Annotated in this window: 77 protein-coding genes (1 of these 77 running past the window's edge); 32 read left to right on the top strand and 45 right to left on the bottom strand. The window is 38.4% G+C overall.

From position 1 onward, the window contains the following. A protein-coding gene (locus tag J1905_RS14105; protein WP_214227915.1) for a DUF4856 domain-containing protein crosses the window boundary here: on the bottom strand, nucleotides 1–656 show its 5' portion. 445 nt of this gene lie to the left of the window's left edge; 656 of the gene's 1101 nt are visible here — the first part of the coding sequence; the start codon lies at nucleotides 654–656; its stop codon lies off the left edge, out of view. Between the two features lie 140 nt (nucleotides 657–796). On the opposite strand from J1905_RS14105, the gene J1905_RS14110 reads away from it, so the two are divergent. The 3 genes from J1905_RS14110 (at nucleotide 797) to J1905_RS14120 (ending at nucleotide 3237) form a co-directional block, all read left to right on the top strand. Next, entirely contained in the window at nucleotides 797–1471 is a 675-nt protein-coding gene (locus tag J1905_RS14110) for a response regulator transcription factor (protein WP_214227916.1), read from the top strand. Continuing rightward, nucleotides 1471–2709, top strand: a complete 1239-nt coding sequence (locus J1905_RS14115; protein WP_214227917.1) for a sensor histidine kinase — start codon at nucleotides 1471–1473, stop codon at nucleotides 2707–2709. The genes J1905_RS14110 and J1905_RS14115 overlap by 1 nt, the downstream gene beginning before the upstream one ends. Before the next feature lie 81 nt (nucleotides 2710–2790). Next, nucleotides 2791–3237, top strand: a complete 447-nt coding sequence (locus J1905_RS14120) for a DinB family protein (protein WP_214227918.1) — start codon at nucleotides 2791–2793, stop codon at nucleotides 3235–3237. Between the two features lie 10 nt (nucleotides 3238–3247). On the opposite strand, the gene J1905_RS14125 is transcribed toward J1905_RS14120, so the two are convergent. Next, nucleotides 3248–3976, bottom strand: coding sequence for a DUF3784 domain-containing protein (locus J1905_RS14125; RefSeq protein WP_214227919.1), 729 nt, complete (start codon nucleotides 3974–3976; stop codon nucleotides 3248–3250). 91 nt (nucleotides 3977–4067) lie between these two features. Here J1905_RS14125 and J1905_RS23820 point away from each other — a divergent pair, with 91 nt between their 5' ends. The 9 genes from J1905_RS23820 to J1905_RS14165 all read left to right on the top strand — a co-directional run bounded on the left by J1905_RS23820 (nucleotide 4068) and on the right by J1905_RS14165 (nucleotide 15142). Further along, on the top strand, nucleotides 4068–4391 hold the full coding sequence (locus J1905_RS23820; protein WP_350027982.1) for a DUF6660 family protein: 324 nt from the start codon (nucleotides 4068–4070) through the stop codon (nucleotides 4389–4391). A 61-nt stretch (nucleotides 4392–4452) separates the two neighbouring features. After that, nucleotides 4453–6633, top strand: coding sequence for a TonB-dependent receptor (locus J1905_RS14130; protein WP_214227920.1), 2181 nt, complete (start codon nucleotides 4453–4455; stop codon nucleotides 6631–6633). Between the two features lie 217 nt (nucleotides 6634–6850). Continuing rightward, the gene (locus J1905_RS14135; protein ID WP_214227921.1) at nucleotides 6851–7957 is read left to right on the top strand and encodes a M20 family metallo-hydrolase; all 1107 of its coding nucleotides are present in this window, start codon (nucleotides 6851–6853) and stop codon (nucleotides 7955–7957) included. Between the two features lie 260 nt (nucleotides 7958–8217). Beyond that, a complete protein-coding gene (locus J1905_RS14140; RefSeq protein WP_082035969.1) occupies nucleotides 8218–8295 on the top strand; it encodes a potassium-transporting ATPase subunit F in 78 nt (25 codons plus the stop codon). Between the two features lie 9 nt (nucleotides 8296–8304). Continuing rightward, nucleotides 8305–10023 (top strand): potassium-transporting ATPase subunit KdpA, encoded by a 1719-nt coding sequence (kdpA, locus tag J1905_RS14145; RefSeq protein WP_214227922.1) that lies wholly within the window; start codon nucleotides 8305–8307, stop codon nucleotides 10021–10023. Between the two features lie 6 nt (nucleotides 10024–10029). Then, the gene (gene kdpB, locus J1905_RS14150) at nucleotides 10030–12060 is read left to right on the top strand and encodes a potassium-transporting ATPase subunit KdpB (RefSeq protein WP_214227923.1); all 2031 of its coding nucleotides are present in this window, start codon (nucleotides 10030–10032) and stop codon (nucleotides 12058–12060) included. A 10-nt stretch (nucleotides 12061–12070) separates the two neighbouring features. After that, nucleotides 12071–12637, top strand: a complete 567-nt coding sequence (locus J1905_RS14155; protein WP_214227924.1) for a K(+)-transporting ATPase subunit C — start codon at nucleotides 12071–12073, stop codon at nucleotides 12635–12637. Nucleotides 12638–12755: 118 nt separating this feature from the next. Beyond that, the gene (locus tag J1905_RS14160; RefSeq protein WP_214227925.1) at nucleotides 12756–13826 is read left to right on the top strand and encodes a porin; all 1071 of its coding nucleotides are present in this window, start codon (nucleotides 12756–12758) and stop codon (nucleotides 13824–13826) included. A gap of 185 nt (nucleotides 13827–14011) precedes the next feature. Further along, complete coding sequence (locus J1905_RS14165; protein ID WP_214227926.1) at nucleotides 14012–15142, top strand: sensor protein KdpD; 1131 nt, start codon at nucleotides 14012–14014, stop codon at nucleotides 15140–15142. A 1-nt stretch (nucleotide 15143) separates the two neighbouring features. On the opposite strand, the gene J1905_RS14170 is transcribed toward J1905_RS14165, so the two are convergent. Continuing rightward, nucleotides 15144–16013, bottom strand: coding sequence for an alpha/beta fold hydrolase (locus J1905_RS14170; RefSeq protein ID WP_214227927.1), 870 nt, complete (start codon nucleotides 16011–16013; stop codon nucleotides 15144–15146). Between the two features lie 206 nt (nucleotides 16014–16219). Between J1905_RS14170 and J1905_RS14175 the strand changes: the two genes are divergently transcribed. Further along, nucleotides 16220–20332, top strand: a complete 4113-nt coding sequence (locus tag J1905_RS14175) for an ATP-binding protein (RefSeq protein ID WP_214227928.1) — start codon at nucleotides 16220–16222, stop codon at nucleotides 20330–20332. Nucleotides 20333–20406: 74 nt separating this feature from the next. Here the strand turns inward: J1905_RS14175 and J1905_RS14180 are convergent, their stop codons facing one another. The 4 genes from J1905_RS14180 to J1905_RS14195 all read right to left on the bottom strand — a co-directional run bounded on the left by J1905_RS14180 (nucleotide 20407) and on the right by J1905_RS14195 (nucleotide 27586). After that, complete coding sequence (locus J1905_RS14180) at nucleotides 20407–22065, bottom strand: RagB/SusD family nutrient uptake outer membrane protein (protein WP_214227929.1); 1659 nt, start codon at nucleotides 22063–22065, stop codon at nucleotides 20407–20409. Nucleotides 22066–22085: 20 nt separating this feature from the next. After that, nucleotides 22086–25475, bottom strand: a complete 3390-nt coding sequence (locus J1905_RS14185; RefSeq protein WP_214227930.1) for a TonB-dependent receptor — start codon at nucleotides 25473–25475, stop codon at nucleotides 22086–22088. 230 nt (nucleotides 25476–25705) lie between these two features. Then, the gene (locus J1905_RS14190) at nucleotides 25706–26884 is read right to left on the bottom strand and encodes a FecR family protein (protein WP_214227931.1); all 1179 of its coding nucleotides are present in this window, start codon (nucleotides 26882–26884) and stop codon (nucleotides 25706–25708) included. A 102-nt stretch (nucleotides 26885–26986) separates the two neighbouring features. Then, nucleotides 26987–27586 (bottom strand): RNA polymerase sigma factor, encoded by a 600-nt coding sequence (locus J1905_RS14195; protein WP_214227932.1) that lies wholly within the window; start codon nucleotides 27584–27586, stop codon nucleotides 26987–26989. A gap of 333 nt (nucleotides 27587–27919) precedes the next feature. On the opposite strand from J1905_RS14195, the gene J1905_RS14200 reads away from it, so the two are divergent. From J1905_RS14200 to J1905_RS14235, 8 genes are all read left to right on the top strand, one after another. Continuing rightward, nucleotides 27920–28924 (top strand): sensor histidine kinase, encoded by a 1005-nt coding sequence (locus J1905_RS14200; RefSeq protein ID WP_214227933.1) that lies wholly within the window; start codon nucleotides 27920–27922, stop codon nucleotides 28922–28924. 5 nt (nucleotides 28925–28929) lie between these two features. Beyond that, entirely contained in the window at nucleotides 28930–29682 is a 753-nt protein-coding gene (locus J1905_RS14205) for a LytR/AlgR family response regulator transcription factor (RefSeq protein ID WP_214227934.1), read from the top strand. A gap of 127 nt (nucleotides 29683–29809) precedes the next feature. Then, a complete protein-coding gene (locus J1905_RS14210; protein ID WP_214227935.1) occupies nucleotides 29810–31012 on the top strand; it encodes a DUF418 domain-containing protein in 1203 nt (400 codons plus the stop codon). Between the two features lie 18 nt (nucleotides 31013–31030). After that, nucleotides 31031–31504 carry a nuclear transport factor 2 family protein gene (locus J1905_RS14215; protein ID WP_214227936.1) on the top strand — a complete coding sequence of 158 codons (474 nt, stop codon included), beginning with the start codon at nucleotides 31031–31033 and terminating at the stop codon, nucleotides 31502–31504. A gap of 14 nt (nucleotides 31505–31518) precedes the next feature. Beyond that, nucleotides 31519–32607, top strand: a complete 1089-nt coding sequence (locus J1905_RS14220) for an alpha/beta hydrolase (protein ID WP_214227937.1) — start codon at nucleotides 31519–31521, stop codon at nucleotides 32605–32607. Between the two features lie 99 nt (nucleotides 32608–32706). Next, nucleotides 32707–33360, top strand: coding sequence for a carboxymuconolactone decarboxylase family protein (locus J1905_RS14225; RefSeq protein ID WP_250318096.1), 654 nt, complete (start codon nucleotides 32707–32709; stop codon nucleotides 33358–33360). 3 nt (nucleotides 33361–33363) lie between these two features. After that, nucleotides 33364–34425 carry an alpha/beta hydrolase gene (locus J1905_RS14230; protein WP_214227939.1) on the top strand — a complete coding sequence of 354 codons (1062 nt, stop codon included), beginning with the start codon at nucleotides 33364–33366 and terminating at the stop codon, nucleotides 34423–34425. 8 nt (nucleotides 34426–34433) lie between these two features. Then, nucleotides 34434–34940 (top strand): cupin domain-containing protein, encoded by a 507-nt coding sequence (locus tag J1905_RS14235; RefSeq protein ID WP_214227940.1) that lies wholly within the window; start codon nucleotides 34434–34436, stop codon nucleotides 34938–34940. Here J1905_RS14235 and J1905_RS14240 read toward each other — a convergent pair. The 17 genes from J1905_RS14240 to J1905_RS14320 all read right to left on the bottom strand — a co-directional run bounded on the left by J1905_RS14240 (nucleotide 34924) and on the right by J1905_RS14320 (nucleotide 62013). Beyond that, nucleotides 34924–36219: a sensor histidine kinase gene (locus tag J1905_RS14240; protein WP_214227941.1), complete on the bottom strand. Its 1296-nt coding sequence runs from the start codon at nucleotides 36217–36219 to the stop codon at nucleotides 34924–34926. The two genes, J1905_RS14235 and J1905_RS14240, sit on opposite strands and share 17 nt — an antisense overlap. Beyond that, nucleotides 36203–37579, bottom strand: coding sequence for a sigma-54-dependent transcriptional regulator (locus J1905_RS14245; protein WP_214227942.1), 1377 nt, complete (start codon nucleotides 37577–37579; stop codon nucleotides 36203–36205). The genes J1905_RS14240 and J1905_RS14245 overlap by 17 nt, the downstream gene beginning before the upstream one ends. An 11-nt stretch (nucleotides 37580–37590) precedes the next feature. Next, nucleotides 37591–38730 carry an ABC transporter permease gene (locus tag J1905_RS14250; RefSeq protein ID WP_214227943.1) on the bottom strand — a complete coding sequence of 380 codons (1140 nt, stop codon included), beginning with the start codon at nucleotides 38728–38730 and terminating at the stop codon, nucleotides 37591–37593. 23 nt (nucleotides 38731–38753) lie between these two features. Further along, nucleotides 38754–40004: an ABC transporter permease gene (locus J1905_RS14255; RefSeq protein WP_214227944.1), complete on the bottom strand. Its 1251-nt coding sequence runs from the start codon at nucleotides 40002–40004 to the stop codon at nucleotides 38754–38756. Nucleotides 40005–40024: 20 nt separating this feature from the next. Continuing rightward, entirely contained in the window at nucleotides 40025–40693 is a 669-nt protein-coding gene (locus tag J1905_RS14260) for an ABC transporter ATP-binding protein (protein ID WP_214227945.1), read from the bottom strand. A 74-nt stretch (nucleotides 40694–40767) separates the two neighbouring features. Beyond that, entirely contained in the window at nucleotides 40768–42216 is a 1449-nt protein-coding gene (locus J1905_RS14265; RefSeq protein WP_214227946.1) for a TolC family protein, read from the bottom strand. Between the two features lie 24 nt (nucleotides 42217–42240). After that, nucleotides 42241–43485: an efflux RND transporter periplasmic adaptor subunit gene (locus J1905_RS14270; RefSeq protein ID WP_214227947.1), complete on the bottom strand. Its 1245-nt coding sequence runs from the start codon at nucleotides 43483–43485 to the stop codon at nucleotides 42241–42243. 254 nt (nucleotides 43486–43739) lie between these two features. Beyond that, nucleotides 43740–45761, bottom strand: coding sequence for a plastocyanin/azurin family copper-binding protein (locus tag J1905_RS14275; protein WP_214227948.1), 2022 nt, complete (start codon nucleotides 45759–45761; stop codon nucleotides 43740–43742). 7 nt (nucleotides 45762–45768) lie between these two features. Further along, nucleotides 45769–46389, bottom strand: coding sequence for a hypothetical protein (locus J1905_RS14280; protein WP_214227949.1), 621 nt, complete (start codon nucleotides 46387–46389; stop codon nucleotides 45769–45771). Nucleotides 46390–46650: 261 nt separating this feature from the next. Then, entirely contained in the window at nucleotides 46651–48888 is a 2238-nt protein-coding gene (locus tag J1905_RS14285) for an alpha-L-fucosidase (protein ID WP_214227950.1), read from the bottom strand. A gap of 219 nt (nucleotides 48889–49107) precedes the next feature. Then, entirely contained in the window at nucleotides 49108–50406 is a 1299-nt protein-coding gene (locus J1905_RS14290) for a sensor histidine kinase (RefSeq protein WP_214227951.1), read from the bottom strand. Between the two features lie 51 nt (nucleotides 50407–50457). Further along, a complete protein-coding gene (locus J1905_RS14295; protein ID WP_214227952.1) occupies nucleotides 50458–51594 on the bottom strand; it encodes a glycosyltransferase family 2 protein in 1137 nt (378 codons plus the stop codon). Between the two features lie 64 nt (nucleotides 51595–51658). Beyond that, entirely contained in the window at nucleotides 51659–53389 is a 1731-nt protein-coding gene (locus J1905_RS14300) for a tetratricopeptide repeat protein (RefSeq protein WP_214227953.1), read from the bottom strand. Nucleotides 53390–53486: 97 nt separating this feature from the next. Next, a complete protein-coding gene (locus J1905_RS14305; protein ID WP_214227954.1) occupies nucleotides 53487–53981 on the bottom strand; it encodes a lipid-binding protein in 495 nt (164 codons plus the stop codon). 23 nt (nucleotides 53982–54004) lie between these two features. Next, entirely contained in the window at nucleotides 54005–55510 is a 1506-nt protein-coding gene (locus J1905_RS14310) for a SusD/RagB family nutrient-binding outer membrane lipoprotein (RefSeq protein ID WP_214227955.1), read from the bottom strand. Between the two features lie 23 nt (nucleotides 55511–55533). Continuing rightward, nucleotides 55534–58749: a SusC/RagA family TonB-linked outer membrane protein gene (locus tag J1905_RS14315; RefSeq protein ID WP_214227956.1), complete on the bottom strand. Its 3216-nt coding sequence runs from the start codon at nucleotides 58747–58749 to the stop codon at nucleotides 55534–55536. Nucleotides 58750–59565: 816 nt separating this feature from the next. Then, nucleotides 59566–62013 (bottom strand): TonB-dependent receptor, encoded by a 2448-nt coding sequence (locus J1905_RS14320; RefSeq protein ID WP_214227957.1) that lies wholly within the window; start codon nucleotides 62011–62013, stop codon nucleotides 59566–59568. Nucleotides 62014–62140: 127 nt separating this feature from the next. Here J1905_RS14320 and J1905_RS14325 point away from each other — a divergent pair, with 127 nt between their 5' ends. Then, nucleotides 62141–65938: a PVC-type heme-binding CxxCH protein gene (locus J1905_RS14325; protein ID WP_214227958.1), complete on the top strand. Its 3798-nt coding sequence runs from the start codon at nucleotides 62141–62143 to the stop codon at nucleotides 65936–65938. Between the two features lie 48 nt (nucleotides 65939–65986). Here the strand turns inward: J1905_RS14325 and J1905_RS14330 are convergent, their stop codons facing one another. The 4 genes from J1905_RS14330 to J1905_RS14345 are packed head-to-tail and all read right to left on the bottom strand — an operon-like array spanning nucleotide 65987 to nucleotide 71877. Further along, the gene (locus J1905_RS14330) at nucleotides 65987–66760 is read right to left on the bottom strand and encodes a GLPGLI family protein (RefSeq protein WP_214227959.1); all 774 of its coding nucleotides are present in this window, start codon (nucleotides 66758–66760) and stop codon (nucleotides 65987–65989) included. A gap of 4 nt (nucleotides 66761–66764) precedes the next feature. Then, complete coding sequence (locus J1905_RS14335) at nucleotides 66765–69581, bottom strand: TonB-dependent receptor (protein ID WP_214227960.1); 2817 nt, start codon at nucleotides 69579–69581, stop codon at nucleotides 66765–66767. A 26-nt stretch (nucleotides 69582–69607) separates the two neighbouring features. After that, nucleotides 69608–70318: a LytR/AlgR family response regulator transcription factor gene (locus tag J1905_RS14340; protein ID WP_214227961.1), complete on the bottom strand. Its 711-nt coding sequence runs from the start codon at nucleotides 70316–70318 to the stop codon at nucleotides 69608–69610. A gap of 2 nt (nucleotides 70319–70320) precedes the next feature. Continuing rightward, nucleotides 70321–71877: a sensor histidine kinase gene (locus J1905_RS14345; protein WP_214227962.1), complete on the bottom strand. Its 1557-nt coding sequence runs from the start codon at nucleotides 71875–71877 to the stop codon at nucleotides 70321–70323. A gap of 242 nt (nucleotides 71878–72119) precedes the next feature. Here J1905_RS14345 and J1905_RS14350 point away from each other — a divergent pair, with 242 nt between their 5' ends. Next, nucleotides 72120–72791, top strand: a complete 672-nt coding sequence (locus J1905_RS14350; RefSeq protein WP_214227963.1) for a hypothetical protein — start codon at nucleotides 72120–72122, stop codon at nucleotides 72789–72791. Nucleotides 72792–72875: 84 nt separating this feature from the next. Here J1905_RS14350 and J1905_RS14355 read toward each other — a convergent pair whose 3' ends face one another. The 3 genes from J1905_RS14355 to J1905_RS14360 form a co-directional block, all read right to left on the bottom strand. Next, a complete protein-coding gene (locus tag J1905_RS14355) occupies nucleotides 72876–73286 on the bottom strand; it encodes a GNAT family N-acetyltransferase (RefSeq protein WP_214227964.1) in 411 nt (136 codons plus the stop codon). Between the two features lie 25 nt (nucleotides 73287–73311). Further along, nucleotides 73312–73440 (bottom strand): hypothetical protein, encoded by a 129-nt coding sequence (locus J1905_RS23725; protein WP_284445109.1) that lies wholly within the window; start codon nucleotides 73438–73440, stop codon nucleotides 73312–73314. A gap of 71 nt (nucleotides 73441–73511) precedes the next feature. Next, nucleotides 73512–73958 carry a GNAT family N-acetyltransferase gene (locus tag J1905_RS14360; protein ID WP_214227965.1) on the bottom strand — a complete coding sequence of 149 codons (447 nt, stop codon included), beginning with the start codon at nucleotides 73956–73958 and terminating at the stop codon, nucleotides 73512–73514. Nucleotides 73959–74043: 85 nt separating this feature from the next. Between J1905_RS14360 and pdxR the strand changes: the two genes are divergently transcribed. From pdxR to J1905_RS14375, 3 genes are all read left to right on the top strand, one after another. Beyond that, nucleotides 74044–75519, top strand: coding sequence for a MocR-like pyridoxine biosynthesis transcription factor PdxR (pdxR, locus tag J1905_RS14365; protein WP_214227966.1), 1476 nt, complete (start codon nucleotides 74044–74046; stop codon nucleotides 75517–75519). Between the two features lie 590 nt (nucleotides 75520–76109). After that, nucleotides 76110–77576 carry a TlpA family protein disulfide reductase gene (locus J1905_RS14370; RefSeq protein ID WP_214227967.1) on the top strand — a complete coding sequence of 489 codons (1467 nt, stop codon included), beginning with the start codon at nucleotides 76110–76112 and terminating at the stop codon, nucleotides 77574–77576. 147 nt (nucleotides 77577–77723) lie between these two features. After that, on the top strand, nucleotides 77724–78158 hold the full coding sequence (locus J1905_RS14375; protein ID WP_214227968.1) for a GNAT family N-acetyltransferase: 435 nt from the start codon (nucleotides 77724–77726) through the stop codon (nucleotides 78156–78158). Between the two features lie 685 nt (nucleotides 78159–78843). Here the strand turns inward: J1905_RS14375 and J1905_RS14380 are convergent. The 6 genes from J1905_RS14380 to J1905_RS14405 all read right to left on the bottom strand — a co-directional run bounded on the left by J1905_RS14380 (nucleotide 78844) and on the right by J1905_RS14405 (nucleotide 86396). Next, the gene (locus J1905_RS14380; RefSeq protein WP_214227969.1) at nucleotides 78844–80214 is read right to left on the bottom strand and encodes a glycoside hydrolase family 2 TIM barrel-domain containing protein; all 1371 of its coding nucleotides are present in this window, start codon (nucleotides 80212–80214) and stop codon (nucleotides 78844–78846) included. 42 nt (nucleotides 80215–80256) lie between these two features. Continuing rightward, on the bottom strand, nucleotides 80257–82020 hold the full coding sequence (locus J1905_RS14385) for an alpha-L-fucosidase (protein WP_214227970.1): 1764 nt from the start codon (nucleotides 82018–82020) through the stop codon (nucleotides 80257–80259). 248 nt (nucleotides 82021–82268) lie between these two features. Continuing rightward, a complete protein-coding gene (locus J1905_RS14390) occupies nucleotides 82269–83879 on the bottom strand; it encodes a two-component regulator propeller domain-containing protein (protein WP_214227971.1) in 1611 nt (536 codons plus the stop codon). 274 nt (nucleotides 83880–84153) lie between these two features. Then, nucleotides 84154–84543 carry a hypothetical protein gene (locus J1905_RS14395; RefSeq protein ID WP_214227972.1) on the bottom strand — a complete coding sequence of 130 codons (390 nt, stop codon included), beginning with the start codon at nucleotides 84541–84543 and terminating at the stop codon, nucleotides 84154–84156. 102 nt (nucleotides 84544–84645) lie between these two features. Further along, entirely contained in the window at nucleotides 84646–85611 is a 966-nt protein-coding gene (locus tag J1905_RS14400) for an NAD(P)-dependent alcohol dehydrogenase (RefSeq protein WP_214227973.1), read from the bottom strand. 185 nt (nucleotides 85612–85796) lie between these two features. Further along, a complete protein-coding gene (locus J1905_RS14405) occupies nucleotides 85797–86396 on the bottom strand; it encodes a Crp/Fnr family transcriptional regulator (RefSeq protein ID WP_214227974.1) in 600 nt (199 codons plus the stop codon). A gap of 212 nt (nucleotides 86397–86608) precedes the next feature. Between J1905_RS14405 and J1905_RS14410 the strand changes: the two genes are divergently transcribed. The 3 genes from J1905_RS14410 to J1905_RS14420 all read left to right on the top strand — a co-directional run bounded on the left by J1905_RS14410 (nucleotide 86609) and on the right by J1905_RS14420 (nucleotide 88934). Then, the gene (locus J1905_RS14410) at nucleotides 86609–87232 is read left to right on the top strand and encodes a hypothetical protein (protein WP_214227975.1); all 624 of its coding nucleotides are present in this window, start codon (nucleotides 86609–86611) and stop codon (nucleotides 87230–87232) included. 287 nt (nucleotides 87233–87519) lie between these two features. Beyond that, complete coding sequence (locus tag J1905_RS14415; RefSeq protein WP_214227976.1) at nucleotides 87520–88086, top strand: Crp/Fnr family transcriptional regulator; 567 nt, start codon at nucleotides 87520–87522, stop codon at nucleotides 88084–88086. Between the two features lie 65 nt (nucleotides 88087–88151). Continuing rightward, entirely contained in the window at nucleotides 88152–88934 is a 783-nt protein-coding gene (locus J1905_RS14420) for an SDR family oxidoreductase (RefSeq protein WP_214227977.1), read from the top strand. A 250-nt stretch (nucleotides 88935–89184) separates the two neighbouring features. Here J1905_RS14420 and J1905_RS14425 read toward each other — a convergent pair whose 3' ends face one another. Continuing rightward, a complete protein-coding gene (locus tag J1905_RS14425; protein ID WP_214227978.1) occupies nucleotides 89185–89688 on the bottom strand; it encodes a hypothetical protein in 504 nt (167 codons plus the stop codon). A gap of 130 nt (nucleotides 89689–89818) precedes the next feature. Between J1905_RS14425 and J1905_RS14430 the strand changes: the two genes are divergently transcribed. Then, on the top strand, nucleotides 89819–90355 hold the full coding sequence (locus J1905_RS14430; protein WP_214227979.1) for a hypothetical protein: 537 nt from the start codon (nucleotides 89819–89821) through the stop codon (nucleotides 90353–90355). A 260-nt stretch (nucleotides 90356–90615) separates the two neighbouring features. Here J1905_RS14430 and J1905_RS14435 read toward each other — a convergent pair whose 3' ends face one another. Both J1905_RS14435 and J1905_RS23825 read right to left on the bottom strand, forming a co-directional pair. Further along, a complete protein-coding gene (locus J1905_RS14435; protein ID WP_214227997.1) occupies nucleotides 90616–91029 on the bottom strand; it encodes an SDR family NAD(P)-dependent oxidoreductase in 414 nt (137 codons plus the stop codon). A gap of 116 nt (nucleotides 91030–91145) precedes the next feature. Beyond that, nucleotides 91146–91775, bottom strand: a complete 630-nt coding sequence (locus J1905_RS23825) for a LuxR C-terminal-related transcriptional regulator (RefSeq protein WP_214227980.1) — start codon at nucleotides 91773–91775, stop codon at nucleotides 91146–91148. Between the two features lie 366 nt (nucleotides 91776–92141). Here J1905_RS23825 and J1905_RS14445 point away from each other — a divergent pair, with 366 nt between their 5' ends. After that, entirely contained in the window at nucleotides 92142–92774 is a 633-nt protein-coding gene (locus J1905_RS14445; protein ID WP_214227981.1) for a response regulator transcription factor, read from the top strand. 32 nt (nucleotides 92775–92806) lie between these two features. Next, a complete protein-coding gene (locus J1905_RS14450; RefSeq protein ID WP_214227982.1) occupies nucleotides 92807–94768 on the top strand; it encodes an ATP-binding protein in 1962 nt (653 codons plus the stop codon). A gap of 84 nt (nucleotides 94769–94852) precedes the next feature. Here the strand turns inward: J1905_RS14450 and J1905_RS14455 are convergent, their stop codons facing one another. The 5 genes from J1905_RS14455 to J1905_RS14475 form a co-directional block, all read right to left on the bottom strand. Further along, nucleotides 94853–95476: a LuxR C-terminal-related transcriptional regulator gene (locus J1905_RS14455; RefSeq protein ID WP_214227983.1), complete on the bottom strand. Its 624-nt coding sequence runs from the start codon at nucleotides 95474–95476 to the stop codon at nucleotides 94853–94855. A 216-nt stretch (nucleotides 95477–95692) separates the two neighbouring features. Further along, nucleotides 95693–97315: a tetratricopeptide repeat protein gene (locus J1905_RS14460; RefSeq protein WP_214227984.1), complete on the bottom strand. Its 1623-nt coding sequence runs from the start codon at nucleotides 97313–97315 to the stop codon at nucleotides 95693–95695. 274 nt (nucleotides 97316–97589) lie between these two features. Next, on the bottom strand, nucleotides 97590–99542 hold the full coding sequence (locus J1905_RS14465; protein ID WP_214227985.1) for an OmpA family protein: 1953 nt from the start codon (nucleotides 99540–99542) through the stop codon (nucleotides 97590–97592). A 35-nt stretch (nucleotides 99543–99577) separates the two neighbouring features. Beyond that, entirely contained in the window at nucleotides 99578–100588 is a 1011-nt protein-coding gene (locus J1905_RS14470; protein WP_214227986.1) for a PorP/SprF family type IX secretion system membrane protein, read from the bottom strand. A gap of 42 nt (nucleotides 100589–100630) precedes the next feature. Next, a partial coding sequence (locus J1905_RS14475; RefSeq protein WP_214227987.1) for a CLIPPER-2 domain-containing protein occupies nucleotides 100631–102895 on the bottom strand: 2265 nt, incomplete at its 5' end.

Below are 102895 nucleotides of genomic sequence, written 5' to 3' on the forward strand. Positions count from 1 at the left end.
GTGTTAGCATAAGTTTTGTCCGGGCTGTAATCAACAGGTACGCCTAAGTAACCAAAAGCTTCATCCCAGCTGCGTTGCATAGCAGTAGCTCCATTAGTTACAATAATATTATTTGCGCTTGGTACGCTTGCAAGAATATTAATGGCCTCTTTAAAGAATAAAGCACCCATCATACCTTTAGCTACAGCTTGGTTATATTCTAAACCTGTTGCACTTACCAATCTTTTTGAACTACCTTTAAGTACATAACCCACAGTACCATTTGTAGCTTCAACACCATTTTTAGTACTGTTAGCAGCTTGTTCTGTAAAGTATCCTATAAAAGTTGCAGCGTCAGCAGTTTTGTCAACAAGCTTTACACCAGACGTGTTTAGGGTTGCATCTCCAGTAAATGGATTATTTGTATTATTAAAATAATCATTTGCTTTTGCTGAAGTAATAGTAGCATTCAGTGCGGTTCCAAGGTAAGAGTTTAACTCTAAAGCCATTTTCACTCTTTGAGAAGAGGCAGTATAGCTTGCTCCAGCAAAGTTATAAGTTGTTGGCACTTCATAAGGAGGAATTACTTCATCCTGAACTTTGTCTTTCTTACATGAGGCAAGTCCAACAACTGCTAGGGCAACAAATACTGAACTTTTAAAGTATTGAATTTTCATTTTTTATTTGATTATATAAATTATTACTATATTGTTTGTATTAAGTCTAAATAAGTGCTAATCTTGCTGCAAATATTAAAGTCAATTCTAAAGAATTTCTAAAGAGTCTATAAAAAATCAAATTAATTTGAAGAATATTTATGAAGATGTTATTTGTAGAGGATGAGCCCATACTACTGGAAGAAATGGAAAGCTATTTCAGCTCACATGATTGCATCTGTGAGCAAGCGATAACTTTTGGCCAAGCAGAGCAAAAACTAAAAAACTACATGTATGATGTGGTGGTGCTCGACATAACCCTGCCCGACGGAAGTGGGATAGACCTGATAGAGGGCATTAGAAAAAACCATATGGAAACCGGAATTCTTATTCTATCGGCAAAAGACTCACTGCAAGATAAACTAACCGGGCTAAATCTAGGAGCCGATGATTACTTGACCAAACCTTTTTATCTGGAAGAGTTGAATGCCCGTGTTAATGCTATATACCGCAGAAAAACATTAAAAGGTGCTGAACAAATCACATTCGATGATTTCACCGTGCATCCTTCCTCTAAATCGTTCTTTTTCAAAGACAGTGAGATAAGTCTAACCAGAAAAGAATACGACATGCTCATTTATTTTGTCATCAATAAAAATCGTGTGGTTAGCAAGGCTTCAATAGTAGAACACCTTTGGGGAGATCATTTTGACCAGAGTGATAATTTCGATACGGTATACGTACACATGAAGAATTTAAGAAAAAAACTGTGCAATATCTCTGGTAAAGATTACATCAAAACGGTATACGGAATGGGCTATAAGTTTACTCATTAATGAGGCTGTTATCAAAGATTAGCTATTACCATTTTTGGCTCAGTGCAGTAGTATTGGGTATTACCGGTTGTATGTTGTTTCTTTTCCTAAGGAAAGAAATTTCCAAAGAAATAGAAGAACAACTGGAGTTACAAACCGACATGGTTGCCGAAGAAATCCATATGGGACGAACTGTAGCCTTTCCTTTGGTTCAGATTACTAAGGGCGATGAAAGCCTAATGAAACTGCCAAAAATTTTTAAAGACACCCTCATTTACGACAGACTTCAAAAGGTAACCGAAGGCTACTACTACTTCGTAGAAAGTAAAAAAATCAACGGGCAACCTTACCGAATCAAAGTCATGACCACCTATATTGGCTGGGACAATTATTCTAAAACCATCATTTATATTTTCCTATCCATAGCAGTCTTGCTCGTTGTGCTTGGCACTTTGGTTAACTACTTCATTAGCCGCAGAGTCTGGAAGCCTTTTTTAATAAACCTAAAGCGAATGAAAGGGTACTCAGTAAGTTCAAAAGAAGAGCTACAACTCACGCTTACTGATGTTACAGAATTTAAGGAAATGAACAACGTACTAACTGATTTGGCCGCTAGGGGTAAAAGAGAATATACTGCATTAAAGGAGTTTACAGAAAATGCTTCTCATGAAATCCAGACCCCACTCAGCATATTAAAAACCAGATTAGAAAGCATTAGTCAACAGCCATTAACAGAACAAATTGCCCATTTACTTAATGATGCAAAACAAGCAACAATACGGCTCAGCAAAGTAAACAAAGGCTTACTTCTTTTAGCAAAGCTAGAAAACAATGCTTATACAGATGTACAATGGGTATCGCTAGAAGATGTCCTAAAACGCAACTTTGATTTAATGGAAGATCTGTTTCAGCATAAAGGTTTGCGTGCAGAACTACAAATTCAGAGCAAGAAAGTATTTGCAAGTGCCTTTCTCATGGAAATTTTAATTTCTAACCTCCTCAGCAATGCACTTTCTTACGCCCCCAAAGACGCCCAAATTGTTGTTAACCTAAATGAGGAAGCTTTAGAAATTACGAATGAAGGAAAACCACTTTCTTTCCCTGAATCTAAACTATTTTCAAGATTTGGAAAAGACTCTCAAGGTTATAAAGGAAATGGACTTGGACTTTCAATTGTAAAGCAAATTTGCACGCTCAACAAATGGAATGTGAAATACAACTACGAGAAACATACACATCGTTTTAGTATCCATTTCTAAATTCACCATTGTGGATGATTCTGTTATAAAACCACAGCATTTCGATTGAATTCCTTTAACTTTAATCAAAAAAAAACTGTGATGTTAAACCAATTCTGCAGATACAATAACTGGGCAAATTCTCTCTTATTGGATACACTAATGATCAACTCTGCTTTTGTTCCTGAATCATCCATTTTACTGTTTAGCCACATTGTAAATGCACAAACAAGATGGGTTGCCAGAATTAACGGTACCAGCCCTTCCTTTGGTGTTTGGCAATTACATGACCTGGAAACATGCAAAACCCTGCTTGAGGAAAGTGCCAAAGAGCTAACAAAGCTAGAACAGATGGTAAACATAGACATGCAAATCATTAAATACTCCACGACAACGAATGTCCATTTTGAGACTAGTGTTGCAGATATATTATTGCACGTTTTCAACCATGGCACTTACCATCGCGCTCAGATAACCAAGGAATTGAAGCAGTACAATATTCAACCTCCAAGTACAGATTACATTCAATTTGTGAGATTACAATCCTAATGTTGTGTATTTATTTAATTATGACCTTTTTTAGCTGGTTACAGATTTCCTCATTTGATGTTTCTTTGGATGAGTAGTATATTTTTTGGCTGTCTTTTGTTACAATTAAGATTAAAGGATTACTGGTTGAATTAATCAATAGTTTCACCTTTTCGCCATCTTTTGTTTTAAAAGATCCTTTTTTTATTGTCTCTATAGCAAAACCATTTATTTTTGAACTGATCTCTGGCAACTCATTTACTAACTCAATTGATTTTATATCAGCTATGTTTAATTTGGTTCCATAGTCCCCACTTATTTCTAGGGTTTGATTTTTGATTTCAATTTTGTTATCCCTTAGACTATAAGTAAACATAAAAACGATCAAAAGGAATATTATAAAAAGAAATCCCATGACAATATATGTTGAGATTCGTTGTTTTCCGGTACTTCCTTTTAAAAATCGGTTCGCTTTCCAAACAAAATAGATATAGGCTGCAATAGGATAAGTTACCATAAAAATCCCACCCCAAACTGAACTCACAAAGTAAAAGAGAACGACAGAAATAACGAATAATGAGCTCCCTAGAAATACATGGAAGTTTCTGAAATAAGGAACATATGATTTAATATCGAATCTCTGTCTATCTTCTTCAGACATTGAATTATAACCAGAAAGTATATACTTAGCGTTATTTTCAGTAACGATAAATCCTATTCCAATAAACACTAAGCTTAAAATTGTTGTAACTATCAACATCTATCAAGGTTTTCTTAACTATTTTAGAAAAAAGCTGCTATTTGATACAAACATAAAAAATTAGTTTACAGATTTTTTCTACTTTCACCCTGTGAAATTCCTCGCATTACTTTTATCTGTAATTGTGCTGACGCTAACGGCAGCACCATGCTGTGCATTTGAAGAAAATGAGGCTCATGTCCATCAATCATCTTCAGAGGAGAAACATAACAAATGCCCTGAACAAGATGATGATTGTTGTAAGAACTGTTCACCTTTCTATGTTTGTGGAACTTGTATTGGATTTACCATTAACAACTTGTCTGTATTAACATTTACACTCCATTTAAAACCTATTCAGCACAATTATATTTACATCGCAGTTAAATTACGGCAAATGCCATATTCCATCTGGCAACCACCTAAATTAAGTTAATCTCTTATTAACAGTTTTTTGAAGCTGTATTTATTGAAATTACTTAATTATTAAACACATCATGAATAAATATATTTTGCTTATGGTTGCACTGTTTTTTACGGTGTCAGCCTATGCTCAAAACACATACAATGCGGTTGTAAAAAACGCAAAAACCAATAAGGCCCTCATTGGAGCAAACATTAAGGTTCAAGGAACAAACATCAGCTCTATATCGGATGCTGATGGAATAGTTGCATTAAACAATGTTCCATCAGGGAAGCAAATTATCCAGTTTAGTTATGTCGGTTTTAAAACGCGAACTGATACTTTAAATTTCCCTTTAACACAACCTTCACCTATGCTGATCTTACTTGAAACAGACGAGGAAGAAGAGGAATTGGATGAAGTTGTTATTTCGGCTACAAGAAGCAGCAGAACTATTGATAATATACCTACTCGTGTAGAGGTCATTGCAGGTGAGGAATTAGATGAAAAAGGAAATATGAAACCGGGAGATATCCGAATGCTGCTAGCAGAAAGTACAGGTATTCAAACCCAGCAAACTTCGGCCACAAGTGGTAACTCAAGTATTCGTATTCAAGGTTTGGATGGAAAATACACTCAAATCATCCGTGATGGATTCCCTTTATACGCCGGTTTTTCGGGTGGTTTAGGTTTGTTACAAATCGCCCCATTAGATTTACAGCAAGTAGAGGTTATAAAAGGTTCATCTTCTACTCTATACGGTGGTGGGGCAATAGCCGGACTTGTAAATTTAGTCTCTAAGAAACCGACAGAAGAGCGTCAGTTAAATTTTCTTTTAAATGGAACTTCGGCCTTAGGACTTGATGTAAGTGGATTTTACGGACAGAAATTTGAAAAAATTGGAATTACTGTTTACGCCGCTTATAACAAGGGTACGGCATACGATCCATCAGATATTGGTCTCACAGCCATTCCAAAATTTAATCGCTTTACACTAAATCCAAAGCTGTTTGTTTATTTTAACAATGCCACTACCCTTTCTGCCGGAATAAATGCTACCACGGAGAAACGTATAGGTGGTGATTTGGAATATATTAAAGGCAATGGCAATGCTCAGCACAGTTATTTTGAAGAGAATAAAACAGGTCGCTATAGTACCCAGATTGAATTAGACCATAAATTAAATGATAAAGAGAAACTGACTTTTCGTAATTCTGTAAGCTATTATGATAGAAGCATCGGCTTACCATCTTATCTTTTTTCAGGAGTACAGTTATCAACCTATAGCGAAGCCAACTATGCTCGTACTGGCGAAAAATCAGACTGGGTTGCAGGTGTAAACCTTCTTACAGATCATTTCAAGGAGGATCGAAATAGCAATTTCGCCTTAAGAAACTACAATTATACAACAATTGGAGGCTTTGTGCAAAATACATGGAATGCAACAGAGAAATTAACTATTGAATCCGGCATTCGTGGTGATTATCATAATGAATATGGATTTTTCTTTTTACCGAGAGTATCAGGCTTATGGAAAATCAATGAACATTTCTCTACCCGCTTAGGTGGTGGATTAGGGTACAAAGCACCTACTGTATTTACAGAGGACGCAGAAAGAGTCCAATTTCGTAATGTATTGCCTATTGATGTGGCCAATACGAAAGCAGAACGTTCTTATGGAGCCAACTATGATGTAAATTACCAAACTATCCTATTTGATGATAAAGTTGGTTTCAGCATTAATCAAATGTTCTTTTATACTCGTGTCAATAATCCGATATTATTAACCACAACCACGGGCAATAATTTAGCCTATGTCCAACCTAAAGGTAATTTGGATACCAAAGGAATGGAAACAAATGCCAAAATCACTTATGGTGATTTTAAGTTGTTTATTGGCTATACCCTGGCCGATGTAAACCAACACACAGGGAGCACAAGCACCATATATCCACTGGTTTCAAAACACCGTTTAAACAATGTTTTGATGTATGAGGTGGAAGACAAATGGAAAATTGGTGCTGAGGCTTATTACTATAGCAAACAAAGATTAAATGACGGAACCAATGGAAAAAGTTATTGGACAGCCGGATTTATGGCTGAAAAACTATGGGAACGATTTTCTATTTTCATCAACTTTGAAAACCTAACCGATACTCGGCAAACTAAGTTTGATACCGTTTATACAGGTACTATTACCGAGCCAGTTTTTAGAGACATTTATGCTCCAGTTGATGGCTTTATAATTAACGGAGGAATAAAAATAAGATTATAGTGTATTGTTATTTTACAGGGGTTAATGTCTATTAAAACCGGACGTAACAGCCAACTCAATTTAAAACAAAGCCTTCCATTTTGGAAGGCTTTGTTTTAAAGTTTATTCTGCTAAAAAAATATTTCTACTTGATTTGAATGGCCTAAAGTCTGTTTTTCTTTCTTTGGCATATTGAAGGCATTGCTTTTGAAACGCGTGTACCAAAGAAACTGTGCACATGAAAAAATTATATGATGAGGCAGTATTGCTGCTCGAGAAATTAATAAAAACCCCATCCTTCAGTGGTGAAGAAAGCTTTGCTGCAGATCACGTAGAAACATTTTTAAATGAGCGATCTGTAGCTACAATCCGTAAATTCAACAACATCTGGTGCTACAATAAATATTTTGATCCGAGCAAACCTATCATACTGCTCAACTCACATCTGGATACAGTAAAACCGAACTCACAGTATGTAAATGACCCCTTTACCCCCATTACCAAAGATGGAAAGTTGTATGGTCTTGGCAGTAATGATGCCGGAGGCCCACTGGTGTCACTCATTTCAACCTTCATTCATTTTTATGAGCGGACTGACCTCCCTTTTAACCTTTGCCTTACCGCAACTGCAGAAGAGGAAAATTCTGGTCAGAAAGGGATAAAATGCATATTAGATGACCTGATGCCCATTTCCTTTGCGATTGTGGGTGAACCCACAAACATGCAAATGGCTATTGCTGAAAAGGGCTCTATGGTATTGGACTGTTTATCAACCGGGCGTTCTGGACATGCGGCCAGAGAAGAAGGTGATAATGCCATTTACAAAGCCATCAGAGATATCCACTGGTTTTCGAATTATGTTTTCCCAATAGAGTCTAATTTTCCAAACCCGGTAAAAATGACCGTCACCCAGATCAATGGAGGCCTACAACACAATATTGTTCCCGGGGAATGCAGCTTCACTGTCGACATACGATTTGACCACAGCTACACAGAAAAGGAAATACTGAACACCATTAAAAATCATACTTTCTGCGATACCACCCTGCGCCCGAATGTACTAAGTCCCTCTTCCATCCACTTGATGCATCCATTGGTAAAGACGGGCATTGCTATCGGCAGGAAAACCTACCTCTCTCCTACCAGTTCTGATCAGGGATGGTTGGATATGCCATCAGTAAAAATGGGCCCCGGCGACTCTGCCCGCTCACATACCGCTGATGAATACATTTATCTTGCAGAAATCAATGACGGGATCAACATTTACATCGATCTGTTGGAATCCTTATTCCCATATCTCGCTAACGATACCGTGCTAAACTTGCAGACTTCTGAATCATTATAACAATAACAATCCAATATGACAAAGACCCTTCCATAATGGAAGGGTCTTCTTGTTTTAATCCATCGGTGTTTTATTCCTGAACAACAAAAACAACTGATAATAAGACCATTATGATTATATTTAATAATATGGCATATGGATTGGCATAGGCCTAACATAAAATAAAATATCATGCTTACAATCCTGCTTTTTTTAGCCCTGCTGATCCTCTGCTGGGTAGTTTACAAATCAATCGACTGGTTCGAAAAAATCTAAAAATTATGATCGCATTATTCATTATCGCTATCGCCGTATTTATCTACATGATTTACGTGCTGATTAAACCCGAAAAATTTTAATTGTAAATTATGAACACTGAATTACTTGGAATAATAGCCACCTACCTGCTTACATTGGTGATCGCTATTCCGCTGGGCAAATACCTGGCCAAGGTATTTGCCGGAGAAAGAGTCTGGACAGACTTTTTAAAACCTATTGAATCCGGAATCTATAAACTCTCGGGTATTAACCCAAAAGAAGAAATGAACTGGAAGCAGCACATGAAAGCGTTGCTGACCATCAACCTGGTATGGTTGGTTTACGGATTCTTCGTGCTGATGTACCAGGATAAGCTTCCAATGAATCCGGATGGAAACCCTGGAATGACCCCAGACCTTTCCTTTAATACCATCATCAGTTTCGTAGTAAACTGTAACCTGCAGCACTACTCAGGTGAAACCGGCGTAACCTACCTGACTCAACATTTTGTACTGATGTTCCTTCAGTTTGTAAGCTGCGCGACAGGTATTGCTGCAGCTGTGGTACTCTTTAAAGCATTCCGTGATAAAACAAGTACGAAACTGGGTAACTTCTGGGAGTTTTTTGTAAGATCTATTACACGGTTATTACTTCCTTTATCATTGGTAATGGCAATCATTCTTGCTTTTAACGGTTCACCAACCAGCTATGAGGGGAAAGATCAATTCATTTCAGTTCAAGGTGATACGGTAAATGTATCAAGAGGTCCGGCAGCAGCCTTTATTGCCATCAAACACTTAGGTACTAATGGTGGTGGATGGTTTGGTGCCAACTCTACTCACCCGCTTGAAAATCCGAATTACATTACCAATATGGTTGAATTGATTGCACAGGTAATCATCCCTATTGCCATGGTCATCGCCTTTGGTATTTTCATCAGACGCAAAAGGCTGGGCTGGATGATCTTCGGAGTTATGACCATTGGAATGCTCCTATTGTTAATCCCAACAGTAAGTTCAGAACTTGGAGGGAGCCCGGCCATTGCAAAAATGGGCATTTCACAGGCTACAGGAGCCATGGAGGGCAAAGAGGTACGCTTTGGACCAGCCATATCTGCTTATTGGAGTACAGTAACTACAATCATCTCAACAGGTTCAGTAAATAGTATGCACGACAGTACCATGCCACTAACAGGTGCATGGCAATTACTGGGTATGATGATCAACTCCTTTTATGGAGGTTGTGGTGTAGGAGTGCTGAATTATTTTATCTACCTGATCATTGCTGTATTCATTTCCGGGTTAATGGTTGGTAGAACACCTGAATTCCTTGGTCATAAAGTAGAAGCAAGAGAAGTAAAGATAGCTGCATTAATCACCCTACTTAGCCCCTTCTTAATTTTAACAGGAACAGCAATAGCCAGTTATGTGTTTACCAATCATGGCGAAGCTGCATGGGCAGTACAACCTAAAAACTGGTTAAACAACCCAGGTTTCCACGGTTTCTCAGAGATGCTATATGAAATGACCTCATCCAATGCCAATAACGGTTCTGGTTTTGAAGGTCTTGGCGACAATAACGTTTTCTGGAACGTAGCCACAGGTTTTGTGTTGTTCCTTGGTCGTTTCTTACCGATTATTGGACCGATTGCCATTGCAGGTTTACTTGGTGCTAAAAAATACATCCCAGAATCTGCTGGTACCTTAAAAACAGATACTTTGACTTTCAGTCTGATGACTTTTGCAGTGATCGTTGTACTGAATGCACTTTCTTACTTCCCTGCTCTGGCTTTAGGCCCATTGGCAGAATACTTTACCATGCTTAAATAGATTATAATGAAACACTCATCTAATAAATTATTTGAACCTGCCTTAGTGCAAACCGCGCTGAAACAGTCTTTCATCAAACTTGATCCAAGGGTAATGGTACGCAACCCAGTCATGTTTACCGTTGAAGTCGGTACCGTGATTATGGCTTACGTAACTATATATTCCATGAGCAATGAAGGCCAGGGTTCACCATTATATAACTTTTTTATCTTCTTAATACTACTGCTTACTGTGCTCTTTGCCAACTTTGCTGAAGCCATTGCAGAAGCAAGAGGAAAAGCGCAAGCAGACAGTTTAAGAAAAACACGTGAGGAAACCCCAGCTAAGGTTGTTCTGGCTAATGGAAAGATCGAGATCCGTTCTTCCAACCAGTTAAAAAAAGGAGATATATTCACTTGTGAAGCAGGTGACACCATCCCTACAGATGGTGAGATCATTGAAGGTATTGCAACCATTGATGAATCGGCAATCACCGGAGAATCTGCGCCGGTAATCCGGGAGTCGGGAGGTGACAAATCCTCTGTTACAGGTGGAACAAAGGTATTGTCTGATCACATTAAAGTGCAGGTAAATACCCAGCCAGGCGAAAGCTTTCTGGATAAAATGATTGCATTGGTAGAAGGTGCCTCACGTCAAAAAACACCCAATGAGATTGCCCTTACCATATTGCTTGCCAGTTTTACGCTGGTATTCATCATTGTTTGCGTTACCCTGAAACCATTTGCAGATTATGCCAATACCCCGATCACTATTGCAGCCTTAATTTCGCTGTTTGTATGTTTGATTCCAACTACCATTGGTGGGCTGTTATCTGCAATTGGTATTGCCGGTATGGACAGGGCATTGCGTGCCAATGTGATTACCAAATCAGGTAAAGCAGTTGAAACAGCAGGCGATATTGACGTTTTATTGTTAGATAAAACGGGCACCATTACTATTGGTAACCGTAAAGCAACCAATTTTTATCCTACCTCGGGGCTGGATAACAATCAATTTGTTAACGCCTGCATGTTAAGTTCTCTTGCAGATGAAACTCCTGAGGGTAAATCTATTATTGAACTTGCAGTATCGCAAGATCATAAATTATTGACTGCACCTGAAGGATCTAAATTCATCAAATTCACTGCCGAAACCAGATCAAGTGGTTTGGATACGCCAGATGGAAAAAGAATTCGTAAAGGAGCATTTGATTCTATCCGCAATATTGTTTTAACGGCTGGTAATCCTTTCCCAATGGACATTGAAGAGCAGGTAAAAATTATAGCAAGTAATGGAGGAACGCCACTGGTTGTTGCTGAAAATGAAAAAGCCCTGGGTGTAATTGAATTACAGGACATTATTAAACCGGGCATCAGCGAGCGTTTTGAGCGCCTGCGCAAAATGGGTGTAAAAACTGTAATGGTTACCGGTGACAACCCGCTTACTGCAAAATTCATTGCAGAGAAAGCAGGTGTAGATGATTTTATTGCTGAGGCCAAACCTGAGGATAAAATGAATTACATCAAAGAAGAGCAAGCTTTAGGTAAACTCGTTGCGATGATGGGTGATGGTACCAATGATGCCCCTGCCCTTGCACAAGCAGATGTTGGTGTAGCCATGAACAGTGGTACACAGGCAGCTAAAGAAGCCGGTAACATGGTGGATCTGGACAACGACCCAACCAAACTGATCGAGATCGTAGAAATTGGCAAGCAATTGCTGATCACTCGCGGAACACTGACCACCTTCTCAATTGCAAATGATGTGGCCAAATATTTTGCAATTGTGCCAGCTCTGTTTATCGCTTCAATTCCTGCATTGCAGAGTTTGAACATCATGGGACTACACAGTCCTGAGAGTGCGATTTTATCAGCTGTAATTTTCAATGCGATCATTATCCCAATCCTGATCCCTTTGGCCTTAAAAGGTGTAGAATACAAACCAATAGGTGCCAGTGCATTGTTACGCAGAAACTTGCTGATTTATGGTTTGGGTGGTGTTATCGCTCCATTTATTGGCATCAAGCTAATTGACATTGTAGTAGGCTTATTTGTTTAAAAAAAATATCATGAAAAAATACATCATACAATCCTTACGCTTAACACTAGTACTTATGGTATTACTGTGCGTTATTTACCCCCTAATTGTAGCTTTTGCCGGTGGATTTTCAAAAGGAAAAGGCGGAGGTGAGAAGATTACCAAAAATGGTAAAGTTATTGGTTATGCCGCAATTGGTCAATCCTTTACTAAACCAGAATATTTCTGGGGAAGACCATCAGCTGTAGGTTACAACGCAGCAGGATCTGCAGGTTCCAACAAAGGGCCTTCTAATCCTGACTACCTAAAAGAGGTTTCCAACAGGATCGATACCTTACTAAAATACAACCCATCTTTAAAAAGATCCGATATTCCGGCAGATATGGTCACTGCTTCAGGTAGTGGTTTAGATCCAAATATATCTGAACAAGGCGCCATTATCCAGATCAAAAGAATTGCGGCCTATCGCAAAATAGATGAAAAGTCCGTTACCGAACTGGTAGTAAAAAACACCCAAGGACCATTAATGGGCTTGTTTGGCCCTTCATCTGTAAATGTGCTTAAGTTGAACCTTGCCCTGGATGAACTAAAAAAATAATTCCACGACTCTCTTTCCGAAACTGTTGCCTGATCCTGAATGCGTTTGCCAAACCCTGGATCAGACAGCAGCAGGGGAAGTTATGTCCTAAATTTTAATTAAAAAACAAAACTATAAAATGAAAAAACTTTTAGCATTAGCCGCAGCATTAACTACAGGATCAATCGCTTACGGACAGGAAGAACCTAAGATCAAAGTAAGTGGTTACCTGGAAACTTATTTCGGTTACGATTTGAATAAACCTACAGATAACAACAGACCCGGTTTTATCTATTCTCACAACCGACATAACGAAATAAACTTAAACCTCGGTTTCATTAAAGGCAATTATGACAATGGAAGCATTAGGGCAAATGTAGCCGTAATGGCTGGAACCTATGCCAATGCCAATTTAGCTGCCGAACCTGGAGTATTAAAAAATATCTATGAAGCCAATGCCGGAGTAAAGCTATCCAAAACAGCAAATTTATGGCTAGATGCCGGGGTATTCTCCTCCCATATTGGTTTTGAAAGTGCCATTTCTAAGGATTGCTGGGTACTAACCAGAAACATCTCCTCAGAAAACACCCCTTATTATGAATCAGGTGCAAAAATTACTTACGGCAGTAATGACGGAAAGTTTACAGCTACTGCGTTTTATTTAAACGGATGGCAGAGAATTACCCGCCAGAATGGAAACAGCCAGCCGGCTGGGGGTGTACAACTAACCTGGAAACCAACCGATAAAATTACGGTTAACTACAGCAATTATCTAGGCACCGAGGGTGCAGATTCTGTTCGCGTAACGAGATTCTATCATAATGTTTACGGGATATTCCAGGTAACCGATCAGTTTGGATTAACCCTTGGCTTTGATTACGGAACACAACAGAAAGCCAAAGGAAGCAGCGACAAAAATGAAGTCCTTTCGCCTGTTGCCATCGCACAATACAAGATCAACAGCAAATGGGCAATCGCCGGAAGAGCTGAGTATTATCAGGATAAAGATGGTGTTTTTATCGCTACAGGAACTCCTAATGGCTTTAAAACAATTGGGTATTCCCTGAACCTTGATTATGCACCAATTACTAATGCGGTAATAAGATTAGAAGGCAAAATGTACGACAGTAAAGACAAAATATTTACACGTAATTTAAATGCTGTGGACAACAATGCAGCAATTACAGCAAGCATCGCCGTCGCGTTTTAAACTTAGACCTTACCAATTTCGATTACGGGACTCCACTAAAACCAGTTGAGTTCCGTAATTGTTGAAATCAAATATAAGTTATGAAAAAACTGATTTTGTGTTTTGGTATCGGCCTAATTATCGTAGGCCTCTGGTATTTAACAAGTAACAATTACATCATTATTAAATGGTAAATTTAATAAATTATGGAAGAAGACAATAAAACAGATTCAGTAAGAAAATTTCTTGACCTGGTAAAAAAATCCAGGAGAGGAAAGTTTAAAGTATACATTGGTATGAGTGCAGGTGTCGGAAAAACCTACAGGATGCTGCAGGAAGCACATGCCTTACTCAAAAATGGTATTGACATACAGATCGGTTATATTGAAACCCATAACCGTGAGGAAACGCATGCACTACTGGAAGGTATTCCACTCATTCCAAGAAGAAAAATTTTTTATAAAGGAAAAGAACTCGAAGAGATGGATGTACATGCCATCATCAACACCCATCCCGAAGTAGTCATTGTAGATGAACTGGCACACACCAACGTAGAAGGCAGTAAAAACGGTAAACGCTGGCAGGATGTTTCAGATATTCTGGAAGCAGGGATCAGCGTGATCTCAGCAGTAAATATCCAACACCTGGAAAGTATGAACCAGGACATTGAAACCATCACAGGTATTCCAATCACAGAGCGAATTCCTGATAAGATTCTGGAAACCGCAGATGAAATTGTAAACATCGACCTTACCGCAGATGAATTGATTGACCGGTTAAAAGCCGGAAAAATATATGACAAGACAAAAATTGAAAGGGCGCTGGGTAATTTCTTTCAACCTGAACGTATTCTGCAACTAAGGGAATTGGCTTTAAAGGAAGTAGCCCATCATCTGGAAAGAAAAATCAGTATTGAAATACCGAAACAAATCAAACTTCGTCCGGAACGCTTTCTGGCCTGCATTTCCACCAATAATGCCACAGCGAAAACGGTAATTAGAAAAACAGCCAGACTAGCCTCCTACTACCGTTCTCCCTGGATTGTGCTGTATGTGCAAAACAACCATGAAAGTGGGGATCGCATTAAACTTGATCTGCAGCGGCACCTCATCAATAATTTTAAAATGGCCACAGAACTGGGCGCCGAAGTGATTAAAGTTAAAAGTGACGAGGTTACCCAAACCATTATAAGAATAGCAGAAGAAAAGGAAATTACAACCATCTGTATTGGAAAGCCACACCTAAATCTGTTCCAGATCATTATGAGGACAGCAATTTTTAACCAGCTACTCAAGAGTATTTCCGCTACCGAAACTGACTTGGTTATCTTATCATGAGTTACTTTTTATCAGCAACAAACTTATTATCTTGAACTTCCTTTAAAAATGCAATCAGATTAGTAAAGTAATTTTGTTGGTCTTCATGCCTGCTGAATTGATTTTCAAGAGGACACAAATAAGTTCGGCTATTTGGAATAAGTTTTCCTTCCTTCTTAATTTCTTCCGAATTTACTTCTTCGTAGATTCCACCGATAACGAGCGTTGGGATTTTTATATTGCTCAGCCTTTCCCAGGTGTGCAATTTATTTATCTGTATTGAATCGTTTCGTTTAACTCTATCAAGTGAATCATAAGTCTTTATATCCTGGATCGTAAAAAACCTTTTCTTAGGTGGTTCTGAATGGGCGGAATAGTTTTTCATCCCCGTTCCCATATTAGAAAATATAGCTGCTTTTACATGCTGTTGGTACTTTTGTAAATATTCCATAGCCAAGGTGCCTCCACGAGAATGTCCTAATAAATAAAAGTCATCGAGTCCTAGTCCCTTTCTTACTTGTTCTACTTCCTCAACAAAACGTGGACAATTCCAAAGGGTAGTATCAGTAGGAATGTCTGAATTGCCAGTCCCCAATTGGTCATAATAATAGAATTCAATTCCTTCTTTTGACAGGAAGTCTTCAAAACACTCGTAATAGCTAGGACTGAATTCTGGCTCTCCCTGTAATAACAGTACTTTAATTTTACCATCACCGACCTTTTTTGTCCATATATTGTACTTGCCATCTACCAATATCATTTTTATCCCAGAGGTATTGGCTTGCCACGTCGTATCTTTTGTATTTGCTACGATTGAATCAGCAAAGTTTGAAGCTTGATTACAAGTCCAAAAACAGTTTATGGTTAGAAAGAAAAGTATGGCAACTTTCATGATTGTTCTGTTGTCTGACACATCAAAGTTCCGCTATAAACGCGCATTTTGCGAGGAGTTTTTCAGCGTTTAATGGTATTTTTTGAGCTTTTTTACCGGACAAACTGTGCGTTATCCGGACAAATTCATCATTCTTTGCTAAGAAGGAAAAATTGTATACCTGATCGTGTTATAAAAAAGATAAAGGAGATTATCTTTATATACAAATGTCTAAACATCAATATCATTCAATCTTCTTGATCCTTCTGGGTTTTGTTTTCGCACGCAGTGTTTCTGCACAAACAAGTTCCGGACATGAACTCATTTCTACTACTCAAGGTCTCTCTCAAGGTCTGATTAATGATATGCTGCAAGACCGGGAGGGCTTTATCTGGATAGCCACCAAGGGTGGTCTCAACAGGTACGACGGCTACACTTTTAAGACATTCACTACCGATCTTCAGGACAACAGTTCCATCAGCAGCAATTCCATCAGCAATTTGCTCGAAGATCGATATGGAAGACTATGGGTAAGTACTTATGATGGCGGAGTGAATGTCTACAATAAAAAGACTGGCCGCTTTTTGCGAATTACTCAAAAACCGGACAATCCTTCAGGGCTTTCCAGCAATCGTATCGGATCTGCCATGGCTGAACTGCCCGACGGCAGAATATTGCTTTACCCAGATGGAGGTAGTCTTAGTGTTATTTCACTATCAGATGCCGCTAAATTAGCGATAACCACATTGAAGGTGCCTGAAAATCGAACAGTTTTTTCGATAGGGAAAGATGACAAGGGCTTTATTTGGGTGGGTTTTACGGATTATAGCATTTATATTTTTAATCCTTCCACACTCAGCTTAGCACTTCTATATGATGGAGAGCGTTTTACCAGTCTTATCGAAAAAACAGGCAAATTTATTTCAGCAAAATTCAGTCAAGGGTTAGATCCCTTTACCATACCACCTATTCGTGAAGAATTAATTGATTCCTTGGGGCAATTAAATCCTAACATGATTGGTAAAGGCAGCAAAGAGGAATTAATTATTGGCAACCACTTTCCCATCAAAAGGGGAGCATCTGGATGTAATCATTATGATTTCAGCGGAATAAAAGCTGGCGATAGCATGAAGGATGTGTATGCCCGCAATTTAAAAACGAACGTTAAAGATCAAAATATTAAGTGCCTGTTATTAGATCGGTCGGGTGTACTATGGGTAGGAACAATGGGGCATGGCATTTACAAATTTCGCATCCGGAATAATCGTTTTAATCCCATCCTGCCAAACCTGAGCGTACAGCGGCTAACAACTTGGGATAACGATATGATTTATGTGCAGGGATGGAGGGATACGAAATTAATAAACTCTGCAGGAAAGGAGTACATTAATCCAGTTAAACCCTTCATAAGCGATGCATATACAAACGTACTGAAGACCAAAAATGGCGACTATTGGTTATATTGGAAGGGCGTCGGTAAGCTATTCAGATACAATGCTGATAAGAAATTAGTGGCTAGTTACGCTGAACAAGTAAATACAACATCTACCGAGCAGCTTCAACCTCTAATGGAAGACAGTAAGCATCACATATGGCTTTGCGGAGCTAATGGTACGCTGGCAAGAGTTGATCCAAAGACAGGCAAAACATCAAAATTTGCCATAAATATTAAACAATATACCGGCACTGCGGCACTTACCCAAACAAATGCTTTTTACGAAGACGGGAAGGGCATTTTCTGGTTAGCTACCGAACATGGTTTTGCCCGACTCCAATTTGCCGCTGATGCTACCGAGCCTAAGGTAAAATGGTTTAAAAATATACCGGGGAATGGCAATTCATTAAGCTATAATTATGTATCGTGGTTTATGGATGACCCTGTTGATCCCGATTATCTGTGGGTTAGCACAAAAGGTGGTGGATTAAATCGGATGCAAAAATCAACCGGTAATTTTGTTCACTATACCACCAAAGAAGGATTGCCCAATGATGTAGTGTATCGCGTACTGGCAGATAACGCTGGTAATATCTGGGGCAGTACCAACAAAGGGTTATTTTGTTTGTTGGCTGAAAAAAAAGATGAACAACCGGTTTTTAGGGTGTTTAGCACCAGCGATGGCTTACAGTCTGACGAATTTAACACCAATGCGTTGGCTAAGTTAACCAATGGCGATTTTGTATTTGGAGGGGTAAACGGTGTTAATATTTTTAACCCCAAAAAAGTACTTGAAGGCAATTTTTCGCCCAATGTCTTTATAACAGCTATTCAGATTGGGAATAAAACGCTCGCACCTGGCGATAAAACAGGGATATTAACAGAAACCATTGAGAAAACGCCTGCCATTACATTGACTTACCTGCAGGACGTTGTTACTCTTGAGTTCTCTGCGCTTGATTTTACTGCACCCCAGCAAAACAAATACCGCTATCAATTAGTGGGAATAGATAAAGAATGGGTAGAGAGCGGTGTTCGACGGACCGCAACTTACCTCCATCTACCTGCCGGAAATTACCTTTTTAAGGTTCAGGGAAGTAATAGTCAGGGGATTTGGAGCGATCATATTGCTGAATTAAAAATACGGGTATTACCCCCATGGTGGCTAAGTTGGTGGGCATATCTTATCTATGCTTTGGTTATTTCATTCTCGGTTAGAGCGTACCTTAAGTTCAATGTGAATAAGGCCAAACTCCAATCTCAGTTAAACTATGAGCAATTGGAAGCCAGAAGAATGAAAGAGCTGGATTCTATTAAAACTCAATTATATACTAACATTACCCACGAATTCCGCACGCCACTTACAGTGATCCTGGGAATGGCTCAACAGGTAATAGAAAAGCCAACAGAATTGTTTCAAACCCGTATGGACATGATCATCCGTAATGGCCAAAGCCTCCTGGATCTTGTGAACCAGATGTTAGATCTTTCTAAGCTGGAAACTGGTAAAATGAATTTACAATTATCCAATGGAGATGTCATTCATTTTCTGCGTTATATAGTCGAATCTTTTCATTCTTTGGCTGAGAGCCAACAAAAACAATTACATTTTTTAACAGATATTGAGGTGCTTTACGTAGAATATGACGAGGAGAAATTAAGACAGATCGTTTCCAACCTGCTCTCTAACGCCATTAAATTCACCCCCGAAAAAGGGAATATTTATATCAGTGTAAGTAGGGAATCCATCAATATTGACAGCCCTACACTGATCATAAAAATAAAAGATACAGGAATAGGTATCTCTGAAGATCAGATACAGTTTGTTTTTGATCGTTTTTATCAGACTGATAATAGCCATACCCGTAATACAGAAGGCACAGGCATCGGGCTTGCGCTAACCAAAGAACTGGTAATGTTGATGGAGGGAGATATTAGCGTGAAAAGCCCTCCTACCGGAGCACTAAAGGGCACTGAATTTACCGTATCCCTTCCGTTAATGAAAGCGGCTCCGCTTGCGGAAAATATGCGGAAAGACTTTAAAGAGCAACGAAGTTCAGCACCCATTATACCGAACAATTCCGTCTTATCTATAACAGCTAATGAAGAAAGTGATACAAATGTGCCTTTGATATTGTTAGTTGAAGATAATGCTGATGTTGTGGCATATACAGCTTCCTGTATTTCTGAATACCGGCTGCTGGTAGGCACAAACGGTCGTGAGGGTTTTGATATCGCTACAGAGATGATTCCTGATCTAATTATAACTGACGTTATGATGCCCTTTATGGATGGTTTTGAACTGACGACAAGACTACGCCAAAATGAAAATACCAGCCATATCCCTATTATTATGTTAACGGCAAAAGCTGATATCAGTAGTAAAATTGAAGGTATTCAGCATGGCGCTGATGCCTATCTGGAAAAGCCATTCAATCAAAAAGAATTATTGGCAAGGATAAAAAAGTTACTGGAGATACGTAGAAACCTACAGCAGTATTATCTCAAGAAAGCCGGAATACATCGAAACAAGCTCATGGAACATCTGATCATGCCTGATAAAGTGATCGGTGAGCCTAAAGAAGACAGTTTTGTAAAAAGAACTAGAGAAGCCGTAGAGCAGAATCTGACCGATATCAATTTTACGGTAGAAAAGTTGAGCAAGCTTGTTTTTATGAGTCATTCGCAACTCCACCGTAAACTGGATGCAGTGACAGGATGTTCTCCCAATAAGTTTATCCGAATGATCCGACTTAAAAAAGCGATGGAATTATTGCAGGATCCTACCAACAGCATTGCTTCAGTTGCTATGGATTGTGGTTATGATGACCCAGGTTATTTTGCAAGGGTATTTAAGCAGGAATACAAGGTGACACCACAGAAATGGAGGGCATCAACTCATTAGAGTTATTAATTTAAAGGGGCAGTGCAAATAAACCTTTTTGCACTACCCCCATTAATACTTTAAAAAATGCTTGCTTAATTATAACCTGGATTTGGAGTTAATACTCCTTTCGAAAGGTCAATTTCCTTTTGCGGAATCGGCATCAGATAAAATCTATCATTCCATACCCTTTCCTGAGCTTGGGTATTTTTAATATTATTAATAGTTTTCATTACCTGAGGGGCAATCTTCCAACGACGAATATCCATATAACGCTGTCCTTCTAAAGCTAGCTCTACCCTGCGTTCGTTACGAATTACCTCTCTAAGCGCATCTTTACCTGCATATTTTACTCGATCAACAACAGGCATTCCTGAACGCGTTCTAACGGCATCAAGAGCCTCATAAACTGAATTATCCGGACCGCTAACCTCATTTTTAGCCTCAGCATACGTTAACAACACCTCAGCATAACGGATTAAGATTATGTTGGCATAGTTATCTACCTGTAGGCGATAAATTGCAGGGTCAACCATCTTGCGGAAATTGTATCCTGTTAATGACATATTGGAAGCTCCCTGAACCCAATTAAATTTATAATCGTCCTCAACTGCATTCCATGGTGAATCTTCAAACAAGATACTCGCATAAAAACGTGGATCACGGTTTTTATACTCATTAGCGAATAGGGGTTTTTTAGCAATATACCATGCAGCACGCTGTGCCGGATCTGTTGGTGTAACTGCCTCGCCCGTTTTATAACTGCCATAACTGTTTACCAATTCCTGAGTTGGAGTTACTGAGCTCCAACCACCAATAGTGCCTGGCAATAAATAAGTGTTTAAGAAATTAGCATCCTTTTGGTCAATTTGCTGACGGTCTAAAATCACTTCATTGTTGCCTTCATTTGCTTTATGAAAAAGAGCTTCGTAACTACGCAAGCCTAAGCGGAATTTCTTCTCATCAGCAGCATTTGCAAAAGTTACCCATTTGCTATAATCATCTTTAGCATCTATCGTTTCTTCAGCATCAACCTTAAATAAGGTATAGCCTAAAGTCATTACCTGACTAGCAGCATCTGCTGCCTGTTGGAATTGACCTTCATTTAAATAAACTCTTGCCTTAAGTGCCAGGGCCGCTCCTTTTGTGATTCTTCCTTTTTCATTAGGTTTACCACCTGCATAAGCTTGAGGTAAAATCTTAGAAACTGCCTCCAGTTCATCTGTAATAAATTTCACTACTTCTGCTCTTGGAGTTCTTTTCACATTTTCTTGTCCTAAGGTTAAAACTGATGTAATTAAAGGAACGTCTCCAAATTTATTTACCATTCTGGAATAAAATAAAGCCCTTAAAAACCGAACTTCTGCTTTATATCTTTCTAATAAAGCAGCATCTATTGTAGTTACTTTATCTGCATTGGCAAGGAAATAATTAGCGCGACGGATGTCGACAAAACTCCAACCAGCATCAGTAGTAGAAGTAAGTGATCCTGCAGAAACATCTGTAGCTGAACTTTCCCATGGATACTGGGCATGAGCATTGTCTGATGCACCATCCTCATAAATTATTCCATCGCCTGGCAGTTGATTATACACTGCCATAACAGCTTGATACACATCGTTAGGCGTTTTCCAAAATGTTGTTTCAGACAATTGATCTAACGGTGGTCTTTCCAAAAAATCTTTTTTACAAGAGGTTACAGTGCCAATTGTTAAAAGCCCTGTAAGTATATATATTGATGTTATTTTTTTCATGATATTCAAATTATTTCTGATTAAAACCCTGCACTTAAACCAATTGACCAAGTTTTCATACCTGGATAGCCTCCACGTCCAGAACCAGTCTCCGGATCATAATCTGCCAAACGCTTATCAGACATAACCGTAAATGGATTATTAGCAGCTCCATAAATTCTTAGTTTCGACAAGCCAATTCGTTTGCTTACATCTTGTGGAATCGTATAACCTAGAGTTATACCTCTTACCCTAAAATAAGAACCACTAAATAACCAGAATGATGAAATTGGGTTATAATTATGTGCTCCGGCCGCTGTAGTAAGAATACGTGGAAAATCAGCATTTCGATCAGGATTAGCACTTGTCCAACGGTTTAACCATTGTTCCTTAAGGTTTGCACCATTAAAGAAGGGATAAGCTGCTTCTTCAGATAAATAGGTCTTAACTTTTGCTACACCGTAAGTAAGTAAGCTAAAATCAAATCCTTTATATGTTGCATTAATATTAAAGCCATAATTTAACCATGGAACATCGTTACCAATTACCTTACGGTCAGCTGCATCGATCTTTTCATCTCCGTTTAGGTCTTTAAACTTAATATCACCCGGCTTGGTATTTACCGTTTGAAAAGCATGATTGGTTACGTCGGTAGCATCAACAAAAAGACCTTCGGCTTCATAACCATAAAAAGAACCTATTGATTCGCCTATTTTCTGTATATATTTCCCGTCAACAACCTCATTACCAGCCCCCAACTTTGTTATCTTACTGTTTATAATGGATAAATTACCACCAATACTGAAAGTAAAATCGTCACCAATTTTGTTATTATGATTAACAGCAAGCTCAAACCCTTTATTTCGGGTAGCTGCACCATTAGATAAAGGAAGTCCGCTATTTACGGCATCAGTAGTGCTTGTATTTACCCCAATTGTTGCAAGAGCAGGAACCCTCATCAGCAGTTCTTTAGTATCTTTAATATAGTAATCTGTAGTAATGTCTAATTTGCCATTAAACATACTTAGGTCAATTCCTATATTGGTCATAAAAACCTTTTCCCAACCAGTACGTGGATTTGAAAGTTTATCTGACCATACGCCTCCTTGAGGAGATTCCTCAAAGCTATATTGGTAACCGGTGTTTAAACGGTCATAATAGTTCCCCACACGTACAACTTCCTGGTTACCCAAAGAACCGTATGAACCACGTAATTTCAAATTATTTATCCAATTTACGTTTTTCATAAAATCCTCTTTATTAACATTCCATCCTGCTGAAAAAGATGGGAATACAGCTTGTCGCACATCTGCGCGGAAACGAGATGAATAATCAATACGTGTATTTACTTCAAAAAGGTATTTATCATTAAAAACGTAATTAAAACGACCAAATATAGAACGCATGGCCCAATCTTCCTCATTGCTTCGGTTTGCCTGTCCATCATCATCAGAATTCATATCTTCAGGATTTGAAGAACCAGATACCACAGTTGTCATATCGTTGTTAGGGAAATTTTTACGACCAACCAAAGCAGTTCTATACATGTTGCTTTCTTGCGATGCTCCTAAAGTTACTTTACCGTAATGTTTACCAAAAGTGCGCTCATAATCTGCAGTTCCCTGTACTAAAAGTTCTTTTCTTTTACGCCAGTACTCAAGCATATCATTCTGTACTTTTTGGGTCGAAGTCATTGGCTTGCCGGTTAAAAAGTCATTAATCGGATTCATGGTGTTATTAAAAGCCCATGAGTTACCATTTGTATACTTCAATGAAACCAAACCTTTTATCGATAGTCCATTAATTGGAGTTAAAGTAGCATTGGCAGCTGTTTGTAAGTAATTATCGCGATCCCAACCTTTACCACTTTCATCAATCATACGTACTTGATTACGGCCGGCAGTTTGTGAGTTTGCTTTCCCATTATCAATTGATCCCCATTCACCGTTGCTCTGACGAAATACTGAAGTAGGTAATGACCTGTTCAGCTCTGTCCAGCTCATGTTACCTGCACGGTCAAAATTTTGATTAATAAACGAAAAATTAGTTCCTACCTTCAAAATTTCAGGCACAACAGTGGTTTCTGTATTTAATTTAGCTACTATGCGATCCTGACTTCTGTTAGGGATAATAGATTCCTGATTAAGATAAGACACTCCTAAATAACTATTAGTGATTTTACCAGGTGCGTTTATGTTTAAATTGATATCACTTAATGGAGCAGTTTTACGAAGTACCTCTTTATACCAATCTGTATTTGGGTAAAGATCTGGTTTGGAGCCATCTTTATACCATTGGATTTGTTCATCTGTAAATAACGCTGCGGCGCCGGCATTTGTTAAAGCCTCATTGTAAAGTGTAGTATAGTCAGCAGAACCTGCATAGTGTGCGATCTTTGTAGGTGACTGCCATCCATAATTTGCATTTAGCTCAACTGTGGTTTTTTCTCCAGAACCACGTTTAGTTGTTACCATTATAACTCCATTTGCTGCTCTGGAACCATATAGTGCTGCTGAGGAGGCATCTTTTAAAACCGACATACTTGATACATCACTTGGATTTAAAGTTGCAAACTCTTGTGCAGAAGCTGGTATTCCATCGATAACATACATTGGGCTACCTGTACCTGCGGTAGTTACTAAGCTACCTCTCCCCCTAATGCTAACAGCGGTAGAAGCAGCTGCATCACGACTTACATCACCAGGGCGTTGTAAAATAGTTAAACCAGGAGAAATTCCCTGTAGTGCATTCTGTATAGAAGTTACCGGCCTATCTTTTAATTGCTTAGGGCTCACAGTAGCTATAGCACCAGTTAAACTGGTTTTTTTCTGGGTTCCATAAGCAACAACCACAATTTCAGTAAGGGAGCTACTCTGCGGTGTTAGTGTTATAATCATTTCCGCAGCAGCATCAGCTTTTACTTCCTTTGAATCATATCCTAGATAGGAGATCACTAGAATTGCGTTTTCATCTATCCCTTTTAAATTGAAACTCCCCGTAGCATCTGTAATATCAGCTCTTTTAGTTCCTTTAATTTTAATAGTAGCTCCCGGTAAACCAAGCCCCTTTTCATCAAGAACCCTTCCTGTTACATTTATTAATGCCTTAATAATTGTTTCCGGAAATTCAGGGCTGAAAGGCTTTTCTGAAACAATTATAGCATTATTGTTAAAGGAATAGTTTAGGTTTTGACCTGCAAAGATGATTTTTAATACTTCAAGGAATTCCTTATCCTTTACATCAATATTAACTGGTTTTGCATTTTTAAGCGTCGACTTGGTTACCATAAAGTCATATCCCGTTTGTAATCTGATCTTGTCAAAGATCTTTGTCAGTTTTGCATTTTTTTCAGATAGGGATATCTTCTGCGCAAAGGAGTTTGCACTGACTTGTAATATTACTGTGGTTAGTAATAAAATGGTTAGTTTCATAACCAATAGTAGTTTAGTTACGCCTCTTTTTTGGAGACATAGGTTTGGATTCCAAATTTTGTACATTTGTTTAGTTGGGTTAATAGCGAATGCATGTTCATTGTCCAGATGCCCTGCTACGCTAGGTTTTTTGTTTAGTTTTTGATTATTCAAGACAACCCATACATGGCCAGGATTTCGATTACAGTCGTTTCCTGGCTTTTTTTTTGGATTATCGGTGTATGTAATGGTTATTTCATCACGACAATCCTCCTTCCTTCAATTTTAAAATGAACTCCCTTGGTCTCTTCAAGCATTCTCAGTACTTGCGCAATGTTCTTAGTTCTGGAAATGGTACCGTTAAATTCTTCAGCAGAGATGGTTCCATCATATTCAACATCTACATCATACCATCTGGAGATTTTACGCATCACCGATTGAATATTTTCACTATTGAACCTAAAGTAATTGTTCTTCCATGCCATCACTTCTTCCATATCAGCATACACAATATTTATCTGATCATCCCCATCATTCTTAACCTGTGCTTGTTGCCCGGGTTTAATCACTAGGCCATTAGTACTATGGGTATTTACCACCTTAACGCTTCCTTCCAGAAGTGTTGTTTTTGTATCTGCCTCTTCTAAATAACCTTTTACATTAAAATGCGTACCCAAAACTTCTATAGTCTGGGTATTGGTAATTACTCTAAAAGGCATTTTTTTATTTTTAGAGACTTCAAAATAGGCTTCACCTTTTAGCTCAACCTTACGCTCATTTCCCTTAAAAATGGAAGGGTATTTTAGAGAGGAAGCCGCATTTAGCCAAACATTTGTGCCATCAGGTAAACGTATCTGATACTGTCCCCCTCTGGGAGTTTCAATAGTATTGTAATCGTTAGCACTTGAGTTTTTATTACCTACAACGGTATAAACCAGCTGTCCATCTGCTGTCTTTGTAATTTGTACACCATTCTGAGCGGCTAGAGTTCCGTTCTTCGAATCAGTTAGAGTAATCCGCTTTCCGTTTGACAAAGTCAGGTAAGCTTTATTACCACCTGTTTCGATATGTGAAGTAGAAGAAACAAATTGTTGTTTTTTACCACCGGATCTGTTGGTGTAGAGGTATAAGCCCAAAGCAGCAACAATAATTATAGAGGCAACTGCAGCAAAAGGTTTCCATAGAATAGTTCGCTTAACTCGCTTTTGAGGCAATGCAACTACTTGATCAAAAATCTGATCAGCTATGGTCCGATCCATAGAAATAATTTCCTCGTCGGAGAAGTCATACCATCCTTCTTCAACAATCTTCTCTAAAGTTTGTTTCAGATCTGGGTTGGCTAACAAGGACTTCCATTCCATCTGTTCCTGCTTAGTTAGAGTACCTGCCAAATAGTGCTGGTACAAATTACTTAATCTATACTTGGTCATTTTTATTGCTTAGTAAAAAGGAGATATCATTGCACTAAACAACACCCCTTTCTATTAAGACGAGTGAAGAGAAAAATCGGGGGTATCAAAAATGTTACTTTTTTAAAATAGCTTAAAAATGATGAGAAAGACCACTATATCTGTATGGGCATTTATATAGTTTCTTAAAAATCTTAATGCGAGTTTCATATAACTTTGAACCGTTAAGACTGAAAGTTTTAAACGGTTAGCAGCCTCTTCATATTTTAGTCCTTCAAGATGGCATAACTGATACACCAATTTTTGCTGCTGAGGCAACAAGGACACACCGTCATTTAGAATCTTTCGTACGTCATTCAATAGTATTTGTTCCTCGGTCTCGTTGTGACTTTCTTCCCAGGTATTCCCAAGTTTACGGTCAGTTTTAAGCTCAAGCTCTTTGCGCTTAAGTAAATCGATGGCACAGTTACGTGCAATTCTTTTTAAATAACTATCCAGGTTATTAATATTGAGTACGGCAGGCCCCATCAACCAAAGTTTAAGCATACTCTCCTGCACTACTTCTTCGGCGAGAAGTTGGGAATGCAATATTCGGATAGAAAAGGTATATATTTTGTTATGGTATTTCTGATAGATCTCCCTAAATGCCTGATGATCACCATCTGCTACTTTTGAAAGCAGGGCGCACTCAGCTACTACGTTTTCATTTAAATGAGTAATCATTTATGGATTTATCAATATCTCCCTCGACCTAAAAAAATATTTTAGACATTTACTTTTTCAATGTTAACCATAAATTTTAAAAATACAGCGAACAAGTTTTACAATTTTTTCAATAAGTAAACCTCTAAATCCTATTAGGAACCAACAACAATTAAAATATTTATAAAAGTTTCTTTCATTTATTACACAAGCAGAAATAAGCTACTTCCCGCTTTATTCGTTTTAAATACCGTGATTTTCGCTTTGATACCCTATTAAAAGAAAGCATGGAATGAAAAGTCTTAATTTCGTATATTATGCATAGATCGATTTATTCAAAAAACAAGAAACAAATTGCTTAAAAAATATAGCCCTTACCAATTACTTTTCATTAGCTTAATAGCTGCAATGTTTGTAATGTATCCGGATATCACATGGCTACCTTTCGATTTAGGAAGACTCGCTGGATCGGAGAAAACAAACTATATAGCTTTCTATCTATTAAGATTTACGTTCCTGGCAGCCCTGGTTTTTCTATTGATAAAAATCAACCTACAGCGCATAAAAACGCCCGACTTCAAAAAACGTTTCGGTTATAATGTAATTATTTCCATTATAGCCTATGCAATCTACGGAGGACTCTCGTTTTTGATGTATGCAAAGGTGAGACATTACGGTAGTCTAGTCCTGTTTCAGTTCTTTATTATTTCCATTTTAAGTACACTTATGGGGCATATCATAACCTTGTACAATGAGCAACGGAAAAGAGAACTCGAAATAGAGGAATTAAAGGTGAAGAATCTGGAAAGCCGTTATGATGCTTTAACAAACCAAATTAACCCACATTTCTTTTTTAATTCTCTTAACGGATTGACGTCGTTGATAAGGAAAAAGAATAACGAAGAAACATTGACCTATGTAAATAAACTCTCCGACGTATTTCGCTATATCCTTCAAAGTGACAAAAAAGGCCTGGTAACACTTGAAGAAGAACTAACTTTTGTTGATGCGTTTCGCTACATGATGGAAATCCGTTTTGCAAATAAACTAGAATACCACATCAATATTGATCAAAAAACACTGTCACAAAAAATACCTGTACTTTCTATTCTTCCCCTCCTAGATAATATAGTTGTTCACAATACGATAGACAGCGATCATAAAATGGTCATTAACATATTCGTTAATGAAAACAATGAGCTGGTAATTTCTAATCCTATTTATCCAAAACTGAGTCCACCTGTAACCAATGGAACAGGACTTAAAAACCTGGAAGGCCGCTTTTTGTTATTGATGAACAAACAAATTAAAACGGAGAACAAAGGGAATGTATTTAATGTTTACTTACCACTGGGATAATCAATATGAAGATACTAATTGTTGAAGATGAAACAGCTGCCTATGAAAGTTTGGTGGAGATTTTGAATGAAATTGATCCTACGATTGAAGTGATAGGCAATACCGAAAGTATTAGCCAGACTATTAACTGGCTTAACCAACGGCCCCTCCCCGATCTTATTTTAATGGACATCCATTTATCTGATGGCTCTGCGTTCCTGATTTTTGACCATATTGAAGTTGAAGTTCCGATTATTTTTACTACCGCTTATGACGAATATGCGATTGAGGCATTTAAAGTAAATAGCATTGACTATTTACTTAAACCAATAAAAACCAATGACTTAGAACGTTCACTTCAAAAATTCACTAAATTATCTCGCACAAACATCCTCGAGTATTTATCCAAAGTGAACCAGTTGGCTCCTACACCCCGCTTTACCAACAAACTCCTAATTCCAATCAATGACAAACTGTTACCCATTGATATGCAAGAGGTTTCCTTTTTCTATACAACAGATAAAACCACCTCTATTGCACTAAGTGATGGGAATACCTATAGTTACCCCAAAACCTTAGAGCAGATTTTTCCCACTTTAAACCCTGCCAATTTCTATCGTGCCAATAAACAATACATCATTTCACGCAATGCGGTCAAAAATATTACCGTATGGTTCGATAGTCGCTTGTTGATTACACTAGACAGAGAAGTACCTGAACGTATTTACATCAGTAAAAACAAAGCCGCAGATTTTAAAGCATGGCTTGTCAATGAATAAGCCAATGAGGTTTTGACCGCTATCTTTCGTCTTAAAGCTTAAGATTTTCGTGTTGCTCCCTCAACACAGAAAAGCATAACGTAATCTCCTGATATTTACCATATAAACATCAGAGCATTACCATTTTATGCAGTTAACAAGTAAGCAAGAAACCACAAATAACAGGATCACCGTTATTGATGCCATACGTGGCATTACATTAATAGGAATTTGTGCTACGCACGCTTTCCAACATTTTGGTGCATTTGCCAGTAACGCACAGCCTCCATTCCCTTGGATAGGCACTATGGATGAGATTACCAATTGGATATTACAGTATTTGATCATGGGTAAATTCTTCATTATATTCTCTTTTCTATTCGGTTTGAGTTTCTTTATCCAAATGGATAGTGCTTCTAAAAAAGGAATCGACTTCCGTAGACGTTTCCTATGGCGTTTAACACTACTCTTTATTATCGGATTATTGCACAGTGCTATATTTCGCAATGATATTTTAATCATCTATGCGGTATTAGGTGTGCCCCTGGTATTGATGTATCGTTGGCCTAGTAAATGGCTACTTTCCATAGCACTTTTTTTCATGTTGGGTGGTGCACAATTAACCTATATCGGATACAAATCTGTAGTTCCTGAAATACGCCAGGAACAAGTAGAAACATCAGTTGAACGAAGGGCAAGATGGCAGGAGATTTTTCTCAACGAATCTTTTTCCTCGAATGTTCATCACAATACTACCGAACAACTGAGTTTTAAATTCAATTTCCAATTCGGAGAATATGGCCGTGGCTATATGACTATGGGCTTTTTTATTTTGGGTTTACTGGTAGGCCGCATACGCTTGTTTCAAAATCTCGACAAGTACTGGGATTCTCTGTATAGAGGGGCTTGGATTGCTTTAGGGCTGGTACTCTTACTATATGCAAGTAAGCCTTTTTTACCTGGTGGTGAAAGACTAAGCTTAGCCGCATGGTTGGCCATCCCGGTAGATAGTTTAATAAACTTGCTTTCCGCCTATTTGTGGGTAGTCCTGATTATAGGGTTATACAAGAAAAGCTCAGTGCAAAAACGCCTGACCAAGGTAGTGAGTTACGGAAGAATGGGACTCACTAACTATATATTACAATCTGTGCTGGGTGTATTTATATTCTATGGCTACGGTTTAGCATTGCATCAAGAATTAGGTGTATTTTTAAGTGTAGTGGTATGTTTATCTTATACCTTTTTACAAATACAGATCAGCCATTATTGGTTAAAGAAGTTCCGATATGGACCAGTAGAATGGTTATGGAGATCTGGCACCTACCTAAAGTGGCAACCGTTAAAACAATAAACCCAAAACCATACAAACATGAAAACAATATTTCTAGGACTATTTCTATTATTTGCCACTGTACAATACGGTGCTGCACAAACATCAAATGGTACATCACCGGCACCTACCAAAGAGGAACAACAAATCATTGAGCTTTCCAAAACCAAATGGCTTTGGATGGCAGATAAGAATGTAGATTCATTAAATGTGTTGTTCGATACAAAATCTGTTTTTGTTCACATGGGCGGAAGCTGGGGAAAAGCACAGGAGATCAATGTGATCAAAGGTGGTGGAATTCATTACAAAAAAGCAGATATCCATTCGGTTTCAGTAAATATAATCGGTAATACTGCCATATTATTAAACAACATCACTTTACTAGCTGTTGTTGGTGGAAATGAAGTTACTAATCCATTTATTGTAACTGAGGTTTACATTAAAGAGAAAGGGCATTGGAAGATGGGTTCCCTCTCTTTTACCAAAATAAACACACCTGGTGGACAACGTTAATCAATTAGAATTATATGAAAAAAAATAAGGGAGTTCTATTATTACTTTCGGTCCTGTTGTTTTTCTCAGCCTGTATCGCTACAAAGCAACAGGTCGACCCCAAAAACCTGGTGATAAGTGAACAAGGTAGCTTTGCGGTAGGAGGAACAAAAACTACCGAACCTGGTAACTTTGATTTAAATAATGCTTTGAAACCGCAGGGACAGACCTTTCACGGAGATCATGCTTATGCTTTCTATCAAATCCCGGTAAAGGCGCGCAAATATCCCCTGGTGTTCCTTCATGGTGCAGGGCAATCTAAAAAAACATGGGAAACTACTCCCGATGGACGAGAGGGCTTCCAAAATATCTTCTTAAGGCGTGGTTTTGGAGTTTACCTTCTTGATCAGCCAAGGCGTGGAGAAGCAGGAAAAAGTAAAGTTCCAGCAACTATTACTCCATTTGCCGATGAGCAATTTTGGTTTACACAGTTCAGGATTGGTAATTACCCTAGCTATTTTCCAAATTCCCAGTTCCCTAAAGATTCGGCTTCCCTGGAGCAATTTTATAGACAAATGACCCCGAATACTGGCGATTTTGATGGCAATGTAATCTCTGACGCCATTTCTCAACTTTTCAATAAGATCGGCGAAGGTATACTCATCACTCATTCACAGGGAGGTGGTCCGAGTTGGTTTACGGCCATCAAAAATGACAAAGTTAAAGCCGTAGTAGCTTACGAACCCTACAGCAGCTTTGTATTCCCTAAAGGAGAACTGCCCTCACCGATAAAATCGGCAGGCCTTTTTGGTGAATTGAAAGGCACCGAAATACCGCTAACAGACTTCAATAAACTGACTAAGATCCCTATTGTTATTTACTATGGGGATAACATAGCAAAGGAACCTACTAAAATATGGAACAAAGACCATTGGCGTTCCGGATTAGAAATGGCAAGAATCTGGGCTGCTACAATTAACAAACACGGAGGCAATGCCACAGTTGTACATCTGCCAGAAATAGGAATTAATGGCAATACACATTTCCCTTTTTCAGATCTGAATAATGTAGAAATAGCTAACCTATTGTCAAAATGGCTAAAAGAAAAAGGTTTAGACAAATAATACAAAACACTAAAGAAAAAGATGAAGCTATTCCATATAATATCGATAACAGTATTAATCTGCGTGTTCTTTAATGCAACTGCACAACAAAAAAGCACTATGGAAAAAGCATTAAATTCCAAACAACAAAGCTTGATCTCCATTGCAGCAGTTACGGCCAAAGGCGTCCTATCAAAATTAAAGATAGAATTAAATAAAGGCCTTGATAGCGGATTAACTGTCAACCAGACCAGAGAGTCGATTGTTCATCTCTATGCCTATGCCGGATTTCCCCGGAGCATTAGAGGATTGCAAACACTAATGACAGTATTGGATGAACGCAAAGCTATAGGCATAAATGATAAAATGGGTACAGAAGCCTCTCCTATCACTGATCAACGCAGCAAGTACGAAAGAGGCAAATCAATATTAGGAGAATTAACCGGTGTGCCGGAGACAGGATCGAAAACAGGATATGCAGCGTTTGCACCTGAAATAGAGGTCTTTCTTAAAGAACATCTTTTCGCTGATATTTTTGAGAGAGATGTATTGACTTATGTTGAAAGAGAATTGGTAACTGTATCGGTACTCAGCAGTATTGGAGGTGTAGAGCCTATGTTGCGCTCACATTTAACCATCTGCCTAAATGTAGGTTTAACTCCAAACCAGTTACAACAATTCATCGAAACCATCAAATCTGCTATTGGTAAAAAAGAAGCAAAATCGGCACAACAAGTATTAGACGAAGTGCTAAAAACAAGAAGTAAAATTTAAAGCATGAAAAAATTAACATCAATAATTGCACTAGCAATATCAATGGGAGCTACAGATGTGGTAACTGCACAATCTACTCCAAAATCACATCAACAAAATCCGTTTACCTTGATTTATGAAGGTGCCATTACCAAAAATGAAAAAGGAAAAGTAAACATCCATCCGGTAAAATATAAACTGAACGGGATTGATATCGCTGCCAACGTTTATACTCCAGCAAATTACGATGGCACAAAGAAATATCCAGCAGTGGTGGTGGCACACCCTAATGGAGGTATAAAAGAGCAAACGGCCGGGCTGTATGCACAGCGTTTGGCCGAGGCAGGTTATATAACCATGGCTGCAGATGCTGCTTATCAAGGTGCTAGTGGCGGACTGCCTCGCCATACAGATAAACCAGCTAACCGCATCGAAGATATTCATGGCATGGCAGACTTTATCACTCAATACAAAGGGGTTGATGCCAACCGTTTAGGTGTTTTAGGTATCTGTGGTGGCGGTGGCTACACTTTAAAAGCAGCACAATCTGACAAACGATTTAAAGCCGTGGCAACCTTAAGCATGTTTAATTCTGGTGAGGTAAGACGCAACGGTTTCATGAACTCACAGCTTTCAACAATTCAGGAGCGATTGAAACAAGCCTCAGATGCTCGTGCCCAGGAAGCCGCAGGCGGTGAAATTATTTACGCTGGTGTAGCAATGCCAACAGACGAGGAAATTGCCAAAATCCCAACAGATTTATACCGCGAAGGATATGTGTATTACTACAAAACCCATGCACATCCAAATTCAACTTTTAAGTATACCATGAGCAGCCTTCTAGACTTAATGACCTTTGATGCCAGCACCAATATGGATTTAATTAATCAACCCCTATTGACGATAGTCGGAAGCAAAGCCGATACAAAATATATGACAGACGAAGCATTCCCAAAAGCAACCAATGCAAAAAGCAAGGAACTGTTTCTTATTGATGGAGCGACTCATATAGAAACCTATTGGAAGCCGGAATATGTGGCCCAAGCCGTAAGTAAATTGTTTAATTTCTATCAATCAAACCTTTAAAATTAAAGATGATGAACATTAAAAACATAGCTATACTATTTCTTATCGCAACAGTTTCATTGTCGTGTAAAGAGCAAAATAAGTCGGCACAGAAACCTCAAACCAATACCCAAGAACAAACCGTTTTTGCAAAAGGTAAACTGATAACGAATGATAATTTTACAGGAACCGTATGGTTAGAAAACTTAATTCAGCCCGACAGCATAAACCAGAACTCAGTAGGGAGTGTAACTTTTGAACCCGGAGCCAGAAGCAAATGGCATACTCATCCGGCAGGACAAATATTATTGGCAATTGATGGTGTTGGCTATTATCAGGAATTGGGGCAACCCAAAAAAATACTACGTAAAGGCGACTCAATAAAATGTCCACCAGATATTCCTCATTGGCACGGAGCAAGTTCAGATACCAAATTTATTCAAATAGCTATAACCGGAAGGGAAAAAGGTGAAACGACATGGTTGGAAGTTGTAACAGATAAAGAATATAGCAGTCCAGCTACATCAATATTTTAAATTCAGTCCACTGACCACTACTTTGTAAAGAAAACTTAAAATCGTGATTATATAATATTTCCCTGGTTAGCATCAACCCAATTCCCTGTCCATTCTTTGTAGTGCTAAAGAAGGGTGTAAAGAGCATTTGACTCACCTCATTTGAAATTCCAGGCCCGGTATTGGCAATTGAGATTGTTTTAGCAGAGGCCTGGATTTGAATACGTATTGTTCCTGATAAATTCACTGCTTCTATTGCATTTTTCAGAATATTAATAAATACCTGTTCCAATTGCTGGTAATCTGCAAATGCCTCAAATGGTAAAGAATCGGTCTCCCATAGCCAATCCACTTTCTTCTTACTGGCTTCGGGTTCCATCAATAAAACCACCGAACGAAGCAGCGAGTACAATTCTACTTCATGCCGAATAGGTTCCGGAACCCTAATTACCCTTGCAAAGTTCGACATCAAACTACTTAAGCCGTCATTGCGGCTTATCGAAACATTTAAGGCAGTCTCGTAATCTTCCTGATCCTCTTGCCCCAATTGACTTTTATAATTCAAACAACTGTTTAAAATAGAATTAATAGCACCAATTGAATTGTTTACCTCGTGCGACATCATCTTGATTACCTTCTCGTAGGCATTCTTTTCTTTAATATAGATTTCGCGGGTCAGCTCTTCAATAATGATAAAAGTTCTGGAATATCCCAGATCAGTAAACGTTGCCTTATGGCATTTATAAGATTTTAGTCCATTTAGGTTAACTACCTTAGGGTCGTTAACCTCCAAATCTATCAGCTCCTCTGCCAGCCTGCCCGAAATCTCATTCAAAGGTTTACCTAAAAACTTATCTTTCGATAAACCAAACATCTCTAGCGCTGCTGAATTTGCCGTTGCAATAGTCCCACTAAAATCAAAAATGATAATCCCGGAAGGAGAAGCTTCAATCAGTTTTTCAAGAAAAGAGCTTTTCTCAACCTGTAACAATCGCTCATGCCTTAACTGGTCAATCATCAGATTATATACATAAATCAGTTCATCCATCTCCGTATGGCCAATGCTATTTAGCTTTGCGCTGAAGTCCTTGTCTTTTAAAGTTTCGATTCCTGAAGAGATCGTATCAAAAGTTTGGCTTATCGATTTATACATCCAGCAGGAAAAAATCATGGAGATAAAAAGTAAAGCTTCCCCTATCAAAAATGTATTTCTGTTTACTACATAGAGCTCGGTAAGCAGATAGATAAATATCCCATGAATAACAATTGCCGACAGTAAAACTTTAGTTTTGAGTTTCATACGGAATATTATATTTTTCAAGTTTGCGATATAATGTACCTCTGCTTAACCCCAATGCTTTGGCCACTCTACTGATGTTGTTTTGATGAAAACTCATCGCATTTTTGATCATAGAAAGCTCCATTTCATCAATTGAAAGTGCGCCTACAGCCGGAAGATTTAGCGCTGTATTTGCCAAACGCTGTTCTTCAAGATGCTGTTCAAAATCCTTAATTTCAAGGTTATCTGATTCGCTTAACAAAACTGCACGTTCAATCAGGTTTTTAAGTTCACGTATATTCCCCGGAAGGGGCAATGATTTTAACCAATTGTAAGTCTTTTTATCAATCTGTAACTTAGGCCTGCTATAAATTTCTTTCAGGTTCTTTAAAAAGTAATTTGCCAAAATAGGGATATCCTCAGATCGTTCACGAAGTGGTGGAAGGCGAATAATAATCAGGTTAATACGGTAAAATAAGTCCTCCCGAAACTTATTACTGGCTATCATCTCACGTAAATCACGATTAGTTGCACAAACTACACGGAGGTCTACGGCACGTGTTCTACTATCGCCCAGTACTTCATACTTACGATCCTGTAGTACACGCAGCAGTTTTACCTGACTGTTTAAATCCAGATCTCCAATTTCATCTAAGAAAATGGTACCCTTATCTGCCAGTTCAAACCGCCCAACCCTATCGCTGCGTGCATCAGTAAAAGCCCCACGTTTATGCCCGAACATCTCACTTTCAAATAAACTGGATGAAATCCCTCCAAGATTCACCTTAACAAATGCCTTAAGCTTACGTCGGCTATTTTCGTGAATAGCTTCTGCTATCAGTTCTTTACCTGTTCCGCTTTCGCCAATAATCAACACTGAAGCATCGGTACGGCTAACCCTAGCTATGGTTTGGAGTACCTCTAACAGCTGAGGATCCTCTCCAACAATATTCTCAAAGCCATATTTTTCATTCAGCTTTTTCCTAGTCATCGCACCAGGCCTGTCCTGTTCATCAGATAAATCCAGGGCAGTTCTTAAGGAGCGCATCAAATGTTCATTATCCCAAGGTTTATTAATGAAATCTGTTGCGCCCAACTTCATACCCTCAACTGCTAATTTAATAGAACCCCAACCCGTCATTAAAATAACAGGTAGCATTGGATATGACTTTTTTATTTGTTGAAGCATAGCCAAACCATCATCTCCCGTAGTTTCCATAGAAAAGTTCATATCCAGTAAAACCGCTGCAATAGGTTTTTCTTTAAGATGCTTTAATGCTTCTTCCGGACCATGAGCCTTTATAGATTTGAAACCTTCTTGTTTTAAAAGAAGATTCAATGAGGCACATACCGCTATATCGTCATCAATAATAAGGATCATATTAAATAAATTTATTCTTCATGTAAGGCATTTACCGGACTAAGTCTGGCCGCCTTTAAACTTGGGTAAAAGGCACAGCTCAACATCAAAAGGTATAAAAACAAGGCTGATAAAACAATACTTAATACTCCGTAATATCCGTTCACGTAGGGATCTAAATATTGCATAATTAACAATTGAGTAGCAATCAGCACGCCCGGTAAAATACCTAAGGTAGTAAGAACCATCGATTCCCCAAGAAATTGCTTCAATATATCAAATGGACTTGCACCCATAATTACCCGTAAGCCAACTTCGGCCTTACGTTTAGATAGCTTGTAGCTAAATACTCCGGAAATCCCCAGAAATACGTTTATAAATAAAAATGCAAACACAACTAAGGCTATACTTAATTGAATATTATCCATCTTCTGGGCAAACTTTTGAATAAGTGTTAAGGATAAATTTTGCTTTATCTGGATTTCAGGAGCGTTTACCGACATGATGGCTTTTCTAATTTTCTCTTCTAATAACAACAAGTCATCCGTGTTTTTTGATTTAATAAGATAGGTATTAGCCGCACCGCTAATTGGAATGAAAAAGCCGGGGCTAAGGTTAGCACCTGTGTTTTCTCTTACTGTTTCCGAAATACCTACAATCAGCGCAGGCTTATTAGTTATCAAAATGGTTTTCCCTATTGGGTTTTCATTATTAAAATCTCTTTCGGCCAAATCTTTAGTGATTACTACAGGGATACTATTTAAAGCGTAATCTTTTGGGGCAAACCATCGTCCTTCAAGCAGTTTAATGTTCAATACATCCTTGTAATGCTCATCTACTTCAAAAGCTAAAGCCTTACTAACTTGCTTATTATAAGTGATCTTTTCCTCCCTACCCCATTGAAGAAAGGGAACCACCTGAGTTGAACTTATCAATTCTACTTCTTTAATAGACTGCAGTTTTTCTTTAATCAACCCGGTATACTCCAGTTTCTTTTCTTCTGATAGGTTTTGAAAATCAAGCTTTACCAACCAGGCATCTTCATAATGATAGCCTAAAGGTTTGAAATAGTTACTTACCTTCTTCAAATTCAACCCAATAAAAAGAAACAAGGCAATAAAACTGACAAACAGCTGAAACAACAAGAAAAAGTTCTCTTTCTTCCGGTTCATAATCATTTTAAACAGGTGCAAAATCATATGTTGTTTCCTCCTTTCAAAGCGTAAATCACGTTCATGCGTGACATTTTCCAAGCCGGATAAACTCCCGAGATCAGTCCGAGTAACAAACAGCTAAAAAGACAGAATGAAAATACCTGCCAGCTGATGATAAAACTGTCGGTCGGCATCTTAAACAAGGGATCGAAGGTATTGATCAGATGAACCAGTAATTCTGAGGCATACACAGATAAGCCAAGCCCAATCAATCCGCCGATTAAGGTGATGATGATATTTTCGATAATCAGCTGTGTAACCAAGGCTCCTGAAGTTGCACCAAATGATTTACGTACCCCAATTTCCTCTGCCCGCTCACCTATTCGGGTAATATTTATGTTAACCAAACTAATTGCCGGAATCAGCATGAACAGGGTCAGAACTACGAGAACAACTATTGCTGTTTTCCTATACTCTGGCTCATCATCGTTCCTTGAACTGCTTTTAGCGAATTGCTCTAAGGCAGTAAAAGCATGCACTTTTACAGAGTCAGCTCCAGAAGCCAGGTTCTTTCCTTTCATACGGATTTTCAACTCAGCACGCACTCTTTTCAGATCATTCGTCTTTGCCAAAAGCATGGCACTATAAGTTCCTTCAATCTCCTTGTCTGTGAGTTGAATATTGGTGTCTGTAGTATAGGGAACATAAACATCCGAATAAGCCTTGCTAAAAGGTGTGGCAGATTTTACCACTCCAATTACTTTAAAAGATGAACCATATATATTGATCGTTTTACCCAGAGCCTCGTTTTCATTAAAAAAATAGGCTTTAGTTTTTTCGTTGATAACCGCAACCCGGGCACCTTTTTTTACCTCGTTGAGGTCAAAAACTTTTCCCTCCAGGAATTTAAAATCTGTTATTTTCCAGAAATTTTCATCAGTAAATTTAATGGCGTGTCCGGCAGCTTTTCCATTGAGCAAAGAAATAAACTCCTTGGTAGAAAAATAAGAGATTGTTTCTGCACTTTCCAGATCCTTAATATTTTTCTGGAGGAAAGTGAGACTTGGCGTTGCGTCTGTTTGTTCACCATTTTTAAATACAGATACTTTATCCACTATTAAAGTTTTATCTCTATTAACTTCCGGTGGATTTGCACTGATAATCTGATCTATAAAAGATGCGAATATCGTAACAATCATAATGGTAAGGCTTATGCCTACCAAAGTGAGTGCAGTATAATACTTCTTACGAAGCATTACTTTAAAAGTGAGTTTTATATAATTTTTTAACATGATTTCTAGGTTATAGATGATTAACTGACTTGTTGCCCGTCAAAGAAATGAATGACACGCTGCGTTTTTTTAGCCATTTGCTCATCGTGAGTAACCATAACTATAGTGGTTCCATCAGTTTTATTGAGGTGGAGCATTAAGTTCATCACCTCATCTCCCATTGCACTATCCAGGTTTCCGGTAGGCTCATCTGCAAGGAGGATTTCAGGATTTCCAATAATGGCACGTGCAATCGCTACACGCTGGCGTTGTCCACCTGAAAGCTGGTTTGGATAGTGCTTGGTACGGGCACTTAGTCCTACTTTCCCTAATGCCTCCAAAGCCCTCTTGCGTCTTTCAGCACCAGAAATACCATTCCTATACAACAATGGAAGCTCTACATTGTCTATAACCGAAAGGTCATTGATTAGATGATAACTTTGAAAAATAAATCCAAGCTTAAGATTTCTAAATGCAGCCAACCGCTTACGACTAAAAGAAGTAACAGATTGATTGTCCATGGTAATAGAACCTCCAGTTGGCGCGTCCAATAGTCCCATGATATTCAGCAAGCTGCTTTTACCGCAACCAGAAGGCCCCATGATAGACACAAATTCGCCTTTGTTAATATTGATATTAACATTATTAAGGGCAGTCGTTTCAATAGTATCGGTTCGATAAATTTTTTCTATGTTCAATAACTGTATCATCTCTATTTAGTTTAAGGGTGGTGTAAAAGTTAGGATTAAATTTCTCATATTTCTATTTGTTTAATTTAAGTGAATTAGATGTTTTTATTTGTAGCAAAATCATATAGCGTTAGTACGCGCAGGCTGAAGTAAGCATTCCAAAAGCTTTTTAAGGAGAAAATATAATCACGGCGAGCCTGATCTTTTTCCTGCAGTGCGATATTCAGATCGGTGATGCTTAAGTCATTAAGGAAATACCTTTTTTTCGCAATTTCAAACCGTTCGTTTGCTGTTATATCGGCCTCTGCATTAGTTTGCATTTGCTCTTTTATCATAACCAATTGCCTAAGGGTGGTATAAATTTCCTGTTCAAAATTTATTTGTGCTTGTTTAATGTTAGCCTCTACGAGTTTTCTATTCGACTGTGCCGTTTTAATTCTTGAAGCCGAACGCCCCCAATCCAGAATGGGGATTTGAAAACCTAAACTTATTTCCTGCTGATCCTTTGCATTCCTATAAATTCCCGGTAGTTGGTTTGCAACATTTGTCAAACCAAAAGTACCAAAGAGGTTAACTTTTAAACCGTTCTCGCCCTTTGCTTTTGCTACATCTTTATCGGCCTCAAGTAATGCCCTTTTAAACTCTATTGCTTTTTGTCTGTTATTTTTAGCCTGCTGAACTGCAACAGTTGCATCAACCTCAAAAGTGAGCAAATTCTCGGGCAGGATAAGTTGAATTTGGTTTGTGGCCGAAAACCCAATAAAAGATTTTAACTGAAGGTCTGATGTTTCGGCATCAACATTTGCTTGTGAAACAGCTTTTCGCGCATTTAAAACACCAAGTTTCAACCGCAGCAACTCATCTTTAGAGAGCCTGCCCAAAGCCGCTTTACCCTCGCCTATCTTATAGATTGTCTCATTATTGGACAGGTTTTTAGCAGCTATATCTTTGTTGATTTGGGCAATAAGTAGGCTAAAGAATAGTTCCGATGCATCACGCCCTACAACTTCCAGGTCTTCTCTATACTTTTTTTGCGATTCCTCGTAACGCAATGGTTCAATTTTCTTATCCCATGACAATGAATTGAATGCAAACAAAGGCTGATTCAACCCGATAATTAGAGGGTTTCCATTGTATCGGGTCTGTTTACGATCGAAATCCGAAAACCGCAATACATTAGATCCAAGAAACAATTGGCCACCAGTTAACCCAATGTTTTGTGTTAAGCCTAAATTCACTTGTGAATTATCATTAGTTACAGGCTTAAACTCCACTGTTCCATCAGGCTGTATAACCGGTATATTGGTTTTACTAAACTGAGGTAATGTTCCATCCAGACTTAACTGTGGACTATAGTTCGATTTAAAGGTTTTATATTGCCAATACTGATTTTCACGAATGGTAGCTGCTTGTACTGCTGCAGTTGAATGTGTTTTAGCGATCTCAATGACGTCTTGCAAATTTAGTTTCACAGTATCACTAAGGCTTTGACTCTTTACAACTATAGGCATAAATATTCCGGCAAGTAATATTAACTTGAACATGGCTGTATTTTTATTTAATGTGGATTATTTGATCTTAACTTTGCTGAGGTGGATAAAATCCTGCATCTCTGAGATAATGACCCGTTCGCCGGCTTTAACGCCCGATAGAATCTCTACATAATCCGAGTTGCTTTCCCCTATTTTCACTTTACGAGATACCGCATTTTCGCCTTCCAGTACAAATACTTTCTGTTCTTCAGAGCCGTTAAAGGCAGCGCCATTCTTTACCCTTACCGTATTTTCTTTGTAAGAAGTAATTACAAATACATCCACCTTTAAATTAGATCTAAGTAGCTTTGAATTTTTGTTGCTTAAGCTGATAGAGAATTTTACAGTACCATTTTCAACAGCAGGTTGTACATTACTGATATTTCCCCTCAGGTCGGTTTTATTGATTCGGACCAAAGCAGTTCTACCTGCTTTTACTTCATCGGCGTAGGTATCAGAAATACTTGCTTCTACCTTATAACTGCTTAAATCTGCAATGCGCACCAGCTCTTCACCTTCATTAATTTCTGCGCCAATCTTATTGTTAACCCAAGTGATCACACCATTGCGAGGTGAAGAAATGGCGGTGTTTTTCAGTTTATCACTAACGCCTTTAATATCCTTTTCACGGATGTTGATTTCATAACCCAAACTCTTCAGATCGGCTTGCATCATAGCCTTCTGGTTGTCAATCTGATTTTTGATTTGTGTTAATTCCAATAGCGCCACATTTAAGGTAAGACGGGCTTGTTTTACATTTTCATCTGTACTTCCGCCAATAGCTAATAGCGATTGCTCATGATCCAAAGCAGTTTCCAGACTACTGATTTTCATCTCCTTAATTGAATACTGGGTTTTTAATTCATCAAGGCTTTTCTGAAGTCCCAAAGACAATTGGTTTATTTTATTGCGATTAACATGCTGTTCCTCATTTAGTTTTTCAAAGGCCAGTAAGGAAGCTTCTTTGTTCAATTGCAAAATAGATTGACCAGCAAGTACCTTCTCCCCGGCATTAAATAGTACCTGCTCAATTTTGGCACTTACCGGAGCGCTTATCGTAACTTCATACTCTGGTGTAATAATTCCTGAAGCAGGTACAGTTGCTTCAATCACGCCTATTTCTGCAATTGATGTGGTAAATGTGCTCCGCTTTACAGATGGTTCAACCATGCTTTTAAATTGAATAAATCCAAAAGCGGCAACTAATAAAGTGGTAAACACAATGAGGTATATTTTGGTTCTTCGCCTGGCTTGTTGTTTGACTGAAATTTCACGGTCCATAATTATATTTCTTTGAACCCTATATTTCAATGCAAATGCCAAAAGCAAATAACTATAAATAAGATAGTTATAAAATTACATTAAAACTCAACTGTTTCATTATGGACAGTGTGTATTAAAGTGAACAGGAAATGAAAGACAGAATAGTGAAGTGTAGAATTATAAAAAATGTCATAAAACAATAAGAGGGTGTATCATAAAAATGATACACCCTCTTATTGTTTTATGACATACTGAATTTACCTCAACACCTTCTATTTCAGCACTTTGATCTGCCCTTTCATTACCATATAATGGCCTGGGTAAGTACAGATAAAAGGATATATTCCAGGTTTTTTTGGTACTGTAAAATAAATAGTATCTGATTTTCCAGGTTGCAATAATGAGGTATGTGCGATAACCTTAGTACTATTCGGAACAAAATCATACTTTTCACCATCAAGCCCCATCTTCATTACCATTTCTCCAACAACATTGCCCGACCCTGGAGTTGTAAGCACAAAATTGTGTAGCATGTCGTCCGTGTTGGCAAAAGTCAGTTTCACTTTAGTGCCAGCCTTTAAAGTTAAATTTGTAACGTTAAATTTCAATCCTGGTTTGGTCCCCAATAAAATGGTTTTAACCAACCCGTTCTTCCAGCTTGCCGGTTGTTTGGTAACATGTTTTCCAGCATCAGTACTGCCGGTAACTTTTTCACCGGTCTCGGCCATATTCTTCATATTATGATGATCCATGCCTTGCATTGCATGATCAGCCTCCATGGCTCCAGTAGGTTTGTTTTCATCCGTAGCCACTATTTTTTCCCCATCCGGAATTTTGTTTAAAGTATAATATCCATAATTGTGAAGTAAAGGAGTATTACCGTTTTCTGAGCGTATTCCTTCAGTTTTGATCTCATGAATATATCCTTCCTTTAAACTATCAAGTACTAAGCGTACACGTTTATGATCTGGAGAGATAACGATTGCTTTAATACTACGTGGCGATTGATTGATCACCGGACTTCCGTAAATGTGGTGGTACTTATAAGTAAAAGTCGACAATTTATAAGAACCCGCATTACGGGCAGTTTTTTCATCAACTGGCATGGTAAATTCCAATTCAAAACCATCAGGTTGCGCCTTTACCGTCTGCACCTCAAAAGGCATAACACCAGACCAGGTTAAACGTTGCAAACCATATTCTTCTTTTCCGGTTGAAGACCACCCTCTTGAAGTCATACCCACGAGCATACTACCATCAGAACCCCAGTTCATCCTCAATATACCCGAAGAAAATCCTTCACGAAAAGGAAATACCATCCCTTGGTAAACCCCTTTAACCTTTTCCAGGTATACCCTGCTGATTTTACTCTGCGATTGGTCTCCTACAAATAGTTGCCCTTTAAAAGGCCCCATATTTCCATTATCTGAATAGCTAAGAATGCCGGAAGTTGAATTACCCATGATAGAATGTGGAATCCATACAGAAGGAGTTTTTAGTCCGGGTACTCTTTTAGCCACATCATATTTCGGTTCACCTGTATCTGGAATATCCTTTTTGCGAAGCTTTACCGGAGAGTCTGGCTGATCAGCCCAAATCAATCCTGCAGGATTACCTACAAAATCACCCTCTTCAACGTGCGTAATGCTACCTGAACCCACCCAATCGCCTTGGTTTTCTGCATAAAATATATCTCCACTGTTGTTCAAAGCGAAAGCCGCAGGTGAGCGGAAACCCGTAGCAAAAGGTTTCATTTTAAAATCAGGAGTGAATTTGAGCATCCAGCCATGCCATTTGGACATACTTTCTCCAAAACCTATCCAACCTAAATTTAGGGTAACAACCATATTACCATCTTTATCAAGCATAGGGCCATAGGCATACTCATGATAATTACCCGATAAAGGCCAGGAATACATTGTTCTGTATTCGTCAGCTTCACCATCGCCGTCCAGATCGCGAAGACGCGTAAGCTCAGCACGCTGAGTCAGGTAGAGATCTCCCTTAATATAGCTTAATCCCAATATTTCATGCATACCATGCGCAAATAGGCGGTATTTAGGCTGTTGCCCGTCTTTCATATATGGGTTTGTAATGATCCATACCTCTCCGCGGCGGGTAGCAACAGCTAATTCGTCATTGGGTAAAAAGGTCATTCCCCCAACTTCAAGTGCTACTTCTTTTGGAATAGGGATAGTTACAATTGGAAATATTGTATTTTCTGTTTGCGCATTCGTTTTGGCCATGCCCGCACCCAGTAATAAGAGAGATAATAAGTATTTTAAATTTTTCATTCTACGATTACCAGATTAGCGAATATGTTAATGATTCAGTTCCATTGGCCAGGGGAGCAATTAGTTCCTGACCATTTTTTGTTTTCCTGATAAAAGCCTTTGCTTCAGCTGGAACTTTTACAGTATACACTTTATTTCCAATGCTATAAGTGTTGTTTTTCAGTGCCTCTATAGTTGCAGCGGCAGCAATCCTACAGTAAAGAGGTTCTTTGCTATTACTGATACTTATGGTACGGTCTATCCCTCCGCCCCCACTTTGCACTACTATTTTATCACTTATATCAGCGCCATTTGATGAGTATAAAAATGTAGGCATTTTGCTTTTATCCAATACATACCCCTTGTTTTGAAGGTCATCAAAAGCTATAGAATCAGGCCATGCGGCATTCTGATCAGCCAATGCTGCTATGGCTGGAGCCGCAGAAAGAGATAACACAGTACCGAGGGGTTTGGCTAGTTGCGGCTCTCCTCTATCGTGCCACATTTCAGTCACATCGATAAACTGTCCGTGCCATAACTGCAATAATGCACCCTGCTTCAAGTCGTAACTATAATTTAGCTTCTCTGGAGTTCCTACAGAGATTACATGAGTGCGTTTCTTCCCTTCAAACATGAGGTAACTTCGCAATAAATAAGGTTTATTTCCTACGTTGAGGATATAAGGGTTGGCGCTTTGCGCCCATGTATTAGTTGCGCAGCATATAAAAAATACTACGCAGAACATAACTCGTTTACAGATCGTCATACTTTTATTTTGGTTATTAAACAACGAAACAATCGATTGCATAACAAATATATAAAATTCCCTCGTTTTTTATAATCAAGTTTTTTTCGACAATAAAATGTGGTATTTCAGATGCTTATGCTAAAAATTGAGCCGCCTATTTTATTATTTCTCCAGAAAATCCAACTCAGCGATAGCCAATGCTTTTTTGTTACCGGCAATGGTTGTTGCCTGCACCTGCACATACCTTGCTGTTACTGCCTTTTTAAAATAGTGGGTTCTGGCGGTAGGGTCATTTATTAAGTTACCAAACTCAAAGCTTTCTACAATCTCCCAATTCTTGCCGTCGTTACTAATCTGGATGATCCCTTTTTCCATCATACCATCTAAAAAGCTCTTTGGCGGCGTATAAACAAATGCGCTTAAATTGTGTGCTGCACCCAAATCTATAGCAATTTGAAGTCTAGAATCATTAGCTTCTGAAAGCCAGTAAGTCTGTTTCTTTGCATCAAAAGCCATTGCGCCTTTATTTTTATCAGTTTCACTACTTACTGTTAATAGTTTCCAATCTTTCTTTATCAAACCAAATGTTTCAGTGGCAATACTTCCTTTATCTTTATGAGCGATAGCGATTGCTTTAATTTCACCTTTGGTTATTGAAACAGGACCAGTATATTTTTTTGATGCTGCGGTAGGCTCTGTACCATCGGTGGTATAGTAAATTTCAACCCCTTTGCCTAAATTTTCTGTGGCATTCTGACCATGCGGGTTCCATCCAAATTCATGAGTTTTTGGCGATATGGTTAATAAACCATTAACATCTCTGTCAAACTGTAATTGAGATGGCTTTGTATGGTAATAATGGGCTTCAATTGTAGCAATGGCAGGAGATGCTCTTGATGAAAGCACTTTTAACCTAAATTTTGAGGCTGTAACCTCAGGAAAACGTAATATTCTTTTATAACCGATGTTTGTTGTCGAAGCAATTTCTTGCCATTTTCCATCAATCCAAGCCTCAAGAGTATGCTGTTCTACTCGTTCACCATGAGATGTGATTGCTTCTTGCAAAACAATTCTGTTAATGGTAACCGGTTTGCCGGTAGTAATTTCTATGCTTTTTTCAGGCTTTGCCAATAACAAATAGGTGTTTAAGCTTTTGTCCAATACTTGAGCTGGCCCTTTTGCACCGGTAAATAGATTTTTGCCGTAAGTTTCGTTAATGCGTTTACCAACTTCGGTCAATACTTTTACATCCTCTGGAGAGAATTTACCCTCGCGGTTTGGCGGAATATTAAGTAAGAAAGTAGAATTGCCGCCAACAGCTCTTTCGTAAATATCAAAAACATCATCAGTACTACGTACTTTTTGCTTTTCGTCATCACGGTAAAACCATCCTTCTCTAATTGAGGTGTTGGTTTCTGCTTGTTGGTAATGCAAATATTTTCCTTTGTACAAATCATCTCTGCTGCCCAATGATGCTTCGGTTAAATCTGCAAAGTTGTTTGCCGTATTAGGATTCTGTATATAAGGAATAACATTCCATTCAGTGTTTCGGGTTGCACCGGCTTCATTACCACACCAACGAATATCTTCTTTACCAAAAATAACAGCCTTAGGTGCTAAAGTATGGATCAGCTTTTTCCAGGAGGCATAATTGTATTGCTGACCACCTTTTGTTTTAGGAGTTGCTCCATCAAACCAAACCTCATCAACCTGACCATACTCCGTTAAAACTTCAAATAGTTGGTTAAGGAAATACTCATTATAATCATCTACTTCAAATTCGAATTTGGTTTTATTGGCAAAGGGTCTGCCAGAAACCTGACGTGGAATACTACGCTTAGTAACTTTGCTTAAGTTGCCGTATAAACCTGTAGGACTTTCAATCTGGAAGAGGTCGGCAGGTGATAAATAAATGCCCAGCTTTAAACCATACTTTTTGCAGGATGCTGATAGCTCTTTTAAAATGTCACCCTTCCCGTTTTCGAAACCTGTTGACATGATGCCATGTGTGGTATAGCGGCTTTGCCAAAGTACAAATCCATCATGATGCTTTACAGTTATGATCACCATTTTCATACCTGCCGCTTTCATAGATTGGCACCACTGATCGGTATGAAGTTCCTTTAAATCGAAAACCTTGGGATCCTCTTTACCACTCCCCCATTCCATGCGGGTAAAAGTATTTGGCCCAAAGTGTATAAAGGCAATAAATTCATTTTTCAATGCACTAAGCTGGTTAGGTGTTGGCACTACATGAGCAGCCTTGGCTATAATTGTAGCCTTTGAGTCGGTTGCAGAAACTGGAATAGTGTTTTGCAGTTTAATTGTTCCGATGCTTTGTGCATCTGCATTTAAGTAAACAACTGCCATTAAAGCTGTTGCTATAAATATCTTTTTCATTTGATTTGTCTAGAGGGATAAAAATACAATTTGTCTGGCATCAGAATACCATTCAAATTATCATCTACTTAAACTATATTATCATCTATTTATTTCCTAATAATTTTGAGATGGTTGATTTCAATGCCAATGCCCGTTCAGCTAACGACAGGGCTCCATGGTATAAACTTATCGCTACTATTTCAAGAAAAACATAGCGTAGTTGGTTAAAAGAGTGGATTAAACGATTAATAGCTTTATAAAAATTGAAAATCGGGAACCAACTCCTGGATTACTTTCAAACCTTATCCTCCCACCTTGTCGCTCTATAAACTCCTTACATAATGCCAACCCTAAACCAACTCCCCTTTCGTTGTCAGTACCATATTCTGGTTCGGAGTTAATAGAAAAAATCTTTTCCTGTTTATCCAACGGAATTCCCTTTCCATTATCACTAACGGTTATTTTACATTCATCCGATATCACTTCAGCTTCAGTAGTAATCTGCCCTCCATACGGGGTGAATTTCACCGCATTACTGATCAGATTGCGTACTACCAGTTGGAGCATATTAACATCAGCAATAACTTCCAATTCATGCGGAATATAATAATTCAGGGATATATCTTTTTTCAAGGCATGTATCCTTTCCATCTCAATTGTCCCCTGTAATGTTGTAAACAAGTTTACAACCACTAGATTTACATTTGGCCCTTCCATTTGAGATTTAGACCAATGCAACAAATTGGAAAGCATTTCCATAGTATTGTTAGTAGATTTTAGCAATGCTTTTTCTAACACTAATCGGTCTTCGGGCTCCAACACACCTGCATTTAGTAACGCCAGATAGCTTTGTACGTTCATGAGAGGAGTTCTCATATCGTGTGAAATAATAGACATTAGCGTTTGAATTGCTATTGTCTTTTCCTCGGTAGCTTTTCGTTCTTTATCATAACTCCGTCTCATGAATTTAATGACAATATAAATTGTGACTACCGGTATAGGAAATGCAGTAATCCGATCGATAAACTGCCCTCTACCCTCAGTAAATGGATATTTCACCAAAGAAGGGTAATAATACTCTATGATATGAAGTATCAGGAAGCACAATAAATAGACAATTAACCATTTGATGTGTTGCCGATACGGAGAAATTGCAAATACCAATAGCAGATAAGCAGGCCATATCAGGTCAGTAGATCCATTGATTCCTGAATTAGAAAAGTAATTAACACCTAAAAGTAAAACACCTACTAAACCGAATAACGCGCTATTGTGTGCTTTTCCACGAAATCTGGAATAATAGTACTGCTGCAAAAAGAACAAGCCAATTAGAAAAGTTGACACCGCTGCCACATACAGATGTGCATATATATTATAAGGCACATATACACAAGCCAAAGCGATCAAACTAATGCTTATAGAATGAAATATTCTACTTTCTAAAGAAAACTTTAATGGACTACCTATCAACTCAGCCCAGAAAGCCTTATTTTTTGAAAAGTGATCATTAAGAATGCTGAAGTTAATTTTTTGCATGAAGAAATATAAGCTTTCTATACAGAAATGAAGGAATAAAATTCAGTATCACTAGTCACTTCTTTTTTTCAGCTCTTTGAGCGAGTAAAAACTATCTCTCCAGATAATTCCATTCTGGGACAATGTCTTATAGGTAGACTTTAGGATGATATAGGTCATTACCCCTCCTGCAAAAGCAATTACTAAAAAATCCCACCACTGCTTGCGTGTCGGTTTAAACCACATCAACAACCATTGCAATGCCAAAATAGCCAGTCCAACCAAAAGGCACCAGCGGTTTCCAGACAGCAATGTTGCAGGTAGAGGAAAAGTAAATACAAGAAATGTACTGATTGCAGTCCCCATGGCTTTAAATGGATTATAGTCAAATACTGAGAACATATTTTTCATCAGCCCATTAGTAAATTCACCTATACTGGTATACCATTCCAATCCGATTTGGTCTTCTCCATAAAGCACATCCTGACTAAATCCCGAACTCTTGATCAACCTGCCCAGTTGCAGGTCATCATCAGGTCTTAGCTTGATTCGGGAATGAGTCCCGGCATGTTGATAGGAACTGCGCTTCACCAAGTTAAAAGCTCCAATACCCATATGAGCATCTGAATTTGGATTTCTGGCTTCCCAGGGTTTCTGTCGAACTTCCAGCATAATAAAAAAAGTTTGCAGGATGCTCCTTAGCAACAACGAGCGCGATCTGACCTCAGGGAAAATAGTGAGATGATCAAGCGAATGTTCAGTAACGTAATGCATTGATCTACTGAGAACGTCTTTGTCAAAAACGATATCTGCATCAGTAAACAAAAGCCATTCTGAATCGGTGCAAAGGTAGCCCTGCTGTAACGCATGGTTTTTGCCGAGCCAGCCAGATGGCAACTCGCTCACTACTCTAACAGATAAATGTGGGTATTGCCCAGTAAAGCTATCCAAAATAGTCTGCGTCTGGTCAGTAGAACGGTCATTCACTACCATCACCTGGTAATTTGGATAATCTAAACTACACACACTTTTTAGTGCTTCTGCCAGATTATCCTCCTCGTTACGTACAGCAATCACAACCGCAACAGTAGGTAAAATCTTAGCTAAAGGCTGGTCCTTTAAAAAGCGAATCTTCCTTGTATTTATTAAAAGGAGAATGACTAAAGCAACCCAAAAAATCAGGATTGCCAACAAGTAATAAAATAACATAATTAAAATTTACAAAAAAATAGTGGGTTGTATAGCAGGTTAGTGTTTGCGTTGGCAAGCTTTCTCATTCCATTATTTCCGATGAAGAAGTAAGTGAAAAATCTGCATATTGCCAAGCTTTATCCAAAACCTTTTTGGTTTTTTCTGCCTGATTGATTTTGTTTTGCTTTAGCTGGGATTTGTATAACCCTGCTAGTGCCCAGCCGTTCTTTTTCCAGGTTAATAAATCCTGCAGGTATATTTTCTCAGCTTCACTGTATTTACCTACATTGAGCAATACTGCTCCCAGATGATGCCTAACCGAGAAGAACCAATCTGGAGGTTCGTTGTAATTGAGCTTATCTTCAAGAGCGACAGCTTCTTTGAGTAGAGTGATCGCCTGGTCTGTTTGTTTTTCTTTTACAGCGATTCCTGCCTGCAATACTTTCGAGGCAATTTGCACCAAGTCAGCCGTTGTATTGATATTCCATATGGTTAAATCTTGCAGCATAGTGTCAACAACAAGGGCTGAGAGTGCCTTCATTTCTTTTCGTGCATTCACTACCTCCTTTTTCCCAAGATAAGCCATCCCTTTTGCATAATGCCAGATGGCCTTAGGATATACCAGATCTTTGGGCGGAAGCGGCAGGGAAAGTATTGTATCCCACATGGACAGTTTTACCGCCACGTAGTAAGGAATAGTATAATAGTGCTGCAAAGTACCCCAATCGGACTGTCGCATAATGTCTTTTGCAGTATGTTTCTGCACCTGCAAGGCAGCCTGCCATGCCAAGGAAGAATTTCCTTCCAGTGTGGCCGTGGCAGCCAGAAAGTGATAATTATGCGGATAATAGGCAAGCGGGTACACACCCTGAGCATGGCAAACCGTGCTATAAATGCTATCTGTTTTAACCGCATTGATATTTGACAAAGAACCCAAATGATAATCGCCTGTATTGATATAAATATGGGAAGGCATATGCACAAGATGGCCTGAGCCAGGCACCAGTGTATCCAACAGATGGGCACTTGACATAGCTTTTTCAGGACTGATGGAAGATTCCATCGCATGGATATAAAAATGGTGTGCACCCGGGTGGCGTGAATTGATCTTGATGAGATGCTCCAATACCGTCACAAGTTCTGGCGTCCATGGCTGTGGTGCTTTTGTCTTCTTTTGATATAAATCCCAAGGATGCAGGTTCATTAATGACTCAGCATACAGTGCGCCAATGTCCGGATCAGAAGGATACTGGCGGTATACTTTTTTCATAGCTGCTGCATAAGCTATATCAAGTGGTCTGCGATCAGGAGGTGGTTGTACAGCATAGCGGGTAGCCAACGCCGCTATGAGTGCTTTTTCTTTGGGTGTACAGTTATGGGCGAGTTGCTGTGCCTTAAAAGCTGCGTCGTATGCACGTTGAAAATTATCTTTTTCCATACCCCCGTTGTAATTGGGTCCCAACACATAGGCAAATCCCCAATAAGCCATAGCACAGGTCGAGTCCAACCGCATCGCTTCATAGAACGACCTTGCAGCTTCGGCATGGTTAAATCCGTAGGCCAACATCATCCCCTGATTGAAATAATCCTGTACCTGCTGGTCTGCAGTTGAAATCTTAAAATTAATTCCCTGAAGTCCACTCAGCATAGGTGCCTTGCGACCTGAACTATACCAGTCTTTGTCGTTGGTAGCGCGGCTGTAGCAGACAGCCACCTGTGCTGGATTTACAGCTGATTCCTTTTGCTTTGATGAGTTGCCGTTATTGCATGACAAAAGAAAAAGGAAAGCCAGGAGAAAAAAGATATGTTTCATACCGAGCAGTTTTTATTCAACAGAAACAACGATTAAATATAATAAAAATGAATCGATATTTCAATTGGTTGATTGAAATCAGCAACCAAGAGGTTTATTATGGCCTATCCTCCACAAATCCGGTTTTATGTCTTCCTGTTACTTTGAACGTAGCACCATCAATATTCAGATCAAATGTGATTGAATCGGTTGGTGTACCAGATCCGGGACCAACAGTACCATTGGTGATGATCCGGCCATTTGACACACTGAAACTGGTGTAAACGGCTCCAGCTCCACTGTTACTAACATTTGATGCAGAGAAAGTCTGACTCGCAAGATCTACATTGATCTTTCCTTTAATTGCTATGTTCTTTGTTCCGGCTCTGAGGGATGTACTTTGAATCCAAAACTGCGTTGCACTATTGTCTGCAGTATTGAAACTATACAAAGTATAACGTCTTGTAGAATTGTCGACAGATACATGCCAGTCACCAGACATTTTTTCCATTTTAGTTCCTCCGTAATCTACATCCTTTTTGCAACCGGTATAAAAGACCACTGCCGTAAGCGTTAACATTAACGTCAATATTTTATTATGCTTAGTTTTCATTTGAATTTCTTTTGTTTAAAAAATTATTTCCCCCACCAAACTTTGGTGTAAATCGGCACCTCAGCCGGTGTATTGGTATTTCTACTTTTTTCATAGTCTGGATAAACTAACCTTCTGGGGAAATTTCCTTCACCGGTAACACCCCTGGATGCATACACTAAAGTACCTGGTTGATAGCCCGGCTCTGTTGAATACACTGGACTAATTTTTGGATATCCCGTTCTGTTTTGTTCAAAAAAAGCTTCCAAAGCGTGGGAACCAAATAGTGAAGCCCACTTCTGAACAATTATCTTCTCTATTTTTGTCTCGAGATTAGCATTTTTAGGATATTTATATGGACCGGCCAACAAATCTGTCGGACTAGCTAAGCCCAAACTTGTGAATGCAGCTATTACCCCATCGTTGTACTTTGATTCTGCGTTATCACCTCCGTAATAGCGTTCCAAAAACTCTGCCTGCATAAAACAAGACTCTGCCTTGGTGATGAACCAAACGGGGGCTGTAGGCGCAATAACGGGAACTACAGCGTCGAAATATTCGGGATGGTTACTTTGATTCCAAAAATCACCTTGATTAATTGCAGGAACAGGACTATCTACTCCAAAATAAACCTGGGCGCGGGGATCAGCGTTTTGCTCCAGCCAGCTTACCAGTGTTACACTCGCTTTCAGGTTATCTGTTGTATTCAGTCTTCTGAAATTATATTCAAACAAAGGGTTGCTTTTATTAGGAACATTCTGATACCCGGACACGCCTGCATTGGTGTTTAGAAAATTAGTATCTCCATCATACATTGCGGTGATACCGGCCTCAGCTTCGGCGGGCTTTACATACGCCATTCTTAAGTACATTTTGAGTTTTAAGGTATTCGCAAATCTTTCCCAGTTTTCCATTTGGTCTTCAAAGGAAGCATTCCCATTGTCTCCAAAAACCAGATCGATCCTGGTATCCGTAGCGAGATGCGGTGTATTCAGGAAATCCTTGGCCAGGGCTGCATCGATCTCTTGAATCAATGATTTGTAAATGGTATATCCATCGTCAAATTTGGGTTGCAAAAATGTGCCTACTTTTAAGGCTTCTGTATAGGGAACTTTATCAAATAAATCTACAAGAACCTGATAGGTATAGGCGCGCATGACTGTAGCCATGAGATTGTAGCGCCAATCCTTAGCAGCAACAGCTTTCTCAATTGCCAGCTGGTAATCTGCCAGTGCTCCCGAATAAAGCTCCTGATATGGCCCATTGATAAAAGCTGAAGAATTAGGAACATCATAGGTGTCTACCGAGATGTATTGACTTGAGGAGTTGTTTTGTGTCCAATACTGAGCCCATAGTCCACCAACAATCGACAAATCCCCACCTACTCTTCCTGCTGTTGAAACTACCCCAGAAGGAATCAGCGATTCCGCATTTGCTTTTTCAACCAATGGGTTATTGGGATCTATATTTATATCCAACTTGTTGCACCCGGTACTTGCTATGAATCCTGCAAGTAAAAATGCGATAATGACTTTATTTAAATTTTTCATTTGTATACACAATTAAATGATGACTAAAAGGTTAGGCTTAGAGAAACACCGAAATTCCTTGTAGATGGACCTGTTCTGAACTCTCCGAATTCACTGGAAAGGTCATTACCAAAATTTGAAACCTCCGGATCTATGGTTATATTTTGTTTTGGCAGCCAGGTAAGCAAATTTCTACCGTAGAGGGTGATCATGGCCCGATCAGTCCCTATCCTTCTTGCAACTTTTTTAGGTAAAGAGTACCCCAGTGTAAGATCTCTTAACTTTAGATAAGTTCTGTCAACAATCATGTTCTTATAAGAAACTGCCCTTCCTGAGTTGGTATAATAATAAGAATAGATGTTGTTCTCGGTAATCGGATTTGTATTTTCTACATAAGTCGTTTTACCCTCGCCATCCACTACTCTTACCACAGAATTAGGTACAATAAATGTACGTCTGTCGTTAAAAACCGTATTTGCCGCATTACCCACAAAATTTAACAAATCTGCTGTGCCGGAATAGAATAAGCCTCCCTTTTTAAAATCCAGTGTAAAGCCGAGCATAAAATCCTTATAGGTAAAAGTGTTGGTAAAACCCATCACAAAATCGCGTTGGGATGAGCCATAAGTACCCAGATCAGGGGCAGAGGCCGGAAATCCGTTAGAACTTACCACAATGTGGCCCTCAGGATCGTAAAGTGGCACAGGAGCTTCAAATACGCCTAAAGGTTGACCAACCTTGGCCACAAACTGAGCATCATATGCAGTGTTTAATACAACTTTGCTCAGTCCATCCGGCAATTCGAGAACAACATTTCTGTTTCTTGTAAAAGTATATCCAATGTTCCAGCTCATATCATCAGTTCTTATCGGAACTCCGGTCAGTGAAATCTCAATACCTCTGTTGCGTACCTTCCCAAAGTTTACTACCCTAAAATTTACTCCTGTAGATGGTGAAGCCACAATTGGCAGGATCTGATCATTGGTAACCCTGTTGTAATAAGAGATATCAAGCCCAAGACGATTATCAAAAAGCTTTATCTCCGTACCAAATTCAGTTTCCGTGCTGATTTCTGGTCTCAGTTTGTTATTTCTTAAAGTATTAGAAATACTATAACCGCCCACTCCTCCAAAAGGGAATGAGGTATAAGCTTCTCCGCCTAAAGAAATATTGGTTTTATTCAATATGTTTAACACATTATAAGGATCCGTATCACTTCCGGTTTTACCATAGGCAACTCTTAGTTTTAATAATGAAACTTTAGCACTGCTCATGTCCATAAGCCGAGACAAGATCAACGAAAGATTAGCGCCAGGATAGAAATAGCTTCTTTGTGCGCTAGGCAGGGTTGAACTCCAATCGTTTCTTGCATTCAAAGTTAAATATGCAAAAGAATCATATCCTAAGGTTGCAGAGGCATAAGCGCCGAAAAGTCTGCGCTCCTTACTAGTCTGACTGCTGGTTGGGGCGTTTCCTGAGTTATCAATCTGAAATAAACCGGGAATCAGCAGATCTTCGATGCCTGTATATAAAACTCTTGAACCCCTGTCGTTAAAGTTTAAACCAACTAATCCCGTCACATCAAACCGATCTGAGAATTTATGATCAAACAGTGCATTCAGCTTGGAATCGAACTCAAAGTATTTTTCTGAACCATCAACAACATTTCCAACACTTGCCTGTCTAACAATTTGCTCATCGTTGCCTCCTCCGGCCCATGATCCCGGCGTTGGTGAGTTCTTGGCATTCCAGATTTTATCAACGATATTACTCACATCCACGCCTTGTTGAAATTGAAGGGTTAACCATTCCAATGGTTTTATTTTCAGGTCAATGTTCCCATAAAATCTGTCGCTTTTAAATGTAGCCCCGTTTTCGAAAATAGAATAGTATGGATTCTGAGTAAAAGGACTGTAAAAGCCATCTACATCGAAGTATTTATTTTTGTAGTCTTTGAATTTTGAAATCTCAAAATTAACAGGGATCTGCAGGATATCTTCATAAAAAGAAGAGCCTATTCCTGAATTTGCCTGACCCGTTTGTACCGTTCTGGTATTCTTTCCAAGGTAATTTAAACCTGCAGTTATGGATAAGTCCTTAAACTTAGTAGATCCGTTTAAGCTGATTGTATTTCTTTTATACACATCACTGGAACCGGGTAAAATACCATTGCTATTTACATTTCCGTAAGAAAACCTAAATGTCGATTGATCAGTACCCCCACTGAAAGATATTGTATTATTATACTCCTGGCTGGTATCAAAGGCATCTTTGAAACTATTCTTTGCTGCCACAAAAGTCTGCGACAAACGTTCTCCATCTATTTCAGATCCCCAATCCCGTGTTTTCCCATCAAATCTTGCTCCCCAACTACCGTTTTCAGCAATCCAACTTTCATAAGCAAAGCCTTGTCCGTATTTATCCTGTAGTTTGGGCACATTGGTTACCTGCGAAAAAGCCGCAGCAGAACTAATGTCAACTTTAAAAGCACCTGCTTTTCCTTTTTTAGTGGTGATCAAAATGACACCATTGGAAGCCCTAGATCCATATAGAGAGCTTGCTGCGGCTCCTTTTAGGATACTGATCGTCTCTATATCTCCCGGATTGATGTCATTGGCAGCATTACCGAAATCATAACTCTCTTTTAAATCTCCAAGACTGTTGACAGGCGAAGCATCACCAGGCCTCGAGTTGTTTACAGGCACACCGTCAATAACATACAAAGGCTGGTTGCTGCCGGCGATTGAAGAAAAACCCCTGATGACCGTTTTACTGGATCCGCCCGGTGAACCTGAAGTAGCAGAGATGTCAACACCGGCTACCTTGCCTTGTAAACCTGCCATTAGATTTACCGGGGATGCTCTATTGATTTCTTCACCCCCAACCTGAGCAACCGAATAGCCATTTGTCCGGCTGGCTCTATTGATACCAAATGCAGTCACTACCACCTCGGTAAGCGATTTATTTTCGCCACTTAGTACCACATTAATAACCGGGTCATTACCTACAGTTCTGGTTTGCCCAACATATCCTACGTAAGCAAACTCAAGGATAGCACCTCCTGCTGCTTCCAGGATATATTTCCCATCAGGCCCTGTTACCGTACCCTGCTGCTTCCCTCTAACTTTTACACTAACACCCGGTAGCGGTCCGCCGCCATCGGAATCGGTCACTTTTCCTGATATTTTTTTGTCCTGGGCAACTGCTCCATAACAAAAAAGCAGCAGGAAGATCATTTTGAATAGTAATCTTAATTTCATGCTTCAGTTTTTGAATGAATAATATTAGCTAGTCCATTATTGTCTGGACGATGGCAGGCAATTTAACCAGTTACTTAAAAAAAAAGTGTTCGAAGAACACCTATTGACAGGACGACGGACTTATCGAAATGATTATATAGAAACACCAAATCTCACAATGTGAAATCGTTTTATATAAGATCATAAAAATATTGCACGAAAAATGCAGTATGTACTGTTGCATTCGCTTGCATTATAAATAGTGTAAGCGTAAAGAGTATCAATTTTTTCATAACATTTTTGTTTTAAGGGTTTAATTAATTACGTAAAACTGAATGTTAATGCGCTCAGGTGAAATACCCCAATGGGTGATTTTGTACAGTTTAAAAACCGATTGAATCTGTATTTGTTTTTTTGATCACAAAAAAGAAATCATCATCTTCTGCCAGTTTATCTTAAATCTTTTTAGCCTTTAAATCAATCTGGATCAAAACCTTATCCCTTATCGAAAAACCTTGAATTCAATAAGGATTTCAAGGTTTTTTAGCAACTAATGAAATATATCAGTGAATGATACCGTTTAATCTTTAACGTGAACTTTAAAAATGAACCCTAATTTTCCCTAATTACTTTAGATATGACTTCCAATTCACTTCCCCTTCAAACTGAGCTGTGTCCTTGTGGTAAAACCCCAAAAATTGACTTGACGCGTATACCCAGAACTCCATTTATGAAAACCTTTTTGTGGTGGTTACCCATTAAAAGATATAAATGTTACAGTTGTATGCGTGTAAAATGGATAAAAGGCTGATGAAAGAGTTAGCTCATTTCAAAACCTTATAGTCGCTGTGATTCATTTTCTAAGCCCGACTCACGACTGTCTTTCGTTTTAATCTTATTGTTACCAAACCGATAAGTAAAATTTAATCGTAGCTGACGGGTTTCACCCATATAGGTTGTATGACGCAATAAATTATTTAGTCGGGTATCTGTATTGAATTTATTTGCCCTCAATATATCGGAAGCTGCCAGCCTAAGGGTTGCCTTGTCGTTCATTAAATTCTTTTGCAAACCAAGATCAATCTGTGAATTACCTTTTATATAAGTATTCAATCCACTTATCCTTTTCGAGTTAACCAAACCTGTAACCTCCGCATTAATACGACCAGGGAGGTTAAAACTCTGTTGAATATTAATCGCGCCAATAAAACGACTGCGGCTATAGTTCCCATATTCTACAGTTCCAACTTTATTCTCCAAACGGTATCCTATGCCAGTGAGGCTCATATTCCACCATTTGGCCATTGTTAGCTGCTGTGTCACGGTCAGATTCAGATTGTTCTGAAACCCAATATTTCTTGGCACCATATTGATTATATTTCCCTCCATAACTTCTGTAATTGAACTGCTGATATCACTTGTATGGGTGTAACTAGTAGCTATCGTCGTCCTTTTGTAACTATACTGGAGCGCCAAAGTATTGGCATACTGGGGCTGTAGAAATGGATTACCTTTCCAATAAGAAAGTTCATCTACCGGGTAGGAAAATGGATTCAGGTTATTATAGGCAGGGCGGTCAACGCGGCGTGAAAAACTTAAATTATAAGTACCAGATTGCGTAGTTTTATAAGTAATTGCAGTGGTAGGAAAGACGTCCAGGTAATTTCTAACTACTGATGTTGGTAACTGGCTGCTACCTTTACGTGGCTGTAAGTCACCTTGAGAATGTGTATTTTCCAATCTTACTCCTATATCCAGGCTCAGGTTATCAATAATAGGTGTTTCATACTTCAGGTATCCAGCGCTGATTTGTTCCTTATATTTGAAAGTATTGGACAGGTTGATATCGATCACATTATGGCTACCATTCATATCATACTGATTAAATACATTGTTAGCGTTTACGTTAGAAAATTTTGCGCCAACTAAAATTTTTCCGCTCCAAATAGGAAAACCATAGTCGGCTTTAACGGCATATAATTTGATGTCCCGGCTATTGGCCACAAGGAAATTGTTTGCGGATTGGAATGATCCATCCGGTGAATAGAAAGTGTTAGTGCTGAGGTTTTTAGTAGACGCATCAAAGATCCCGTAATCTGCATCTATATCCAGGCTGGTACTGTTACTGCCTTTGTATCGGTAATTTAAATTGGTATTGTATCGGTGTGCCATCTGATGGGGATAACTACTTTCGCTTCTAAGCATTTGTAAAAGATCCCCTGTTGCCTCATCATAGATATTTGTAACCGGAATGATCAGGCCACCACCGCCTGAAAAGTTAGCATTTATGACTATACCAAGTGTTTTGGTGGTATCTATCGCGTAATCTGCACCGAGGGTTGATCCTATGCTGTGTTTTTTATCTATGTCATGGCTGGAATTCAGATATACCTTTCCATTGGTTGTTCTGTCATTGTCGTAATCCATTGCAAAATGTCCAAAATTATGATTGTAACTACCGAACATATTTACTTTTCCTTTTCGGAAATTAAGATTCATATTGGTATTTTGCTTTGGAGTAAGACCATATGCAATGCCGTTATTAATACTTCCGTTAAAACCTTCGGCAATTGATTTTTGAAGGACAAGATTAACAATACCTCCTGTCCCTGCAGCAGCATATTCGGCCGAAGGGCTTTTAATAACTTCAATCAATTTTAAGTCGGATGCCGACATAGATTTCAGCAGTTGGGCCAGCTCCTCTGTCTGCAAATAGGTTTGTCTACCATTAATCATCACAAGGGCGCCACTTGCTCCATTCAGTGTGATTGTATTGTCCTGATTAACAATTAATCCAGGCGTTTTTTTTAATGCTTCCAATGCATTTGTACCCTGCGCAGTTATACTTTTCTCTATGTTATAAATCATTTTTCTGCCTTCGATTTTAATAAGAGGTTTATTACCGGAACTTTTAATAACAACTTCCTTTAAACTGCGGGCAGTGGTTTCAAGTCTAATGACGCCCAAATCCATATTTTCTGCTAATTTCAATAGATCACTCTGGTAAGCGAGCACACCTAAATAACTCACAGAAACTACATAAGTTCCAGTTGCTGAAGACGTGAATGAAAAGCCTCCCTCATTATCGCTCAATGTCTTTTTAATTACCTGCCCATCACTACCCTTCTTTAAAAGCAAAATTGCACCAACTACAACTTCATTGTTCGTATTTCTGATGATACCTTTTAGGATGATACCCGTATTGTTTTGTGCAAAGGAGGTCGAAAACAAACCTGTCAGGATAAAGAATAAAAAACAAGCCTGCTTAACGTTAAAGTTTAACATGAAATATTGGATAGAATTTCTGCAATAATAACATTTCATCTTGTATATACAAATATTCAGCTTTTCGCTTATGTTATTAAATTGAAATACATATATTTAGAACAACCAAATGTAAACCAGAAACACTATGCTGAAGTCTATACTTCTACTCATTACACTATTGTTCATTTTATTGTTCAGTCCTAAAAATCTAAAAACTGATGAAGTCAGGCTGGAAGCACTGCAGGATGAAAAATCAGGTACCATAACCATCCAGAGGACAGATACGAAACAAACCATACTCACACAAAATGCTGGTGAAGATTTCCGCCCGTATATACACCCTATCGCATCGCCCGACGGCAAAAGTACACTCACCGAATTCAGTCCTGAGCACCACAAGCACCAAACCGGGCTCTACTGGGGTTTGACCGATGTAAACGGACGTAATTATTTTGCCAATCCGGGCAAAGGATACTGGAAGCGTGTGGCAGCCAGAGTTATAGAGAAATCAGGAACAATGGTAAAATGGCAAACGGTTTATGATCTTCTGGATGACAAGGGCGTACCGATAATGACCGAAACGCAAAACTGGAGCATGGAGCAGAGTAACGACAAATTCTTATTGACTCTGGACTGGGAAGGTGAAGCTAAAACCGATCTTAAAATGGGTAAATATCCTTATGGCGGGTTGTTTTTAAGAATGCCATGGAAACCCGGAATAGATGGAGAAGTTATTAATGCCGCCCGTCAGCACAACCAAAAAGCTGAAGGTCAGCCATCAACATGGGTAGATGTAGGTATAAAGACAAATGGCAGAGATGACAGGGCGCACATCACCATATTGGATCATCCTGAAAACAAAGGTTATCCGCAAAAATGGAGGGTTGACGAACAACTGGGTGTTGGTCCTGTACGGGTTCATGATGCCGACTGGATATTAAAAAAAGGCGAAACAGAAACGATCAAACATCAGCTTATCATCTATACCGGTGAATTCAATGACATTCAGATCAATAATGCCTGGGCAAAATTTGCCGGAAAAGACCCTTCGTGGGCGACAGTTGACCTTTGGGCCCTGGCTAAAAAAGAAGGAATGGATGCGAAATTCCTAAGTCCCGATGAAGCGGTAAAAGCAATGACACTGAAAGATGGATTTATGGCAAATGTTTACGCCTCTGAACCCATGATCACACAGCCTATGGCATTTTGCTGGGATGACAAGGGCCGTCTTTGGGTGGCAGAAAACCGCGATTATGAATCCCGTTCTTCAGGTTTTTCAAACGACGGTAACAGCAGGATCCTGATCCTGGAAGATACAGACCATGATGGCAAGGCCGATACTAAAAAAGTTTTTGCTGATGGAATCCCCTTCCCCGCTGCAATGGCTGTAGGTTTTGACGGGGTATTTATCGGAGCACCACCCAATTTATTATTTATACCTGACCGTGACAACGATGATAAGGCCGATATGAAAGACATTGAGGTGAGGCTTACCGGATGGGGTATCCGCGACAGGCATGAGACCATGAACAGTTTTCACTGGGGGCCAGACGGATGGCTATATGGCTGCCAGGGTTTTGCAACACCATCCCGTATACGCAAACCTACAGGAAAGGGAAAACTTTACAGCCATAAAGAACCATTTCCGGATGACGAAATTTTAAAAGGAGAAGGTGTAGACATCAACGGCGGCGTTTGGCGTTACCACCCGATCAAGGATAAGTTCGAAGTAGTGGCACATGGTTTTAGTAATCCGTGGGGAATTGACTATGACGCAAATGGCCAGATTTTTATCACAGCCTGTGTTATTCCTCATCTCTGGTACGTAATCCCCGGAGGCATTTATCATAGACAGGGCGGACAGCATTTCAATCCATATACTTACACAGATATCAAAACCATTGCCGATCACAGTCACCGTTCAGCACACGGCGGTGCAAGTATCTATCAGTCTGATGCCTTCCCTCAGGATCAGCAGGACAGAATATTTATGGCCAATATTCATGAGCACGCCATACTTACCGATATTTTAAAACCTAAGGGTTCAGGCTTTACAGGATCACATGGTGAAGACCTGATGACAGCAAACAATGCACAATGGGTAGGTTTTAGTACCACTGTAGGGCCAGATGGTAGTCTTTATGTATTAGACTGGCATGATGCAGATATCTGCGGCGGTTCCGTATTGAACAAGGAAACCGGTCGGATATTTCGCATTTCACCCAAAGAGAGCAATGCAGAAAACTTTAGGAACCGCTATACTGACCTGAATAAACTCAATGACAAACAGCTGGTGGAACTGCAAACGAGCAAAAGCGACTGGCACTCAAGACGAGCGCGGCTAATCCTTCAAAACCGTGCGGCTAAAGGTAAAGTGAAGAAGGGAGCCTTTGATGCATTGAACAGTATATATGCAAGCAATCAGGAAACAAATTATCGCCTAAGGGCCATGTGGGCACTTTATGTATGTAATGCCCTAAGCACTGATCAGCTAACGGCTGCATTAAATGACAAAAACGAATACATCCGCGGTTGGGCTATTCAGTTCCTTAGCCAAGACGCTGAACCATCAGGCGCTACTATTCAGAAATTCGGAGAAATGGCAAAATCAGAAAATTCTCCGGTTGTACGTTTGTACCTGGCTGCCGCATTACAGCGAATCAGTACAGATAAACGCTGGGACCTGGCTGCCGCATTGGTTAAACATGGAGAAGATGAACAAGACCATAATCTACCAAAAATGCTTTGGTATGGTATAGAGCCTCTGGTTTCAAAAGATACCAAACGTGCCCTGAATCTGGCTGCTGAAGGAGAACTCAGTATGATTAAGAAATTTACTACAAGAAGAGCCGTAGATGCAGATGCCACAAATACGCTGGTCGCCTGGCTGGGCACAAAGCAAAACGCGGATACTGCAATGGTAACGGGCATGCGGGATGGACTGGAGGGCCGGACCGACCTGAAAACTCCCGCCGATTGGAAAACAACCTATGCAAAACTGCAGTCACAGGGCGAAAGAAATAAATTACTATCGCTGGAAATCGCCCAGTACTTTGGAGATACCGAAGCAGCTTCACAGTATTTCAATACACTCAGAAATAAAGGTGCCGGCGTCAGCGACCGTCGTAAAGCCCTGCTGGCACTGTCGGCTCAGCAAAGAATTGAATTACTTAGAGATTTCCCCGCATTACTGGACGACAATGAGCTGCGCTCCGATGCAATCCATGCGATAGCCAATTTTGACGATGAACACATCGCACAGCTGCTGCTAAAAAAGTACCCGCAGTTCAGTGAGAAAGACAAAGCTGCTGCAATTGAAACACTTTCTTCAAGATCAAAGTCGGGCTGGATGCTTGCTCAGGCCATAAAAAATAAAATCATAGAAAAACGTGATGTACCTGCAAGTGTGGCAAGACAGCTCAGAAGAGTTGTAGGTAGTGGTTTTGTAGAGATCTGGGGACCTATAGACCAACTTCCATCCAACGAACTGGCTTACAAGAAGTATCGTGAACTGCTCACACCAAAGGCACTGGAAAAAGCCAATCTTAGCAAGGGTAAACTCCTATTCGAGCGTACCTGCGGCAGCTGCCACAAGATGTACGGTGAAGGCGGTATTATTGGCCCGGATCTGACCGGCTCGAACCGGTCTAAAGTTGATTACCTGTTGTTCAACGTACTGGAGCCCAGCGGCGAAATACAGGATGACTATAAGCTAGTGGTAATCACCTCACGTGATGGCAGGGTATATTCAGGTAATATCATAGCCGAAAATGAGAGGCAGATTACCATGCGTATTGTAGGTCAGGAAGCTACAGTGATCAACAAATCCAACATCCAGTCGAGAGAAGTGATGCCTGTTTCCATGATGCCGAATGGATTATTCGAAACTTTGAGCAATGCGGAGGTCATCGATCTGGTAGGTTTTTTAAGCAAATCCAAATGATAACCAAATCTATTGATCCAACCGTTGGCTAGCCAAAGAGCATAATTCCTATAGTAAGAATGCTTTTAAATATTCAAATGCATTTTTTGTATTGTCCTTATAAACACTTTTCAATTTATCGATCAGCTCTTTCAGGTTAACGATTGAGCCACCTGTTGGTGGTAAAATTGAATTTACTGGAAACTCAACTTCCTGAACCTTTGTGGCAATCCAGCTTACATTTTCATGAGGTAGCGCAAGTTGTAGGATCATTCCCGGCAATCCTCCAAATAGTTCCGGACCACCTGAAACAGGAATTTTGTCGGTATAGAACGCCACCACGTAAACGGAATCAAGTGTAAGACCATTCGCCCGACGACAAGGGTAACCAGCCACATCTCGAACCTCATCTGTAAACTTCCATTTTATATTTTTCTGGCTATCTTTTAGTAAATAAATCTCATCAAATACTTTACGTTTACTGATCAGCTGTTTATTAACCAAATCAGAATAAACGATATTATTTTGCATCGCTATTTGCGGATCATTGAAAAAGCTTGTAATTGGAGTATTCACACCAACAGGTGTGAATAGTGTTTTATTATTAGCAAACATCAAAGTGCTTTTCAGTTCCTTGAACTGGGGATGTTGTTCCTTATAAGCTTCAAAAGCTGGTTTTAAAAGGGTTTCATTTTCTTTGTCAATACTGCGCTGTATAATTGCGTACATATTTACATTTTTTTGGTATTCGATTAATCCTGAGCGAGTAAATCTTACGTTTTGTGCAAAGGAGGAAATTGTTAAAATTAACAGGATGGCAAACGTTATAATTAATTTTCTCATAGCTTTATTTATTTGGTGTTTTGTTAGCCCCCACCTTATTAAAATCATAAGATAACGAGATCATAAAATATCTTTTTATTGTGGTGTAATTGCTTTGGGTGATTAGGTTACCTGATACATTCCGATTAAAACCGGTATTTTGGTTCAACAGATCATTGCCTGAAAGGGAAAGCTTTAGCGTCTGTTCCTTGAGGAACAATTTACTTAGCGAGGCATTAATAATTACTCTCGAAAAATTTTGGGCGAAAGTTTCTGTTTTACTATTATATTGATAATTGGCATTGGCGGAAAGTTGAAATTTGCGCGGAAGATATAGTGTAAAATCTCCGTTGCTGGTGAACCCTCTCCCATTATTATTAATATTTTGTTGTAAGGATGATCCACTAATGGTATAGGTGGGACCTAGACTGGCGTTGAATTCGTAAACGTTTGCTTTAGCTTTTGAAAACCTTGCCTGTAAGGTATAGACAGTATAATTTGTCCGGTTCAATTCAGTATTTGATAGGTTATAATAGGTGTTCCCATTAATATTTAAGTTGAGTCCGGCATTTAGGTCTAATGGCTTGATTTTGCGATCAAAAAAGACAGAGAAGTTAAAGTTACCAGTGTTTTGATCATCCAAATTAATATATCTGTTAATCGTTCTACCCGAGGAATCGGCCATCAGACTACTTACCACAGGATTGGCGGTCAGTTGGTAACCAGCAAATATTCCGACCAGCTGACCGTTTAGCGGATTATAGGCTTGGTAGGCGACAAAAATCCGTTGAGTAAATGAAGGTTTCAAATCTGGATTGCCCTGAGTGATATTTAAGGGGTCATTATTGACAAGAACCGGTTGTAATTGTGCCACTGTTGGCTCTACAGAATTGCCATCATAGTTTAATCTGACAGAGGATTGTTGGGAGATTCTGTATGCTAAATTAACTTGTGGATTCCAGAGTATAAAATTTCGGTTTAGCTTGCTTTTTGAGTAAACATCCAACTGTCGGAAATCAACAGTACTTACCTTACTCCCGAAAGCGAGCGTAGTTTTGTTTTTAACCAGATTGAAGTTAAGGCCCAATTGATTCGATAATTGCTTTACTTCAAAATTATTGCTGTAAAGACTGTCTATGGAGCTATAACCTCCACCTGCTGATTTATTGAATGTTTTTTGATTTGACGCACTACCACCTGCGGCGAAACCATAACTCACTATCATTAACATTGCTTTTGATAGCGGCTCTGAGTAATTTAGGATGGCATTTACTCCATTATTAGATATAGCGTTTGCTTTAAACTGGTTAACCAATTGTGTGCTATCCTGAAAACCGTTTGAATAAAGGTTGATTTTTGAGTTAAGTAAACCGGTACTATTGACTTTATTGATTGAGCCAATAAAATTTAAGGAAAAAGTTCTACCCGGTTTGTTTAATTTTTTAGTGAATAACATTCCAGCCGAAAGGTTATGTTGATCAGTTTTGGACGAATTGTTTAGCAAATTATTATTCAACAGAGCACCAGCTTCATTTTTAGTAGTGGCTAAAGCTTGATTAACTTGTTCCGTATTTTTGATACCACCATTTAAGGTAACTTTGAGGCTGGAAGTACTGTCAGGTTTGACCTGGAAAACTCCATCAATCTTCTGACGAAAAACATGACTATGAAAAGTTTGATCAGCGTTACTGTTAAGCTGACCTGTTGGAATGTTATTTTGAGTTTGAATATTGTTTGTTCCGTCCACAGTCAATGCGCCGATCTTATAATTGGCATTAATGCTGAGTGTATCGCCTTTCCATTTATTGTCATAATGAACTCCACCGGTACGAGCCACGGGTAAACCTTTGCCATCATACCGGCCACTGTGAGACTCCAGCTCATCATATCCGCCAAGGTCAATCATCATTCCTGGCGAAGAAATATCAATATTTGAAGTGGCATATTTAGAATTATCCTGCCAGTCGAGGCTTGTTTTCCCGTTATTCCCGGTAATACCATACACCGAAAACCTTTGCTTTGCCTTAAAGGAATTAAACATCAGCTGTCCACTATAATAACCATCGGTTCCAACTCCTACATCAGCTTTTCCGAAATAGCCATTTTTTTTATCTTCCTTCAATTTAATGTTCAGCGTTTTATCAGTCCTTCCGTCATTCATGCCAGTTAGTGTCGCCTGATCACTTTTCTTATCAAAAAGCTGTACCTTATCTACCATATCCGCACGTAGGTTTCTAGTAACTAAGGTAGGATCATCCCCAAAAAATTCTTCTCCATCAACCAGCACCTTGTTTATCGTTTGCCCCTGAGCGGAAATCTTGCCATCCTTATCTATCTGAATTCCGGGTAGCCTTTTTAACAAGTCCTCTACTTTAGCATTAGGACTTAATACATAAGCTTTGGCATTATATTCAGTGGTATCTCCTTTTATTCGAATGGTCGATACCGTCCCCTTTATAATCACCTCTTTTAACAAATTGGTTTTCAGCATCAAACCGATCATACTAAAATCCTGGGTACTTCGATTCGAATCCAACATGAACTTTTCTGTGTAGTCCACATAACCAGGGTATGATATATAAAGTATATAATTACCGTCCTGCATTCCATTCATCAAAAAACTCCCGTCTGGTTGAGTTCTTGTAAATTGCCTTATAATAGAATCTTTACTGTTTAAGACGACCACCGAAGCATCCTTAAGCTTTAGATTATTGCTGGTATCAATTACCACACCTTTTATAGCATGATCGTAGGTCAGTATCCGGGGCTCTATTTGCTGGCAAAAAACAGGCAAAGAGAATCCTATTGACAATATTATTGTCACTAATTTTTTAAAGTTCATGGGGGATTTATGTTACTGTGATACCTTTATTTAGATATTGATTTTAACAGTTTTTCAATTTCAGTTATATAGGATGGCCCAATAGGAATCTCTGTCTCATTCAGCCATACACTTCTTTTATCCACCTTAGTTATTTTTTCTTTCGCTACGATAAATGAACGGTGCACCCGGATAAAGACATTGACTGGCAACAAAGCTTCGGTCTCAGAAGTAGTAAGGCGAGACATAACCGGTGACTTTTCGTTTAAGTGCAATTTCATATAGTTACCAATGCTTTCGACATAGCGCAAATCGGCAAGATCTATTCTGATTTGTTCGACGCCGCTTTTTATAAAAATAACAGGTAAAGGTTCCGAAGCTGTCTTCTTATTATTGTCTTTCATTTGTTGAAACTCGTAAGCCTTGTTACATGCTTTTAATAGGCGCGAGAATGAAAATGGTTTTAACAGGTAATCAATCGCATTCAGCTCAAAACTTTGAACGGCATGTTCACTGTAGGCAGTTGTAAAGATTACCATTGGTGGTTTTGGCAATGATCTGATAAAATCTATACCCGATAGGCCAGGCATTTTAATGTCTAAAAAAACCAGTTGAATATCATTTTCCTGCAGGAAACTAATGGCTTCAACGGCTTTAGTGAAACAGGCTGCCAGTTGTATAAAAGGGATTTCTTCCAGTAAGTTTTTTACCACCTCTAATGCAAATGGCTCGTCGTCGATGGCTATGGCTCGTAACATATTCATATCTTAGAGATTTCAGTTTTAATAATCAAATCCACAATAAACTCTTTATCAGTCGTTTCACAAGTTAACTCATGCCGACCCTCGTAAAACATCGTCAGCCGTTCTTTAACGTTTTGAAGGCCGATACCCGAATGTTTTCGCTCAGGATCATTAATATCAACTTTATGCAAACTGTTCCTCACGTTAAACCAGATGCCTTTTTGATCGCATGTTAATACAATACTTATCCATGACTTTTGATTGATCTCAATCCCATGCTTGAAAGCATTTTCAACAAAAGGTATTAACAACATAGGAATGATTTCACAGGTGCAATTGTCAGCAGTAATTTTTTCGCTAATCACAATATCGTCCGAATCCTGAATGCGCAATTTTTGCAGGGCTATATAATTTTGAAGATAGCTGATTTCGTTGTTCAAAGGAATAAAGTCCAGATGATTGTCATCCAGCATAAATCGCATCATATCGCCGAGCTTTTGTACCGCGTTGGCCGTTCTTTTGGAACCATCTATCAGGGCCATGGCGTATATCGTGTTGAGGATATTAAACAAAAAGTGAGGATTGATTTGCGAACGCAAAAACTGCAAATCAGCTGTCGATTTGGACAATGCAATTTCGGCACCTCTTAGTTCTCTTATTTTATCTTTGCGTTGCTGATAAAGCATCCAGGTAATCGGTGTAACAACAACAAGTTGAATTATCCAGTTAACTAGCAGTATGTTTGGTGTTACCCCTCCTCGGTTTGGAAACAAGACAATGGGAATTGAATAGAAAAAGGTAGAAATTGCAAGCCGCCAGATCAATTGAAAGGCATCGCCCGATATATTTGCAAAGCGCGGAAACAGCCAATACGTATTACTGAAATAGACAAATATTACTGACGGTATAAAAACAAAATAAGCACGATATATACCATCATCGTTAATGATGTGGAAAGCGGATGCCAGGTTGGGTAACAGTAAAAAGATACAGAAGGAAACGCTTATTTGATTGGCGATCAAAATTTGGTAAGTACTTTTTGAGCCGGAGTTTTTGATGCGGTATATAATGAATTCGCGTATACAAGCATAAATTCCATAAACGAGCAATAAAATCAGCGCCCTGTCAAACCCTGCCCAATAATCAACCAAAGGAGTTTCATTGTACCCAAACAAAGCAAATAAACGAAATTCACCATAATTGTTCAAGGCTGGATGCGCATAATAGGTTGCAACGTTTACCCCAAGGGCGAGAAGAAAACCTAATAACAGTAACTGAAATAAAACCCATGGATAAATAAAGAACGACCTGTAGTTTGCTCGCCACAATTGTGGGATGGTAAAAAGATTGATCCAAAAATAAACGGCCAACAGTAAAACCACTACCCCCACTCGTGGTAACAAAAGATTAGTGGCATAATTAAACTGAAGGTTGGGGTGGGTAATATTATATTGGTCAAAACCGGCAGTATAAACTGGAGCCAAATTTAAACACTGCAAAATATAACCTAGGATCGCCATCAAACCCAAAAAGGTAATCAGCAGTTGTTCATACTTTCTTATTTCGACTTTCATTGTCTGTTTATTTTATACAATGATACAAGGTTGGAATTTACGCTTTTTAAGAATGTGACCAATAATGGATTTGAGGGATGGAAAGTTTAAATTGATCATGATCATTCCACTGTGAGCTTTGGAAAGATCATGATGGTTTTAAATTACACCCTAAATTCATGATTCATGAATTTAGGGCTTCAAGAAAACGAACACTTTTTAAAAAATATTACATAGATTCAAAAAAAATAATATTAACGCTCATGCAGAACTACAACAAAACTAAGCTAGCTAGCGTACTGCTTCTGCTACTTAGTTTTCAGCTGAGCTTTGCTCAGCAAGAAAGTAAAGTCGTAATTAAAGAAGTTCTATTTGTTCGACACTTTTTAGGGGATTTTAAGCTGCCGAAACCTACCGGCACCACTTTAAGTCTCGTGGGGGAATTGGATAGTTATAGATTTATGATTGTGCCATACAATAAGAAACCGGGAGGAGGACATTGGGCCTTTGAGAACTATTTGTTTGAGTTTTGGCAGAACCCATTTATTTATCATTATAACGAGATCTTTCTTTCTAACATGACCTTTAAACAGGATTATGTAGATATGATAAAAAACAGCAGTAAGAAATCAAAGTACACGGATCTAGTTAGTTCATTACCTAATGATCAAACATACCTTATACAAAAGTCCCAGGGAATATTAGCCAATGTTTGGCTAATTGAAGCGGAATGGGAACAGTTTACGGTGAAGGATAAACCAGAATTCATTAAAGGGTTGACGCCAAACATCTTAATTTTCGACCATTACGACCTCTTCATTCTCAGAAAAGTATTAAAAGCAACATCAGTAGACCGATCGTTAAACGAAATTGACGCAAGCTCAGTTGAATTTAGAAAAGATATTGCCCCTCATCCGTTTCCAATTCCACACTAAATGGACCATAAATACCACAGACTTCTCTCCTAATTTCAACTTACAATTGTGGGAAATTCATCAAGGAAGCTTTAAGTGGAAGAATTAGATAATTAAATCTTCCACATTGTCCAATATGTAGCACTGCTCCCATTGGCTCATACCGATTTTGGGATAGTACCCCACCGCTTTGGGTGCTGCTAATAAGATAAGTTTTGCTTTCGGTGCACACTCTTTGGCCATACGGATCAGAGCTTTACCTATTCCACTCTTCTGATAGCGTTCATCTACCGCCAAATCCGAAAGATAGGTACAATACACGAAATCTGTCAAAGACCTTGACACTCCAATTAGTTTACCGTTGTCGCGTGCAGTTGCAATGAGGTTGGCATGTTGTAGCATTCCGGCAATCCTTTCAGAATCGTTTACGGGCCGTCTTTCACCTAGCGTAGAGTTTACCAATACTTGCCTAAATTCTTCTGCTCCGATTTTTTCTTCTATCTGATATGCAATCATATTCTTGATTTTCTTTTTTGTTATTTTAAAAAATATTGTCTGCAGGAGCCATCTCTCTTTCGGTCATACCGTAATCCCTTATGACTGCAGCGACGCGTAACCTGTAATCTTCAAATACGGAATTTCTGCCCATTTGCTGTGCATTTCTGTTCATTTTTTGGTTCCGCCATTCCATCACGCTTTCCTCATTTTCCCAAAAAGAAAGCGAAAGGATCAATATCAAATTTATTTCCACCAATAGTAATAGTTGTGCAATCCGTCATATTCAAACCCGCAACGTGGGTATAGCGTATTGCCAATGTCATTTGTTTTTTCGGTTTCCAACATCAAACCACAAGCACCTGTCTCATCGCACCATTTTTTACTACGGTCAATTAATGCTACTGAAAGCCCATTCCCCCTAAAGTCGGGGTGAACAAACAGGTCACTTAATAACCATTGTTTTCCAAGTTTAATGTAGTGATATAGTTCATACAACTGAACAAACCCAACTGCCTGGTTTCCCACATAAACCAAAAAGATATGGGATTGTCCTTCCTTTAAACGCTCTTGTATAAACGCTTTGCATTTTTCATAATCAGGTTGTTGACGGTAGAAAATTCGATATTGATTGAATAAATCCGTCGCCACGTCTAAGTCAACCATACTTACTTTTTTGATACTGAAATCCATTTTAAAAGTATTTTGTTTGTACTGCAAATTTATTTTTAATAAGGACTACCTTTGTAATCCAGTTTTAATATATATTGTAGTCCAGATGTTTCCTTACGACCGTATTATTCTCGTCGACAAAAGCAATAAAATCCCGGTTTATCGACAAATAGCCCTATCAATCACTAATGCGATCAGGAACGGAGTATTAAAAGCCGGAACACTTCTACCCGGCAGTCGGGAGCTTGCAAAAGTTTTGGGAGTACACCGAAAAACGGTGATTGCAGCTTATGAACAATTGAATGCGCAGGATTGGATTGTGATTATTCCAAGAAAGCACGTTGCCGTGTCGGAACATATTCCGCTATTAAAACCCCATGATTGGAGCCAATCAGATCCTTCGGCATCTTATAAAAATAGTTTCGACCTGCCATTTAGAATTGTTGAGAGAAATGAAATTATAAAAGATGCTACATCCGCTTCGGATATTCTCATTGATGATGGATATCCTGATGTGGGTCTTTCTCCGATTGACAATTTATTGAAAACTTACCGCTCGCTCACCTCAAGGAAGCACACTGTAAAGGATGCTCATGTTGGGACTGCGCAGGGAACATTAAAACTAAGGGAAGAACTTGTTGCATATTTGTCCGAGACAAGGGGATTAAATGTAACACCAGACAATCTGTTGATTACACATGGGGCACAAATGAGCATCTATCTGTCGTCCCAACTGCTATTGGATAGCTCCACTACTATTGTCGTAGCCAGGCCCAATTATCCGATTGCCAATAGGGCTTTTGAGGAAACAGGAACAAAAACTATTGAGGTAAATGTTGATGATGATGGCATTGATGTGGATGCCATCGAAAAATTATGCAAAAAGCAAAAAATCACCGCCGTTTATGTTATTCCCCATCACCACTACCCAACAACCGTCACCCTTAGTGTAGAGAAAAGGATGAAGTTACTGGAACTTTCGAATCAGTTTTCTTTCGTTATCATAGAAGATGATTATGACTATGATTATCATTATAGTTCATCCCCCTATCTACCTTTAGCAAGTGCCAGACATACGGGGAGTGTAATATATATCGGTTCATTCTCCAAGATGCTAGACCCCGCCATAAGGATCGGCTTTATGGTTGCTCCGAAGAATTTCATATCCCAATGCACCGCTTTGCGGAATGTAATTGATGTAGGCGGTGATGGATACATGCAAAATGCACTGGCAATAATGATAAAAGATGGAGAACTAAAAAGACACCTTAAAAAAGCGAAAAAAATCTATCATCATCGCCGGGATTTCCTGGATGCCCTATTGAAAGAGAGGCTCGGTAAATATATCTCTTATTTACTCCCTACTGGCGGAATGGCAATTTGGATTAGACTATTGCCTCAATATCCTATCAGTCAATTAAAAGAAATGCCCGGGCTAAAAATCAAAAGAATTAGTGCAGAACAAAATGCTTTTCGTTTCGGATTTGCTTCTATGGATGAAAAGGAACTTGAACAAACTGTAGAATTTCTAAAAATACAGTTTCAAAAATTCAACACAAATCTTAGTGAAATAACAATATAAGTTCTATTCATGTCCATTGCTACGTAGCTAAAACTCCTCATACTGTTGTACTTATCTACAAACAACCCAACAGTAACGTAAAAATTACATAAAATTATTCGATTTGCTTTGTAAGCTCGAAATCCCGTTTTACAACTCCTGTAAACATTTTATGAAAGCTTAAATTAAAGAAAAAAAAACGCAAACATTACACTTATGCATTGATTATCAACATTTTATTTTGAAATATCCGATTTACCTATTAACATTATATTAACTTTAATAATATAATTATGCTTTCAAATCAATTTAATTTAATGATTTTTTTTCGATGGCTATATATCTATATGTCACACCTAAACTATGTTGATTAACTCATATAAACTCACTGACCTAAAATATATGCTTGACCAGCAATAAAGATATCTTTTGCAAAAGTAAAGAAGCATAGCCTTTTCAATATATGCCGCTTAATTGTCGAAGCGTTGAACGGCAAAGATAATATCCATTTTTTTTTATCGGTATGAAGACACTGGATTTTAACAGCAAAAATTAGAATAGTGAATGGCTACGGTTATTCATAATCGTAGCTATTTACTTAACCAAATAATATGAAACAATTCGTCTATATCTTTACGCTTTTTACAGCGGCAGCCGTGCTCCTATTCGGTTGCGAGCCTAAGCCTACAAATAAGAAAATAGCATCAAACGTGCCAGTTTTGTTTAGTGTTACTGTTAACCTTTTGATTGACGGCGTTCCAGTAAATGAAAAAAGCCCAGAGTTGTTTTTTTATTACCATGATTCATTGGCACAAACTCATGGAATAAGCGTTAAAACCGAAAAAACCAAATTTGCATTAACCAGCCCTGTTCTTTTATTGGAATCCACAGAAAAACAAACACCTTTTCTAATTTATCCCGGGGAAAAAATAAATATAAAAAACCCTGGTCCTGATTCTTTGCAGATGTATATAGCCGGAAATTCTGAGCGGACAAATGAACTTGATTTCTTTAGGAAAGTAGTAAACCGGACAGGAAATATGTGGTATTTCTATCCATCGATGTACTTTCAACGAAGAGTAAAAAACCTGGATCAACTTAAAACACTGGAAACCACAATTGACAGCCTAAAAAAGGAGCGCCTGGCGTATTTAAAATCTTATTCCCAGGAATATCCGGTCAGTGACAAATTCGCTGCTTTTGCTAAACATTGCATTTCAACCACCGCATTACGGGATTCATTGCTGCTGTATCATAATAACAGAGAGATGATTATGAAACAAATCTCGTATAAAGACCTTGCAACGGCTAAAATCAATAGTATTCGAAACCTTGGATTTAAGGACTATGCAATTTTCTACCGTGCATGTATTGATCTGGTTTCTATAGCTGTTGGGACTACTAAATTTGACATTGACGGAATAGGTAAAGACGACTCTGATTTTCTTAGATCATTCAATTTTATAGAGAAGAATTTTGATGGTCAGATCCGGGATTTTTTATTAGCACACCTACTTCACAGCGCAAAAAAAAATCATCTTAAGATATCCAAAAAGTACGTCGATAAATTTGACTCCTTATGTGTTAATCGGGGATATTTCAAAAAAATCAATGCCCTTTTGCTGGAAAACAATATAGCAGAAAATTTTAAAAAGGGCACCAATAAATTATTGTCTCTGGATGGAAAAAGCGTGCAGGACCTAAAAGAGGTTTTTTCAAAACATAAAGGTAAGCTTATCATTTTAGATTTTTGGGCAAGCTGGTGTAGCCCTTGTCGTAGAGAGATGCCATATATCACTAATTTAAAAAAGGATTACAAAGGTAAAAACATTGTTTTTATCAGCATATCTACAGATAGTCAGGTCGGTGGATGGAAAAAAGCTGCAAAAGAAGAGGGCCTTAAAGGAGAGGACAATTATTTATTACTCAATGCGGATGATGCATCGTTCATCAAGAATCACAATATAAATAGCATCCCACGATATATGCTCATCGGGAAGTCAGGAGAAGTATTAATTGACAATACTCCACGGCCCAGTGAACACAGGTTCAGGGAATTAATCAACAAGTATTTGTAAGACCCAAATAATTTATAATGGTTCATCCTTAATGATTGACCCACATTTACATCTTGTTCTTGACGGTTGTTTTTCACACCTCCTGCAGACAAAACCAAACAGCATAAAATCCAGTAACTTATTTTAACAATTAGTAAGTTTGTAAATATGGTTTTTAGAATTGCAGAACTCTCAGATATCAAACAGATGCAGGTAGTAAGACATCTGGTTAAGGAGAATACCTTGAGCAACCCCGATCTGGTACCTGATAAAGATGTGGCATATTACATATCCGAGAAAGGAAAGGGCTGGGTTTGTGAGGTGGATGGCCTGGTTGTAGGCTTCTCCATTATAGACCTATTGGAAAAGAGTGTATGGGCATTATTCGTAGATCCAGACTTTGCGGAAAAAGGAATTGGAAAGGAATTGCATAGATTAATGCTAGATTGGTATTTTCAGCAAACTAAAGACAAGGTAGTTTTAGGAACAGCTCCGAATACACGGGCTGAACGGTTCTATACCCTTCAGGGCTGGACGTCGGTTGGTAGTTATTCAAATGGCGAGATTAAATTTGAAATGAGTTATGCTAATTGGTCACATTGATAGCTACCAATGTTAATTCTGTAGTACTTGTAATATGGAGAATAATGAAAACAAACGTTCTGCGCAAATAACCAAACAGTACTTTAACTCATCTCATCAGGCTGTTACATCTCTTCACAAGTTGCGGAATGCCAGTACGATTTTGTGCTCTGGAATTATACTCAGACTTCAAAAGGACTTACCACCGATATTATTAAATACTGTTACGACTATTTTTTTGCCTGTATTCTCTTATTGACCTAAGCACATAAAAGCAATAAAGCCAAACTGCTAACGATATTATAAAAGTTGGTACAAGATATTTTAACGGGTAAGTACTTTTAGTAAGATCAGTGAAATAGTAAATTATACAACCCGGAGCAACAAAACCGCTTACCCCAATTAGTCCCGCAGATATCATTTCTTTGGCTTTTAAATTTTCCATAATAATTTAGGTTGGTTTACTAAAGATAGTAATATTTAAAACCAATAGTTATAACCTATTATCTTGTCCTGCTATAGCTTATCATTAAAGCAGGACAAAACAGCCTTAGCTTTTGTGTACTCCAAATACAGAAGATCCGAATTTTTCAGTAATCCTCCTACTTTGTCTATTTTTCTCTGATTCCAATATATAAGTAATCGGATATATAGGAAGATTTTTTAATGACAAATTATGTATTAGTGACGACAAAATAACGGTAGATTAATGTACCATAAAAGGAATATTTGCGGTAGCCACATGATTATGACCATCACTCACATAGACAAACAAACGGTAAGCACCGAGCTTTGCAGGTACGCTGAGCAATGCATTTGTCAGGGAATTTGCCGTCACCATATTGGGGATCGCTGCAGGCCTGCTTTCCCTGTCACCACCCTGCCCAAGATCCGTTGCTTCATGCAGCAGTTCCCACCTGATAGTTAATTTGTCCTTATCCGGATCTGAAACAGAGATCTTCACTAAATATTTTTCCTCGGGGTTGAGATGAATAGAACTGCGTGCACTTTTGCCATCTACGGTAAATGAACCGATATTGGGCGCCCTATTTTGAGGCCATTTGCCACTCCATTCATATTGCATAACGTCAAACACTTCTGACGTTTCTCCTGCTTCTGTAAACAGGCCATACCATGTAGGTGTACGCTCCTGTTTCTGCCCCCAGAGAAATACATAGGAACCCAGACAATTCTTGTCTTTCAGGATGGATGCTTCATATCGTGTTTTGTAGACTTCAGCTTTTTCCGTGCTGGTCTCTTCAACCGGGGCGCCCCATGATGTTTTCGGACATTCCCAATGTCCTGTGGGTCCCCATTCAGTGACCAGGTAAGGACCATCCCAGCCTGTGGTCCGCAGCTGATCAGGCACTTTGGCCAATCCACCATATACCTGTACAGAAAGGAAATCTAGGTCTGGGCATTTAGCTTTAATTTGGTCTATTTCTCTTTGATTGATACCTGCAAGCATGGTAGTAGCAGGATGGTTCGGATCTTCCTGATGGATCATTTTTGCAATGTCATTCACCGCATTCCAGACATTCGGGTTTTTATAATCCAGGTTCAGTTCGTTTCCTATGCCCCAGGCCAGTAATGCCGGATGGTTCTTATACTTCTGCACTTCTTTACGCAGGTGATCCAATTGTTTTTTTACCGCAACTGCGTCATTGTAGTCAAAACCATGACGTTCACGTGCTACATCCAGCCCCATTGTAACTGTTAACCCAAGCTTTTCTGCCTGTTCCAGATTTGCCGCCCCACCTCCGGTATCCCAGGTACGGAAAGAATTTCCGCCTGCGGTTTTTAAGGCTTCGGCTTCTGAAGTCCCGCCTGCCCCTTTTACAAAATAAGGTTGTCCGTTTCTGATGAACGTATAACCCGTCTCTGTTTTCTTAATTTCAACCTTTATTGCTTTGCTGTTTTTCGGGCTCGCATGAGTGGTCAATCCAGAACGAATCAATTTTGCAGTATCTGTTTCAATTTTGTATACATGCCTGACATTTACTGACGCTGAGGATGGCGCGCTGAAACCTGCGGTCAGTAAACAGCTTATGCCTAAAATAAGGAGATTCATACTCATGATTTCTTTCTTCATAATGCAATATAATAAAAGCATGATCTTTTATTTTGAATAAACCTTAATCTTTACAGCTGTCGGATCACCTGTAATGCTAAGCTGTATGTATTGTATACTACGTCCCAACACTTCAGCACCAGTCATATAAGTAGTAAGGCTTATTTCTGTATCTTCAGGATTTATCTTTCCCGCTTCAGTCCAACTCTTTCCATCGGAAGATGTCTTTACTATAACCTGATCCTTACTTTCGTAAATTCCAATACCTGTAACCTTATATTTCTCTTTCAGATCGATAGTATACATATCCATTTTCCAATCAGTAGAGTTGATGTCAAAGTCTCTTATAGCTGCACCATATTCTACTCCATCAAAAACGGAATGATTTGCCGCACTTAAAACTCCCGATATCGGTTTTTTCATCACCAATTCAATAATTGTGGCTATACTATCTGGCTTAATAGGTGCACTAAACTGCCATTTCCCTTTTTTACTTTCATAACTGGCCTTGCCTTCAATATTCAAATACTTTGCACTCAAGATCGAATTACCCGCAATCGCAGGCAAATTAATCTTACCATCCTTCCAATCATAAACATACAAATACACTTTGTTTCCTTTGTAAGTAGCACCACCCCACTTACCAGGCATCCAAGGTCCTCCTTTAGTTTCATAAAAAGCAGAGCCAATTTTTTTCAGCCAGCTCCCCATGTCAAGTAACAAGGTCTTTTGAACCGGATCAAATTTACCATCCCAATGAGCCCCCCAACTCAACAGCACATTACCGTTTCCCTGAGCCGAAGAAAACAAATCCCTTAACAGTTGTTTTTTTGATAGGTTTGGTAATGGAGAATAAGCCCAGTTGCCATTCAATGTAAGTGCACTTTCCCAGGGACGGGATTGATAACGACCTACTTCTTGTTCTGGTGTATCAAAATCACCAGGAATACTGGTTCTGTTATTAATAATAATGTTCGGCTGTAACTTACGCATCATTCGTGTTAGGTTCTCTGCATCCCACATATCAGCGGTAAACATCCCTCCCCACCACGCAGCATCAAACCAGAAAAGATCAATTTTGCCATATTTTGTGCATAGCTCTCTAACTACATTACGCTGGTATTCCAGGTACTGTTTGTGCGTAGCGCCAGGAACTGCATTTCCTCCTTTCAGCGATTTCCACACTAAACCATTCTGGGTGTTTACTGCCTTTGAAGTATCTACAGGAGCATAATCCGGATGATACCAATCGCGTTGAGAATAATAGATTCCGAATGGCATGTTTATTTTATGACAAGCATCTGCAATCTCTTTCAAATAATCACGACCAAATGGCGTATTGGTAATTTTAAAATCAGAAAATTTAGTATTCCACATGTGAAAACCATCATGATGTTTCGCAATCACCACAACATATTTCATCCCCGCGTACTTTGCAATTTGAACCCACTCATCCGCATTGAAATTTTCGAGCTTAAATTTTGACGGCCACTTCTTCCACACACTATCAGGATATGCTCCATGCCCCATGTCCGGAGCTTTACGAGTTTCACAAATCTCCCAGCTGATATCTTTATCTACATACGCCGATAGGCCAAAATGAATAAACATCCCGTAACGGGCACTAGTAAACCATTTCATTTGTTCCGGACTTGCAAAATTACTGCTATCCCACTCCTCTTTAGTAAAAGGCTGATACTTAAATGCTGTTTGTTTGGGTATCTTATCTGTATTCAAGACCGACCATTGGGCCTTTAATTCCGTACAATAGATGATGAAACATGTGATGCCTATGTAAAAAATTTTATTCATTTATTTTCCCCTTACATTTATATTCTTCGGTACGGTGCTTTTAACTTAATTCCTAGATAATCTAATCCAAATAAGGAGTTGAAGTTATCACCATTTACTAGAAAAAGAAATAGAGTATTAGGTTATAAAGCTGAATTAAACGATTAATTGTCCGATGGTCTAAAAGTATACACCCATTTTACGATGGTAATTGACTTCTGGTTTGTCCTCCCAATTACCAAAGTTACAAACAGGTACTAGCTGCGCGTTTACTGAATTTGATGGATGGATTGGTTCCTTTTTGCTACGATTTTCATAAATAGTTTAACCTCATCCGAAATAGTCAGATCCCCAGACTTATCAAAGAACTTTTCAAATCTATAATCGATACCCCAATCTGTTCGATCAATAATCAGTGTGCCATTCAGCACAACAGTTCCGTCCATTCCGTCCATAAAATCCATTTTGGCTGGAAAAGTAACCGCCTTCGTGATCCCTTCAATTGTCAGATTCCCTGTAACTTTTATATTTCCATCATTCCCCGTTTTAACCTTCGTAATTGCGAATGTAGAAACAGGGATTTTTTTGACATCAAAAAAATCAGGCAATTTATTGTGTGGACCTGGATGATCATATTTTCGTTCAATTGTATTCATGTCGACTTCAATTGCACCACCCACCACATGGCTGTTTTCGATCAACAATTCTCCTTTTAATATATCCACGTCCCCCGTAATGGAACCATCACTAAGTAACTTAGAACCTTCCCATGCACCAAGTAACATAGAACCTTTCCATACTACAACACTTTGCTTCGTATCTATGATATATTTTTTCTGCCCCCCTTTATTATAAAAGTCCGTGATGATCTTTCCGTCATAACGATACACTCCGGTCGCATCTCCAAACCAAATATTTCCATCGTTAGCTTCCAAAATCCCAAAGAAAGCCCTTCCCGACATAATTTCTGTTACAATTGGCTTCTCACCATACAGGGATTTTGCATCATAACGGGAAACTGCCTGAATACGCGGATTAGCAGGATTTACTGAACCAGTAGTCCAGATATTTCCTTTTTTATCCTGGATTATAGCATAAGCACCTCTCTCCGAAACCTTAGTAAAGGTACTGCCGTCATAGCGCCAGAGGCCACCAGTTTGGCTTACTTTAAAACCATTGAAACCACTGAGCCAAATATTGCCTTTTCTATCTTCCATTATACCCCAAACGTCGAGAAAGGGTTCGCCTTTATGGGTTAAAGTGGTAAATTTTTTCCCGTCATAAACAAAGGCGTCACCCCTTGTGCCAACCCACAATTTCCCTGTTTTATCTTCAATGATTGTGGTAATATCATTATTCAAATGCCCTTCTTTATAAAAGAGCGGGGCGTTCGGAGAGGTAAAATTTCGAAAAGTTTTGCCATCGTAACGACTAATTCCACCTCCGGTGCCGAACCAAATAATGCCGGCTTTATCTTCATAAACAGACATAACCCGATTATTGGCAAGTCCCTCCGTGGTAGTGAAATGTTGAATGGATTTCCCGTTGTAATAATAAACACCTGAGTCAGTAGTAGCGAACCAAATATTTCCTCGTCGATCTTCCAGGACATCCCAGAATCGGTGCGAACCTATTTTACCTGTAAGATTAGTAAAAGATTTTCCCTGCCCCTCCTGCAGGCGGGCATCGTATCGAAAAACATCACCAAATGATAAGTTGTTCGGGCCAGCAATCAAAATGGTGCCATTTGTGCCCTTTTTTATATTACGAACCATTATGTTAGGCCCTATGTCGTTAATTTCGGACTTGATGTTATCTTTTCCACAGGACGTAAGAAAAACAGACATTAAGGACAAAGCATACACTTGTATGTATTTCATAATTTTTTATTTATTGATCCTATTGGAATTGGTTCAGCGAATCTACTTTGATATTTTTCGGCGCGACGAATTTGGATTGTAAATAAAAATGTAAATTTTGTAAATAAGATCTTGACATTATGCGTGATGGCCTAAACATCCTCTCCGGGAAACGCGAGTAGTTACTTTATAGATGAAAATCTCTAAAGTAAAGTGATCAGTAGATTTCGCTAAAAACTGGTGTCACAATCTTTATTCAGGCTACTTTTCCGAAAATATACACTAATAAGGGCCTTTAAAAAACTATAGCCGGAGCAGCTTTAGAGAAACTCCCTACGGCATCGGCAACCGCTTCAATGGGTGTCCCCAACTGAATACCACCTCGCTTGATCACCAGGGTTACTTTCTGACCAGCAACTCCTCCATTTCCAGATATGGCAATAATGGCAGCAGCTACATTTGTGCCGTAAGTAATTTCTTTTGTCCATGGAAGCGAAGTGATCGGATCATTATCCGTGCCACCTCCGGCGGTGGTGTAAGACGCAATCAGCGCTGATCCTGTAAAATTTCCAGTGACCTCATAACGGATGTTACGCGAAGCCGTATCAGGCTTTTTGTCCGAATCTTTTTTGCAGGAAACAAAAACTGTGAGCACCATAAACAGTGCAATTATTGACTTTTTCATAAGGTATTTTTTAATTGATGAGTTAACAATTTTCATTTTCATCATTTTTAATAGTTCTATGCAAACATAAAAATGATAAAAGCTTAAACTCGTTACCTTAAGTTAAGAAACGACTTGGAGAACCACATTACCGACTTTTTGCTTGGACTCTACATAGGTATAAGCTTCCACAATCTGTTCCATTTTGTATATGCTATCTATTACCGGAATAAAATTTTCTTTTTCAACAAGATCTCCTAAAAACCGTATCACTTCCTTATCCATCTTTGGTAAAGGGAACATTACTTTTTTACCCTTAAAAACAGGGGTAATCAGTGCTAAAAAGATATTCGCAGAATATTTCCCCAATTCAGTAGAAATGTAGATTCCTCGTTTGCACAGCAGGGGTTTACATTTTTTAAAAGAGCTTTTACCTACAGCATCAAATATAAAATCAAACTTTTGATCAGTTTTTGTAAAGTCAGAGATTTGATAATCAATAACATGATCTGCACCCAGGGATTTAACCAATTCTTTATTTTTAGTAGCACAGGTTGCTGTTACGGTAGCGCCAAAATACTTCAACAATTGAACCGCTGCAGATCCTATCGCACCCGTGGCCCCATTAACCAATACAAATTGACCTTTTATAACACCAGCTGCCCTGATTATGCCCAGGGCATAATGTGCTCCTTCCGCAATTGGAGCGGCAGCTATATAACTCAGCTGTTTCGGAATGAAGGTGATACCATCAGTTTGTGCAATAGTTAAAAACTCAGCATGTCCTCCGGCACCGGTATCGTTAAACCCAAAAACCCTATCGCCTTTTTTGAAAAATGTCACATCATCTCCAATTTCTTCCACACAACCTGCAAACTCACAACCTAAAATTTGATTTTTTGGCCTAAGTAACCCCGTGAAGAAACGGGAAATAAAATATTGTGCACTTCTGTAGCCGGCATCGGTTCGGTTTACAGTAGAGGCATGAACTTTAACCAATACCTCATTTCTTTTGGGTACTGGCTTAGCTACTTCGGCCAACTCTGCCACTTGTGGAGTCCCATATTTTTTGTATACTACTGCTTTCATTATTCAATTTATAATCCAGGTTTTTAATTCTATAGACGCTACATCTTTTGGAGTAATTCTATATCCCAAATTTAACTGATAAGAGTTTGGTGGCCTATTTTCATTTGCACAAAATAAGCATGCTTACTTAATTGTTTAGTTATCTAAAGTTAATAAATGAACCTTATTAAATTTAAGTCGTAGATTTAAGAGACTTTCCTAACCAGTCTGTTTCTCATTCTGCTTAAAGATTGCGGAGTGATACCCAAATAACTCGCTAAATAGTATTGGGGGATTCGTTGAGCCAAATCCGGTCTTATTTCTAGCAAATTCAAATAGCGTTGTTCTGGTGTAGAAATCTTAAAATTATCAAATGCTATTTGACTTTTTGAGTGTAAATCTTCGGAAACAAGACGACACAGTTTTTCTAAGTTAGGGTATTTTGCAAAAAGTTCGTCATCTGTTTCTGAACTACCTACAATCAAAATAGAGTTCTCAAGACAATCAATATAATATTCAGATGGGGTATAGCTTAATGCGCTTGGAGGGGTAAGAGATTCTGACTCGGTATAAAAAGCAGTAGTCTTTTCTTCCGTATCAACCATATAATAGCATCTGATGCATCCTTGAATAACAAAATAGCTATCCTTTGAGAGTTGACCCTCTTTCAATAAAATTGTTCCTTTCCTAAAACTTTTAAAAATGGCTAAGTCTACAATAACATTTTGTTCCTCTTCAGACAGGACTACATACTTCGATAAAAAATTTAGTAGGATTTGATCCATTTTATCATCAGTCAATTGCATTTTTGTAATATTTAGGCGAAGGTATCAAATTTAATATTTCTTGCTGGTTTATTACTAGCCGTTAAAAATTATTTCACTTGAAAAATTATGATAGTGTTAAATCTTCAAGAACTAAATACCCTAGGTAAGTTTCATTTCTTAACTTAAGTGAACGAGTAATGGCATCTCGCCAATCTAACTTTGCATTGTCGTTTAACAACTAATGTATTGATATGCAAAAGAAAATTTTATGGTTCGCCTTCATTTTAATGATGGCAAGCACTCTACAAGTTAAAGCTCAATATTCCAAACAAGACAGTACTTTTAGAAAGTATTTTATAGGCAGCACCTTATTTATGATAGCTAATGTAGTAGCTGACAATAATCCGCCCGGTATGGTCTATCTGAACTTAGGTTATCGCATTACAGGAAAGGATGTAATTTCACTAGAACTAAAAACTTGGAAATATGGCTGGCCAATTGGCATTCCTTATGGAAAATCATTTGAAGCAGAAGGCGAAGAGTTTCCAGGTTATATTCGTGAATACGGGGTTTCAATTAATTATCAAAGGTTTTTATGGAAGCATCTTTTTGCTCAAGTTGACATGATGCCTGCTTGGCAAACTTTTGTAAATGATAACGGTAAGAAAATTGACAATGGCTTTCAAATCTTTAACACTTATTCCATTGGTTATCACATTAAACTTTTCAAGGATAGGCTTTTTTTTCAGCCTTCAATAGCAATTACTCATCGTCCCTATCAATCAACAATGCCTGATTCGTTTAAACAGATTGACGATAGATGGTCAAAATTCTTCTTCGGGCAGCCGGGATTGCATTTTGGGTATAATTTCTAGTAATTTTGCAGAGGCTAAGTGTATATTTCGGTGAAAATTCGCTGTTCTACACACCGGTAGAGAACGGCGTTCCAAATGTGGCCAGGAGGCAACCTTACTCAGAGACCCAATTTGACGACAACGGAAACCTTACCATATATATATTCAGGCCTTTTGCCGACAAGTTCCCAACGTCCATTTCTACATGTCTTGCCCTGCTATAGCTTGTCAAATGCTTATATTTGAGAGTTATCAGTAATGGTGATAAAATTCTAGTATCACAAAGAAACCTAGATTAATAAAAGAGAATGAATGAACTGAAAATATATGTGGAAACACTGATCCCTTTTACAGAAAATGAAATGGAAGTTTTTACCTCATTATTTTCTGAAGTACAATTTAAAAAAAACGAATACTTTGCTAAAGAAGGAGAGTTTTCGTCTAAATTGGCATTCATTTCAGCCGGTGTAATGCGTGCTTTTTTTCGTAATAAATCTGGAGATGAATACAGCAAAACTTTTTTCACACCTGCAAATTTTGTTGCAGCGTATTCGTCAATGATAACGAAACAGAAAAATTCAATTAACATTCAATGCTTAACAGATTGTACACTTTTCATTGCTGATTTTAAGCAACTAAGTTCGCTTTATACAAACTATCCAAAATTTGAAAGCCTTGCCAGAATTATGGCGGAATACAAATTTTATATAAAAGAGAAACGAGAAATTGAACTCGTAACTCTTGGTGCAGCAGAGCGGTACGAAATTTTCAAAAAAGAACATCCTGATTTAGAAAACTTGATTAACCAATATCATATTGCTTCATATTTAGGTATAACGCCAACTCAATTAAGCAGAATAAGAGCAAAAAAATAAAATCTTTACATATGTAAATGGTTTTAGATTTTATACTCCTGAACTTTGTTTTAAACTTCAGGGGTATGAAATTAAGTGGTAACAAAATTTTAATAACAGGCGCTACTTCAGGCATTGGCAAAGCATTGACAGAGAAATTCTTGCAATTAGACAATCATATAATAGCAGTTGGCAGAAACGAAATAAGGTTAGAAGAGCTTAGCAGATTCGATTATCGAATTACCGCTTTTAAATGCAATATTTCTTCACAATCGGAATTAGACCAACTTGTCGATTTCATAAAACGAGAACATAAGGATCTGAATGTATTAATAAACAATGCTGGCATTCAATACAATTGCAACTTTTTGGACGAAACTTATGGCCTTCAAAAAATTGAAAATGAAATCAACACAAATCTAACTGCACCAATAAAACTTATTAGTTCTTTGCTTCCTGTATTGCAGGATAATTCCAATTCAGCTATTGTTAATATTTCTTCAGGTTTGGCAATTGTACCTAAAGCCAATTCCGCAGTTTATTGCGGAACAAAAGCAGGTATTCATATCTTTTCAAAATCGCTACGCTACCAATTAGATAAAGTAAAAGTATTTGAAATAATACCACCCATGGTAGATACAGAAATGACAAAAGGAAGAGGGAAAGGAAAAATTTCACCAGAAAGACTAGTGGAAGAATTTATAAAAGCCTTTAAAAACAACAGATATGAGGTGAATATTCACAAAGTAAAACTATTAAGAATCATAAATCGAATTATTCCAAAATTAGCAGACAGGCTTATTGTTCATGCAGACACAAAACAAGAAGCAGACAAACTATTTAATGGACTTTCAGAAAAGGACAAATAAAAGCGCCAATGAATCTGACATTTTGGGGTTCCTATTATAGTATCTGTATTGACAAATTCAATTTATTGTATCTTTCCAAAAAAAAATTATCAGCCAACGAGAAAGAGCAGCTTGAAGCACTAAAATTAAGTTGGGAACTATATTTAAGTCGAATTCATCCTTTAAGAGTTCAATACATGAAGCACCTGGTTCTTGAAAAACTACCTGAATGGAAAGACAAGAAGAATATTGAGGAGGCAAATGGCTTACGCTACCAATCTACCCTTTCATATAATTCTTCATATATATCAGGCCCTCCTATAGTACCAATCGTATGTAGCTTACCTTCCTTCATCGTTAGTTTGTAGTTAATGTTCATTTTCTCAAAACCATCAAATGCCGCATATTTTGTAAACTCCTGATAATTTCCATCTTGTAGTGTATAGATTCCTCCGGATGCTACGGTAACGATTTTTTTATCATTCAACTCAGGAATTTTCTTTTCAACTATCACCACAAAATTCGTTGGGGTCAATATTTTTCGTAAAAAAACGGATGTACTATCTGATATTAGAATTTGACCATTTCCATAAGTTATCTTTTGACGTATTAGTTTCCAGGTTCCAACATGTGCTGTATTCTCAGATGAGGTCTTACGCTCTACTTCTGTGTTCTTTCCAGTACTTTTATTGTTTTTCTTCTTTGGCGTTTGAGCGAAGCTGGTAGCTCCAATAAGCATACTCAATAGTATAATTATCAGCGGTTTTCTTTTCATATTAGGATTAATTACCTGGTTACTGTAAATATATTATACTTTATTTACAAAGTTTACATTTTAATTTACAATCCAAATTGCTCAGGCTGAAAGATATCAAAGTAATTTCGCTGAAATAAAATGATAGGATATGAAAAGTAAAAAAAATGTTTTATCCAGCCTGATTATCATGCTGGCAGGAGTAATATATTTTCCCGCACAGGCACAGCAAAAAAATGGCGCTCATCGCACTAACTTTTCGGGTGAATGGAAATTAAATCAGTCGAAAAGTGAACTTGTTGGAAAGTTTCCTGTGTGTATATTCTGGGAAGGTGATCGTGTGTTTTCCAAAACAATGAAAATAGCCAGATATAAAGATTTTCTGACTGTACATGTAACTAGTTCTTCTCCTGAATGGGAGCCTGCTAAAAAGCAGGAGAAACTGATTTTCGATGGCAAAGAAAGAGAAGCTACCAAATTCGGATGGCCAAGAGACGAGTCTACCGCAAGGTGGTCAGATGATGGCCAAACTATGATTGTTAACTCGGATAAATCCTTCTATACAAAAGGTAAGGCACCAGATGTTAAAGTAAGAGAGGTTTGGAAGTTGATCAATGATGGTAAGTCTATTTCTGTCCAGGTCAACGCCAGCGAAGATATAAGGAAACTTGTGTACGACAAACAATAGACTGTGGTTCACTAAAAACTTGAGTATCCATGGTACACCTGTTCACTTTATGATTAAAAACTGGACACATTATATATATATATGTCCAGTTTTTAATGTGAAATTCTCTATACATCCAGATTTTGAAACAAATAAAGCCTCCGGATATTTAAATTACGGTTCCATCTGGGATTGTCAAAATCAAATCCTGTCAATATTCACCACTGAAGCACTTAAAAAGATAGCAAAACAAGAATAAAATTCGTTAGTTCATGACTGAATTAAATTCTAAATCCTCCTGATACTTCTATTCGCTGAGCATTAATCCATTTAGAATCTTCTGAACAAAGAAATGCAACCACACTTCCAATATCATCTGGCAAACCAACTCTACCTAAAGCCGTTTCAGAAGCCAGATATTTATTCAAATCTGACGTATCACGAATAGCGCCACCTCCAAAATCTGTTTCAATGGCACCCGGAGCTACAGAGTTAACTCTGATTTTTCTGCTTCCTAGTTCCAAAGCCTGATATCTTGACAACGAGTCGATTGCAGCTTTCATTGCGCCATAGGCGGAATATCCAGCAAACGAAAATCTTGCCAATCCGGAAGACGTGTTTACAACGCTACCTCCATCATTCAGCAATGGTAATAATTTTTGAATCAAGAAATAAGGACCTTTGAAGCTTAAAATTGATTTCTAACCATTGAAAGCGCTCCCCTTTTACAATATCGGCACCAAACAAATATTTAAACTACATCAAATACAGTGGTTTTAACTAAATATATTTAGTTAAAATTGTGCTTAGTTCAATTAGAACTATATCTCATTAAAGCCAAAAGCTCGCCCTTGCTATTGATATTTAGTTTTTTATAAATTCTTTTGAGATAAAATCTTACCGTGTCAATTGAAATATTATACCGATAAGCACAAAGCTTATAGCTTAGGCCATCAGCCATTGCTTCTACCATTTGCTGTTCCCTATAAGTTAATTCCGAAAGTTGTTTTCTTGTAGTTAGAACATGATCAAATAGTAATTTTGTATAAATAGGGCTAATGTAGCAACCGCCATTCATTACGGCATTAATAACGGTTATCAATTTATTTTGATTTACTTTTTTCAAACACGCTCTCACACCAGCATGTATATATTTTAATAGAGTATCTTTATCATCTATATCAGATACAAGTATGATCGAACAATCAGGATAAGATGAAAGCACATTTTCAATTACTTCTGTCCCGGAGATTTCAGGAGAATCTATATCAAGTAGAAGAATATCTGGACTGGAAGTATGCGGAATTAAGGTCTGAAATGATTGTATAGTAGTTTCGAATACTATTTCTATTATTTTTTCTTGAAAGATCACAAGAGAACCAATAAATGCTCTTCTGATAAACTCACGATTACATATTATACCGATTTTTATCCTATTCACTGATTATAATTATTGTAGATTATCTTCATAAAACTATTTATGATTAAGTCTGATCGCCCTAACCGCCTAAAATTAATATTACTACAATCAAGTAAAATAGACACATCTACATTATAACAATATCAAGCTACCCGATTTATTACAATAGCATTAATTTGCTATTCATGAAACTACAGTTTTGTTATAAACAGCTTTAATCCTCTACTTTTGAATAAATGACCGAGAGGAAAAAGGCAATAGGCAGATTTATATTGAAACTTCTTTTTGCTTACCGCCATCAAATCTAAATTCGCATCTGATTAAGTAACAGTGTACACTTAGTTCGCTATTCAAGTATGCATTACTTTTATTACTTTAGGTGAATTTATGGAGAAAACCAACGCTATTGCTATTGTCTTCGACGACCATCTTCTATTTGCAGATTCTTTCTCTGCACTGATAGAGCGGTTGGAACTTTTTAGCGATGTTCACACACTTAATGATAAAAGAGAATTAACACAATTTCTTATAAAACACTCAAAAACTCCCATTTACCTATTTTTGGATTATTATCTTAAAAATGAAAATGGCCTTATGCTTATCAACGAGATAAAACGTTTGAATCGACAGCTTAAGATCATTATAATGAGCTCAACCATTAACCCTGCGGTGGTTACAAATATTTTGGATTATAAGCCCCAAGGATTTATCTCCAAATCATCGGGATTTGATGCTATACTCCAATGCCTGACTACCATAGCACATGGCCATCAGTATATATGTCCCGTAATCAGCAAAATTGTTGATCATACAGATAACACAACAAAAATACCATTAACAGTGCGGGAATTGGAGATTCTACAGCATTTTGCACAAGGGTTATCCATTGCCCAAACTGCAGAGAAGACGTATCTGAGCAAACATACGATTGTAGCACATCGGCGTAACATGATGGCTAAAGTAAACGTAAATTCCATTACTGAGTTATTGCTGTATGCACGTGAGCGGGAATTAATCTAAACATGGTCTGAAAATTTCACACGATAAACCCAATGAAGAACAAATTTTGCCTATTTTCAAGCAATCTATCTCTCCTTTTCTTATTTTTTCTACTAATCAGCAAGACTTCTACCGGACAATCAACAGCCCAGGCAATAAAGGAATTTGAAAAGCTCGCCAAGGCTTACCATGCAGACCGTATTTCTGCGGACAAATACCTAGACAGCACCTATTCGTTAACACAACAACTTGTGAGTGAAGGAACCGAATTTAAAACGCAGGAATTGGTAGGTCTTCTTAGTTTGTATAAAAATATTGCCTGGGGGAAAAAGGAATACGGACGTCCACGTGTAAAGTACTATGTAGCATTGGTGGATAATGCAGAGATATTCGGACAAACGGGCGCGGCTATGTATTATAACGAAAAACTATCGCAGGAATTGGCGAAAAATGGAAAAATACGTCCCTTGCTAGTAGACGTTTTTAAGGTAAAGGCTTATAATGAGCAAGGCTTATACGATAAAGTGATCTCCACCTATAAGGATAAAAAAGAATACATCCACCACTTGCCAGAACAGTTGCAGAATAAAAAAAACGACAATGTAAATGGAATGTATGCTATAGACATCCTAGCTGTAGCCATTGAAGCCTATATAAAGACCAAAGATACTGCGGCTGTTTATCGAACAGCCTTGTTGGCCGATCAAATTGGCAATATGCTAAAACGCAAATACCCAATAAACAGGCAGCACATGCTTTACAATGACTTTTATGCCCTGATAAGACACCATGACATTGCTCTTCTTGAGAATAACCAAATCAAAGTGGGGATATTACTGGATAGTATACAATCACTAAAAGCCACGTATAAAGACCAGCCGATGTCTTTCATAGAAGTACCCCTTTACCAAATGAAGATGGATCATTTCCTGATTCTAAAAAATCTGGATAGCGCTCGCTTCTATATCAAACAACTCGAATCGCTTCCCAATTTTTTTAAAAGCCAACAACCGATACTTGATGAATACAAAGCCCAACTACAGGCTGTACAGGGTAATTTTCACGGAGGCTACACATCGCTAACCAATGCATTGGCACACGAACGAAAAGCAAAAGCGGTATTGATGGCGGAGATGGATGCGATGTTATACGCCTATACCGAAGCCGAAAATACGAAGATTGAACTCCAGAAATCGGAAGAAGTTAAACACCAACGAACCACTTGGCTAGTACTCATTTCAGTTGCAGCATCTATTTTCATACTAACCATCTACCTGATTATGGTATATCGAAGCAGAAAGGCAAGAACACAAGTAGAAGCACTCAACAATGTAGCCAATATGCAGATCATTGCTATGGAGGAAGCAAAACACCAGGCAGTAAGAGAAGAACAACAGCGGCTTGGACAAGATCTCCACGATGGTCTTTCATCATCCATTGCCGCCATTAGATATCAATTGGAAGTCATATTGATGGACACCAACGATGCCGCCCTAAAAAACAAATTGAGTATGCTCCAGCACCAAACGGAGAGCGCCTATAAAGCAGCCCGAAACAAAAGCCATGAATGGTTCCGTGCTGGAGATGAACAACAAGAACAGTCTTTTGAAAAGCAGATTAAGCTACTTACAGACAGTTCCCTCCCCGATAGCCGCTACAAAAAAAACATTCAGATCGACAATAGCTCTTTAATAGGTGTTGATATGGATACGCGAATTGCTTTACTCCGCATTATTCAGGAGGCCATCACCAATATTATTAAACATGCCAAGGCTAAGAATGTAGGAATCTTGATTTATGAAGAAGATGACACCCTCCTATTGACTATTAACGATGACGGGATAGGCTTAGATGAAAAGAAATCTAGAAATGGGAATTCAACTATGGGTTTGCAATCCATCCGCCGCCGTGTTCAATCGCTTAACGGTGAAACGAAAATACGTTCAGATATAAATGGAACCGAAATAATCGTATCCATTCGATTAACAACATGGGCTAATGCATCGCTCAATTAAATTTGACCCATAAGACCGAAAATAAGTAGAAATTCAAAAGACTGGTTAGCAGGTAATTATTGACAAATTAAAATTTCGGTTAGTTCAATTGGAATTGAATCTCATTAAAGCCAATAGCTCCCCTTTACTATTGATATTTAATTTTTTATATATTCTTTTCATATAAAACCTCACCGTATCAATTGAAATATTATACCGATGTGCAACAAGTTTATAGCTTAAGCCATCAACTATTGCTTCTACCATTTGTTGCTCCCTATAAGTTAATCCTGAAAGTTGTTTTCTTGTAGCTACAACATGATCAAATAGTAATTTCGTATAAACAGGACTAATATAACAGCCGCCATTCATTACAGCACTTATAACGGCTATCAATTTATTTTGATTTACTTTTTTTATAAATCCTCTCGCACCAGCATGTATATATTTTAGTAAGGTATCTTTATCATCTATATCAGATACAAGTATAATCGAACAATCAGGGTAAGATAAAAGTACATTTTCAATCATCTCCACTCCAGAGATGTCAGGAATATCAATATCAAGTAAAAGAATATTTGGACTAGAGCTATGCGGAATTGAGGTTTGACAAGATTCTATAGTAGTCTCGAATACTATTTCTACTTTTTTTTCTTGAAAGATCGCAAGAGCAGCAATAAATACACTTTTGATAGTCTCACGACTATATATTATACCAACTTTTACCACATTAAACAGATCATTAATATTAGAAGTTTATAAGTATTATGTGGTGAAATAGTTTTAGATGCTTCATGGTTAAAACGACAGATAAAAAAATACAATTTGCTCAAAAGGAATGCTCAAATATGGCTAATTAAATAGGAGGCCTTTATTTTTTATATGTCCATTATCTATAAAATGAATAGTACATTTCCACTTGTATTAATCTGATTTACAGATACACTACATCAAATCACTATCAGGTCTTTCTACAGATACAATATTGTCGTCTTTTTTTAAATTGTTTATAAAAATGGATGGTGAAATACCTGCGGTAGATTTAAAAATTGCAGCGAATTTACTATGTGAGGAGAATCCATACTTATCCGCTAAATAAGAAATTTTATATTTCCGCACATCAGCATTTGAACGAAGGTCATTTAGGGCATAAAGTATTCTGAGTTCATTTATATAATTATTGAAGTCCTTTCCTTTATATTTATTGATGATATAAGAAACATATTTTGTATTCGAATTCAGTTTACTTGCTACTGAGGATAATGACACATCACCACGCAGGAAGAAATTTTTACTTTCTAATTTATTAAGGCTATCAAGCAGACGCTTCTCAGATTCATTGGTCATCATGCTTTGAGATTGCAGTTTCGAATTTGGATCATTGATTTCAATCGGTAGATTTTCCTGCTCATTAGATCCCTGCACAGAGTTAATCACCTTTATGATTTTTTCATATTTAATCCTGTTTTTTTTGTTACTTCTGTTATTTAAGTACAACAAAAAGACAATAAATCCTATAAGAATAACTGAAATTAGAATCAATCTTTTTGTGATTGTAGAAGATTCTTTTTCTTTAACCGCTACCTGTTTAAAGAGTTGATTTGAAACTTCTTTAGTTGCCTGCGCTTGTCTATCCATTAACACAGAATAAAGCTCATGATATTTCAAAGCAGATTTAGTATCACCAATCTTTTTGTAGTATATAGCGAAACTCCGATTGATCATTATTTTCGCATGAAAATTGTTTGAATTATTTGCATAGGGCTCAGCTTTTTCAAAGTACGATAGTGCTTCTTTATATTGATGCATTTCCAAAGAAAGATCCCCCAATCCACAGAAAATATAGGCTTTTAATTCACTCTCTGTTGTACTTAAATTTGCTTTTGCTTTTAGATAATAAGCTTTAGCTTTTTCATAATCTTTAATTTTAAGGTAACAAAGACCTATGAGCTGATAATTGGTACCTAAAAAGACGTCTCGACTAGGTTGGTTCGGCCCTTTAAGAAACATTCTCTCTGATTCTGATAACTCTTCTAAGGCAAGCTTATAGTTTTGATCCTCTTCAATAGCGTAATAAGCCTTTTCCTGGAGAATAAGTGCCTGCGTGATTGTAGTACCTGTGGACGGTTTTAGCTTTAAATTCTCTTTTTCCGCTATTACCAAATATTTACGAGCTTCTTCTGTAAGGTTCGCGCTTCGGTAAAGCGTGGAAAGGAGTCCTGGTATGCGTACTTTCCAGCTCAAGTACTTTTCATCTTCAGATAGCATGCCTCCGGCCTTAATTACAAATTCTATTGCTTTAACTATGTTACCTGAGCGCTGATTCAATGTGGCCAGTAACATAAGGCATTTCATCTTTTGAAACTTGTCAGAAGTAGAAGCAAGGAGGGAATCTGACATTTTGAAAGCTCTATTGAGATTCGATGAGGAAACTTCAGTAGCAATTTTCACATAAATCTCATTGAACTGTTCGTCAGGTTTAACTGCAGCATCGCCTTGTTTGCAAAGAAAAGTAATAGCAACAAAAAAGAATATAGAACATAGTTTTGATAAACTAAAAGGTTTCATCGAATGGAGGTATTGCAATTTTAAGATAAGAATTCATGCTTTTAATATTTAAGTAGATATGGTTTAGTTTAGTGCTTTCTCATTCGGGATCATCATATTTCTATTACAAATCTATACTAAGTAAGAAAAATGACCACACTCAGGTGGCCATTTTTTTCTCACATCTGGCTTTTCTACGTATCCCTCACATAGATCCAGCCATTCTGAGATGAGATTTTATTAAAATGTACTTACAAAAATTTCAAGTTCATTTTTTTGAGAAAACACATAATATTTAGTACTTGGTTATTTTAAACTCAGTACGTCTATTGGCCTGGTGTTCTGCTGCCGAACATTTCACCCCATTTCCACAACGGTTCAATAATTGCGTTTCTCCATATCCTTTAGCTGTTAAGCGAGTTCTGGAAATACCACGGCTAACCAAATAATTTACAACCGAGCGTGCACGTCGTTGAGAGAGATCCAAGTTATAAATATCTATCCCACGACTGTCAGTATGCGAGCCTAATTCAATTTCAAGCGTAGGGTTATCACGCAATGTCCGCACTAATTCATCAAGAATTTTTGCAGCATCCTTACGGATATTGTCTTTATCAAAATCATAATGGATATTTTGAATGGCAATGGTTTTACCAATTTCAAATAGCGGCTCTAAACGCAAGGTCACACTTAAGGTATCTGATTTGGTCAAACCTTTGGTACTTACCGTTGCTGAGTCGCTGTAAAACTTCTCTTTTTGACCAAGTACAGTATAATCGGTTCCCTTGGTCAATTCAAAAAAGAAAGTCCCATCCATTTTACTACTTTGCTTAGCCAAAATTTGACGACCATTTGCATATAAAGTGACAGTGGCAGCTTCCAATATTTCTCCCGTTTTTTTATTAACAGTCACACCTTTCAAAGCCAGGATCATTTTAGGCTTAATGTTACTGAAACTGTAGATATCGTCATTTCCTACTCCACCCTTACGGTTGGAAGAAAGATAACCCATTACTTCATTTTCGTTTGTAAAATTGGTAATGAAAGCAAAATCATCTCCAGGAGAATTTACCGGAAATCTGAGATTAACTGGTTTAGACCAATTGCTTTTTGCACCTTTTGTCCAAAAGACATCTAAACCACCCATTCCAGGTAGTCCATCACTAGAGTAATATAAAGTACCATCTGCTGCGACGTTAGGGAACATTTCGTTCTGACTGGTATTAATTGATGGACCCGAATTTTGAGGTTTCCCCCAGTTACCATCGCTTTGCAGCTCGCAATACCAGATGTCTGTACCTCCTAAACCACCCGGCATATCAGATACAAAATATAATGTTTTCTCATCCTGACTTAAAGCAGCATGACCCACAGAATATTTTTTAACATCATTGTAAGGGAAAGGAGTAACCTCATATTTGCCATTGTTTGCCGTATAAAAATACAGTTCCAGATTATTGGTCCTGAATTTTGTTCCAGATTCTTTACTAATCTCACCTGCCTTACCAGGGTAAGTCCGGGTAACATAAAAGACATTTCCTTTCTGATTGCTGATGATTGGACCAACATGATAATTCTCATCGTTATATACAGACTTATCAATCTGTTTAGAACTTAAGCCATTATCCGCTAAACGATTGGCAGTATATATTTTCAAAAAGGGATTACCAGTACGGCCATCTTTCCATTTCAACAACTCCTGAGTTGGCTCTGCGGTATAATAAATTTTATCACCGATCGGAAACACACCAAAATCTGCTAACGTGCTATTGATCTGAATTTCATTTTTAATTTTATGAGCGGTAGGGTTAGCCATCCAAACCAATGCAGAATCACATCCGGCAATTTCATTACCGACCCTTTTAAGGTCGCCAGTTTTTTCAGCATAGGATTTTAAAACCTTTTTAGCTTCAGTATAGCGGGAATTAGATTTAAGTACAGCCCCGTAATTGATCAGATTTTCAGCTTTGCTATCCGGAAAATTCACTACTCTCGCGTACCAATTTTCTGCGGCCTCGTAGTCATTCATCTTTTGATAACAATCCGCCAGTCGCTCCAAAACTGTCAGCTTTGGTTTTTTAGTATCAGCCAACTTCAAATATATAGAAGCTGCATTGGCATACTTATATTGAGCATATAATTGATCTGCCCTTTTTAGTAAACTAGGTTGCTCCTGTGCTACAGCAATATTAAAGAAGCAGCCTAAACTTAGAAGGAAAATGTACCCCGTATATTTATTACTTATCATTTTAATTATTTTTAATCGATATACATTTATTCATTTTAGAAGAATCTAGGACTAAGTAGACGCTTGTTTTTTCCGGGAAAGGTTACACCAATTGTAATTTCGTGAGTACCATTTTGTAAGCTACTTAACCGACTTATTATAAAATCATAAGAATATCCAATTCTAAATCTATCATTAACATAAAATTGGGTGATCGCTGAAATGGAATTCAAATTGCTTAAAGATTGTCCTTCGCGATATGTTTTTTTCCAGAGATTTACCCCAGTCCTATAAGATCCGCCAAGCCAGAAACGTTCATTAAAAATTACCATCCCTCCCAAGTCTAAACTAGATGGCCCCTTAAAGTCCTCTTTAAAAAGAAGGCTTGGACGAAGTTTAGTATCTTCTGATAAATTTATTAATGTTCCAGCGATCAGATAATAGTGTCGCTGGCGTTTGATGTTTTGAACAGTATTGTTATTCCGATCGAATAGATCATTTGATTGATTTGCTGAAAACAGGTCCATTGCAGATAAACCAATGTAAAATTTCGGATTATAGTAATACATTCCAAAACGGACATCAGGGATGGTATTGCTGATTTTTCCTGTAGGTAGGTTTGTGTCTTCACTATCAACGGGTCTTAATTTATCTCCATCCAATCCATATTGGGTGATACCAGCGGCCAAACCAAAGCTCAATCTCTGCGTATCATCGGCATCAAGTCGTAGCCTGTAGGCATAATTTGCATAAATTGAGGTCGCAGTTTGCGGGCCGAGTCTGTCGTCGGTAATCTGAAGTCCCAACCCTACGTTCTTACTATCACTTGTGGTTCCATCAAATGAGATCTGGCCCGTTCTAGGTGCACCATCAATCCCTGTCCACTGACTTCTTAAGGCTAACTGGCCGAACCATTCCTCTTTATACCCAGCATATGCTGGGTTCACACTTAATGAGTTAAATATGTATTGAGTAAACTGAATATTCTGCTGTGCCTTCGCCTGAAACAAACTTGCGATGGATATTCCCAAACCCAGAATAACTTTTTTAATAATATGTTTGTTCATGATATAATTTTATATAACCTATTTTATTCCGGTCGTTTCGACTTATCTTTTTATTAATACCCATCCTTTATAAACTTCCTGTTTACCATTATTGCTCATCCTGATCAGATAGTAGTAAGTTCCCTCATTCAGTCCATCACCTGTCCAGGTATTTTGGTAATTCTTATTTCGATAAACCTCATTACCCCAACGATTGAAAATAGTTACTTCAACATTTTTAAAATTTTCCAAGCCTACGATGACGAAACTGTCATTTTTGCCATCTCCGTTTGGAGTAATGACATTTGGAATGAAAAAGCCTTTAACCGTTATTGTTACTGTGGCAACATTACTCCAATTGCCATTTTCGTCTTTTATACGATAGTTGAAAGAGTCTTTACCAGTATAACCGCTATTTGGCAAATAAGTAACTGTTCCATCAGGATTCATTTTGAGTGTACCATGCTTAGGTTGAGCTGTAATTTCTAACCCTGTTTTATCCAAAGGAGAACCATCGGCTTTATCATTAACATAGACTGGAATTTTAACTTCAGTGTTCCATTGGGTCTCTGCGGCATCATCAATAGCTATTGGTTTTGTAGGGATGATGGTAACGGTAACCTTTGCAGGATTTGATACCTGGCCATTTTTGTCCTTAACGGTATATATAAAATCATCAGGACCGATATAACCTTCATTTGGTTTATAAGTTACTGTGCCGTCAGCATTTAAAGTTACCGTTCCATGTTTAGGTGGGGTGGTAATGTTTATACTGCCTGGTATTATTGGACTACTACCTGGCACATCATTATCTAATACAGATATTTTAATTTCAACATTCTGCTTGGTCTCTGCAGTATTATCATTAGCTACAAGAGGTTTTGCGATAACAGTAACTGTTTCTACATCATCAGAATTCGTAGTTCCGGACTTATCTGTTACTATTTTATTTTTTGGATCTGTTCCACTTATAAGTGCCTGATTAGTTACATTCCCTTTAGCAACATCTGTTGCAGAAATCGTATATTTTTCGATATGTACAAGTGATGCACCCGGATTTAATGTTCCTGGAATATTGATTGCAGAGGCGCTTAAAAGTGGGTCGTTTAAAACAAGATTACTTAATGTTACATTACCTGTATTGGTAATTGTAAAAGTATATTCAATCTGATCACCCAGTACAAAAGTCCCATTTTCACCTGTCCCGACATTCGTGACTTTCTTAATCAATGCTATTGAAGCCTTTTGTTGAATTTCCGTAATGGTACATGTTGGACAAGTCGGATCAATAGGTGCATTAGGATAAGCAGGATTGTTATCTTTAGAAGTTGCTTTTACATCTCCACCCTTAGGATCCTTTGCCTGGACATCTGCAATATTGTAGACAAAACCTTTGTTCAAATCAATCTGAGTTAAAGTATGTTTTGCATTTACTGTGACTTCTGCACCAACATTTAGAGTTGCTATTGTGCTAGGCAATATGCTTCCAGCGTCAGCATTCGTATCGGTAATATTTACGTTAGTTAGCGTTACATTACCTGTGTTTTTAACCTTCAGAACATAGTTGATCACATCACCAACCTTATTATAAGTTCCTATAACCGTATTTTTTGTTAAAGTTATTGCAGGAGCTGATGGCAATGGGGTAATCGTACAAGTTGGACAAGCAGGGTCTACAGGAGGTACACCAGGGGTGCCACCAGCAGGGTTACCACTCTCCGACTCATCCGTTACCGGATTGTTCGATGGGTCTTTACCTGAGGCTGTAGCCAAATTGTATACACCGCCTTTATCCAGGTCAGCCTGTGTTAAGGTATAAACTGCGGTAAAGCTCGTATTGTCAACTGCATTCGGTGCAAGAGATACAGGGCCACCGGTAACAGTAACTTTCGGATCGCTGATGCTGATATCAGACAAGCTCACGTTACCCGTGTTCTCTACTTTAAAGGTATAATTGATCTGATCACCAACATTCACTTTTCCGTCAGCATTGCTGTCTGCATAAGTACCTGTTTTGGTCAGACGCATTGCAGGAGCTGATGGCAATGGGGTAATCGTACAAGTTGGACAAGCAGGGTCTACAGGAGGTACACCAGGGGTGCCGCCGGCAGGGTTACCACTCTCCGACTCATCCGTTACCGGATTGTTAGAAGGGTCTTTACCTGAGGCTGTAGCCAAATTGTAAACACCACCTTTATCTACATCGGCTTGTGTTAAGGTATAAACTGCCGTAAAGCTGGTATTGTCAACTGCATTCGGTGCAAGAGATACAGGGCCACCGGTAACAGTAACTTTCGGATCGCTGATGCTGATATCAGACAAGCTCAC

The sequence above is a fragment of the Pedobacter sp. B4-66 genome, from assembly GCF_018492665.1.
Classification (GTDB): Bacteria; Bacteroidota; Bacteroidia; order Sphingobacteriales; family Sphingobacteriaceae; genus Pedobacter.

Excerpts from the sequence above, each read along its gene's own strand:
- J1905_RS23725 (WP_284445109.1), bottom strand. The coding sequence starts at position 73,440 with ATGAACAGAAATGCACAGCAAATGGGCAGAAATTCCGTATTTGAAGAT.
- J1905_RS14385 (WP_214227970.1), bottom strand. The coding sequence starts at position 82,020 with ATGAATAAAATTTTTTACATAGGCATCACATGTTTCATCATCTATTGT.
- J1905_RS14410 (WP_214227975.1), top strand. The coding sequence starts at position 86,609 with ATGCAAAAGAAAATTTTATGGTTCGCCTTCATTTTAATGATGGCAAGC.
- J1905_RS14220 (WP_214227937.1), top strand. The coding sequence starts at position 31,519 with ATGAAAAAAAATAAGGGAGTTCTATTATTACTTTCGGTCCTGTTGTTT.
- J1905_RS14405 (WP_214227974.1), bottom strand. The coding sequence starts at position 86,396 with ATGCAATTGACTGATGATAAAATGGATCAAATCCTACTAAATTTTTTA.
- J1905_RS14425 (WP_214227978.1), bottom strand. The coding sequence starts at position 89,688 with ATGAAAAGAAAACCGCTGATAATTATACTATTGAGTATGCTTATTGGA.
- J1905_RS14170 (WP_214227927.1), bottom strand. The coding sequence starts at position 16,013 with ATGAAAGTTGCCATACTTTTCTTTCTAACCATAAACTGTTTTTGGACT.
- J1905_RS14185 (WP_214227930.1), bottom strand. The coding sequence starts at position 25,475 with ATGAAACTAACCATTTTATTACTAACCACAGTAATATTACAAGTCAGT.
- J1905_RS14260 (WP_214227945.1), bottom strand. The coding sequence starts at position 40,693 with ATGATACAGTTATTGAACATAGAAAAAATTTATCGAACCGATACTATT.
- J1905_RS14470 (WP_214227986.1), bottom strand. The coding sequence starts at position 100,588 with ATGAACAAACATATTATTAAAAAAGTTATTCTGGGTTTGGGAATATCC.
- J1905_RS14465 (WP_214227985.1), bottom strand. The coding sequence starts at position 99,542 with ATGATAAGTAATAAATATACGGGGTACATTTTCCTTCTAAGTTTAGGC.
- J1905_RS14120 (WP_214227918.1), top strand. The coding sequence starts at position 2,791 with ATGTTAAACCAATTCTGCAGATACAATAACTGGGCAAATTCTCTCTTA.
- J1905_RS14230 (WP_214227939.1), top strand. The coding sequence starts at position 33,364 with ATGAAAAAATTAACATCAATAATTGCACTAGCAATATCAATGGGAGCT.
- J1905_RS14140 (WP_082035969.1), top strand. The coding sequence starts at position 8,218 with ATGATCGCATTATTCATTATCGCTATCGCCGTATTTATCTACATGATT.
- J1905_RS14115 (WP_214227917.1), top strand. The coding sequence starts at position 1,471 with ATGAGGCTGTTATCAAAGATTAGCTATTACCATTTTTGGCTCAGTGCA.
- J1905_RS14360 (WP_214227965.1), bottom strand. The coding sequence starts at position 73,958 with ATGGATTTCAGTATCAAAAAAGTAAGTATGGTTGACTTAGACGTGGCG.
- J1905_RS14380 (WP_214227969.1), bottom strand. The coding sequence starts at position 80,214 with ATGAGTATGAATCTCCTTATTTTAGGCATAAGCTGTTTACTGACCGCA.
- J1905_RS14245 (WP_214227942.1), bottom strand. The coding sequence starts at position 37,579 with ATGATCCTTATTATTGATGACGATATAGCGGTATGTGCCTCATTGAAT.
- J1905_RS14390 (WP_214227971.1), bottom strand. The coding sequence starts at position 83,879 with ATGAAATACATACAAGTGTATGCTTTGTCCTTAATGTCTGTTTTTCTT.
- J1905_RS14400 (WP_214227973.1), bottom strand. The coding sequence starts at position 85,611 with ATGAAAGCAGTAGTATACAAAAAATATGGGACTCCACAAGTGGCAGAG.
- J1905_RS14295 (WP_214227952.1), bottom strand. The coding sequence starts at position 51,594 with ATGTTATTTTATTACTTGTTGGCAATCCTGATTTTTTGGGTTGCTTTA.
- kdpB (WP_214227923.1), top strand. The coding sequence starts at position 10,030 with ATGAAACACTCATCTAATAAATTATTTGAACCTGCCTTAGTGCAAACC.
- J1905_RS14275 (WP_214227948.1), bottom strand. The coding sequence starts at position 45,761 with ATGAAAAATTTAAAATACTTATTATCTCTCTTATTACTGGGTGCGGGC.
- J1905_RS14350 (WP_214227963.1), top strand. The coding sequence starts at position 72,120 with ATGCAGAACTACAACAAAACTAAGCTAGCTAGCGTACTGCTTCTGCTA.
- J1905_RS14125 (WP_214227919.1), bottom strand. The coding sequence starts at position 3,976 with ATGTTGATAGTTACAACAATTTTAAGCTTAGTGTTTATTGGAATAGGA.
- J1905_RS14305 (WP_214227954.1), bottom strand. The coding sequence starts at position 53,981 with ATGAAAACTAAGCATAATAAAATATTGACGTTAATGTTAACGCTTACG.
- J1905_RS14355 (WP_214227964.1), bottom strand. The coding sequence starts at position 73,286 with ATGATTGCATATCAGATAGAAGAAAAAATCGGAGCAGAAGAATTTAGG.
- J1905_RS14160 (WP_214227925.1), top strand. The coding sequence starts at position 12,756 with ATGAAAAAACTTTTAGCATTAGCCGCAGCATTAACTACAGGATCAATC.
- J1905_RS14130 (WP_214227920.1), top strand. The coding sequence starts at position 4,453 with ATGAATAAATATATTTTGCTTATGGTTGCACTGTTTTTTACGGTGTCA.
- J1905_RS14255 (WP_214227944.1), bottom strand. The coding sequence starts at position 40,004 with ATGTTAAAAAATTATATAAAACTCACTTTTAAAGTAATGCTTCGTAAG.
- J1905_RS14325 (WP_214227958.1), top strand. The coding sequence starts at position 62,141 with ATGCTGAAGTCTATACTTCTACTCATTACACTATTGTTCATTTTATTG.
- J1905_RS14155 (WP_214227924.1), top strand. The coding sequence starts at position 12,071 with ATGAAAAAATACATCATACAATCCTTACGCTTAACACTAGTACTTATG.
- J1905_RS14290 (WP_214227951.1), bottom strand. The coding sequence starts at position 50,406 with ATGCAAAAAATTAACTTCAGCATTCTTAATGATCACTTTTCAAAAAAT.
- J1905_RS14375 (WP_214227968.1), top strand. The coding sequence starts at position 77,724 with ATGGTTTTTAGAATTGCAGAACTCTCAGATATCAAACAGATGCAGGTA.
- J1905_RS14210 (WP_214227935.1), top strand. The coding sequence starts at position 29,810 with ATGCAGTTAACAAGTAAGCAAGAAACCACAAATAACAGGATCACCGTT.
- J1905_RS14310 (WP_214227955.1), bottom strand. The coding sequence starts at position 55,510 with ATGAAAAATTTAAATAAAGTCATTATCGCATTTTTACTTGCAGGATTC.
- J1905_RS14175 (WP_214227928.1), top strand. The coding sequence starts at position 16,220 with ATGTCTAAACATCAATATCATTCAATCTTCTTGATCCTTCTGGGTTTT.
- J1905_RS14240 (WP_214227941.1), bottom strand. The coding sequence starts at position 36,219 with ATGAAACTCAAAACTAAAGTTTTACTGTCGGCAATTGTTATTCATGGG.
- J1905_RS14225 (WP_250318096.1), top strand. The coding sequence starts at position 32,707 with ATGGAAAAAGCATTAAATTCCAAACAACAAAGCTTGATCTCCATTGCA.
- J1905_RS14190 (WP_214227931.1), bottom strand. The coding sequence starts at position 26,884 with ATGACCAAGTATAGATTAAGTAATTTGTACCAGCACTATTTGGCAGGT.
- J1905_RS14110 (WP_214227916.1), top strand. The coding sequence starts at position 797 with ATGAAGATGTTATTTGTAGAGGATGAGCCCATACTACTGGAAGAAATG.
- J1905_RS14300 (WP_214227953.1), bottom strand. The coding sequence starts at position 53,389 with ATGAAACATATCTTTTTTCTCCTGGCTTTCCTTTTTCTTTTGTCATGC.
- J1905_RS14430 (WP_214227979.1), top strand. The coding sequence starts at position 89,819 with ATGAAAAGTAAAAAAAATGTTTTATCCAGCCTGATTATCATGCTGGCA.
- J1905_RS14345 (WP_214227962.1), bottom strand. The coding sequence starts at position 71,877 with ATGAAAGTCGAAATAAGAAAGTATGAACAACTGCTGATTACCTTTTTG.
- J1905_RS14195 (WP_214227932.1), bottom strand. The coding sequence starts at position 27,586 with ATGATTACTCATTTAAATGAAAACGTAGTAGCTGAGTGCGCCCTGCTT.
- J1905_RS14135 (WP_214227921.1), top strand. The coding sequence starts at position 6,851 with ATGAAAAAATTATATGATGAGGCAGTATTGCTGCTCGAGAAATTAATA.
- J1905_RS14420 (WP_214227977.1), top strand. The coding sequence starts at position 88,152 with ATGAAATTAAGTGGTAACAAAATTTTAATAACAGGCGCTACTTCAGGC.
- J1905_RS14415 (WP_214227976.1), top strand. The coding sequence starts at position 87,520 with ATGAATGAACTGAAAATATATGTGGAAACACTGATCCCTTTTACAGAA.
- J1905_RS14450 (WP_214227982.1), top strand. The coding sequence starts at position 92,807 with ATGAAGAACAAATTTTGCCTATTTTCAAGCAATCTATCTCTCCTTTTC.
- J1905_RS14460 (WP_214227984.1), bottom strand. The coding sequence starts at position 97,315 with ATGAAACCTTTTAGTTTATCAAAACTATGTTCTATATTCTTTTTTGTT.
- J1905_RS14215 (WP_214227936.1), top strand. The coding sequence starts at position 31,031 with ATGAAAACAATATTTCTAGGACTATTTCTATTATTTGCCACTGTACAA.
- J1905_RS14445 (WP_214227981.1), top strand. The coding sequence starts at position 92,142 with ATGGAGAAAACCAACGCTATTGCTATTGTCTTCGACGACCATCTTCTA.
- J1905_RS14250 (WP_214227943.1), bottom strand. The coding sequence starts at position 38,730 with ATGAACCGGAAGAAAGAGAACTTTTTCTTGTTGTTTCAGCTGTTTGTC.
- J1905_RS14370 (WP_214227967.1), top strand. The coding sequence starts at position 76,110 with ATGAAACAATTCGTCTATATCTTTACGCTTTTTACAGCGGCAGCCGTG.
- J1905_RS14315 (WP_214227956.1), bottom strand. The coding sequence starts at position 58,749 with ATGAAATTAAGATTACTATTCAAAATGATCTTCCTGCTGCTTTTTTGT.
- J1905_RS14235 (WP_214227940.1), top strand. The coding sequence starts at position 34,434 with ATGATGAACATTAAAAACATAGCTATACTATTTCTTATCGCAACAGTT.
- J1905_RS14395 (WP_214227972.1), bottom strand. The coding sequence starts at position 84,543 with ATGAAAAAGTCAATAATTGCACTGTTTATGGTGCTCACAGTTTTTGTT.
- J1905_RS14330 (WP_214227959.1), bottom strand. The coding sequence starts at position 66,760 with ATGAGAAAATTAATTATAACGTTTGCCATCCTGTTAATTTTAACAATT.
- J1905_RS14320 (WP_214227957.1), bottom strand. The coding sequence starts at position 62,013 with ATGTTAAACTTTAACGTTAAGCAGGCTTGTTTTTTATTCTTTATCCTG.
- J1905_RS14205 (WP_214227934.1), top strand. The coding sequence starts at position 28,930 with ATGAAGATACTAATTGTTGAAGATGAAACAGCTGCCTATGAAAGTTTG.
- J1905_RS14265 (WP_214227946.1), bottom strand. The coding sequence starts at position 42,216 with ATGTTCAAGTTAATATTACTTGCCGGAATATTTATGCCTATAGTTGTA.
- kdpA (WP_214227922.1), top strand. The coding sequence starts at position 8,305 with ATGAACACTGAATTACTTGGAATAATAGCCACCTACCTGCTTACATTG.
- J1905_RS14270 (WP_214227947.1), bottom strand. The coding sequence starts at position 43,485 with ATGGACCGTGAAATTTCAGTCAAACAACAAGCCAGGCGAAGAACCAAA.
- pdxR (WP_214227966.1), top strand. The coding sequence starts at position 74,044 with ATGTTTCCTTACGACCGTATTATTCTCGTCGACAAAAGCAATAAAATC.
- J1905_RS14165 (WP_214227926.1), top strand. The coding sequence starts at position 14,012 with ATGGAAGAAGACAATAAAACAGATTCAGTAAGAAAATTTCTTGACCTG.
- J1905_RS14180 (WP_214227929.1), bottom strand. The coding sequence starts at position 22,065 with ATGAAAAAAATAACATCAATATATATACTTACAGGGCTTTTAACAATT.
- J1905_RS14285 (WP_214227950.1), bottom strand. The coding sequence starts at position 48,888 with ATGAAAAAGATATTTATAGCAACAGCTTTAATGGCAGTTGTTTACTTA.
- J1905_RS14335 (WP_214227960.1), bottom strand. The coding sequence starts at position 69,581 with ATGAACTTTAAAAAATTAGTGACAATAATATTGTCAATAGGATTCTCT.
- J1905_RS14340 (WP_214227961.1), bottom strand. The coding sequence starts at position 70,318 with ATGTTACGAGCCATAGCCATCGACGACGAGCCATTTGCATTAGAGGTG.